Consider the following 112,238-nt stretch of genomic DNA (forward strand, 5'->3'; position numbering starts at 1 on the left):
GTCGCAGGCGGGGGTTTCACACCCCCGCACCCCCGTGGGGTATTTTGGCAATGAAGAAAGGCAGGCCGGGCGCGTCAGTCGCCGGCCAAGGTCTTGAGCTCATAGAGCGCCGATAGCGCTTCGAGCGGTGTCATCTCGTCGGGATGAAGGGCGGCGACCCGGTCTTTCAGCCTCGAGTCCTGTTTCGCCGGCTTCGGCGGGGAGACGGGCGCGGCGCTGAACAGGGGCAGGTCGTCGATCAGCGTGTGTTTGCGCGTCCCGCCCTCGCGCTCGCCCTTCTCGAGCGCCTCGAGCACGACCTTCGCCCGTTCAACGACCGCTGCGGGCAGGCCGGCAAGCCGTGCCACCTGCACGCCGTAGGAGCGGTCGGCCGCGCCCTTCCTGACCTCGTGCAGAAAGATCACCTCGCCTTCCCATTCCTTCACCGCAACGGTGGCGTTTTCCACGCCGTCGAGCTTGTGCGCGAGCGCGGTCATCTCGTGGTAATGGGTGGCAAAGAGCGCCCTTGCCCGGTTCACGTCGTGGAGGTGTTCGAGCGTCGCCCAGGCGATTGACAGGCCGTCATAGGTTGCGGTGCCGCGGCCAATCTCGTCGAGGATGACGAGTGCCCGGTCGTCGGCCTGGTTGAGGATCGCCGCCGTCTCGACCATCTCGACCATGAAGGTGGATCGCCCGCGGGCGAGGTCGTCGGCGGCGCCGACGCGGCTAAAAAGCTGGCTGACGAGCCCGATATGGGCGCGGCGCGCCGGGACGAAGCTGCCGGCCTGCGCGAGGAGCGCGAGGAGCGCGTTCTGGCGCAGGAATGTCGACTTGCCGGCCATGTTGGGGCCGGTCAAGAGCCAGATCGAGGGGGTATCGCAAGCAGTCAGCAGGCAGTCATTGGCGATGAAGGGCTCGCCTGTGCGTTTCAGGGCGCGCTCCACGACTGGGTGCCGCCCGCCCTCGATCTCGAAGGCGCGGCTGTCGTCGACCTGCGGTTCGCACCAGTCCTCGCCCCGCGCGAGGTCGGCGAAGGCGGCGGTGAGGTCGATCTCGGAGAGAGCGCGCGCGGCCTGCGAGACGAGCGCCGAGGCGTCGAGGACCATCGCTTTCAGGCCGTCATAGAGCCTTTTTTCGATCTCGAGCGCGAGGTTTCCGGCGTTGAGGATCCGGGTTTCCATCTCCGACAGCGGTACCGTGGTGAAGCGCACCTGGTTGGCGGTGGTCTGGCGGTGGATGAAGGTCTCGTTCAGGGGCGCCGAGAGCATCTTCTCGGCATGGGTCGCGGTCGTCTCGATGAAATAGCCGAGCACGTTGTTGTGCTTGATCTTGAGGCTCTGGATGCCCGTCTCGGCGATGTAGTCGGCCTGCATCCGGGCGATCACGCCGCGACCCTCGTCGCGCAGTTGCCGCGCCTCGTCGAGGTCGGGGTTGTGGCCGGCCGCGATGAAGCCACCGTCGCGGGCGAGAAGGGGCGGCTCCGCCACCAGGGCCGCCTCGAGATAGGCCACGAGATCGTCGAAACCGACGAGATCCTTCGCGGCACCCGCGAGCCGTGCCGGCGCGTCTCCGTCAAGCCGCCGGGCAATGGACCCGGCCTCGGCGAGACCCACGCGGATTGCGGCGAGGTCGCGCGGGCCGCCCCGGTCGAGGGCGAGCCGCGACAGCGCCCGGCCCATGTCGGGCGTTTTCCTGAGGTCGGCGCGCAACGCCTCTGCGAGCCGGGCTTCTCCGGTGAGGAACCGAACCGCTTCTAGTCGCGCGCGGATCTCGGTGAGATCACGCGAGGGGGCGGAGAGCCGCCGTTCGAGAAGCCGCGCGCCGCCCGCGGTCACAGTGCGGTCGATCGCGGCGATCAGCGAGCCATCGCGCCCGCCGGAGAGCGATTGGGTGATTTCCAGATTGCGCCGCGTCGAGGCGTCGATCTGTACCGACCCGCCGGGCACTTCCTTCAGGGGCGGGCGCAGAAGCGGCAGCTTTCCGCGCTGGGTGAGGTCGAGATAGTCGACGATCGCGCCCATCGCCGAGGCCTCGGCCCGGTCGAAGCTGCCGAAGGCGTCGAGCGTGGCGACGTCGAAAAGCTCGCAAAGGCGTTTTTCAGCCCCGGTACTGTCGAAGGATCCCCGCGAGAGCGGCGTCATCGCGGCCCCGGAATCAGAGACTATTCCGGCCAGATCAGCCTCTTTCGCCTCGCTGACGATGACCTCGCGCGGTGCGAGCCGGGCCAGTTCCGGCGAAAGCCGGGAGGCCGGGCAGGGGATCACCCGGAACTCGCCTGTGGAGATATCGACCCAGGCGAGAGCGGCCGCATCGCGCACCTCGGCCCAGGCGGCGAGGAAGTTGTGGCGCCGCGCCTCCAGAAGCGACTCCTCTGTCAGCGTTCCGGGCGTCACGAGCCGCACCACGTCGCGCGCCACGACCGATTTAGAGCCGCGCTTCTTCGCCTCGGCCGGGTCCTCCATCTGCTCGGCGATGGCGACGCGGAAGCCCTTGCGGATGAGCGTCAGGAGATAGCCCTCGGCGGAATGCACCGGGACGCCGCACATCGGGATGTCCTGCCCGAGATGTTGGCCGCGCTTGGTCAGCGCGATGTCGAGCGCCGAAGCCGCCGCCTCGGCGTCGTCGAAGAACATCTCGTAGAAATCGCCCATCCGGTAGAAGAGGAGCGCGTCCGGGTAGCGCCCCTTGATCTCCAGAAACTGTGCCATCATCGGCGTCACATTGCCGTCCTGAGCGTTCACGCGCACCCCCTCGATCCTCGCCGAGACCCTACAAAACCGTGCCCCCGGGGAAAAGCCGCTAATCGGTGCATTGTGACCCGAGGGAAGCGGCGCTATGACGGCGGAAACGATCAAGGAAACGTCGCTTATGGCTCCGAAGAACCGCGTCACGCCTGAAGAGGCGCTTGCCTATCACCTCAACCCCACGCCCGGGAAGTACGAGATCAACGCCTCGAAGCCGATGGCGACGCAGCGCGACCTCAGCCTGGCCTATTCGCCCGGCGTCGCGGTGCCGGTGGAGGCGATCGCTGCCGATCCCGGCACCGCCTATGACTACACGGTCAAGGGGAACATGGTCGCGGTCGTGTCGAATGGCACCGCGATCCTCGGGCTCGGCAATCTCGGGGCCCTGGCCTCGAAGCCGGTGATGGAAGGCAAGGCGGTCCTCTTCAAGCGCTTCGCCGACGTGAACGCGATCGACATCGAGCTTGATACCGAGGATGCCGACGAGATCATCAAGGCCGTCAGCCTGATGGGCCCGACCTTCGGCGGCATCAACCTTGAGGACATCAAGGCACCGGAATGCTTCATCATCGAAAGCCGCCTGAAGGAGATCATGGACATCCCGGTGTTCCATGACGACCAGCACGGCACCGCCGTCATCTGTGCCGCCGGGCTCATCAACGCGCTGGAACTGTCGGGCAAGCGGCTCGAGGATTGCCGGATCGTGCTGAACGGCGCCGGGGCGGCGGGCATCGCGTGCCTTGAACTGATCAAGACGATGGGCGCGCGGCCGGAAAACTGCATCATGTGCGACACCAAGGGGGTGATCTACCAGGGCCGCCAGGAAGGCATGAACCAGTGGAAATCGGCCCATGCGATCAAGACCGACGCGCGGACGCTCGAGGACGCGATGCGTGGCGCCGACGTTTTCCTTGGCGTGTCGGCCAAGGGCGCGGTGACGCAGGACATGGTCGCTTCGATGGCGCCGAACCCGGTCATCTTCGCGATGGCCAACCCCGATCCGGAGATCACGCCGGAAGAGGCGCACGAGGTGCGCGAGGATGCGATCGTCGCCACCGGCCGGTCGGACTACCCGAACCAGGTCAACAACGTCCTCGGCTTTCCCTATCTCTTCCGCGGGGCGCTCGACATCCATGCCCGCGCGATCAATGACGAGATGAAGATCGCCTGCGCCGAGGCACTGGCGAAGCTCGCCCGACAGCCGGTGCCGGAAGAGGTGGCGATGGCCTATGGCCGCAAGCTTTCGTTCGGGCGCGACTACATCATCCCGACGCCGTTCGACCCGCGCCTGATCCACGTCATCCCGCCGGCGGTCGCAAAGGCCGGGATGCATACCGGCGTCGCCCGTCGGCCGATCATCGACATGGAGGCCTACGAGCTTCACCTCAAGAGCCGGATGGATCCGACGGCCTCGATCCTGCAGGGCATCCATGCCCGTGCTCGCGCCGCCCAGGCGCGGATGATCTTCGCCGAGGGCGACGACCCGCGCGTGCTGCGCGCCGCCGTCGCCTATCAGCGCGCGGGGCTCGGCAAGGCGCTGGTCGTGGGCCGTGAGCACGACGTGGCCGAGAAGCTCAACGCCGAGGGGCTCGCCGATGCAGTCGGCGAAATCGAGGTCGTGAACGCCGCCAACACCAAGCATCTCAATACCTACAAGGAGTTCCTCTACGAGCGGCTGCAGCGCAAGGGCTTCGACTGGCACGACGTTCATCGCCTTGCCGCGCGTGACCGCCATGTCTTCTCGGCGCTGATGCTGGCGCACGGCCACGGCGACGGCCTCGTTTCCGGGGCCACGCGCAAGTCGGCCCATGTGCTCGGCCTCATCAACCATGTCTTTGACGTGAGGGCCGAGGATGGCGCCGTCGGCATCACCGCGATCGTGCATCGCGGCCGGATCATCTTCCTGGGCGACACGCTGGTGCATGAATGGCCCGATGAGAACGACCTCGCCGATATCGCCGAGCGCGGCGCGCTCGTGGCCCGTGGCCTCGGGATCGAGCCGCGCGTCGCGTTCCTGTCGTTCTCGACCTTCGGCTACCCGGTCTCGGAGCGCGCAACCAAGATGCACCAGGCGCCGCGCGTGCTCGACGAGCGCGGGGTCGATTTCGAGTACGACGGCGAGATGACCGTGGACGTGGCGCTCAATCCCGAGCAGTTGGCGCACTATCCTTTCTGCCGACTCACCGGGCCCGCCAACGTGCTCGTCGTGCCGGCACGGCATTCGGCCTCGATCTCGGTGAAGCTCCTGCAGGAGATGGCGGGCGCGACCGTGATCGGACCGATCCTGACCGGCGTCGACAAGCCGATCCAGATCTGCTCGATGGGCTCCACGGTCAACGATATCCTCAACATGGCGGTGATCGCCGCCTGCCGGCTGGGACAGGGATGACGATCTACAATCTCGGCTCGATCAACATCGACCACTTCTACCGGGTGCCGCATCTGCCGGCGCCCGGCGAGACGCTGGCGGCCGAGAGCTACACGGTGGGACTTGGCGGCAAGGGCGCGAACCAGTCCGCCGCCGCCGCCAAGGCCGGGGCGAGGGTCGTCCATATCGGCGCGGTCGGGCCCGATGGTGCCTGGGCGGTGGACCGGCTGGCTGGCTGGGGGGTCGATACAAGCCATGTCGCCCGGCTCGACACGCCGTCGGGCCATGCGATCATCAACGTCGATGCGGGCGGCGAAAATGCCATCGTGCTCTTTCCCGGCGCCAACTGGGCTCTGCCATTCTCGCTGATCGAAGCCGCGCTGGCCGGTGCCGGGCCAAGCGACACGCTGCTCTTGCAGAACGAGACGGCGCATCAGGCCGAAGCGGCCGCACTGGCGCGTGAGCGTGGCATGCGGGTGATCTATTCCGCCGCCCCCTTCGATATCGGCGCGGTGCAGGCGGTTCTGGAAAACGTCTCCGTTCTGGCCCTTAACGCGGTCGAGGCCGATCAGCTCGCCGCGGCGATGGGGATCGGGCTCGACCTGATCGACGTGCCCGAACTTCTGGTGACGCGCGGCGCCGAAGGCGCCGAATGGCGCTCGCGCGAGGGTGACCGTGCCTTAGCCGCGCCCGTGAAGGTGCGCCCGGTCGACACGACCGGCGCCGGCGACACCTTTGCGGGCTATTTCGCCGCCGCCCGCGATGCCGCCCGGACGCCGGCCGAGGCGCTGTCGCTTGCCGGCGCGGCGGCGAGCCTCAAGGTCACGCGCCACGGCACCGCCGATGCGATCCCGACGCTGAACGAGGTCGAGGCCTTCCGGGCCTAGTGGGCGAAGGGCGCCGCGCTGCCCCAGAGCGCCTCAATCCGAGCGTCGCGGCCGCAGGCCTTGCGGTAGAACTTGTAGGCCTCCGCCTGCCGCTTCGGGCCGCGCCGGGTCAGCACCAGGTCGGTGCCCTTGTAGTAATCCTGGTGGTAGGCCTCGGCCTCGTAGAACGGCTTCGCCTTCAGGATCGGCGTTACGATCTTCCGGCCGAGCGCCAGTTCCGCCGCGGCCTTCGCAGCTTCGGCCGCGTTGCGCTGACCCTGATCCTTCACGAAGATCGCTGTGCGATAGCTTTCGCCCCGGTCGCAGAACTGGCCTCCGGCATCGGTCGGGTCGATCGAGCGGAAGAACATCTCGAGGATCTTCGGGTAGCTGATCTTGTCCGGGTCGTAGCGGATCTCTACGGCCTCGTAATGGCCGGTGCCGCCGCCGCTGACCTGCTTGTAGGTCGGATTGGCAGTCTTGCCGCCGGTATAGCCCGAGACGACCTCTTTCACCCCTGGCACACTTTCGAAATCCGCCTCCACGCACCAGAAGCAACCGCCCGCGACGATCGCGGTTTCGGTCGCGGCCAGGGTCGGACTGGCGAGGAAAGTCAGGGCAAGGGCAAGTCTCAGCATGGCGGCCTCCGGTTTGCCGAAGCATGGAGGAACTCGGCCCGACGGCAAGTCATCTTCCCGTGAAGCGTCGTGAGCAACCGCTCGTCCGGCGCGATTTCAGCCAGAAAAGAGACTGTTTCAGCCCAGAAGCTTCGCAAGCCCCATCGCCACGCCGAGGTCGCCCGAGACCTTCAGCTTGCCGAGCACCACCCCGGTCATCGGGTTGAGCTTGCCGGTCAGGAGCTTCACGAGATTGTCCTCTGAGATCGTCAGCGTGCAGTCGGTCTCGCGGTCCGACGTCGAGGCGGTGCCGTCGGCCAGCACGATCACCCCGGCCTCGCCGCAGTCGAACTTGAGCGACCCGGAGAAGTTCCGGGTCTCGAGCGTCCTGGCAATGTCGGCGGCGATGGCGTCTAGCGGCATGAGATCCTCCCGGTTGTCCGGAAGGATCTAGGATCGGCGGCCTTCGAGGCGCAACCGGAGCGTTACGTCACGAAGGCTTCAGTCCTTCACCCGCGCATTGCGTGTGGCGATCAGCTTCAGGCGCAGCGCGTTGAGGCGGATGAAACCCTCGGCATCCTTCTGGTCGTAGGCGCCGGCGTCCTCCTCGAAGGTGACGTGTTTCTCGCTGTAAAGCGAGTGATCCGACCAGCGCGCGACGGTCCGGACCGAGCCCTTGTAGAGCTTCACGCGGACGGTGCCGGAGACATGCTCCTGGCTCTTGTCGATCAGCGCCTGCAGCATCTCGCGCTCGGGCGAGAACCAGAAGCCGTTGTAAATGAGCTCGGCATAGCGCGGCATGATCGAGTCCTTGAGATGCCCCGCGCCGCTATCGAGCGTGATCTGCTCGATGCCGCGATGGGCCTCCAGAAGCACCGTGCCGCCCGGCGTCTCGTAGACCCCGCGCGACTTCATGCCGACGAAACGGTTTTCCACGAGGTCGAGCCGGCCGACGCCATGCTTGCCGCCGAGTTCGTTGAGTTTCGTGAGGATCGCAGCCGGGCTCATCGCCTCGCCGTTGATCGCGACCGCGTCGCCCTTCTCGAAGGTGATCTCCACCATCTCGGGCGCATCGGGCGCTTCCTCGGGATGCACGGTGCGCTGGTAGACATAGTCCGGCGCCTCGTCGCCCGGGTTCTCCAGCACCTTGCCCTCGGAGGAGGTGTGCAGAAGGTTCGCATCGACCGAGAACGGCGCCTCGCCGCGCTTGTCCTTGGCGATCGGGATCTGGTTCGCCTCGGCGAACTCCAGCAACTTGGTGCGCGAGGTCAGATCCCACTCGCGCCACGGCGCGATGACCTTGATGTGGGGGTTGAGCGCATAGGCCGAAAGCTCGAACCGCACCTGGTCGTTGCCCTTGCCGGTCGCGCCATGCGCCACAGCGTCGGCTCCGGTCTCGGCGGCGATCTCAACGAGCCGCTTGGAAATCAGCGGCCGGGCAATCGAGGTGCCGAGGAGGTAGAGCCCCTCGTAAAGCGCATTCGCGCGGAACATCGGGAAGACGAAGTCGCGCACGAATTCCTCGCGGACGTCCTCGATATAGATGTTCTCGGGCTTGATCCCCAGAAGCTCCGCCTTCCGGCGCGCGGGGTCCAGCTCCTCGCCCTGGCCGAGATCGGCGGTGAAGGTCACGACCTCGCAGCCGTATTCGGTCTGCAGCCATTTCAGGATGATCGAGGTGTCGAGACCGCCGGAATAGGCAAGGACGACTTTCTTGGGCGCGGACATGGGGCACTCCGTCGGCGAGGGGCAATCGCGCCGCGATTAACGGAGTTTCGACGCAAGGGCAAGCAACGGGTGCCGCAAGCAGGCATCGCTTCCTTGACAGTCGCGCCGGTTCATGGCCGAAGAGCCGGATCACGAGCGGAGGCACGATCATGGACGGTTTTGCAAAGGCGGCACGGCAGGCGACCGAGGCGCTGCGGAGCCTGTTCCCGCCGACGCCGCTGCAGCGCAACGACCACCTCTCGGCCCGGTACGGTGCCGAGATCTGGCTCAAGCGCGAGGATCTGACCCCGGTGCGCAGCTACAAACTGCGCGGCGCCTTCACCGCGATGCGCAAGACGCTGGCCGCCGACCCCGCGCACGGCCATTTCGTCTGTGCCAGTGCTGGCAACCACGCCCAGGGCGTCGCCTATGCCTGCCGCCATTTCGGGGTCCGCGGCACGATCTTCATGCCGGTGACGACGCCGCAGCAGAAAATCGACAAGACCAAGGTTTTCGGGCAGGATAGTGTCGAAATCAAACTGGTCGGCGACTATTTCGACCAGACGCTCGCGGCCGCGCAACGGTACTGCGTCGAGGCCGACGCCCATTTCCTGTCGCCATTCGACGACCCCGACGTGATCGAGGGTCAGGCAAGCGTGGCGGTCGAGATTCTTGATCAGCTCGGTTCGGCGCCGGATCTGGTGATCCTGCCGGTCGGCGGCGGCGGCCTCGCCTCGGGCGTGATCGGCTATCTCGGCGTGGTTGCGCCGGGGACCGACTATCGCTTCGTCGAGCCCGCGGGCGGCGCGAGCCTGGCAGCCGCCGTCGTGGCCGGGGAACCGGTGACGCTGAAACGGCTCAACAGTTTCGTTGATGGAGCCGCGGTGGCCCGGATCGGCGCCGAGCCGTTTGACCGCCTGAGCTGGGCGCGGGCCGAGCAGATCCTTGCCGCGCCGGAGGACCGGATCTGCGTGACGATGCTCGAGATGCTGAACGTCGAGGGCATCGTGCTGGAGCCTGCCGGCGCGCTGTCGGTCGACGTTCTTCCGGTGCTGGCCGAGGCGATCCGCGGCAAGCGGGTGGTTTGCATCACCTCCGGCGGCAATTTCGATTTCGAACGCCTGCCCGAGGTCAAGGAACGCGCCCAGCGGTACTCCGGGCTGAAGAAGTACTTCATCCTGCGCATGCCGCAGCGTCCCGGTGCGTTGCGCGAATTCCTGACCATGCTCGGCCCGGACGACGATATCGCCCGGTTCGAATACCTGAAGAAGTCGGCCCGGAACTTCGGCTCGGTCTTGATTGGTATCGAAACCAAGCGCGCAGACAATTTCGTCGCCCTGTTCTCAAAGCTCGACGACGCGGCCTTTACGTACCGCGATATCACTGAGGACGAGGCACTGGCCGAGTTCCTGATCTAAACAGGGCGGTCAGGCTGCGGACATGCCTGCGCCAGCGCCGGTCGCGAGTCGGGCCATGAATTCGTCCTTGGATGCAAAATAGCTTGCGACGATGCGGTCGATGTCGATTTCGTCCGCGCGGCCAGCCGCGGCGCGGCGTTCTCCGTCCTGGCACAGGGCGCCGAATTCGGCAAAGCCGAGATTCCAGGCGCCGCCTTTCATGAAATGTAAATCGGCCTCGAAGCGCGCCGGGTCCGGGGCCTTTCCGAGCCGCATCACGATCCCCTCAACCTCGTCGAGAAACAACTCCACGATTTCGCCAAGCCCGTCGGCGCCGACCTCGGCCCGCAAATCGTTCACCCGCTGCCAATCTATCATCGTGCCCATCCCGGAAGAAATGTCTTGTGCCGGAACTCTAGGCCCGGAGTCTTGCGGGCAGGTTAACCGGCGGAAAGTCACGGCTGCGCCAGCCTGTTGAGATGATCTTAACCCGGCCGGCGCTAGCGTTCGGCGGCGACCGGATTGCCCGGGCGAAGGATCATTTGAGTGCAGGCAAGCCCGACGATAGAGACCGGCATGGCGGGTGCCGCGGCCGCGGTGCGTCGTGTGATGGTAGTCGATGACAGCCGGATGCAGCGGCGGATTCTCAGCTCCCAGCTCGCGCGCTCGGGATATGAGGTTCTCGAAGCCGGAAGCGCCGAGGAGGCATTGGATCTATCGGCGGCCGCCGCGCCCGATCTGGTGATTTCGGACTGGATGATGCCCGGCATGACCGGGATCGAATTCTGCCAGGCCCTCCGCGACCGGCTTCAAAGCGGCTACACCTACTTCATTCTCCTGACGTCCAAGACAGAATCCGCCGAGATCGCCCGCGGCCTCGAAGGCGGCGCAGACGACTTCCTCACAAAGCCGGTCAGCGGTGACGAGCTGCGGGCCCGAATCGCTGCAGGCGAGCGGATTCTCAGGATGGAGCGAGAACTCACTGAAAAGAACCGGCTGCTGTCCTCCACCCTGGAAGAGCTTCAGGCGATCTACGATTCGGTCGACCGCGACCTCGTGGAGGCGAGAAAGCTCCAGCAAAGCCTGGTGCGCGAACGGCACCGCGATTTTGGCAATGCCGAGGTCAGCCTGCTCCTTCGGCCCTCTGGCCATGTCGGTGGCGACCTCGTCGGGTTTTTCCCGATCAACGCCCGCCGGGTCGGGTTGTTCTCAATCGACGTTTCCGGTCACGGCATCACCTCTGCGCTGATGACCGCGCGTCTGGCAGGCTACCTGTCGGGCAATTCACCCGAGCAGAACGTGGCGCTGGTGCTGACCGAGTTCGGGATCTACGACGCGCGCGACCCGGCTGACCTTGCCGCGCAGCTGAACCGGCTGGTGTTCCGCGAGTTGCAGACCGAGAACTACTTCACCCTGGCCTATGCCGATGTCGATCTCGTGACCGGCCGCGTGGTCATGGTGCAGGCCGGCCATCCCTATCCGGCGATCCTGCGTGCCGATGGCCGGGTGGAGTATATCGGGCGGGGCGGCCTGCCGATCGGCCTGGTCGAGGAGGCCGGCTACGAACCTTTCGAGGCGCAGCTCCTGGCCGGAGACCGGCTGTTCCTGATGTCGGACGGTATCACCGAGGCCGAAAACCAAGCCGGTGTGCAACTTGGCGAAGACGAACTCGCGCGGCTGATGACCCTGCGGTCGGGTGTGTCGGGCGCCGCGTTCCTCGACGCACTGATGCAGGACCTGGCCGGTTTCGCGGGCGCGGAATTCGGCGACGACATCTCGGGCGTCTTCTTTGAGTTTCACGGTGCGAAGGCGAACCGGGACTAGATGGCGCGCAGGGCCAGTGAAAGGAAATGCCGATCGCCGCTATTGGCCAGGATCGGCACCGCCGCTTCGGCGGGCATCCAGATCGCACTGTGGCCGGGCTCGGTCGGCGGGCCGTAGCGGCGACCGGGACGGGCGAGGTAGATCGTGCAGAGTTTCTCGGCCCATTTGTCGTATTCGGGCATGTAGACGAACCGCCGGAACGCGCCGATTCGGCGCGGCGCGGTGATCGACCAGCCGGTTTCCTCGCGCACCTCACGGTGCAGCGCCCAGAGCGGCGACTCCCCCGGGTCGATGCCGCCGCCGGGAAGCTGGAACTCCGGATCGGGCTCCGCCTGATACGTGAGCAGGATATCCCGGCCCTGCAAGAGGACGGCATAGACGCCATGCCTGAGCCCGTAACGCTGGCCCCGCACCAGAGGTTCCCCGAATCGCCTGATCATGCTCCGCCCTTGGCCGCGAGGTTGTCGTCCCCATATAGTCGCGGTATGGCAGGGCGCAGGCCACAAGGAAACCCCATGACCAACCTGACCAAGATCGCCTGGGACGATACCGTTCTGCCGTTCCAGCTCGACCGGTCCGACATTCGCGGGCGTGTGGCGCGTCTCGACGGCGTTCTCGACCGGATCCTGACCCAGCACCGCTATCCCGCCGCGGTCGAGGCGCTGGTGGCCGAGGCGGCACTTCTGACTGCACTGATCGGCCAGACGATCAAGCTGCGCTGGAGGCTTTCGCTGCAGATCCGCGGTGACGGTCCGGTCCGGATCATCGCCACGGACTATTACGCTCCGTCCGCCGATGGCGGCTCCGCGCGGATCCGCGGCTGGGCGTCCTATGACGAGGAGCGGGTGCATCCCGCGGCACCGGGCTTCGCCCAGATCGGCGAGGGCTACTTTGCGATCCTGATCGACCAGGGCTCGGGCAACGTCCCCTACCAAGGCATCACGCCCTTGTCGGGTAGCTCGCTTTCGGCCTGTGCAGAGACCTATTTCGCCCAGTCCGAGCAGCTTCCGACGCGGTTCGCGCTGTCCTTTGGCCGCTCGACCTTGCCGGGCGAGGCCGAGCATTGGCGTGCCGGCGGAGTGATGTTGCAGCACATGCCCAAGGCCTCGACCCCGACGGCCACCGATGGCGGAAGCGGCGAGGGCGGGCTGCTCGCGGCAGAGGATATACTCGACGGCGAGGAGGGCGAGAACTGGACGCGCGCCAACGTCCTGCTCGACACCGTCGAGGAGCTGGAGCTGATCGGCCCGCAGGTCGCACCAACCGATCTCCTGGTGCGGCTCTTCCACGAGGAGGCGCCGCGGGTCTTTGACGCGCAGTCGGTACAGTTCGGCTGTTCCTGTTCCTCGGACAAGGTGCGCGACAGCCTGTCGATCTATTCGGCCAAGGACATCATCCACATGACCACCGATGACGGCATCGTCACCGCCGATTGCCAGTTCTGCGGCGCGCATTACGAATTCGATCCGGCGACGCTCGGTTTCGAGGCGACCAAGGCGCCCGATGACGGTGAGTGACCCGCTGGCCGCGGTGCTGCGGGCGCTGCAGCGGCCCGGCCGCGACACGTCTGATTACGATCTCAACCCCGGTACGGTGCTGCCCGAGGGCCGTGAACTCAGGCCGGCGGCGGTGCTGGTGCCGTTCCTATGCGGCCCGGCGGGGGTCGAGGTGGTTCTGACCAAACGCTCATCGCGGCTGAAGCACCATCCCGGCCAGATCGCCTTTCCCGGCGGCAAGGTCGACGCGACCGATGCCGGTCCGGTCGAGGCGGCGCTGCGCGAGGCGCGCGAGGAGATCGGCCTGCCCGAGGGCGCGGTCGAGGTTCTCGGTACCTGGGCGGCGCATGAGACCGTGACGGGCTTCAACGTCACTCCCGTTTTTGGCCGGATCAGACACGCTTTTGAGCCTGTGCCGGAGGCCGGAGAAGTCGACGAGGTGTTCTCTGTGCCGCTTGCCCATGTCTCTGACCCGGCGCGGTTCCGCGTCGAGGGCCGGCGCTGGCGCGGCGAAATGCGGCGCTACTACGTCGTGCCCTACGGCCCCTATTACATCTGGGGCGCAACCGCGCGGATCCTCAGGGCGCTGGCGGACCGGATGGCGGCATGAGGATCAGCGGCGAATGGCTCGCGGAGGAGGGGGTGCAGCGGGTGCTGCATCTTCTGACCGATGCCGGTTATCAGGCCTATCTCGTCGGCGGCTGCGTGCGCAATGCGCTGTTCGGCAGGCCGGTCGCGGATATCGACATCGCCACCGACGCCGAACCCGCCAGCGTGGTCGAGCTTGGCCGCAAGGCTCGGCTCAAGGTCGTGCCGACCGGGATCGAGCACGGCACGGTGACGGTCATCGTCAGGGGCGAGCCGCACGAGGTCACCACCTTCCGCCGCGACGTCGAGACCGACGGCCGGCGCGCCAGGGTCGCCTATTCGCGCCGGATCGAGGAAGACGCGGCGCGGCGCGACTTCACCATGAACGCGCTCTACGCCGATGCCGAGGGCCGGATCGTCGATCCGATCGGCGGGCTTCCCGACCTTCAGGCCCGCCGGGTGCGCTTTGTCGGCGATGCCGATGCGCGGATCCGCGAGGACTATCTCAGGATTCTCCGCTTCTTCCGCTTCCATGCGCTCTACGGCGACGCCGAGGCCGGGATGGATGCCGAGGCGATCGCCGCCTGCGCTGCCAATTCGGCTGGAATAGACACGCTTTCGCGCGAACGGATCGGCCACGAGATGCGCCGGCTGCTCGCCGCACCCGATCCCGCCCCGGCGGTCGCGGCGATGCAGGCGACCGGCGTTCTCGCCCGCATCCTGCCGGGTGCCGATCCGCGCGCGCTGGGCCCGCTCGTGCATGTCGAGCCGCCCTATGCGCCCGACTGGCTGAGGCGCCTCGCGGTGCTCGGCGGCGAGGATCGCGTTAATACGCTGCGCCTGTCCCGCGACGAGGCGCGGCGGCTGGAAATCCTGACCGAGGGAGTCGGCGGCGTGATGGCTCCGGCGGAGCTGGCCTACCGCCACGATGCGGGGCTTGCCCGCGACATCGTGCTCTTGCGCGCCGCCCTGCTTGAGGCGTCGCTGCCCGAGGGGTGGGAGGCCGAGGTTGCGAAGGGCGCCGCCGCCGAGTTTCCGATCCGCGCCGCCGACCTGATGCCGGCGCTGTCCGGGCTGGCGCTCGGCGCGCGGTTGAAGGAGCTCGAGGCGCGCTGGATCGCGTCGGACTTCAAATTGTCACGGGAACAATTGCTGGGTTGAAATCCGCCGGCCGCTTCGGTCAGGATGCGCGGCATTCCACATCCGAGGGTTCCAATGCTGCCCGAAGCCTTCCCGGCGCTTGTCGCGCTGGCCATCGCCACGCTGTTCACGCCGGGCCCCAACAACGCGATGCTCGCCGCGTCGGGCGCGAACTTCGGCTTCCGCCGGACGATCCCGCATTGGCTGGGCGTGGCGACCGGCTTCCCGCTGATGCTGCTCGTGGTCGGCCTCGCGCTCGGCGGGCTCTTTCAGGCGAGCGCGATCCTCCGCGAGACGCTGCGCTGGGGCGGCGCGGCGCTGCTCCTCTGGATCGCCTGGAAAGTCGCGACTTCGGGCGGAATAGGGTCTAAATCGGCCGATGCGCGGCCGATGACCTACATCGAGGCGCTGGGCTTCCAATGGGTCAATCCCAAGGCCTGGTCGATGGCTGTCGCGGCGACCTCGCAGTTCATCCTGCCGGCGGCGCCGATCACCACGGCGGCGATCGTCACCGCGGTGTTCCTGACGCTCGGCCTCGGTTCGGGCGCGACCTGGTGTTACGCCGGGCAGGCGATTGCGCGCTGGTTGACCACGGCGAAGCGGCTCAAGGTCTTCAACCTCGTTATGGCCGCGCTGATCGTGCTGTCGATCGTGGAACTCGTGCGGCACTGAGTTTGCCTTTCCCGCGCGCGGCGCTATATCCGTTCGGCAACCCGAAAGGCCCCGCCGATGTTCCGGTTCTTCGAGAACCTCGTCGATCCCTATGCGTCCTATGAAGAAAAGGACGCGCCGCCGCAGCAGGTCCTGCGCTTCCTGATGGATTATGCCCGGCCGTTCCAAACAGTCTTCGCGGTAACGGGGGCGCTGAAGATGGTGGTGGCGGCACTGGAGGTCGGGCTGATCTGGTATGTCGGGCGGCTCGTGGACCTGCTCGCCGCGGGCTCGCCGGCCGAGGTCATGCGCGCGCACGGGCTAGAATTCGCCGTTGCCGCGGTCACGGTCCTCGTGCTGCGGCCGATCGTTTCCGGGATCGACGTGGCGCTTCTGCACAATGCGATCCTGCCGAACTTCGCCACGCTGATTCGCTGGCGGTCGCACCGCCACGTCCTGCGTCAGCCGGTCGGCTGGTTCGAGAACGACTTCGCCGGCCGCATCGCCAACCGGATCGTGCAGACGCCGCCCGCCGCCGGAGATGCGGTGTTCCAGACCTTCGATGCGGTCGCTTTCGCGGTGGCGACGCTGATCGGGTCTGCCGCGCTCCTGTCGAGCGCCGATCCGCGGCTGGTCGTGCCGCTTCTGGTCTGGATCGCGCTTTATGTCGCGCTCCTGCGCTGGACGGTGATGCATGTCGGACCGGCCTCCACGGCGGCGTCGGATGCGCGCTCGCTCGTCACGGGGCGGATCGTCGACAGCTACACCAATATCCATTCGGTCAAGATGTTCGCGCATCACGACCGGGAGATCGCCTATACTGGCGAGGCGATCGAGATCGCCCGCGAGAAGCTCCAGGCGGAAATGCGGATCCTCACAAGGATGGATGTCGCCCTGACTGCGCTGAACGGCTTCCTGATCGTCTCGGTCACCGGGCTCGCCTTGATGCTCTGGTATTCCGGGCAGGCGACCGTCGGGCTTGTCGCGGCGGCCACCGCGCTCGTCCTCAGGCTCAACAACATGACCTACTGGATCATGTGGGCGACCTCGAACCTCGTCCAGGCTCTGGGCGTCGTCGCGGAAGGGATGGAGACCATCGCCCAACCGATCACGCTCACCGACCGCGCCGGGGCGAAGCCGCTCGCTTTCCGTGAAGGCAAGATCGAAATCCAGTCGCTGGCCCACCATTACGGCCGCGGGTTCGGCGGGCTCGCCAGCGTCGATCTGACGATCAATCCGGGCGAGAAGATCGGGCTCGTCGGCCGCTCCGGTTCAGGCAAGTCGACGCTCGTGAAGCTTCTGCTGCGGTTCTACGATGCCGAAGGCGGTCGGATCCTGATCGACGGGCAGGACATCGCCGCGGTGACGCAAGACAGCCTGCGCCACAGCATCGGCGTGGTACAGCAGGATAGTTCGCTCCTGCACCGCTCGGTGCGCGACAACATCCTCTACGGCCGGCCCGAGGCGACCGAGGCGGAGATGATCGAGGCCGCGACACGGGCCGAGGCGCACGACTTCATCAGCGACCTGACCGATCCCGGAGGCCGTACCGGCTATGACGCGCAGGTCGGGGAACGCGGGGTGAAGCTGTCTGGCGGCCAGCGGCAGAGGGTGGCGCTCGCGCGCGTGATCCTGAAGAACGCGCCGATCCTTGTCCTGGACGAGGCGACCTCGGCGCTCGACAGCGAGGTCGAAGCCGCGATCCAGGAGACGCTTTACAGCGTCATGGAGGGAAAGACCGTGATCGCCATCGCCCACCGGCTTTCGACCATCGCCCGGATGGACCGGATCGTGGTGCTCGACGATGGTCGCATCGCCGAAGCGGGAACTCACGCCGAGCTTATTTCGAAAGGCGGCCTTTACGCCCGTTTCTGGGAAAGGCAGTCTGGCGGCTTCATTGGAACGGACGAGGAGCAGGAGGCCGCGGAATGAAGATGGGCGACATGATCGACGCCTTCCGCCCCGCCGAAGGCCCGCCGCCGAGGACGCTCGGCGCCTTTATGCTCTGGTGCCTTTCCGGCGCCTGGGGGCCGCTCGTGCTGGCGGCGATCCTTTCGGCCACGGCCGGCACGATGGAGGTCGTCACTGCCTGGTATCTCGGCGCGGTCGTCGATCTCGCGACCTCTGCCAGCGCCGCGACGATCTTCACCGACCACTGGCCGCTGCTTCTGGGCTTCGTCCTCTTCCTCGTCGTGCTGCGCCCCGTTGCCTTCGGGCTTTCGGCGGCGTCGAACTCGATCGTGGTGCAGCCGAACGTGCTGCCGCTCGTGCTGTCGCGCCTGCATCGCTGGACGATGGGGCAGGCGGTCACCTTCTTCGACAACGACTTTGCCGGGCGGATCGCGCAGAAGCAGATGCAGGCCGCGCGCGCGGTGACCGATGTCGCGAGCGAGTCGATCAACACGATCGCTTTCGCGCTGGCCTCCATGATCGGGTCGGTGCTGTTCCTCCTGACCATCAATCCTTGGATGGCCGCGGCGCTGGGCGTCTGGATCATTGCCTATCTCGCCCTAATTCGCGCCTTCTTGCCCCGCGTGCGCGGCAAGTCGGCGGCGCGGGCCGGGGCGCGGGCGATGGTGACCGGGCAGGTCGTCGACACGATCACCAACATCAAGACCGTGAAGCTCTTCGCCCATGCCGATCACGAGGACAAGGCGGCTTTGCGCGCCATGTCGGGCTTTCGCGAGACCGCGCTCGACTTCGGGGTGCTCTCGGCCTGGTTCCGGCTGGCGCTGATGACCATTGCCGGGGTGCTGCCGGTGATCCTGATCGGCGGCACGCTCTGGCTCTGGTCGCACGGCCACGCAACGGCGGGGGACATTGCCGCTGCGGGGGCCGTCTCCATCCGCATCGCGCAGATGACGGGCTGGGTCAGCTTTACCCTCATGTCGATCTATGCCTCGATCGGCGAGGTGGAGGATGGCATCCGCACCCTGACCCCGCCGCATACGTTGACCGATGCGCCCGATGCCGGCCGGCTTCACCAGATCGCGGGCGAGGTTCGCTTCGACGATGTGAGCTTCGCCTATGGCCGCAAGAAGGGCGGGCTCGACGGGGTCAACTTGACGGTGCGGCCGGGCGAGAAGATCGGGATCGTCGGCGCCTCCGGTGCCGGAAAATCGACACTGGTGGCGCTGCTTCTCAGGCTCTATGACGCCGAAAAGGGGCGGATTCTGGTGGACGGGCGGGACGTTAGAGAGGTCACTCAGGAAAGCTTGCGCCGCCAGATCGGCATGGTCACGCAGGAAACCGCGATGTTCAACCGATCGGCGCGGGACAACATCCTCTACGGCCGCCCCGACGCGACCGAGGAGGAGATGATCGCCGCCGCCAAGGCCGCCGAGGCGGACGAGTTCATCAAGACATTGCAAGACCACAAGGGCCGCACGGGATACGAGGCTCACCTCGGTGAACGCGGTGTGAAACTGTCGGGCGGCCAACGCCAGCGCATCGCGCTTGCCCGCGCCTTCCTGAAGGACGCGCCGATCCTCGTGCTGGACGAGGCGACATCGGCGCTCGACAGCGAGGTCGAGGCGCAGGTGCAGGGCGCGTTGCACCGGGTGATGGAGGGCAAGACCGTGCTCGCGATTGCCCACCGGCTCTCGACCATCGCCGAGATGGACCGGATCGTGGTGCTCGATCAGGGCCGGATCGTCGAGGAGGGCAGCCATGCCGAGCTGCTGGCGCTCGGCGGTCTTTACGCGCGCTACTGGGATCGGCAGTCGGGCGGCTTCATCTGCGTCGAGGAGGCGGCGGAGTGAAGCTGACAATCGAGCGTCTCGGCCATCTCGGCGACGGGATCGCCGAAGGTCCGGTCTTCGTGCCGATGGTACTGCCCGGCGAGGTCGTCGAGGGCGAGGTCGAGGCCGGCCGCATGGCGAGCCCGAAGATCGTCTCGCCGTCGCCCGAACGGGTCAAACCCGCCTGTGCGCATTACCGCGCCTGCGGCGGCTGCGCGCTGATGCATGCCTCGGACGATTTCGTCGCGGACTGGAAGGCCGACGTGGTGCGTACAGCACTCGCCGCGCAGGGGCTGGAGGCGGAGTTCCGACCGGTCATCACCTCAGCCGCGCGCTCCCGACGCCGGGCGACGCTGGCCGGGCGGCGGACGAAGAAGGGCGCGCTCGTCGGCTTTCACGGCCGCGCCTCGGACACGCTCGTCGAGATACCGGGCTGCCTGCTTCTGCATCCCGATCTGATCGACGTGATGCCGGTCCTCAGCGAAATCACCATGCTCGGCGCCTCGCGGAAGGGCGAGCTCGCGCTTACCGTCACGCGCAGCGACGGTGGCGTCGATCTGGCGGTTTCGGGTGGAAAACCGCTGGAACAGAGCCTGTTTTCGGAACTTGCGCAGCTCGCCGATACCGCCGGTCTCGCCCGGTTGACCTGGGACGGAGAGCCGGTCGCCAATCGCCGTCCGCCGGCGCAGCGTTTCGGTGCCGCAAGCGTCGCGCCGCCGGCCGGCGCCTTCCTTCAGGCGACCGAAGACGGCGAGGCGGCGCTGGTCTGGGCGGTGCGGGACGCTGTCGGTGGCGCGCGGCGGATCGCCGATCTCTTTTCCGGCTGTGGCACCTTCGCGCTGCCCCTGGCCGAGACCGCCGAAATCCATGCGGTCGAGGGCGAGGCCACGATGCTCGCCGTGCTCGACGCGGGGTGGCGGCGCGCCGAGGGGCTGCACCGGGTCACGACCGAAGCGCGCGATCTGTTCCGGCGGCCGCTGCTGCCGGACGAGCTGAAACGATTCGACGCCGTGGTGATCGATCCGCCCCGCGCGGGGGCCGAGGCGCAGGCGCGCGAACTCGCGGGTTCGGGGGTTCCCGTCATTGCTGCGGTCTCGTGCAACCCAGTGACATTTGCGCGTGATTCGCGAATCATCACGGCCGCCGGCTACCGCCTCGACTGGGTGCAGGTCGTTGACCAGTTCCGCTGGTCACCGCACGTCGAGTTGGTGGCGCGGTTCGTACGCTGACCGGATCTCGCATCGGCGGAAATCTGCCTGCTTCCGAAACGATCCGGTTGCGTGTAAAATCGAAAAAAACAAAGTACGCAGGCAAGGGCAGTGATCATGTTGAACCGCAGATCATTCATGTGGATGGCGGCGCTGGGCGTGCTGGCCGGGTGCGGGTCGAAGTTCCGCACCTACAACGGGCCGGAGGTCACCCGCATCGTCATCTACAAGGGCGAGCGCAAGATGCATCTCGTTCACGGTACTAGGGCGCTCAAGAGCTACAAGATCGCGTTGGGCGGGAATCCGATCGGGGACAAGCAATATGAAGGCGACCAGCGCACGCCAGAGGGCGCGTACCTGATCGACCGGCGCAACCCGAACAGCGGCTATCACCTGTCGCTCGGCATCTCCTATCCGAACGAACAGGACGTCGCCCAAGCGAAAGCGTTGGGAAAGTCGCCGGGGGGCGACATCTTTATCCACGGCAGGGCGCGCAAGAACCGTGGTCGGGGCAAGGACTGGACGGCGGGCTGCATCGCCGTCAAGGACCGCGAGATGGAAGAGGTCTACTCCATGGTCCGGGAGGGAACGCCCATCTACATCCTGCCATAAGAAAAGGCGGCCCGATGGCCGCCTTTTTCACTTGGTAAGAAAAGTTTAACCGCCAGTCACCAGCGTCCACCAGATCTTTCCGCCGGGCTCCTGATACCAGGAGAAGCCGACATCGCGCGCGTTCGGATCGAGGATCACCGCACGCGTGTCCGGCAGGTCCATCCAGGCCGAGAGCGTCTCGAGCTCGGTCTCGTAGGTCTCCGATATGTTCTCGCCGAGCATCATGCCGGGATAGCCCGCGCGCTGCACCCGCAGAAGCGGCGAGGAGCCGTCAGACCCGAAATGCCAAGGCCGGTTCTGGACGGCCATGTCGCGCGAATGGGTCGCGGCGGCGGCGGTGAGCTGGGAATTCAGGGTCAGCGGCGCGGCGCCCGCGGCGCTGCGCAGCGTGTTGACCGAATCCACCATCGAATAGGTGACGCGGCCCTCGTCGCCCGGCTTGATCACATAGGCCTTGGGCAGCGGACGTCCGTCCGGACCGACGGCCGGCGGTGTCGTGGCACAGCCCGCGACGGTCAGCGCGGCGACAAGAAACAGGCCGAGAAGTCTTATCATGGAATGGCTACCTTCGTTTCTGCAATCCCGTCCTTTACAGGCTCGGCCAACAGTGTTCAAACGCGTTCTTGCGCGATCGGCATGTTCTGACGGCAGCGTGAATTGAGAATTCCTGCCGGTGCCGATAATCTGCGCCGCGTCACGGGCAACGGCCCGCCTAATAACATCGGAATAAGGTGACCTGAGGATGAGCTCCAATCCCACCCGCACATTCAGCCGCCGCGCGGTCCTGGGAACCGCGGCCGCGTTCGGCGCGACGCTCGCGGCGCCCGCGCTGGCGCAGACCGGCCCCGAGACATACGAGGTCGAGGGCGATATCGGCTCCAACACCCGCCGCAACGTCTCGAGTTTCCGCTCGTTGCAGTGGCAGCCGTATTTCAGCAACACGCGGAACGGCGCGGTCCTCGTCGACACGACCTCGCGGGCGCTGCATTTCTGGTCAGAAGATCAGACAATCTACCGGCTCTATCCGACCAGCGTGCCGCTGACCGAGGATCTGACCCGTCGTGGCCGGACCGAGATCGTGCGCAAGATCGTGGGACCGGAATGGCGCCCGACGCCGGAAATGAAGAAGCGCAACCCGGAGTGGCCGGATTACGTCGGGCCGGGACCCGACAATCCGCTCGGCACCCACGCGCTGTACCTGTCGTGGCAGTATTACCGGATCCACGGCACGCATGACACGCGCAAGATCGGTCGGCGCTCGTCCAACGGGTGCGTCGGCCTGTATAACGAACACATCGCCGAATTGTATTCGCTCACGCAGGTTGGCACACAGGTGTTGCTAATTTGACTACAAGCATGAAACCTTTGGTATTACCCGCTAACTGCCGGTTGCAATGCTGGAATCTTGTGCGCTAGTGGGTAATACGAGGTGAAGAATGAAACTGTGGCGGACCTCATCGCAAATTTCGCCACGGCTTAAATGGAGAGAATACATGAAAAAGCTCGCGCTCGCCGCTGCACTTTCGATTTCCGCCACCACCGCTTTCGCCGGCGGCATGGCTGAGCCGGTCATGGAGCCGGAGCCGATCGTCGAAGAGCAGTCCAGCAGCTCGTCGGCCGGTATCGTTGTCGGTATCCTCGCGCTCATCCTGATCGCGGCCGCGGCGGCCAACTGATCGGACGCACGTTCTTCGAGGAAAAGGCGGTGGCTTTGTCCACCGCCTTTTTCTTTGCCTGAAATCCGGAACCGATCAGGCAATCCAGCCCGCCAGATTGTCGGTGATGACCGAAATCAGTGCCGCGATATGCGCGTCGTCGTCGTTGAGGCAGGGAATGTAGGTGAAGCTTTCGCCGCCTGCATGTTCGAACGCCTCGCGGATCTCGCCCTGGATCTCTTCCAGCGTCTCGATGCAATCGGCCGAAAAGGCCGGCGATATCACCGCGATTCGCTTCTTGCCCGCCTTCGCGAGTTCGACAACATGCTCCACAGTATAGGGGCGCAGCCATTCCTCGGGGCCGAAGACCGACTGGAACGTGGTGTCGATCGCGCCCTCGCCCCAGCCGAGCCGTTCGCGCAGGAGCCGTGAGGTCTTCTGGCACTGGCAGTGATAGGGGTCGCCCTCCATCAGGTAGCGCTTCGGCATCCCGTGGTAGGACGCGACGAGCACATCGGGCCTCTGGTCGAGCGTTGCATAGGTGCGCTCCACCGACTGTGCCAGCGCCTCTATATAGAGCGGATGGTCGAAGTACTCGGGCGTGGTGCGGGCCGCAGGCTGGCGTTTCTCTTCCATCAGGGCGCGGAAGAACTGGTCGTTCGCGGTGGCCGAGGTCGCGCCGGCATATTGCGGGTAGAGCGGCAGGAACAGGATCTTCTCGCAGCCCGCGGCCACCATCCGGCGCACGACGCTCGCTGTCGAGGGGTTGCCGTAGCGCATGCAGAACTCGACCATCACGCCGTCACCGAACTGCGCCGCCGCGGCTTCGCGCAGCTTCGCGACCTGCGCTTTCGTGATTGTCATCAGCGGGCTTTCGCCCTCCTCGTGGTTCCAGATCGACTTGTAGTTCGCGCCAGAGGTGAAGGGCCGTTTCGACAGGATGATGAGCTGCAGGAGCGGCTGCCACTTCCACGACGGATAGTCGATGACTCGCTTGTCGGAGAGGAACTCGCTCAGGTAGCGCCGCATCGGCCAATAATCGTAGCCGTCCGGCGTGCCGAGATTTGCGACGAGGATGCCGATGCGCGACCGCGCCACCGGCGGGTGGTCGGCCGGTGCATGGACGAGGCGCCCGTCGCCGGGTCGGTCGATCTTGTCCTTCATGTCCGCTCCCTTGCTGTCCGGGTTCCGAGATAGCCGGATTGGCGCCCGCGTCAATGATCGCCCGACTTCGAGAAGGGCCCGAGCGGCGTCTCAGTCGCGCCAAGCGCATCCGCGAGCCGCGATGCGGCTGAGCCGGGACGGAGCGGCTGCTGCTGGCTCGGATCCGGCGCCCAGCCGGTGAGGAAGATCATTTCGAAGGTCGCGGCGATGCGGTGATCGACAGCGGGATAACTCTCGGCATAGATACGCGCCGCCTCGGGGAAGAGCGCGCGCGGAGCCGCCCGCCGGGGACGGGAACTGAGCGCGTTGCCTTCGCCCATCGCCCTCAGGTCGGAGATCAGGTGAAAGGCGGTGCGGTAGGTCACGGTCTTCCTCGCCGCGTCCGCGACCGGCAGCGCGAAGCCCGCGCGCTGTAAAAGCGCGCCGAGATCGCGGATCTCGCCCATCGGCAGGACGCGCGCCGACAGCCCACCGGTGAGCCGGCTTTCGGCCTCGGCGAGCGCGGCGCGGAGCTCGGCGAGCGTTCGCCCGCCGAACATCGCGCCGAGAAACAGCCCGTCCGGTTTCAGCGCCCGCCGGCATTGCACGAGCTGGCCGACCGGATCGTTCGCCCAATGCAGCGCGAGGCCGTGAATCACCAGGTCATGTGCGCCGGGTTCCAGATCGAGTGTTTCGGTGTCCTCGACAATCCGCGCTCCAGGCAGAATTGTCGACCACGCCTCAGGAAAACCGGTGACGATCGCCGGTGCGGTAAACCGTTTGTTAACCTCGCCCAGCCTTTCCTCGATCTCGGCGGCGGCCTCGTCATGCAGGAAGGTCTCGGCACCCTGCCTAACGGCACGGGCGCGGTTGCGGCGAAGTGCTGCGCGGTCGGTGAGGGGCGTAGGCTGGGTCATGATGGGCGAAACTAGAAGCCTTCGGGGCGGAATGCAAAGCGCGCTTTCACTCCTCTTTCCGCCCCAATGCATCAGCTGCGGCGAGCCGACCGATGCCGATTTTGGCCTCTGCGGCCCATGCTGGCGCACGACACCCTTCATCACGGGCCTCGTATGCGACCGCTGCGGCGCACCGCTGCCCGGCGAGGACGAGGGCCGGGCGGAGTATTGCGACGACTGCCTGACGCTCGCGCGTCCCTGGCAGCGCGGGCGCGCGGCGATGCTCTACACCGACAACGGCCGCAAGCTGGTGCTTGCGCTGAAACACGGCGACCGGCTCGACCTCGCGCGACCGGCCTCCGACTGGCTCCTGCGCGCGGCGCGGCCGATTGTCACGCCGGGCATGCTCGTGGTGCCGGTGCCGCTCCACTGGACGCGGCTCCTGCGGCGGCGTTTCAATCAGTCGGCGGAGCTGTCTAAAGCGCTCGCGCGCAAGGCCGGGCTCGACCATTGCCCGGATTTGCTGCAGCGCGCGCGGCGGACCGCAAGCCAGGACGGCCGCGACCGCGACGGGCGTTTCCGCAATGTCGCGGGCGCGATCCGGCTCCATCCCCGTCGTGGCAATATGGCCCGGGACCGGGACATCCTGCTCGTCGACGACGTGATGACCTCGGGCGCGACTCTCGCGGCGGCGGCCGATGCCTGCCTTGGCGCGGGTGCCGCCTCGGTCTCGGTCCTGGTTCTGGCACGCGTTGCGAAGGATGCCTAAATCCCTATAGTCGCCCCGACCAAAGGATCAGGACCTTCATGCCCCGCGTCGAGATCTACACCACCCCCTGGTGCCCCTATTGCCTTGCCGCCAAGCGGCTGCTGCTTGCCAAGGGCGTCGCCTTCGAGGAGATCGACGTCTCGGGCGACCCCGAGCTTCGCGCCGCGATGATGGAGCGCGCGCATGGCCGCTACACGGTGCCGCAGATTTTCATCGACGGGGAACATATCGGCGGATCGGACGACCTCCACGCGCTCGACCGGATCGGCAAGCTCGATCCCATGCTGGCGGCTTGAGAGATGAAGGCGGCGCTTCTGCAACTCTCGTCCAGCGACGACCCGGCGGAAAACCTGCCGGTTGTCCGGGCGATGGTGCGGGAGGCCGCCGCTACGGGGGCCGGCTTCGTGCTGACGCCCGAGGTCACCAACTGCGTGTCCTCGGACCGCGGGCATCAGAACGCGGTGCTGCGCCACGAGGAGGATGATTCGACACTTGCCGCCCTTCGGGCCGAGGCGACGGAGCTTCGCCTCTGGCTGCTGATCGGCTCGCTCGCGCTCAAGACCCATGACTCGGACGGGCGTTTCGCCAACCGCTCGTTCCTGATCGGACCCGATGGCGCGATCGCCGCGCGCTACGACAAGATCCACATGTTCGACGTCACGGTGTCGGAGACCGAGCAGTACCGGGAATCGGCCGGCTACCGACCCGGTGCCCGCGCGGTGCTGGCGGAGGCGCCCTTTGCCCGGATCGGCATGACGGTCTGCTACGATGTCCGCTTCCCGCATCTCTACCGCCGCCTTGCCAAGGCCGGGGCCGAGGTGCTGACGGTGCCCGCCGCCTTCAACGACACCACGGGTGCGGCGCATTGGGAGTCTCTCCTGCGCGCCCGCGCGATCGAGAACGGCGCCTATGTGCTCGCCCCGGCCCAGACCGGCAGTCACGCCGCACATGGCGGCCGGCCGCGTCGGACCCATGGCCATTCGCTTGCCATAGCACCCTGGGGCGAGGTCATTTGCGACGGTGGGACCGGGGTCGGCATCAGCTATGTGGACCTCGACTTGGCCGAGGTGGCGAAGGCGCGCGGGCGGGTGCCCTCGCTCATCCATGACCGCGACTACGAGGGGCCGTGAGCGATGGCAGAGACCCACGATCCTTTGGCCATCGCGCTCTTCTCCGAGGTCTTCATGGCCGACCAGCTTGCGCGCAACCTCGTGAGCCGGGCGCTGCCGAAAGGGATGGAGCTCAGCCATTTCTCGGTGCTGAACCACCTTGCCCATGTGAACGACGAACGCTCGCCGGCGCAGCTCGCTGATGCCTTTCACGTCACCCGTGGGGCAATGACCAACACGTTGAGCAAGCTCGAATGGGCGGGCCACATCCATATACGGCCCGATTGGGACGACGCGCGGCGCAAGTTTGTCTCGATCAGCCCGGCCGGCCGCGCCGCGCGCGATGCCGCACTTGCCTCCGTTGCGCCGATCATCGGCGATGTCGTCAAGGCGATCGGGTCCGACAAGGTGCGCGCGGTCCTGCCGATCCTGCGCGAACTCAGGCTACGGCTCGACAAGGCGTAAGGGTCAGCGCCGAAGGCCCGCCGCGACGTAGTTGACAGAAAGGTCGCGGTCCGAGATCGACCATCGCCAGCTCACCGGATTGAAGACGAAGCCCTTGCGGTCGATCGGGTCGAGTTCCGCCGCGCGCATCAAGCCAAAGAGCTCGTCCGGTGTGATGAACTTCGCCCAGTCATGGGTGCCCTTCGGCAACCAGCGCATCACCCATTCGGCGCCGATGATCGCGGCGAGAAAGCTCTTGGTGTTGCGGTTGATGGTCGAGGCAATCATCAGCCCGCCGGGCTTCAGAAGCTCGCGGCAGGTGGTCACGAAGGCTTGCGGGTCGGCGACATGCTCGACGATCTCCATCGCGAGGACAATGTCGAAAACCTCGCCCGCCGCCGCGAGCGCTTCGGCGGTGGTGTGACGGTAGTCGATATCGAGTCCCTGCGCTTGGGCATGAAGCCGGGCGACGGGAATGTTGCGCGCCGCCGCGTCGGCGCCGACGACGGTGGCGCCGAGCCGCGTCATCGGTTCGCTGAGAAGCCCGCCGCCGCAGCCGATATCAAGCAGCCGCAAGCCGTCGAAGGGGCGTTCCGCCGCCAGGTCGCGGCCGAATTCGGCGGCGATCTGGCGGGTGATGTAATCGAGCCGGACGGGGTTCATCATGTGCAAAGGCTTGAACTTGCCATGCGGATCCCACCATTCGGCGGCCATCGCCTCGAACTTCGCCACTTCGGCGGGATCGACCGTGTTGGTCTCGCGGTGCATCATCGTCTCCGGCATTTCCTGTCGGACCCCATAGCGGGCCGCTTCGATTGCGTTATATAATTCAATCATGGACCGGGACGCAGGGCAAAAGCGCGCAGGCGCCTTTCTTTATCCGCAGATCGAACCGTTCGATCAGCGCATGATGAATGTCGGCGACGGCCACCAGATCTACGTCGAACAGTGCGGCCATCCCTCGGGCCTGCCGGTTGTGATCCTGCATGGCGGGCCGGGCGGCGGCTGCTCGCCCGCGATGCGGCGCTATTTCGACCCCTCGGTCTACCGGGTGATCCTCTTCGACCAGCGCGGTTGCGGCCGCTCGCGGCCCCATGCCAGCGTCGAGTCGAACACGACCTGGCACCTCGTCGCCGATATCGAGCGGATCCGCGAAGCGCTTGGCATCCGCAACTGGATCGTCTTCGGTGGCAGCTGGGGCGCGACGCTCGCTTTGATCTACGCGCAGACCCATCCCGACCGCGCCCGCCACCTCGTGCTGCGCGGCGTGTTCCTGATGACCGAGGGCGAGCTCGGCTGGTTCTATGGCGGCGGCGCCGGGGCGTTCTGGCCCGACCGCTGGGCCGATTTCACCCGGCCGATCCCGCAGGATGAACACGACGACATGATCGCCGCCTACCATCGCCGCCTGTTCTCCGGCGACCGCGCCGAGGAGACCCGCTACGCCCGCAGCTGGGCGGCCTGGGAGAACGCGCTCGCCAGTGTCGAGCATGACGGGATCGTCGGCGAGGCGCCGGCCGACTATGCCCGCGCGTTTTCCCGGCTCGAGAACCACTATTTCCTCAACAAGGGTTTCCTTGAGGCCGACGGCCAGATCCTTCGCGACCTTGCGAAGCTGCGCGATGTTCCCGCGACGATCGTGCAGGGCCGCTACGACATGATCTGTCCGCCGGTCTCTGCCTGGACGCTGGCGCAGAACTGGGCGCGCGCCGATCTGCGGATGGTCGCGAAAGCCGGTCACGCGCTTTCCGAAGCCGGGATCAGCGCCGAACTGGTGCGGATCATGGACGGGCTTCGGGCCTGAGCCTCACGCCATCGGGATTTGACGCCTGCCGGTTGCGCGCCGACACTGCCCGTTGAGCCTAAGGGAGAAGCGCATGACCGATGACACCAAAGTTACCATCGAGGCGCGCGAGAACGGGCCCTTCGTGGTCAAGCGGTTGACCCGCCTGAAGGGCGAGGACGGGGCGATGCTGGAAACGAAGCCCGTCACCACGCTTTGCCGGTGCGGCCACAGCGCCAAAAAGCCCTTCTGCGACGGCAGCCACAAGCGCGTGGGCTTCGAGTCGGACGCGGAGATCCCGGCCGCCGGGCGCGACCGGCTGATCGCCTATGAGGGCGAGGAGGTCACCGTGACCTACAACCCTCGGCTATGCTCCCACGCCGCCGAATGCGGCCGCATCGCCGGGAATGTCTTCAACCCGGCGGAAAAGCCCTGGGTCCAGCCAGACAAGGGCAGCCGCAACGAGATCGAGTCAGTCATCGCCGCCTGTCCCTCCGGCGCGCTTGCGCTCGCGGGGCCCGAGCACCTGATGCCGTCCGGCCGCGCCGAGATCGAGGTGCAAAAGAACGGACCCTACTGGGTGCTCGGTCCCGAGCTTGTCGGCGCGTCGCCATCGGGCGAGGGGGCGAGCCGCGAGAAGTACGTCCTTTGTCGCTGCGGGCTCTCGGGCAACAAGCCCTTTTGCGACGGCAGCCACCGCGACAAGGGCTGGAAGAGCGGGACGTAGGACCGCCCCGCATCTGCGCTTGCAGACTCGCCCCCTTTCACCTATATCCCCCTCAACAGCGCGGCTACGGGGTCCAAACTCGCAGCCCACCGGGAAAGATCGACGGGCCGCTGGGCCCGTTTTTTATTGCCCGAAGCCAGGACAGAACGAGACAGATGACCGAACTGATCGCCAAGACCGCCATCGACCGGCGCCTCGCCGAGATCGTGACCCCGACCATCGAAGGTCTCGGGTTCGAACTCGTGCGGATCCGGCTCATGGGCGGCAATACAAAGACGCTGCAGATCATGGCCGACCGGCCCGAGGGTGGCATCGACGTCGACGACTGCGGGAAGATTTCCGTCGCGGTCTCGGCTGTCCTCGATGTCGAGGACCCGATCGACGAAGCCTATCACCTCGAGGTCTCCTCGCCCGGCATCGACCGGCCGCTGACCCGGCTCAAGGATTTCGACGCCTGGAAGGGCTACGAGGCCAAGATCGAGACCTCCGAGCTCATCGACGGGCGCAAGCGGTTCAAGGGCCAGATTGCCGGGACCGAGGGCGACGAGGTGCTGATCGAGATCGAGGAAGGCACGATCGGGCTCAAGTTCGACTGGCTCTCGGACGCCAAGCTGGTGCTGACCGACGAGCTGATCACCGAAATGCTGCGGCAGAAGAAGGCCACCCAGGCCGTCGACGAATCCGCGTTTGACGACATCGAAGAAGAGACTTCCGAGGAGGAGTGAATGGCGATTACCTCTGCCAACCAGCTGGAGCTGCTGCAAACCGCCGAAGCGGTCGCGCGCGAGAAGATGATCGACCCCGGCCTCGTGATCGAGGCGATGGAGGAAAGCCTCGCCCGCGCCGCGAAGTCTCGCTACGGGGCCGAGATGGACATTCGCGTCGCGATCGACCGCAAGACCGGGCGCGCCACCTTCACCCGCGTCCGCACCGTCGTCGAGGATGACGCGGTGGAGAACTACCAGGCCGAGATGACGGTCAAGCAGGCCAAGCAGTACTTGGCCGATCCCCAGATCGGCGACGTCTTCGTCGAGGAAGTGCCGCCGGTCGATCTTGGCCGGATCGCGGCGCAGTCGGCCAAGCAGGTCATCCTCCAGAAGGTGCGCGAGGCAGAGCGCGACCGCCAGTTCGAGGAATTCAAGGACCGCAAGGGCACGATCATCAACGGCGTGGTCAAGCGCGAGGAATACGGCAACATCATCGTCGATATCGGCCGTGGCGAGGCGATCCTGCGCCGCAACGAGAAGATCGGCCGCGAGAGCTACCGCCCGAACGACCGCATCCGCTGCTACATCAAGGACGTGCGCCGCGAGCCGCGCGGGCCGCAGGTGTTCCTTTCCCGCACCGATCCGCAGTTCATGGCCGAGCTCTTCAAGATGGAAGTGCCGGAGATCTACGACGGCATCATCGAGATCAAGGCCGTGGCCCGCGATCCCGGTTCGCGCGCGAAGATCGGCGTCATCTCCTATGACAACTCGATCGACCCGGTCGGCGCCTGCGTCGGCATGCGCGGCTCGCGCGTGCAGGCGGTGGTGAACGAGCTTCAGGGCGAGAAGATCGACATCATCCCGTGGAACGAGGACCAGGCGACGTTCCTCGTCAACGCGCTGCAGCCCGCCGAGGTCGCGAAGGTCGTGATCGATGAGGAGGCCGGCAAGATCGAGGTCGTGGTGCCGGACGAGCAGCTCTCGCTCGCCATCGGCCGCCGTGGCCAGAACGTGCGGCTCGCCTCGCAGCTCACCGGTCTCGACATCGATATCCTCACCGAGGAAGAGGAAAGCCGCCGGCGTCAGGCGGAATTCGCCGAGCGCACCAAGCTCTTCGTCGAGGCGCTCGATCTCGACGAGTTCTTCGCCCAGCTTCTGGTCGCGGAAGGCTTCACCAGCCTCGAGGAGGTTGCGTATATCGAGATCGACGAGCTTCTGTCGATCGAGGGCGTCGACGAGTCGACCGCCGAGGAGCTTCAGGCGCGCGCCCGCGACGTGATCGAGGAGCAGAACCGCAAGGCGCTCGAGAACGCCCGCGCGCTGGGCGTCGAGGACAGCCTGATCTCGTTCGAGGGGCTGACGCCGCAGATGGTCGAGGCGCTGGCGAAGGACGACGTCAAGACGCTCGAGGACTTCGCGACCTGCGCAGACTGGGAACTGGCCGGCGGCTGGACCACCGTGAACGGCGAGCGGGTCAAGGACGAGGGCATCCTCGAGAAGTTCGACATGAGCCTCGAAGAGGCGCAGCACCTCGTGATGACCGCGCGAATCCAGCTCGGCTGGGTCGATCCGGCCGAGCTTGAGGCCGAGGCCGAAGAGGGCGAGGAAGAAGAGGAGGCCGAGGCCTGACAGGGGCCTCGGGAGTTACGGCGATGACCCGCGGGGGAAGCGACAAGGTGAGGGACGAGCCGGAACGGCGCTGCATCGTCACGGGCGATGTGCAGCCGAAGGCCGGACTGATCCGTTTCGTCGTCAGCCCCGACGGGCAGGTTGTCGCCGATCTTGCCGGCAAGCTGCCGGGCCGCGGCATCTGGGTCACCGCCGACAGGGCGGCGATCCAGAAAGCGGCGGCGAAGGGGCTCTTCTCGCGAGCCGCGAAGGCGCCGGTCACGGTGCCCGCGGACCTCGCCGATCTGGTCGAGGCGGCCGTCGCGCGGCGGGTCGTCGACCTTGTGTCGCTCGCGCGCAAGGCGGGCCGCGCGGTCGCGGGTTTCGAGAAGGTGAAGGGCTGGCTCGCCGAGGGCAGGGCCAAGGTGCTGCTCCAGGCCTCCGACGGATCGGAGCGTGGAAAGGGCAAGCTCTGGACCCCGGAGGGCGGGCGCTGGTTCGGCTGCCTGACCTCCTCGGAACTCGGTCTGGCATTTGGCCGCGATAGTGTGATACATGGCGCGCTTGCCGCTGGCGGACTCTCTGCGCGTGTAGTAGAGGAAGCGGCAAAGCTTTCGGGTTTGCGAAAAGATGACGGCGGAAGGTCCGCCGGGAAGGATACGAAGTCGGCATGAGCGAAACAGACGGTAAGAAACCTCTCGGCCTCGGTGGCGGGCGTTCCGGCCAGGTGAAGCAGAGCTTCTCGCATGGCCGTACCAAGAGCGTCGTCGTCGAGACGAAACGCAAACGCGTCGTCGTGCCGAAGCCCGGTACCGCCCCGAGCTCGTCCGGTCCGGCCGGCGGTAAGGGCGCGGGCGATCCGTCGCGCCGCCCGGCAGGGATTTCCGATGCCGAGATGGAGCGCCGTCTGAAGGCGCTGCAGGCCGCCAAGGCGCGCGAGGTCGAAGAGGCCGCGCAGCGAGCCGCCGACGAGCGCCAGCGCGAGGAAGAGCGCGAGCGCCGCCGTGCCGAGATCGAGGCCAAGGAGCGCGAAGAGCGCGAGCGCGAAGAGGCGCTGAAGGCCAAGGCCGAGGAAGAGGCGCGCAAGGCCGAGGAAGCCGAGGCCCGCGCCGCGCGCAAGGACGAATTCAAGAAGCCCGCAGCCACGGCGCCGGCGCCGGTCGATCCGGCTGCCGCCGAGGCTGCCGCGAGCCGCGCAGAGACCAAGGGCGTCACCGTCGGCGGTCCGCGCAAGACCGACCGCGAGCGCGACACCCGCGGCGGCGCCGCCGACAAGGATTCCCGTGGCAAGGGTGCACGCGACGACAGCCGTCGCGCCGGCAAGCTGACGCTGTCCGAGGCGCTTTCGGGCGAAGGCGGGCGGCAGCGCTCGCTCGCCGCGATGAAGCGCAAGCAGGAACGCGCGCGGCAGAAGGCGATGGGGCAGTCGGTCCGTGCCGAGAAGCAGGTCCGCGACGTCCAGTTGCCGGAAACCATCGTGGTGCAGGAACTCGCCAACCGCATGGCCGAGCGCGCTGCCGATGTGGTTAAGTCGCTGATGAAGATGGGCATGATGGTCAACATGAACCAGCCCATCGACGCCGATACCGCCGAACTTATTATCGAGGAATTCGGCCACCGGGCCGTGCGCGTGTCGGATTCCGACGTCGAACAGGTCATCGACTCGGTCAAGGACAAGGCCGAGGATCTCCAGTCGCGCCCGCCGATCATCACGATCATGGGCCATGTCGACCACGGCAAGACCTCGCTTCTCGACGCGATCCGCCAGACAAACGTGGTCTCGGGCGAGGCGGGCGGAATCACCCAGCATATCGGCGCCTATCAGGTGACGACCGAGTCGGGGGCGGTGCTGACCTTCCTCGATACGCCGGGCCACGCTGCCTTCACGTCGATGCGCGCCCGTGGCGCGCAGGTGACGGATATCGTCGTTCTGGTCGTCGCCGCCGATGACGCGGTGATGCCGCAGACGATCGAGGCGATCAACCACGCCAAGGCCGCCAAGGTGCCGATGATCGTGGCCATCAACAAGTGCGACAAGCCCTCGGCCAATCCGCAGAAGGTGCGGACCGACCTTCTCCAGCACGAGGTCGTCGTCGAGGCGATGTCGGGCGAGGTGCAGGATGTCGAGGTTTCGGCCAAGACCGGCAAGGGGCTCGACAGCCTCCTCGAGGCGATCGCGCTTCAGGCCGAGATCCTCGAACTCAAGGCCAACCCGGAGCGCGCCGCGATGGGCGCGGTGATCGAGGCCAAGCTTGACGTCGGCCGAGGTCCGGTCGCCACGGTTCTCGTGCAGCACGGCACGCTGAAGCAGGGCGACATCTTCGTCGTCGGCGAGCAGTGGGGCAAGGTGCGCGCGCTGATCAACGACCAGGGCGAGCGGGTGAGCGAGGCCGGGCCGTCGGTGCCGGTCGAGGTGCTTGGCCTCAACGGCACACCGGAGGCGGGCGACGTCCTCAACGTCGTCGAGACCGAGGCGCAGGCCCGCGAGATCGCGAGCTACCGCGAGCAGGCCGCGAAGGACAAGCGCGCGGCGGCTGGTGCAGCGACGACGCTCGAACAGCTCATGGCCAAGGCCAAGGAAGACAAGAACATCTCCGAGCTGCCGATCGTGGTGAAGGCGGACGTGCAAGGCTCCGCAGAGGCGATCGTCCAGGCGATGGACAAGATCGGCAACGACGAGGTGCGCGTGCGCGTTCTGCACTACGGTGTCGGCGCGATCACCGAGTCCGATATCGGTCTCGCCGAGGCGTCGGGTTCGCCGGTCATCGGCTTCAACGTCCGCGCCAATGCGCCGGCGCGGGCCGCCGCGAACCAGAAGGGCGTGGAGATCCGCTACTATTCGGTGATCTACGACCTCGTGGACGACGTGAAGAAAGCAGCCTCGGGGCTTCTTTCGGCCGAGATCCGCGAGACGTTCATCGGCTATGCGTCGATCAAGGAAGTGTTCAAGGTGTCCGGCGTCGGCAAGGTCGCGGGCTGCCTTGTCACCGAGGGCGTGGCACGGCGGTCGGCCGGTGTCCGTCTCCTGCGCGACGACGTGGTGATCCACGAAGGCACGCTGAAGACGCTGAAGCGCTTCAAGGACGAGGTCAAGGAAGTGCAGTCCGGCCAGGAATGCGGCATGGCCTTCGAGAACTACGAGGACATCCGTCCGGGCGACGTGATCGAGATCTTCGAACGCGAGGAGGTCGAGCGCAAGCTCGCCTGATCACCGTCTCGACATCGGGAAAATCGGAAGGCCGCCCGAGTTCAGGCGGCCTTTTTCTTGGGCCGGTTACCGCGCGGCAGTCAAAGCCAGTCGCGCAGGATCGGGATGAGCGGGATGTCGGCGGGCGGCATCGGGTAGTTGCGCAGATCCTTCGGGCGGACCCAGGCCAGTTCCTGACCTTCGCGCGACTGCAGCATGCCCTTCCATTTCCGGCAGGCGAAGAGCGGCATCAGCAGGTGGAAGTCGTCGTAGGCGTGGCTCGCGAAGGTCAGCGGCGCGAGGCAGCTTGCCCAGGTGTCGATGCCGAGCTCCTCGTGCAGTTCGCGGATCAGGGCGGCCTCCGGCGTCTCTCCGGGTTCGACCTTGCCGCCGGGAAACTCCCACAGCCCCGCCATCGACTTGCCCTCCGGCCGGCGTGCCAGAAGCACCCGGCCGTCAGGGTCGATCAGCGCCACCGCCGAGACGAGGAGCGTCTTCACGATCGGTAGTCGGCGTTGATGTCGATGTAGCGATGCGTGAGATCGCAGGTCCAGACCGTGCGCGCGCCCTTGCCGAGGCCGAGGTCGACCGAGATCACGAGTTCGTCGCGCTTCATGTAGGCGGCCGCCTCCTCCTCGCTGTAGCCCGGGCTGCGCCAGCCCTTCTCGGCAAGGAGCAGGTCGCCGAGGCGGATCGACAGTGTGTCGCGGTCGGCTTTGGCGCCGGACTTGCCGACCGCCATGACGATGCGGCCCCAGTTCGGGTCCTGCCCGGCAATCGCGGTCTTGACCAGCGGCGAATTGGCGATCGCCATCGCAACGCGGTGAGCGTCGGCGGCATCGGCTGCGCCGGTGACGCGGATCTCGACGAATTTCGTCGCGCCCTCGCCGTCGCGCACCACCTGCTTCGCCAGATCCAGCATCACTGCGCCGAGCGCCTTCTCGAAGGCCTTCGAGGTCGCGGAACGCATGTCGCCGATCTCGGCTGCCGGGCTCTTGCCGGTCGCCGCGACGATCAGCGCGTCGGAGGTAGAGGTGTCGCTGTCCACCGTGATCGCATTGAACGAGGCGTCGACCTGGCGCGAGACCATCTTCTGCAGGTTGGCCGGCGCAATCTTCGCGTCGGTGAAGATGTAGACCAGCATCGTCGCCATGTCGGGCGCGATCATCCCCGAGCCCTTGGCGATGCCGGCGATGCGGATCGGCCCGCCGTCTCCCTCGATCTCGGCCGAGGCGCCCTTGGCGAAGGTGTCGGTGGTCATGATCGCCCGCGCCGCCAGTTCGATACCCCCGGCGTCGAGCGCCGACCGCAGGTCGCCGAGCTTCGCGATGATGCGGCCATGCGCCAGCGGTTCGCCGATCACGCCGGTCGACGAGGAGAAGACGCGCGATGCCGGGATCGAGAGCGCGCGGGCGACGCCGTCGGTGACCGCGTCGACCGATTCCTGCCCGGCCTTGCCGGTAAAGGCGTTGGCGTTGCCGGAGTTGACGACGATCGCCGCGCCTTCCTCGGAGGCGGGCTTCCCGGCGAGCTTGGCTTCGCAATCGAGCACGCAGGCCGAGCGGGTGGCCGATCGGGTGAATGCGCCGGCGATTGCGGTGCCGGGGGCGAGCCGCACCAGCATCACGTCGGTGCGGTTCTTGTAGCGCACCCCGGCCTCGACGGCGGCGAATTCCACGCCGTCGATCACCGGCAGCGCCGGAAAGCCGCCCATCGGCGCGAGTGGCGAGACCGGGCTCGGCTGCTTCACCCGAGAGCTGACCGCGTCAGCGCTGCTTGCGACCGCGTCGATTACGGCGTCGACGCCGGCCTCGACGGTCTCGCTCAGGGCAGGCAGCACGCGGTCCTCGATGGTCTTGCGCAGCCGCTTGACCTGATCCTTCAGCTTCTTCGCCTCGGCCTTCCAGTCGTCTTCCTTCTTGGCCATGTCGGTCCCCCGTTCCGGCTTTGTCAGTTGTCGATGAGCGCGGTGTTCTTGAGGATGGCGGGATCGATCCCCTCGACCATCTTCTCGACCTTAGCCGCCTCGGTCAGTTCCGTCACCTTGGCCTCGACAGCGTCGCCCTGCAACTCGCCTTCGAGCTCGGCGCGCACGTCTTCGATCGTCGGCGCGGTGGCGGCGCGGGTCTCGTTGAGCTTGATCAGGTGCCAGCCGAAATCGGACTGGACCGGATCGGAGACCGTGCCGGCCTCCATCGCCAGAACCGCGTCCTCGAAGGGCTTCACCATCATGCCGACGCCGAACCAGCCAAGGTCGCCACCCGCTTCCGCCGAACCACGATCGGTCGATTTCTCCTTGGCGATCACGGCGAAATCGGCGCCGCCGTCAAGCTCGGCCTTGATCGCCTTCGCCTCTTCCTCGGTCGAAACGAGGATATGGGCGGCGTTGTACTCGTTACCCGGATCGGTGTTGGCGTATTTCTCGTCGTAAAGCGACTGCACCGCCTCGTCGGTGACCGCCGAGGCGGCGGTTTTTTCGAGCGTGGTTCCGGCGAGGTAGCTGCGGCGCTGGTTGTCGAGGAAGAGCTCGTCGCGCTTGCCGGCCTCGGCGACCTCAGCGAGCGCGGCCTGCTGGATGATCTGGTCGAGGATACCGTTGAACAGCGTCTCGTCGTCGAGCTGGAGGTACTGCGGCGGCAGGCTCTCGCGCAAAGCGATCATGTGGCCAAGCTTGATGTCCACGCCGTTGACGGTGGCGACGACGGTCTCGGCGCTCGGCTCGGCGGCGAGGACGGGCGCCGACAGTACCAGTGACAGGGCGACAGCGCCAAGGCGGGAGGCCGGTTTCAGCATCGTTACAACTCCTCATCGGGCCGCGTAGGGGCGCGGCGTTGACTATCGGACGGCGGACCCTTACATCGCGATGGTCCCGTGAGGGCCGAGCCGCACCCGGTTTCGCAGCCGTTCTAGGCATAGCGCGAGGTAGCGGCAAGGCCGCGTTTCTTCACAGGTCAGTCAGTCGAACCCGAGCGGAGAAAAAATGCTGGGCCTCGGAACAATCGCGAAGAAGGTCTTCGGCACGCCGAACGACCGCATGGTCAAGTCGGTTCGCCCGCTGGTGGCGAAGATCAACGCGCTGGAACCGGAATTCCAGAACCTCTCCGACGAGGGGATCAAGCAGAAGACCGAAGAGCTGGCCAAACGGGTGCAGTCGGGCGAGAGCCTCGACTCGGTCCTGGTCGAGGCCTTCGCCAATTGCCGCGAAGCGGCGAAGCGGGCGCTCGGGCTCCGGGCCTTCGACGTGCAGCTGATGGGCGGGATCTTCCTGCACCAGGGCAACATCTCGGAGATGAAGACCGGCGAGGGCAAGACGCTGGTCGCAACGTTCCCGGCCTATCTCAATGCGCTCGCGGGCAAGGGCGTGCACATCGTCACTGTCAACGACTACCTCGCCAAGCGCGACGCGGACTGGATGAGCAAGGTCTATTCTCAGCTCGGGCTGACCACCGGTGTCGTCTACCCGTTCCAGTCGGCCGAGGAGAAGAAGGCCGCCTATCAGGCCGACATCACCTACGCCACGAACAACGAGCTCGGCTTCGACTACCTGCGCGACAACATGCGGGGCTCGATCGAAGAGATGATGCAGCGCGGGCATTTCTTCGCGATCGTCGACGAGGTCGATTCGATCCTGATCGACGAGGCGCGGACGCCTCTGATCATCTCCGGGCCGAGCCATGACCGCTCCGAGCTTTACAAGACACTCGACGCCTTCATCCCGGAGCTGACCGCGGAACATTACAAGCTCGACGAGAAGGCCCGCAACGCGACCTTCACCGAGGAAGGCAACGAATACCTCGAACAGCGACTGACCGAGGCCGGCGTGCTGCCCGAGGGCCAGACGCTCTACGACCCGGAATCGACGACGATCGTCCACCACGCCACCCAGGCGATGCGGGCGCACACGCTTTTCCACAAGGATCAGCACTACATCGTCAGGAACGGCGAGATCGTGCTGATCGACGAGTTCACCGGCCGTATGATGGCGGGGCGGCGGCTTTCGGACGGCCTTCACCAGGCGATCGAGGCCAAGGAAGGCGTGTCGATCCAGCCCGAGAACGTGACGCTCGCCTCGGTGACCTTCCAGAACTATTTCCGTCTCTACGAGAAGCTTGCAGGGATGACCGGCACGGCTTCGACCGAGGCCGAGGAGTTCATGGAAATCTACGGGCTCGGCGTTGTCGAGGTGCCGACCAACCGGCCGGTTGCGCGGAAGGACGACCACGATCAGGTCTACCGCACGGCGCGCGAGAAGTACGAGGCCATCATCAAGCGCATCCAGACCGCCAACGAGAAGGGCCAGCCGATCCTCGTCGGTACGACCTCGATCGAGAAGTCGGAGATGCTGTCGGAGATGCTGAAGAAGGAAGGCATCACGCACAACGTGCTCAACGCTCGCCAGCACGAGCAGGAGGCGAAGATCGTCGCTGATGCCGGGAAGGTCGGCGCGGTGACGATCGCCACCAACATGGCCGGCCGCGGCACCGACATCCAGCTCGGTGGCAATGTCGAGATGAAGGTGATGGAGGCGCTCGCCGCCGATCCCGAAGCCCATCCCGACGAGATCCGCGCCCGGATCGAGGCGGAGCACGCAGAAGAGAAGAAAAAGGTTCTCGAGGCGGGCGGGCTCTTCGTCCTCGCCTCCGAGCGGCACGAGAGCCGCCGGATCGACAACCAGCTCCGCGGCCGCTCGGGCCGGCAGGGCGATCCGGGGCGGTCGTCGTTCTACCTCTCGCTCGAGGACGACCTGATGCGGATCTTCGGGTCCGAGCGGCTCGACAAGGTGCTCTCGACGCTTGGCATGAAGGAAGGCGAGGCGATCGTCCATCCTTGGGTGAACAAGTCGCTCGAGCGAGCCCAGTCCAAGGTCGAGGGTCGCAACTTCGACATCCGAAAGCAGCTCCTGAAATTCGACGACGTTATGAACGACCAGCGCAAGGTGATCTTCGGCCAGCGGCTGGAGATCATGCAGGCCGAGGATCTCGAGGAGATCGTCGGCGACATGCGCCACCAGGTCATCGACGACGTGGTCGACCAGTTCCTGCCGCCGAAGAGCTATGCCGAGCAGTGGAACACTGCCGGTCTGGACGCGGCGGTGAAGGAGAAGCTCGGGCTCGCGCTTCCGGTCGCCGACTGGGCGGCCGAGGAGGGCGTCGATCAGGAAGAGATGCGCGAGCGGGTCTACAAGGCCTCCGACGAGCTGATGGCTGAGAAGGCTGAAGCGTTCGGGGACGAGACCATGCGCCAGATCGAGAAGCAATTCCTGTTGCAGACGATCGACACCAAGTGGCGCGAGCATCTGGTGACGCTGGAGCATTTGCGTTCGGTCGTGGGGTTCCGCGGCTATGCACAGCGCGATCCGCTGTCGGAATACAAGACCGAGGCTTTCACGCTCTTCGAGAACCTTCTCGACGGTCTGCGCGAGGACGTGACGCGCAAGCTCGCCCAGGTCCGGCCGATGACCGAAGAGGAGCAGCAGGCGATGCTGCGCCAGATCAACGAGCAGCAGGCGTCCCAGAACGCGGCCGCCGCGGCGCCCGCCCCGGTTGCCGCGATGGCGGAGGCGGCCGAGGGTTTCGATGAAATGGACCCGGCGAGCTGGGGCAATCCCGGCCGCAACGATCCCTGCCCCTGCGGCTCTGGTGACAAGTTCAAGCATTGCCACGGCCGTCTGGTCTGACGCGGCCCGCGATGACGGCTGGCCTTGGCGTGAATAGCGTGGCGGGCGCCCGGATCGGGGCCCGCCATTTTCGCGACCAGACCCTGCGCTGAGGCTCGCATCGATATCTGCGGGCGGAGCCGCTGCGCCAAGAGCGCGAGCGCTTGATGCCGCAAATCGGATCTGCTTGTGCCCGGCGCGAGGATGACTCCCGGAGCCACATTCCCGGATGCGGAGGACCGGTCAAGACATGCAGCAGGGTGCCGGCCCTGTCGATCAGAAATAACCCTCGGCCCGGAAGCTGAGCTCTCGGGACTTGCCGACAATCAGATGGTCGTGGACGACGATCCCCATGACGCGCGCGGCGTCCTGGATCTGCCCGGTGACAACGATGTCCTGCTCCGACGGGGTCGGGTCGCCTGACGGGTGGTTGTGGACGAGGATAAGCGCGCTGGCATTGAGTTCGAGCGCCCGCTTGACCACTTCGCGGGGATAGACCGGAACATGGTCGACCGTGCCGCGGGCCTGCTCCTCGTCGGCGATCAGCACGTTCTTGCGGTCGAGATAGAGCACGCGAAATTGTTCCGTCTCCCGATGCGCCATCGCGGTGCGGCAATAGTCGAGAAGCTGGTCCCACGACGACAGGACTGCGCGGTGCATGACTTTCGCCCGCGCCAGCCGGTGCGCAGCCGCTTCGACGATCTTCAACTCCTGCACCACGGCGTCGCCGACGCCCTGCACCTCGGTCAGACGGTGGGCGGGCGCGGAGAGCACGCGGTTGAAATCGCCGAAGAGGTCAAGCAGCCGCCGGGCGAGCGGCTTCACGTCCTGGCGCGGAATCGCACGGAAGAGCACGAGCTCAAGAAGTTCGTAATCAGGCATCGCCGCCGCACCGCCGTCCATGAAGCGGGCACGCAACCGCTGGCGATGATCCCGGATATAGGAGGGCAGCCGGCCCTCCGGCAGCGGGGCCGCGAGAGCCTCGTCGCCCGGAAAGAGCGGCATCGGAGCTTCGTGAAAGGCGCGAGTCGGTCCCATGCGGCCAGATTCCTGCGTCGTGGTGAAGGATCGGTTAACAAGCGCACGTTTAGGGGCCGGATCCGCCAAAAGCAGAACGGCGCGGCCTTGGGACCGCGCCGTCATCGTTTTTCCGGCGTGTAATCGCGCCTCAGCCCTTCATCCCGTCCCAGAAGTTCTTGACCTTGGAGAAGAACGACGAGCCTTCGGGGTTGTTGTCCTCGCTCAGGCGTTCGAACTCTCGCAGAAGTTCGCGCTGCTGCGCGGTGAGGTTCACCGGCGTCTCGACCGCGATCTCGATCAGCATGTCGCCGATCCCGCCCCCGCGGAGCGCCGGCATGCCCTTGCCGCGCAGCCGGAGCTGCTTGCCGGTCTGCGACCCGGCGGGGATCTTCACGCGGCTGCGGCCGCCCTCGATCGTCGGAACCTCAACCTCGCCGCCGAGCGCGGCGGTCGTCATCCAGATCGGCACCCGGCAAAAGAGATTGACGCCGTCACGCTGGAAGAGCGCGTGTTCGCGGACCTCGATGAAGATGTAGAGATCGCCTGCCGGACCGCCGCGCATCCCGGCCTCTCCCTCGCCGGCGAGACGAATCCTCGTGCCCGTCTCGACTCCCGCGGGGATGTTGACGGAAAGCTGGCGCTCCTTCTCGGTGCGTCCGGCGCCGTGGCACGCCTTGCACGGGTTCTTGATCGTCTGGCCGAGCCCGCCGCAGGTCGGGCACGTGCGCTCGACCGTGAAGAAGCCCTGCTGGGCGCGGACCTTGCCCATGCCCGAGCAGGTCGGACACGTCTGCGGTTCGGCCCCGCCTTCCGCGCCGGTGCCGTTGCATATGCCGCAGGCAACCGAGGTCGGCACGGTGATCGACTTCTGCGCACCCCGGTAAGCCTCTTCGAGCGTGACCCGGAGGTTGTAGCGCAGGTCCGAGCCGCGCTGGGCCCGATTGCGGCCGCCGGGGCCGCCGCGGCCGCCCATGAAGTCGCCGAAGAGATCCTCGAACACGTCGGAGAACGCGCTGGCGAAATCGCCCTGCTGGCCAGGTCCACCGCGACCGCCGCCGCGTGGGCCGCCGCCCATCCCGCCCTCGAAGGCGGCATGGCCGAAGCGGTCATAGGCCGCCTTGCGGGTGTCGTCCTTGAGGATGTCGTAGGCCTCGTTCACTTCCTTGAACTGGGCCTCGGCTTCCGGCTTGTCCTTGTTGCGGTCAGGGTGAAGCTCCTTGGCCTTTGCCCTGTAGGCTTTCTTGATCTCGTCGGCCGATGCGCCGCGGGAGACACCGAGAACCTCGTAGAAGTCGCGTTTCGCCATTCTTCGCCCTCTCGGGGAACGCGCGGGCCGGCCCGACATCAGTCAGGCCGGCCCCGGGGTTCCGGTCGCGTCAGTTGCGCTTCTTGTCTTCGCCAAGATCCTCGAAGTCGGCATCCACGATGTCGTCATCGACGCCGCGCGGGCCTTCCTCGTCGCCTTCCGGCGCTGCACCCTCGGCCTGGCTCGCCTTGTAGATCGCCTCGCCAAGCTTCATCGCTGCGTCGGTGACGTTCTGGATGCCGCCCTTGATCTTGCCGGCATCCTCGGACTTCAGCGTTTCCTCGAGCGCGCCGATGGCCAGCTCGATCGCCTCGACGGTGGAGGCGTCGACCTTGTCGCCGTGCTCTTCGAGCGCCTTGCGGGTCGAGTGGATCAGGCTTTCCGCCTGGTTCTTGGCCTCGACCAGCTCCTTGCGCTTCTTGTCGCCCTCGGCATTGGCCTCGGCGTCCTTGACCATCTTCTCGATCTCGTCGTCGGACAGACCGCCCGAGGCCTGGATGGTGATCTGCTGCGCCTTGCCGGTGCCCTTGTCCTTGGCGTTGACCGAGACGATGCCATTCGCGTCGATGTCGAAGGTGACCTCGATCTGCGGCAGGCCGCGCGGCGCGGGCGGGATTTCCTCGAGGTTGAACTGGCCGAGGAGCTTGTTGTCCGCCGCCATCTCGCGCTCGCCCTGGAAGACCCGGATCGTCACTGCGTTCTGGTTGTCTTCGGCGGTGGAGAAGATCTGGCTCTTCTTCGTGGGGATCGTGGTGTTGCGGTCGATGAGGCGGGTGAAGACACCGCCGAGCGTCTCGATGCCGAGCGAGAGCGGGGTCACGTCGAGCAGGACCACGTCCTTCACGTCGCCCTGAAGCACACCGGCCTGGATCGCGGCACCAAGCGCCACGACCTCGTCGGGGTTCACGCCCTTGTGTGGCTCCTTGCCGAAGAAGTTCGTCACTTCCTCGATCACCTTCGGCATCCGGGTCATGCCGCCGACGAGCACGACCTCGTCGATGTCGCCCTTCGAGAGACCGGCATCCTTCAGCGCGTCGGCGCAGGGCTTCATCGACTTCTTGATAAGGTCCGCGACGAGCGATTCCAGCTTCGCACGGGTCAGCTTCATGACCATGTGCAGCGGCGTGCCGGTGTTCTTGTCCATCGAGATGAACGGCTGGTTGATCTCGGTCTGCTGGCTGGAAGAAAGTTCGATCTTCGCCTTCTCGGCCGCTTCCTTGAGACGCTGCAGCGCCATCTTGTCGCCGGTCAGGTCGACGCCATGCTCCTTTTTGAACTCCTCGGCGAGGTAGTTCACGATGCGCATGTCGAAGTCCTCGCCGCCGAGGAACGTGTCGCCGTTGGTCGACTTCACCTCGAAAAGGCCGTCGTCGATCTCGAGGATGGTGATGTCGAAGGTGCCGCCGCCGAGGTCATAGACCGCGATGGTTCGGGTTTCCTTCTTGTCGAGACCGTAGGCGAGCGCGGCCGCCGTCGGCTCGTTGATGATCCGCAGGACTTCGAGACCGGCGATCTTGCCGGCGTCCTTGGTGGCCTGACGCTGGGCGTCGTTGAAATAGGCCGGGACGGTGATGACCGCCTGGGTGACCGACTCGCCGAGATAGCTCTCGGCGGTTTCCTTCATCTTCTGTAGGATGACCGCGGAGATCTGCGCGGGGGAGTATTTCTCACCCTTCACCTCGACCCAGGCGTCGCCGTTGCCGCCGTCCACGATGTGGTAGGGGACGAGCTTCTTGTCCTTCTCGACCTCGGCGTCGCCGATGCGGCGGCCGATCAGGCGCTTGACGGCATAGACCGTGTTGGTGGGGTTGGTGACCGCCTGGCGCTTGGCCGGCTGGCCGACGAGACGCTCGCTGTCGGTGAAACCGACGACCGAGGGCGTGGTGCGCGCGCCTTCCGAGTTCTCGATGACGCGCGGTTGCGCCCCGTCCATGATGGCGACGCAGGAGTTCGTGGTCCCGAGGTCGATCCCGATGACTTTGGCCATGTATGTACCTTTCCTTCGGCGATGATGTGGCGCCAGATCCGATCGCGGCCCCTGACACCGATCCCAAGATTTCGGCCGGGTGATCCCGACCGGCTTCGTGGGGTATATAAGGAGGGGAAATTGACGCTGCAAGCGCCGTGACGGCGGGAAAAACAGGGAAAATCCGTGGAAAACAGCGACCAGCCTCCGGCATCGCCCGAACCGCCCGATCGCACCGCCCTGATTGCGGGGGCGGCGCTGTATTCCGGGTATCTCGATGCCGTGGAACAGGCCGCGTTGGTCGGAGACATCCGCGCCGTCGTCGCGGCTGCGCCCTTGTTCTCGCCGCTGACGCCCTGGGGAAAGCCGATGTCGGTGCGGATGACCTCGGCCGGTAAATACGGCTGGTATTCGGACCGCAAGGGCTACCGGTATGCCCCCCGCCATCCCGACGGTATCGACTGGCCGCCGATTCCGGGGCGGGTGCTGGCGATCTGGCGCCACCTGGTAAGCGCCGAGCGCGATCCCGATTGCTGCCTGGTGAACTTCTACGGCGCGAAGGCTCGGATGGGTTTGCATCAGGACCGTGACGAGGCCGATTTCCGCTGGCCGGTCCTGTCGATCAGCCTCGGTGACGACGCCCGGTTCCGGATCGGCGGCACGACACGCGGCGGGTCGACCGAGAGCGTCTGGCTGCGGTCGGGCGACGTCCTGGTGCTGGGCGGGGAGGCGCGGCTCGCCTATCACGGCGTCGACCGGATCGCGCCCGGGACATCGACGCTCCTGCCGAATGGCGGGCGCATCAACCTCACGCTTCGGGTCGTGGATTGAACGGCGGAACTCCGTCCGGACCAAGATTACATCAAGAAGCCGGATCCATTCTCGAGGGCTGATGCCGGCCCGGCAGGCGCCACGAGGCACCGGGCGCCCGGATCAGCGCGCCGCGTTCCAGCTCGCCGAGGCGTGTTTGCGCGCCTGGAACTCGCCCATCAGTCCGATGACGATCAGCGCGAGCGCGAAATAGACCGGGTAGGTCAGCGACGAGTTGTGAGGGTTGTAGTTTATGAACACATAGCCGCGCATCTGGTCGATGATATGGAAGAGCGGATTCCAGTCGAACATGCTCAACATCGAAAAGCTGAGCGTGTTTCCGACAAACATCTTGCCCGAGGCAAATATGTTGACGCGGCCGTAGATCGTTTGCGCGACCCTGGCGAAGGCCGGCCACCACGGCTTGATCGCGAGCACGACCATGCCGACCCCGACCCCGTACAGCCAGGACAGGATGAGCATCCCAATGGCGCCGATGGGATCGTCGATCTGCACCGGCGCGTAGGCCATGTGATAGACCCCGAGTATGACCACGATCGACAGGATTTGCGTGTAGAGCGCGGCGAGTGCGGCCGAGCCGATCGCGATGGCAGTATTCATCGGCGCGTGCAGCATCATCCCCGAGGTCGGGCCTTCCGAGCCGATCACCGCGCCCGACGTCTTGACGTTGCACATGAAGGTGAAGATGCCCGTCATGATGTATACGGTGAAATCGCCGCGAATCGCACTGCCGCGCATTCCGAGCAGATTGAAAGTCACGATGAAGGCACCGATGAAGATCAATGTCTGCAAGATGTTGGTCAGAAGCCCGACCAGAGCATTCTTATGGTCGCGCCGGATCGCGCGCACCGTGCTGTGATAGATGAGTTCGAGGATCGCCAGCGACGAGTTCAGCCGGGTTCTCCGCCTCTCCACTCCGAACATGTCGCCTTGCCCGATTCCGCTGATGATGCCTGAGACTGGTGTTTTTTCGCCCGGAAATCTTGCCGATCCTTTAGCGGGCGATCATAAGGTGAACCGCTCTGCCGATCAACTCGCACCGAATGAGGAGATGCCGCCTTGGATTTCGACCGCCTGACGATGGTGATGCGGCGCCTCGCGCTCGAGGCCGGGGACCGGATCATGGAGATTTACAATTCCCCTGATTTCGAGGTGCGGTCCAAGTCCGACGCAAGCCCAGTGACCGAGGCCGACGAGGCCGCCGACGCGCTGATCTCCGAAGGTCTCGCCGAGGCGTTTCCCGCCGTGGCCCTCGTCACCGAGGAGCAGGCTGCGAGCCATGCACAGGAGGTCTCGACCTTCCTCATCGTCGATCCCCTGGACGGAACCAAGGAATTCGTCCAGCGGCGCGGCGACTTCACCGTCAATATCGCCTATGTCGAGGACGGCGTTCCGCTGCGCGGCGTCGTCTTTGCGCCGGCCAAGGGGCGGCTCTTCTATACGCTCGGCGATGGACGCGCGGTGGAGGAAAAGGGCGCCTTCGACAAGGAGACGCCCGGCGAACAGGTGCCGATCACCGTGTCGGTGCCCGACAACCGGGGGCTGATGGTGGTGGCCTCGAAGTCGCATCGCGACCAGGCGACCGACAACTACATCGCCGCCTATGCGGTGCGCGACATGACGAGCGCGGGATCGAGCCTCAAGTTCTGCCTCGTCGCGACCGGCGAGGCCGATCTCTATCCCCGGCTCGGGCGGACGATGGAATGGGACACCGCCGCGGGCGACGCGGTGCTGCGCGGCGCGGGCGGCGAGGTGGTTCGCTTCGACGACCACGGCCCGCTCACCTACGGCAAGCCGGGCTTCGAGAATCCGTTCTTCATCGCCTATGCGCCGGGCGTTCTTCTGGTGAAACAGTGACCGTTCTCGTCGTCATTCCTGCCCGCTATGCCTCGACACGCTATCCGGGCAAGCCGCTCGTCGCGCTGAGGGGCGCGGATGGCGAGGCGCGCACGCTGATCCGGCGCAGCTGGGAGGCCGCAGTGCAGGTCGCGGGCGTCGACCGCGTCGTCGTTGCGACCGATGATGACCGTATCCGCACCGAGGCCGAGGGGTTCGGCGCCGAGGTAGTGATGACTTCTGAAACCTGCCGCAACGGCACCGAACGCTGTGCCGAGGCGCATGCGGCGCTGGGCGGCGGCTACGATATCGTCGTCAACCTTCAGGGTGACGCGCCCCTGACGCCGCACTGGTTCGTCGAGGCGCTGGTTGCCGGTCTGCACGCCGATCCGGGCGCCGACATCGCGACGCCGGTCCTGCGCTGCGACGGGCGGGCGCTGAACGGGTTCCTCGACGACCGCCGCGCAGGACGCGTCGGCGGCACGACCGCGGTCTTCGGCACCGGCCGCCGGGCGCTCTACTTCTCTAAGGAAGTGATTCCCTATACCGGCCGGCATTACGCCGACGACGAGGCGACGCCGGTCTTCCATCATGTCGGCGTCTATGCCTACCGTCCCGCCGCGCTCGCCGCCTATCCGGGTTGGGAAACCGGCGCGCTCGAGAACCTTGAGGGGCTCGAGCAACTCCGCTTCCTCGAACATGGCCGCGCGGTTCTCTGCGTCGAGGTCGAGGCGCGTGGACGGCAGTTCTGGGAGTTGAACAACCCCGAGGACGTTCCGAGAATCGAAGCGATGATGGCCGAGATGGGCATGTCGTAAGCGCGGCCGGTGTTCGGGCGCGCGGTTCTGATTCGGCACACTATCCGGCGAAACAGAATACTGTCCGGCGAAAGGCCGCTCCGGGCAGGCGTTTTCGAACTTTTTTCGTAAAAAAGCGGAAAAACATCGTATGGTTGTTGTTCGGGATTAGAACCGAGTATCAGTCGACGCAAAGCATACGATCGCCGGGCACCACGCCCGCGGGTAATGAAATGACGGTGGTTTAAATGAACGCGAAAGTAACGAAAGCAATTTTTCCTGTTGCGGGCCTTGGAACGCGGTTTCTGCCAGCAACGAAGTCAATTCCGAAAGAGATCATGACACTCGTTGACCGGCCACTGATCCAGTACGCCATCGACGAGGCGCGCGCGGCGGGAATCACGGAGTTCATCTTCGTGACCTCTCGCGGAAAGAGTGCGCTCGAGGACTATTTCGACCATGCCAACGAGCTTGAGTCGACCCTGGAGGCAAGCGGCAAGACCGCGCTGCTCGATACGCTGCGGGCGACCAACATGGAATCGGGCGCGATCGCCTACATCCGCCAGCACAAGGCGCTGGGCCTTGGCCATGCGGTCTGGTGCGCGCGGCGGCTTCTGGGCGACGAACCCTTCGCGGTGATCCTGCCCGACGACGTCATCGCCGCCGAGAAGCCCTGCCTGCAGCAGATGGTCGAGGCCCATGCCGAGGTCGGCGGCAACATGGTCGCCGCGATGGAAGTGGCGCCGGAAAAGGCCTCGTCCTACGGCGTGCTCGACATCGGCGAGGACATGGGCTCGATCGTGTCGGTCAAGGGCATGGTGGAAAAGCCGAAGCCCGCGGATGCGCCGTCGAACCTCGCGGTGATCGGGCGCTATATCCTGACGCCCGAGATCATGACCAACCTCGACCGTAAAAAGGCCGGAGCGGGCGGCGAGATCCAGCTGACCGACGCGATCGCCGAAGAGATATCCAAGTCGAACAACGTCTACGGGTTCCGGTTCCGCGGCCAGCGTTTCGATTGCGGATCGAAGGCGGGGTATCTTCAGGCGACGGTCGCCTTCGGGCTGGCCCGCGAGGAACTGCGTGACGAGCTGCGCGACTTCCTCGTCGGCATCACCGCGATGCAGAAGGCGGCCGAGTAGCATCGATGGACCGCCACATCCTCGTCACCGGGGGCGCGGGGTATATCGGATCGCATGCCTGCAAGGCGCTCAAGGCGGCGGGCTACGTTCCGGTTACCTTCGACAACCTAGCCACCGGCTGGCGGGCGGCCGTTAAGTTCGGCCCGTTCGAAGAGGGCGACCTTTCCGACCGAGCCCGGCTTGACGAAGTCTTCGCGCGCTGGCGACCCGAGGCGGTGATGCATTTCGCCGCCTTGAGCCTCGTTGGCGACGCGATGCGCGATCCAGGATCCTATTGGCGGGTGAACGTGCTCGGTGCGCTCAACCTTGTCGAGGCGGCGCTGGCTGCGGATTGCCGGCGCTTCGTCTTTTCCTCGACCTGTGCAACCTATGGCGACCAGGACGGTGTGATCCTTGACGAGCAGACGCCGCAGGAACCGTTGAACGCCTATGGCAAGTCGAAGCTGGCGATCGAGCAGATGCTCGGCGATTTCGGCGCCAGCCACGGTCTCGAATCGGTGATCTTCCGCTACTTCAATGTCGCCGGCGCCGATCCCGAGGCCGAAGTTGGCGAATGCCACCGGCCCGAGACCCATCTCATCCCGCTGATGCTCGATGCGATCGAGGGCCGGCGCCAGGCTCTGACGGTTTTCGGCACCGACTATCCGACCCGTGACGGAACATGCATCCGCGATTACGTCCATGTGGCCGATCTCGTGGACGCACATGTGGCCGGGCTGGGATGGCTCGAGGCGGGGAAAGGCTCGCGCGTCTTCTGCCTGGGGACGGGGCGGGGCTTTTCGGTGCGCGAGGTGATCGACCAGTCGCGCGCGGTCACCAACCGCGAGGTTCCGGTGACCTTCGGCACCCGCCGCGCCGGCGATGCGGTGAGCCTGGTCTGCGGCAGCGAACGCGCGGCGCATGAGCTCGGCTGGCTGCCGGCGCGGTCCGACCTCGCGACGATGATCGCCGATGCCTGGCGCTGGCACCGCTCCGGCGGCTACGACGGGGCGTGACCGTGCTACCCCGGTGCCGTGCGGAGGCCGGTTTGATCGTCATTCCGCAGTTTACCTGAAGGGTCGTCGCCTGTATTGTCGGGCCCCAACAAGAAAGTTCTGTTGGGGCTGGAACTGACGGGCATGAATGGAAGCGGACATTTCGGCCGCGATCCGGACAGGCCATGCAACCTCGCCTTAACCAGAATGCGTCGAGGATGACGCGGCCGCCTGAGATTGCGGGGCGAGAGGATCGGGTTGGGACTCTGGAAGCGATACCGTTTGCGGCTCCTGCGCAAGAGGATGCGCTTCCGCGCGTTCCGCAAGCGCCGCGAGCTGTCGCTGGTGGCGAACCGGTTGGGGCGGGTTCGCCGCAATGACATTCTCGTTGCCGCCGTGCTTCGAAACGAAAGGATCAGGCTGCCCTATTTCCTGCGCTATTATCGCGATCTCGGGGTCAACCACTTCCTGTTCATCGACAATGGCTCTGATGATGGCTCGCGGGATTATCTCGCGGCGCAAGAGGATGTGACGCTCTGGACGGCGCGGGCGAGCTACCGCGAGGCGCGCTTCGGTGTCGACTGGCTCAACTGGATCCTGATGCGCCACGCGCGCGAGCACTGGGTGCTTGCGCTCGATGTCGACGAGTTCTTCGTCTACCCGTTCTGCGACACGCGGCCGATCCGCGCGCTGACCGACTGGCTCGATACGTACGAGATCCGCAGCTTTCCGGCGATGCTCGTCGACATGTACCCGAAGGGTGGGATCAGCGCGGTGCCCTATCGCGAAGGCATGAACCCTTTCACGATCGCGGATCATTTCGACAGCGGCAACTACACGATCTCGAAGAACGCCGAGTTCGGAAACCTGTGGATTCAGGGCGGGCCGCGCGCGCGAGTCATGTTCGCCGACACGCCGAAGGAGGCGCCGAGCCTGAACAAGATTCCACTTGTGAAGTGGCGCTGGGATTACTGCTTCGTGAGCTCGACCCACACGCTCTTGCCGAGGTCGCTGAACCTGACCTACGACGAAGTAGGAGGCGAAAAGGCTTCAGGATGCCTGCTGCATGCCAAATTCCTGTCGACATTCGAGGCCAAGGTCGCGGAGGAGTTGACGCGCCAGGAGCACTTCGCCACCGGCCGGGAATACGCCGCCTATGCCGAAGCCCTGAAAGAACAGCCCGACCTGTGGTGCAGATGGTCCGAGAAATACATCAACTGGCGCCAGCTCGAGATCCTTGGGCTGATGTCGAAGGGAAACTGGGCATGACGCTCGGCTTCATCATGATGTGCCACACCGCGCTCGACCGCGCCGCCCAGGTGGCACGGTTCTGGGCCGAGTCCGGCTGCCCTGTCGTCATCCATGTCGATCGACGGGTGAAGCCACGGGCCTTTCGCGCGATGGCCGACGCGCTCGCCGATCTCGGCAACGTAAGCTTTTGCGCGCGTTTCGCCTGCGAATGGGGAACCTGGTCTCTGGTGGCCGCGACACAGGCCGCCGCGACGCAGATGCTGACGCGCCACACAAACGTCCGGCACGTCTTCCTCGCCTCGGGTTCCTGCCTGCCTCTCCGGCCGGTCGAGGAACTGGTGGCTTATCTCGACACGCGCCCGGACACCGATTTCATCGAGAGCGTGACCACCGCCGATGTCGGCTGGACCGTGGGCGGCCTCGATGTCGAGCGGTTCATGTACCGGTTTCCGTTTTCCTGGCGGCGCCAGCGGCCCGTCTTCGACGCCTATGTGAACCTGCAGCGGCGGCTCAAGCTTTGCCGCAGGATCCCCGACGGGATCGTGCCGCATCTCGGCTCGCAATGGTGGTGCCTGACCCGCCAAACGCTGTCGGCAATTCTCGAAGCCCCCGACCGGCCCGCCGTCGACCGGTATTTCCGGCGGGTCTGGATCCCTGACGAGAGCTATTTCCAGACGCTGGCGCGGCGCTATTCGCGGCAGATCGAGAGCCGCTCACTGACGTTGTCGAAGTTTGACAACCAGGGCAAGCCGCACACGTTCTACGACGATCACCTGCAGCTTCTGCGCCGATCGGACTGTTTCGTCGCGCGCAAGATCTGGCCGCGCGCCGACCGCCTCTACCGCACGCTGCTTGCGCCCTCCGCCGCGCAGCCGGAGCGGGCCGAGCCGAATCCGGGCAAGATTGACAGGCTGTTCTCCAGCGCGGTCGAGCGGCGGGTGCGCGGCCGGCCCGGCCTTTACATGCAAAGCCGCTTTCCGAGGAATGACCGCGAGAACGGCAAGACCTGCGCGCCCTATTCGGTCTTCCACGGCTTCTCCGACCTTTTCGAGGATTTCGACGTCTGGCTGACGAAGACGGTCGGCGGCCGCGTGCACGGCCATCTTTTCAGCCCCGAAGGCGCGGAGTTCTCGGGCGGAGCGTCAGAGTTCAACGGCGCGCTCATCGCCAGCGCAGCCTTGCGCGACTACAATCCGAAATCGTTCCTCACCAACCTGATCTGGAACGCGCGCGGCGAGCGCCAAGTCTTCCAGTTCAGCCCCCGCGACAACCAGGCGTGCAACGCGTTCATGGCGGCCGACCGCAATGCGCAGATCTCGGTGATATCGGGCACCTGGGCCCTGCGGCTCTGGCGCTCCGGCGCCGACTTCACCGAAATCCGCCGCGAGGCAGCCAGGCTGCAAAAGCGCGAGGCCGAGCACCTGGCGATTCTGCGGTCGATGCAGGTCAAGGCGCGCGTGCGGACCTGGACCATGGCGGAGTTCATCGAGAGCCCGATGGAAGCTTTGCAGCCGATCATCGACGAGATCCGGCCGCGTGCGGCGCGCCCCTTGACCGAGGCGCCGCGGATGGTGGACCTGACCGGATTCCAGGGCTTTCTGCAAAGGCTCAAGAACGAAGGCATGCAGCCGACGCTGGTCGGCGACGTCTCTCTGGCCAGCGCGCAACGGCCGGTCGCGCAGGATTGCGCACGCCCCTACCTTGTCCGCTAGAGAGGACGCTGCGTGCAGAGCGATTTCGACTATTTCGTGATCTTTGCCGAGATGCGGACCGGCTCGAACCTGATCGAGTCGACGCTTTCGATGGTCCCGGGCATCGCGTGCCACGGCGAGGCGTTCAACCCCGCCCATATCGGCGGGCCGAACATCGACCAGATCCTCGGCATCACCATGGCCGAGCGTCAGAGCGATCCGATGGAATTGCTCGACCGGATCCGCAACGCCGAGGGTCTGAACGGCTTCCGATTCTTCTTCGACCACGAGCCAAGGGTGCTAGACGCGATCCTCGACGATCCGCGTTGCGCCAAGATCGTGCTGACGCGCAATCCGGTCGAGTCGTTTGTCAGCCTGAGGATCGCCAATGCGACCAGGCGCTGGAAGATGACCAATGTGAAGCACAGGACCACCTGGCAGCCGGTGTTCCGGTTCGAGGAGTTCGAGTCGTTTCTCGCCGAAAGGCAGGCGTTCCAGCTCCGCCTTCTCAACGCGCTTCAGGTCTCCGGCCAGAGCGCCTTCTATCTCGACTACGAAGATTCCCTGAGGATCGACGTGATCAACGGGCTCCTGCGCTTCCTCGGTGTCGATGCGGAAGTCGCGCGGATCTCCAACAAACTCGTGCGCCAGAATCCTGAGGATATGGAGCAGAAGGTCCGCAACTACCCCGAGATGGAGGCGGCGCTGCGGCGCATCGACTGGGCCAATCTCTCGCGCACCCCCAATTTCGAGCCGCGCCGCGGACCTGGCTCGCCGCAGGCCGTGGCGGCGGCGGGCGCGCCACTGCTCTACGTTCCGATCCGCCCGACGCCGGACGAGGAGCTGCGCGACTGGCTGTCGCGGCTCGGCTCGGGCGGTCTCGTCGAGGGGTTCAACAACATGACGCTGCGCGCCTGGAAGCGCGAACGGCCGGGCCACCGCAGTTTCACGCTCCTGCGCCATCCGCTCGCCCGCGCGAACGACGCGTTCAGCGAGGTTCTGACAAGCAGCGCCTACACCGAGATCCGAACCGCGCTGCGCAAACGCCACGAGGTGCCGATTCCGCTCGAGGACGAGATCGAGGCACTGAGCGACGAGGCCTACCGGGCCGCGCTCCTCGCGTTCCTGAAATTCGTGAAGGTCAACCTGAACGGCCAGACCTCTATCCGGCAGGACGCGCTCTGGGCGAGCCAGTGGTCCGTCATTCAGGGCTTCGCGCAGTTCGCGACGCCCGACCTCCTGGCCCGCGAGGAGCGCATTGGCGACGATCTCGCCTATCTCACGCGGGCAGCCGGGATCGACGATGCGCCTCCGCCTCCGGCCGCGGCCGGAACGGGGCCGGCCCTGGTGCCGCTGGCGCGAATCCATGACGTCGCGCTCGAAAACGCGGCGCGCGACGCGTATGGGCGCGACTACATATCTTACGGCTTCAGAAACTGGGGCGCGGCAGCCTGAGCGCCGCTCACGCCGCCTGGGAGGAGCGCGCCTCGGTCAGCACCGCGTGCAGTGCGGCGGGATCGTTGTTGGCGCGCAGCTTGGCGCAGGTACCCGAATCACGCATCCTGCGCGAAACCGAGGCAAGCGCCTTCAGATGCTCGACCCCGGAATCCTTCGGCGCGAAAAGCGCGAAGACCAGATCGACAGGCTGGCGGTCGACTGCGTCGAAATCGAGCGGCTTTTCCAGTCTCAGAAAGACGCCGACGACCTGGTCCAGACCATCGATTCGCGCATGCGGCAGCGCCACGCCGTGGCCGACGCCGGTCGGCCCGAGGCTTTCACGTTCCTGCAGTGCGTCGACGGCCTCGGACGCATCCAGTCCGCAGACCGAATGCGCCACTTCCGCAAGATCCTGAAACAGGCGTTTCTTGCTGGTTGCGTGACCGATAACCCGGACAGCCGCCGGCTTGAGAAGGCTCGAAAGGTCCATTTGCCTCTACTGTCTCACGCCGGCGGACCGGCGCTATCCTAGCCGGCCGACGTGTCGATCCAGCCCACGTTTCCATCGTCGCGGCGGTGGACAACACTGACCCCGCCGTTCTTCTCGTTGCGGAACACCAGAAGCGGTGAACCCGCCAGTTCCATCTGCATCACCGCCTCGCCGACCGAGAGCGAGGGGATCCTTGTCTCCATCTCGGCGATGATCATCGGCTGCAGGCTGTCCGGCTCCATGTCCGCCGTCTCGCCATTTGCGGCGAGCACATACATGGGCGCGCCCGCGAATTCAACAGGCTCCGTCCGATCGCGGTGATGGTCCTTCAGCCGGCGCTTGTAGCGGCGCAGCTGTTTTTCCATCTTCTCGCGGCAATTCTCGAATGCCGCATAGATGTCGGTGGCGTGGCCCTTGGCGGCCGCGGTCAGGCCGGTCGAGAGATGGACGGTGGTCTCGCAACTGTATTCGTAGGCGTCGCGGGCGAAGATGACGGTCGCGTCCGTCGGCCGCTGCGAGAACTTCTCTACGGTCTCGCCCAGTTCCGATTGGACATGGGTCTGCAGAGCGTCGCCCACATCGATCTGCTTGCCACTGATCCTGTATCGCATGACACCTCCTTCTTCTTGATGGGTCGGTTCCGGCCCGCCCTTTGCGGCGCCGGTCCGGCGAATGCCGTTTGCTTTGGTCAGGAAATCTTGCCGTTCTTGTGCACCGCCCGCGGCTGGCTCTGTGTTGAAACCTTCCGACGCTTTCGCCCGAACGATGAGGGTATGCGCATGCATTTGCGGTATTTGGCGACAGTTCGGCGGGCGATGTCAACGCCCTCTCTCTTCAACTGTGCACAAATAACCTCGTCCGCAAGGGGGGCATCGGCGGATTCCGCGGCAATCAGCTCACGCATCCGGCGCTGGACGTCGAAAGGCGAGATGTCTCCGTCGGGGCCGGTCAAGGCGCGCGAGAAGAAGTGCGAAAGCGGGTAGACACGGTTCCCGGCCATGAGCGCCTTGCCAGCCAATGCGCGGCCAAGAGTCGAGCCGTGCATGGACAAAGCTTCTGCAGCTTCGGCGCGCGTCACCGGCCGGATCGTGTCATGGGAGCCGAGGAAGAAGGCCGATTGCGTCGCCGCGATATAGCGGCCGATCCGCAGGAGCGTTTCGGTTCGCGCCGCGACTCCGGTCGTCATCAGGCTGGCGCGGTCGTAGAGCGCCCGGAGCGCGTCGGTGCCGAGCGCGTCGCGGCCGGTCTCCATGACGCGGAGCCGCGGCAGCGCCGCGCGCGCGGGCATGACCGAGATCTGCCCCTGCAATCCGGTCTCGACCAGGAGCTCCGGCACGATCGTTGCCACCATCTCCCGGTCGTCGCGCACCGGCGCAGAGGACAGTCCGCGCAGGAGGCCGAAGATCCGTTGCAGCTCGGCCGGCTCAAGGCCGAGGTCGTTGCCGAGTCGGGCCCAGCGTTCGACCGCGAAATCGTCAAGCCGGAGCGCGACAGCACGGGCCAGGCTGCGCTCCAGCCCGGCATCGACAAGCTGCAGTTCCAGGCACTCAACGAGTGTCCGCGCGCCGATCCCCGCGGGCTCGCAGCGTTGCAGGGCGGCAAGCCCGGCATCCAGGACGGCGTGGGGAAGACCGGTTGCGGCGGCCAGTTCCCCGAGCGGCTGGTCGAGATAACCGTCCTCCCTGAGCTCGCCGACCAGGTACAGCGCGGCCGCCTGTTCGGCCGGCCCGAGCCGCTGCAGCGCGATCTGGCGGTGCAGGCTTTCCATCAGTGATACCGGCGCGGCGGTGGTGGCAAGCGCATAGTCGTAGGCGCTTGAACCGGGGCCGCGATCCGCGACCAGCAGGAACGGATTCTCAGCCGCTTCACGGGCGATGTCCTCGGCGAGGGCGGCGGTTGACAGGCGCAGGATCGCGAGTGACTGGCGCAGCTGCGGCGACAGCCTGAGCCGTTGGCGCTGGGCAAGGTCAAGCCGGGCGTTCAGCGCCATCGGAGCCCCGATGGCTCAGGAGATCCGGAAACTCTGGCCGAGATAGACCCGGCGGACATTCTCATCGCGCACGACCTCCTCGGCGCTGCCGCTCATCAGCACCGCGCCGTCATGCAAGATATATGCCCGGTCGACGATTTCCAGCGTCTCGCGGACATTGTGGTCGGTGATCAGCACGCCGATGCCACGGGTCTTTAGGTCGTGGACCAATGCGCGGATGTCGCCGACCGAGATCGGATCAACGCCGGCGAAGGGCTCGTCCAGGAGCAGGTACTTCGGATCGGCGGCAAGGCAGCGCGCGATCTCCACCCGCCGCCGTTCGCCGCCCGACAGCGCCAGCGCGGGGGCCCGGCGCAAATGGGTGATGGAGAATTCCGACAAAAGCTCCTCGAGCCGTTCGCGGCGCTTGTGGACGTCGCTCACGGTGATCTCGAGCACGGCGAGGATATTGTCCTCAACCGAGAGGCCGCGGAAAATAGAGACCTCCTGCGGCAGATAGCCGATGCCGAGCCGGGCGCGGCGGTACATCGGCAGGCCGGTCACGTCGCGGCCGTCGAGAAGGACCTGGCCGGCATCCGGCGCGATCAGCCCGGCGATATTGTAAAAGCATGTTGTCTTGCCCGAGCCGTTGGGGCCGAGCAGCGCCACGACCTCGCCGCGTGCGAGATCGAGCGAGACGTCCCGGATCACCGGACGTCGGCGATAGCTCTTGCGCAGCTGGCGGACGCGCAACCCGACCTCGCCCTCGGCCACCGTCAGTGCCGACCTCAGGTTCATTGCTGCGTGCCCGGCTGGAGGATGGTGCGAACCCGGCCTTCCATCTGGCCGGTTCCCGTCTTCAGATCGACGGTCAGCACCTTGCCGGCGATGGTGCTGCCCGCCTGGGTCAGCAGGACGCTCCCGGTCATCACCACTTCGCCGCTATCGACCGTATAGACCGCCTCGTCGGATTCCGCCGCCTCGGTGGGGCTGACCAGCGTCACCCCGCCAGTCGCGTGCATCCGCTCGACCCTCCGCTCATCACCGGTGGCATATTCGACCAGCACCTTCGGGGCGGTCAGCCGCATCTCGCCCTGGATCACCACGACATCGCCCGTGAAAAGTGCTGTGCCGTCGTTCTGGTTGACCGTGAGAGTTTCGGACGTGACCTCGACCGGCAGTTCGGGATCGGCCTTGATCCCGCCGAACGCGACCTCTGCCGTCTGGGCGCGCGCCACCATCGGTATGGCGGCCGCCAGGGCCAGAGCGGCCGTCAGGGCGCGGAAAATCGTCGGCATTCGGGATCCTTCAGTTCGCAGACTCGTATATCAGTTTCACGCCACCATCGAAAACCAGAACATATCCGGGTTCGTCGCTCCCTTCGAGCGTGATCTGCATCCGACCGGCGGTGATCGTTCCGAACGGCGCCCATGCGTCGACGGCGCTGTCGGCGAAAAGCTCGGTCCGGTCGAGCGCGCCGTCAAGACGTTCCGTGACCATCCGGTAGCCCGACGACGTCACGATCTCGACACCGCCGCCCAGGCGCATGCGCCCGGCGTCGTTGTCGAGCCGCCCGGTGGAGGCGACGAGGTCGATCCGCTGCCCGTCCTTGAGATCATAGGCCGCGACCACCGCCTTGGCGTTGGCATTGCCGCCGTCGGCGTCGGGCCAGGCCGTCTCGGCATCCATCGTCACCGCGCCGCCGTCGGAGGTGACGCCGGAGTACTGCGGTGCGATCATGCGCCTGTCGCGGGCAAGCTCCTCGACGTTGATGTCGGTGTAAGGCAGTGCCGCGTCAGTGTCGATCCGGCGCGCGACGAGGAACAGGGTGGAGAGAATCACGAGGGCCGCGAGCGGCAGCGCGATCTTCAGCCAGAAGACCACGCGGGAATGCAGGTTGTCGCGCGCGGCCATCACCCTAGACCACGCCGGCGCGCAGGCAGTCGTGGATGTTGAGGATGCCGGCCGCGCGGCCGTCACCTTCCGGAGCCACGACGAAAAGGCAGGTGATCTTGCGGTCCTTCATCAGCGCGACCGCCTCCTCGGCGAGCTGGTCGGGACGGATCGTCCGGGGGTCCCGCGTCATCACCGCGCCCGCGGACTGGTCGAGAAGCCCGTGCATGTGGCGGCGCAGGTCGCCGTCGGTGACGATCCCGGCGAGCCTGCCCGCCGCATCGGTCACGCCGACGACGCCGAAGCCCTTCTGGCTCATCACCAGAAGCGCCTCGGTCATCGGTGTCGCCTCGGGCACCAGCGGCAGGTCGGCGCCGGAATGCATCAGGTCGCCTGCCTTGAGGAGCTTCGCGCCGAGCTTGCCACCCGGATGGAAGGTGCGGAAATGCTCCGGCGTGAAGCGGCGGTGCTCCATCAGCGCCACCGCGATCGCGTCGCCGAGCGCGAGCGTCATTGTCGTCGAGGTGGTCGGCACGATGCCGGTGCCACAGGCTTCCTCGGCGCGGGGCAGGACGATCGCCACGTCGGACTGGCGCAGGAGCGTCGACTCGGCCCGGCTCGCGACGCCGATCAGCGGGATGCCGAAGCGGCGGGTATGGGCGATGATGTCCGAAAGCTCCGGCGTCTCGCCCGAGTTCGACAGGACGAGCGCCACGTCGCCCTCGGTCACCATGCCGAGATCGCCGTGGCTCGCCTCGGCGGGGTGGACGTATTGCGCGGGCGTGCCGGTCGAGGCGAGCGTCGCCGCGATCTTGCGGCCGACATGGCCGGACTTGCCCATGCCCGAGACGATCACCCGGCCCTTCGCGTCGAGGATCAGCCGAATCGCGGCCGCGACGCTGTCGCCGAGGGCGTCTGCTAGCGCATCGAGGCCGCGCGCCTCGATCTCGATGACGCGGCGGGCGGTGGCGAGGAAGATCTCGGGCTCGGTCATCGGATCAATGCATGAAGATGTCAGCGGTGTCGCCCCAACCGAGCAGGTCGAGCGTCGCGCGGGTGGGCAGGAAGTCGAAGCAGGCCTGGGCGAGCTCCGCCCGGCCCTCGCGGGCGAGGCGGGCGTCAAGCTCGGCCTTGATCCGGTGCAGGTAGAGCACGTCCGAGGCGGCATAGTCCTGCTGCGCCTCGGTGAGTTTCGCCGCGCCCCAGTCGGAGGTCTGCTGCTGCTTGGAAATGTCGATGCCGACAAGCTCCTGCAACAGGTATTTCAGCCCGTGGCGGTCGGTGAAGGTGCGGATGAGCTTAGAGGCGATCTTGGTGCAGTAGACCGGCGCGGTGGTCACGCCGAAGGCGGCCTTCAGCGCGGCGATGTCGAAGCGGCCGAAGTGGAACAGCTTCAGCACTTTCGGATCGGCAAGGAGCCGTTCGAGATTGGGCGCGCTTTTCTGGCCCTTCGCGATCTGGACGAGATGCGCGCTGCCGTCCCCGGCCGACAGCTGCACGACGCAGAGCCGGTCGCGACGGGGATCGAGCCCCATCGTCTCGGTGTCGATCGCGACAACGGGGCCAAGATCGAGCCCGTCGGGCAGGTCGCCCTGATGAAGTTGCACCGCCATATCCCGTCCTCTGCTAGCCGTGCCTGCCAATAAAGCCTGGCGCGGCCCCGCGCAACATGGCTTGCCCGGAAGTGGGGGCCGGGTGGCGGCGGTGCAAGGGGGCGTGGCGGCCTACTTCTGGAGCGATTCGAGATAGAGCGCGAGCGACAGCGTGCGGCCGCGCACCTCGAGCACCGAGCCGTAGGGGTTCGCCGGCCCCGGCTCGCTGGAGGCGAAGACCCGCCCGAAGACCGGCATCGGGCCGCCGTGGGCACGGATCCCGGTGCGGCCGTCTATGATGTGGATCACCTTCAGCATCGGGAACTCGCCGTCGTTGGCCTTCGCCAGCAGTGTCAGGTTCGGCGAGGGAATCGTCATGACATTGGCCATGTCACCGTCGCCGAGCGCGCTCGCGCCGTGGCAGGCCGCGCAGTAGTCAGCATAAAGCTCCGCTCCGACATCCCCGTCCTGCGCCACCGCCGAGCTCGTCGCACCAAGGCCAAGAGCCATGCAGGCGGCTATTATCGTTGTATTTCTCATATTAACACCTCCCCGGTTAAACGCGATTCCCAAGAAGAGAGTAGCGCCGCGGACGCCGCCTGTCATGATCGCGATCACTCGGCGGCGCGAGCGGTCAGGCGCAGAGCCGTTCTCCTTCGCGGCCGGTTATCGTCGCGGTGACGATCGTGCCCTCAGGCTGGTCGGCGGCGAAGGCGACCTCGGTGAACTGCTCGGTCCGGCCGAGGCGCGAGCCCTCGGTCAGGATCCGGTGGCTGCGCCCCTGTTGCGCGGCGAGATGGCGCGACAGCGCCGCCTCGCCAGCGGCGCGGAGCCGGGCGGCCCGCTCCTTGATCGCGGGACCCTTCACCTGCGGCATTCGCGCGGCCGGCGTGCCGTCGCGGCGCGAATAGGGAAAGACGTGGAGGAAGGTCAGGCCGCAGTCCTGGACGAGCTTCAGCGAATTGTCGAACATCGCCTCCGTCTCGGTCGGAAAGCCCGCGATGATATCGGCGCCGAAGACGATGTCGGGGCGGAGCCGACGCGCCTCCTCGCAGAAGCGGATCGCGTCGTCGCGCAGATGCCGGCGCTTCATCCGCTTCAGGATCAGGTCGTCGCCGTGCTGGAGCGAGAGGTGGAGATGCGGCATGAGCCGCGGCTCGGTCGCGATCGCCAGCATCAGGTTCTCGTCCGCCTCGATCGAATCGATTGATGAGATGCGGAGCCGGGCGAGGTCGGGCACCAGCCGCAGGATCCGCATCACCAGATCGCCGAGCCGCGGCGTGCCGGGCAGGTCGGCGCCCCAGGAGGTCAGGTCGACCCCGGTCAGCACCACTTCGAGAAAGCCCTTGTCGACGAGCCGTTTGATCTGGTCGACCACCACGCCGGCCGGGACAGAGCGCGAATTGCCGCGCCCATAGGGGATGATGCAGAAGGTGCAGCGGTGGTCGCAGCCGTTCTGGACCTGAACATAGGCTCTGTGCCGGCCGAATCCGTCGATGAGATGCCCGGCGGTCTCGGTCACCGACATGATGTCGTCGACCATGACCTTCTCGGTCTCGCCGATCAGGTCGGGCGCTTTCAGCGCCGCCCAGGTCTCAGGCTGCATCTTCTCGGTATTGCCGATGACGCGCGTCACCTCGGGCATCGCCGCGAAGGTCTCGGGCTCCACCTGCGCCGCGCAGCCGGTGACGATCAGCACCGCCTCAGGGTTCTCGCGGCGGAGTTTGCGGATCTCCCGCTTGGCCTTGCGCACCGCCTCGGCGGTCACCGCGCAGGTGTTGACGACGACCGCGCCCTCGATCCCCGCCTGTGCGGCAAGCTCCTTCATCGCCTCGGTCTCATAGGCGTTGAGACGGCAGCCGAGGGTGGAGAAGACCGGCGCGGTCATGCGTGCGCGGCGAGGAATTCGGGCGCGAGCCAGCCGTCGAAGACCCGCGCCGTCGGGCCGGTCATCCAGACCCCGTCGTCGCGCCAGTCGATCTCCAGCGTGCCGCCGTCGAGGTCGAGCACCACATGGCGCCCGGTCAGCCCCCTCAGATGCGCCGCGACCGCGGTGGCGCAGGCGCCCGAGCCACAGGCGAGCGTGATGCCGGTGCCGCGTTCCCAGACCCGCATCCTGAGCCGGTCGGGGCCGGACAGGCTCGCGTATTCGACATTGGTGGCTCGGGGGAACAGGGGATGATGCTCGATCGTCGCGCCCTCATGGGCAAGGTCGATCGCCTCGGCATCGTCAACGAAGAAGACGCAATGCGGGTTGCCCATGCCGACTGCAGCCGGATCGCCCGGAATCGGCAGGTGCAAAAGGTCACACGGCTCCGCGAGCGGCACGTCGTCCCAGTCGAGGATCGGAGCGCCCATGTTGACGCTGACGAGCCCGTCCTCGCGTCGCGTCGCGGCGAGCGTTCCGCGTGCGGTCCGGAAGCGGACGGAGTCGCGGCCGAGCCCCGCCATCACCAGGTCGGCGACGCAGCGCGAGGCATTGCCGCAGGCACCGGCGCGGCTGCCGTCGTTGTTCCAGAAGTCGAGCATGAAATCGGCGCCCTCGGCGTCGCGGATCTCGGCCAGTTGGTCGAAGCCGACGCCGCGGTGACGGTCGCCGAGTGCGGCGGCGAGCGCGGGCGTGGTCACGGGTTGCCGCCCCCGTGAATCGAGGATCACGAAGTCATTGCCCGCGCCGTGCATCTTGACGAACGGCAGGCCCTGAGGCGGCTGCATCTGTCTCATGGCGCGCATATACGCCGCGCGAAAGGATTTTGCCAGTGGCGGCGTCTTTTCCTCTTGACCGCCCCGAGCGGGGTTCATAAAGAGGCGCCCTGTGATGGGCCCGTAGCTCAGTTGGTAGAGCAACTGACTTTTAATCAGTGGGTCACAGGTTCGAATCCTGTCGGGCTCACCACCTTTTTAATAAAACTCAATGAATTGCGAACCTCGCAGGTTGCGACGATCTCGCTTGCCTGAGTTTCGGAAGCTTTGCGGAAGCAGCATGCACCGCAAGTTTATTGTGACGATCGGCTCTGTCGCACAAATCGAGTGACGGTCAGGCTTCCCCTTTCCCCGGACAGACTTATCCCGCAACCTCTGTGACAGGTGTGCCGAGCGCGGTGAAGCCGTTCAGGACCGCGACACGGACCTGGAACTCCGCGACCTGACCGTCGAAGTCCCGGGCTGAGAGGCGCTGGCCCAGCCGTTTCACACGGTGCATCTTGGTCTCTGCACGGCTTCGGCGGTGGTTGCCGCTCCGTCGTCGCCATATCGTTCGGCCGGGCGCGCTTCGACCTGCGCAGGATTTCGTTGCGGGCGATCGCCCCGGCGGTATCGGGTTTCCACGGTTTGGCGTTCTTGCGGGGCGGGATGATCGCGGCGGCACCGCGGGCCGCGATGGCCTCGTGGCTCTTGCGGGTGTCGAAGGCACCATCGGCTGTAACGGTGGCGATCTCCTGCTCGGGCGGGATCTGGTCGAGAAGGTCGGGTCGCATGGGCGCGTCACCGATATCGCTGGTCGTGACCTCTGCAGCGCGGCTTCCCGGGTCATGTCGGGATCGAACCAGATCGTCAGCGAGCCACGGCGCTTGAGTGCTTCATTGCAGGCTGGCCAGGTCCTGGCCTTTTAGGCGGGGGGTGTCGGTCTGCTCATGCTCCCAAGCTACCATGCTGGATTCACGAGATGAATCCCTCACGGGATTTGTGCAACAGAGCCGCGTGAAAGCCGAAAGGCCAGGAACTGATCCCGCCAAGTCTCCCCGCAAACTGGCCTTCGTCCAATGCGCCTTGACGCGCGTCAGCTCCATGGAGGCACACGCGCCAAGGCGCCTGCCAGACCGAACCCGTCGGGGACTATGCCACCGGTTCACTGACCCATTTTGCTCCGGGATTGACACCTCAGGCGTGACTGGCGCGACAGCGCCCCGGTCACTGCAACCCGGGCTAGCTGCTCTATTCCCCAGCGAGTTCCCGGCCCAACTGAAGCAGCGCCGGATCGTCGGGTGCGGCAGCGAGTGCCTCGTCCAGCACCGCGCGCGCCGCTTCGGCACCCTCCGTCGTTGCCGCGAGGCGGACGAGCATGATCCAGGCGTCGCTGCGCTGCGGGTCCATGCGCACGGCCTCGCGGAATGCGGCCGTGGCGCCGGGAATGGAGCGCATCGTCAGCGCCATTCCGGCAAGCTGCAGATGCGTTTCCGGGAAATCGAACCGGCTGGCGAGCGACGATTGCCAATCCGACATTGCCGCCTCCAGCGCCGCCTGCGCCGGGCCCGGCAACCGCACGATTGGGCTGCCGAGCATCGCGCGTGCCGCCGCGATCCGCACCGACCGGACCGGGTCGCTCAAGAGTCCTATGGCGCGCATGACCCGCTCCTGCGGCGGCGCCTTGATCTGGAGACCCACGGCTGCGGCCCGCACGAGCGGATCTTCGTTCTCGAGAAGCGGCGCGAGCCGGCCCGCGGGCTCGGGCGTATCGGCATTCTCCAGAAGCCAGATCGCGGTGGCGCGGACGATGCCGGGCTGGCTCTCGTCGGCGGCAAGATCGGCAAGATCCCCGGCGGCGGCCGTGGGGTTCTCGCGGCCGCGGGCGAGCGTCGTGCCGTAATGCGGACCGCGGTTGTCGCTGACCGGATGCCATGCCGCGATCCGCTCGGCGGCCCAGCCGGCGGTCCGGTCCTGATGGCAGCCCGTGCAGGCGTCCGGCGCACCGGTCTCCGTCGCGAGGTCCGGCCGCGGAACACGGAAGGAATGATCGGCGCGCCAGTCGTTGCCCATGTAGACGCGCTCCACCATGTGGCAGCTCTTGCATTCGGCGGCCGTGGTGCCGGGCTCGTGGAAATGATGCGCGGCGCTGTCGTAATCCGCGGGCTCCAGGCTCGGGAAATCCGGGTTGCCCGACGGGTTGTGGCAGCGTGTGCAGACCGCGTTGCCCTCTGCCACCAGCTCGGCCGTATGAGGCTCGTGGCAGTCCCCGCAGCCGACGCCCTTCGCGTACATCTTCGATTGAAGGAAGGAGCCGTAGACATAGACCTCGTCCTGCGATTGGCCGTCCGCGAAATAGAGACCCGGCCGCAGGAGTGAGAGGTTGTAGGACTCGTGGTAGGGCGTGCCGGGAAAGGGCGAACGGTCTTCATAGGCCTCCCGGCGCGAATGGCAGGTGGCGCATTGCTGGATCATGGAGTCGGTTGTCGCGAAGGATTGCGAGAAGCCGTATTGGTCGAGATCGAGGCTGAATCCCTTGATCTCCTTTCCCTCCGCCCAGGTCAGATGCGCCTCGCCCGGCCCGTGGCAAGCCTCGCAGCCGACGCCTATCTCGGCCTTGAACGACGCGTAGGTCCGCGCCGCCGGATCGTAGTTCTTCCGATATCCCGTGGCGTGGCACTCCGCGCAGCGGGCATTCCAGTTCTTGTAGGGTCCGGTCCAGTGCAGACCGTCGTCCGGCGGCAAGTCCTGATCGGGATAGAGATGGAACCAGCGGTGCTGCTCGCTGTCCCAGACGACGTCGAAGCTCTGAAGGCGGCCCGGCTCGGTCTCGAGGATATACTGCTGCAAGGGCTCGATCCCGGCGACGGAGTCGACCTCGTACTCCTTCGTGTTCCCGTCCTTCTCGGTGACCTCGACGAAATAGCCGCCGTCCGCCCCCAGCCGGAACCGAGCCGTCATTCCGTCATGCGCGAAGCTCGTGCCATCAAAATCGGCGATCACCGTCTCCGGCGAAGGCTTGGTCCAGGCGAGCGCATGGTGCGAGCCCGTCCAGCGCGCGGTTTCGTCGGCATGGCATCCGGCGCAAGTCTCCGACCCGACATAGGCGGGTGGCACCTGTGCTCCGGCCGGCAGGCCGAGCATTGTGAGGAGGAGGGCAACGTATCTCAATCGCATGAAAACGCCTGTCACGGGCGGCCGGAAGCCGGGTTGAGGGGTGGAAGGTGCGCCGTCCGTCGATGCCGGCCCGCAGCGTGCCGCAGCTCCGGGAGGATGTCGGCGAGCATGCGCCAGCCGTCCGTCGCCTCGGTGCCCGCCGCCGATCCGTACCGCGCCGCGCCAAGCGCTGCGAGCGCGGTCCGGGCACGCGGGTCGCGTCGCGGGTCGAGGCCGGGAACGCGCGATGCCCATTCGTCCAGCGCGGGCCGCAACGCGGCTTCGTCGCGGCGGCGGATGGCTTGGGTCAGCACGCGCCAGGCCCGGCGCTCCGATGCCAGCCAGCGGGCGCGCCGCTCTTGCGCCCGGCGGCGGACGATCGGCGCCAGCCGGCGCAGGATCAGCCCGAGGAGCGCGAGGCCCGCAGCGCCGGCAAGGGCCGCGACAGCGATCCTGCGCCAGTTGCCCGGAGCCTCTACGGGAGTGGCCGACACCGGCGGGCCATCGACGGAAAGCGGAACCGGATCGGCGCGGGCGGTCTCGACCATTCCGGTCGAGAGCTTGAACCAGTCGAGCTCGATCACGGGCGCCGTGCCGGTCCCGCCGCCTTCCGCGATCAGCGTCACGCTTTCGCTGCGTGTGCCCGAGAGGACGCCACGCTCCTCACGCTCCTGTACGACCGGCTCGCTGGCATAGGCGCGAAAGCCAGGTATGTCGTGCGCCGGCAGCAGGACGGGCAGGAACATCGGCGAGGCGCCCTCGACCGTCACCGTCACACTGCGGATCACGCTGTCACCCGGCGCCAAACCCTCGGTCTCACCCACGATGTCTTGTTCGATTGTCAGCGTATCGGCGGCGAGGAAGGGGTCAAGCCCCTCCGCCCCGGCCGGCACGACGCCCGAGAAGGCAATCGGTTCGGTCGCGAGCGCGGTCCGAAGCGCGGCGTTCGTCTCGGGATCGGCCCAGCTTACGGCCACCTCTTGCGCTGGCAGCACGAAATCGCCGGCGATCATCGGCGTGAGCAGGTAGCGCCGGCTCACGCCTGCCCATGTCGCGCCGCCGATCTGGCTGCTCGTCGGTCCGCTCGACGCAATACGGACACGCACGTTCGGGATTTCCATGGCGGGCCAGACCGGCGGCTCGGGCAGGAAGGTCGGGACCAGCACCGTCAGCCGGAGCGAAAGCGGCTGCCCGGGTATCGCCTTTGCCTCCGCGAATTCCACCTGCAGGATCGGACCTTCCTGCGCGCAGACGGGCAAGGCCAGGGCAAGCAGCAGGAGCAGGGCGCGGATCATTCCGGCGCCCCCGCGTCGACGTCGCCGCCGGACAGGGTCTCCAGCAGGAACCGGCTCCGGAGAAAGTCGCCGGTGCGGGTGTCCACGGTGTTCATCCATGCCTCCGCTGTCAGCATTCCCTCGCCTTTCCCCTCCTCGGCGGCCTCGATCTGGGTCTCGGCGCCGCGCTTCGCCTCGTTGTCGAACACGATCTCGTCGGCCCCGATACCCTGTTCCTCTCCGGTGTCGGACTGTTCGCGGGCACGCTCGATATACTCCACGATCTCCTTGGCCACGGCGAGGTTCTGCGCGGCGGCGGCATGGTCAGGATCCCGCGAAAGCGCGGTCTCGAAGGCGCGCACACCGTCCCGGTAGCCGCGCGACTTCATGTGCGCCATGCCCTTTATGAAGGCCGCGTCGGCAGTCTCGACCCGCGAAAGCACCTCGACCGCCGCCTCGTACTGGCCCGCGCGGTAAAGCGCATAGCCGCGCCAGAGCGGGTCGGTGAAGGCCTCCGCCGCGCCAGAGAAGTCGTTGCGCTCGAAGGCGAGGCGGCCCTGCTGGTCGGGCGTGAAGAACCAGTCGGCGATGCCGCCGGCATCCGCTCGGTTCGCGGGCAGGCAAAGCGCGAGGGCGGCGAGCACGATCCACCGCATCGTCCAGCCGCGCCGGAACCAGAGCAGCGTCAGCAGCGCCGCCGGCCAGGCGAACCATGCGCCCCGATCCCGCCACGGAAGTTCGCTGTTCTCCAGCGCGGCCCGCGCCTGCGCGGCGTCGAGCATCCGATCGATCCGCACGACATCCGCCGGGTCCGGGGTGACCGGAAGGACCGGCACGCCGGACAAGCGGTCCAGGCCGGCGTCTCCCTGGCCGGCGGGGAGCATGGTCAGGACCATCGCGGACCCCGCTTCTTCGAGCGCAGCGGCATCGGCCGGATCCAGGGCATCCGCGACGAACAGGACCGCGCCCGGCCCCTCTTGGCCCGCCAGGAGGCCCTGGGCGAGCGTCAGCGCCAGGGCCGCGCGGTTGCCCGCCTCGGGCATCACTGGCGGCGCGAGGCCTTCGAGATAGGGCAGCATCACGCCGGGATCCTCGGTCATCGGGACGACGACATGGGCCGTGCCGGCATAGGCCACCAGCGCCGTGCGCGCCCCGGCCCGAAGGTCGAGCAGGTCGCGGATCTTTTGCTTGGCGCGTTCAAGCCTCGACGGCGCGATGTCTGGCGCCTCCATCGACGGCGTGACCTTCAGCGCGACGACAAGCGCAGCGGATTGCGCGACGAAAGGATCGGGCTGGCGCGACCAGGTCGGCCCGGCCGCCCCGAGGCAAAGCAGCGCCATCGCGAGCGCGGCGCCGTCGATCGGGATGATCCGCAGCCGGCCTTCGCCGCCAACGGTCAGCGCGGCACGCAGGTGCGGGGCGATCCCGGTCTGCCGGGGCGGCGAACGCGTCGCGCCGCGCCGGACGGACCACCAGAGCGCAGCGATCGGCAGAAGGGCCAGCAGCCATAGCGGACGCAGGAAGTGAAATGCCTCGAGCGCGAGGTCGATGCCGGTCATGCCGCCTTCCTCCGGGCCGCGGTCCGGGCCCCGAACCGCGGCGCAAGATGTAGCACCGCCACCGTCCCGAGCACGATCAGCGCGGCGAGACCCAGCGGCCAGTGGGCGAGCGACTGGCGTGGTCGATAGGACAGCGTCTCGGTTTCGCGCGGGGCGAGGCTATCGATCCGGTCATAGACGCGGCCCAGCGCCTCCAGGTCGTCGGCGAAGAAATAGGCCCCGCCCGTGCGAGCGGCGATGTCCCGCAGCGCGCCGAGGTCCACCCTCGCGTCGCCTCGCGCGTTCGGATCGCCGACGCCGATCGCGTGGATCTCCACGCCCCGGCTCGCTGCGATCTCCGCGGCGTTGACCGGCGACATGGCCGATGCCGTGTCCGATCCGTCGGACAAGAGGATCAGCAGGCGCTGCTCGATCTCGGAGGCCTCGAAGGTCCGGATCGCAAGGCCGATGGCGTCGCCGAGGGCGGTGTGCGGCCCCGCCATGCCAACGCTCGTCTGGCCCAGAAGGCCGGAGACCGTGTCTAGATCCTCGGTGAGCGGCGCCTGGACATAGGCCTTGGAGCCGAAGACGATGAGCGCGACCCGGTCGCCTTCGCGCTGGGCGAGAAAACCCGTGACAACCTCCTTCACGGCGGCGAGGCGCTGCAGCCGCTGGCCGTCGGGCGTCCGGAAGTCCTGCGTGTCCATCGAGCCGGAAATGTCGATCGCGAGCACCACGTCACGCGCTGCCTTCACCCGCTCGACCGGTGCCCCGACACGTTCCGGCTGCGCGAGCGCGAGAACGATCAGCACCCAGGCGGCGATCGCCGCCGCCATCTGCAGCCAGGAGCGCGAAAGCACCACCGCGCCTGGCTTGGGCTCCGCCCCGGCGGCTTCGGCGATGCGCCGGAAGAAGGGGAAGCGCAGCCCTTCGACACGGCGGCGGTAGGGCGGCGCGAAGCGCCAGACGAGGTATGGCAGCGGCAAAAGGATGAGCGCCCAGGGCAGTGCAAGCTGGATCACGACGCCCTCCGGTGCCTGCGGATCCAGCGCGAGGCGGCTCCGCGCAGATCGACGGCCGCTACACCGGGCGCGTAGGGCGCGCGGATCAGGGCCGGCCCGAGGGCCTCGGGAAAGTCGCCTGTCGCATTCAGGAACGCGACCCATTCCGGCCCTGCCAACCCCGCCACCTCGCGCCGCGGATAGGCGGCAAGGGCGGTCCGGCGCAGGATCGTCGCGATCGCTGCGGGGTCGTTACCGGCAGAGTCGAGCTCGGCGAGCGCGACGCGCCGGTAGGCGTTCTCGCGCCAGTGCAGCCACCCCAGCCAGAGCCCGTAGGCCAGCGCCGTGAGGACGAGCGCGCCCAGCACCCACCATCCCGCTGTCTGCGGCGCCAGCGAAACCGGATCCGGCGCCGCCGGTTCGATCAGCCGTCCCAGCAGTTCGACAAGGTTCACAAATTCGTCTTCGCCGTTCATCGCGGCCCGAGTCCCATGAGCCGCCGCATCTGCGGCAAGGTCTCCTCGCCGGACGAAAGCGGCAGCACCGGCGGGCCGTATTTCCGCTGCCAGTCGAGCACTTTCGCCAGCCGCCCCGCTGCCATCTCGGTGAGCGCGCGGTGTCCCGCCCGGTCGCCGGTATCGATCTCGGCCTGAAGCGTGCCATCCGAGACGACAAGGCGCAGCCCCTCGGGCAGGTCATGCGCCATCGGATCGGTAACGAGCCCGAGGATCAGGTCGTTGCGCCGGGCAAGGCCGGAGACGAGGCGCTCCACCTCTTCGTCCACGCCATCGAAGTCCGACAACACGATCACGAGGTGGTTCTTCGGCGCAATTCTCGCGGTCGCGCGCAGGATCTTCGATAGCGGCATCGGCTCCACCGTCGGCGCGTCGGCGCTGAGAAGACCGTTCGCATCTGCGATCGCGGTCAGGAACCGCCGCAGCGCGGCACGGCTGCGCTGCGGCCGGATCTCGGCGATGGTCGCGTCACCGAAGACGATCCCTCCGACCCGGTCGCCCTGGTCGAGGATGCGAAACGCCGTCAGCGCGGCGGCCTCCGCCGCCGTCACCGACTTCATGTTGAGCCGGGAGCCGAAGAACATCGACATCCGCTGGTCGACGACGATCAGCGCCGGGCGGTCGCGCTCCTCGGTCATCACCCGCACATAGGGCTCGCCGGTTCGCGCCGTCACCTTCCAGTCGATGGAGCGGACATCGTCTCCGGGCAGGTAGCCGCGCAGCTCCTCGAAACTGAGCCCGCGCCCCCGGAGCCGCGAGGCATGGCGGCCGTTCAGCACCGATCGCGCGGGCTGGCGCGGCAGGAAACTGAGTGCCCGCGACCGGGCTTCGAGCGACAGGAGATGCGGCAGGTTCGTCCGGACGCGCGCATCGCCCGCCGGCGCCGGATGGCCCGGCAGGGAGGCGGTTCGGCTACGGGCGGCGAGGTCGCGCATCACGGAAGCGCCACCTGCGCGATCAGTTCCTCGATGACGCGGTTGGCGCTCACGCCTTCGCCCTGCGCCTCGTAGGTCAGCATCATCCGGTGGCGCAGAACCTCCGGCGCGATCGCGCGCACATCCTCGGGGTCGACATAGTCGCGACCGTTAAGCCAGGCGTGGGTGCGCCCGCAGCGGTCGAGCGCCAGCGAGGCGCGCGGGCTCGCGCCGACCTCGATCCAGCGTTTCAGATCGTCGCCATAGGCGTCCCGGTGGCGGGTCGCGTTGACCAGATCGGCCATGTACCGCTCCATCGCCGGGGCGACGTGAATTGCGCCGATCTCGCGGCGGGCCGCGAAAATCGCCTCCTGCGATATCGGCGCCGGCTTTTCCTTCGGGGCATCCGTCGACTGCGTCGCGATCTCCTCGCCACGGACGAGCCGGATCACCTCCACCTCATCCTCCACCGGCGGGTAATCGATGAGAACGTGCATGAGGAACCGGTCCATCTGGGCTTCGGGCAGCGGATAGGTGCCTTCCTGTTCCACCGGGTTCTGTGTGGCCATGACCATGAACAGCGGGGCCATGCGGTGGGTGGTGCCGGCCACGGTCACCTGCCGTTCCTCCATCGCCTCGAGAAGCGCCGCCTGCACCTTGGCTGGCGCCCGGTTGATCTCGTCCGCAAGGACGAGGTTGGCGAAGATCGGTCCCGGCTCGAAGCGGAACTCGGCGCCACCCTCGGCCTGATGGTAGACCTCGGTCCCGGTCACGTCCGACGGCAGGAGGTCGGGCGTAAACTGGATGCGCGAGAAGTCGCAGTCGAGATTCTTCGCGAGCGACTTGATCGCGCGGGTCTTGGCGAGGCCCGGCAGCCCTTCGACGAGAAGGTTTCCGTTGGCCAGAAGCCCGATCAGCAACCGTTCGACGACGTCGCGCTGGCCGATGATGGCCTGGCCCATCCGGGCGCGGAGCTCCTCAATCTCTTCGCGCGGCGTCATTCTGCCTTCGCCCCCGCAGCGTTCTGGCCGATCGACGTCGGCAGCGCTTCAAGCAGCGGCAGGCCAAGGGCGCCGGAGGGCGGCTTGGCGCCGAGATAGGCGGCGATCGTCGGGGCGACGTCGATTGTCTCGACCCTGCGGGAGACCCGCGCCGGCGCGATGCCGGGGCCGGCGATGAGGATCGGCACATGGCTGTCGTAGGTCCAGGGCGAGCCATGCGCCGAGGCGACCGTGAGGCCGTCGAAATCGGCGATGAACCAGTGCGGATCGAAGACGACGTAGATGTCACCCGACCGGTCCGGGTTGAAGTTCGCGAGCACCGCGTCCTGGATCTTGCCGCGCGGGACCGCGCCCGCGCGCAGCGCCGAGCTTGGAATCGCGTAGGCGATGCCCGGCAACTTCTCCAGCTCCTCGGCCACGACCTGCTCGACCTCGGCCTTGTCGAGCCCCCGCGCCGCGATCGCGGCGGTGTTGAGGTAGAGATAAGGGTTCGAGTAGTTGAGGATCAGATCCCGGCTTTCCCCGAACTCCGCCCGCAGCCGCACGAAGCCGGGCTCGGTGTCCACCCGCTCGAAATCGAAGGTCCCCGCCTCGATGCCGAGGGTCGCGAGATAGCCCGGATGTTCGGGCGCGCCGTGATCGGCCGAGAGCACGATCAGCGTCCGTTCAAGCCCGACGCGGTCGTTCACATGGGTGAGGAGATCGGCGAGCGTCCGGTCGAGCCGCGCGAAGTTGTCCTCGGCCTCGAGGCTGGACGGGCCGAAGAGGTGCCCGACATAGTCCGTCGAGGACAGGCTCACCGCGAGGTAGTCCGGCACCTCGTCCTGCCCGAGCCCCTCGGCGTCGATCAGCGCCTTGGCGAAGTCCACCGTGATCTCGTCGCCGGCCGGGCTGAGGGTGAGGCGCGTCGTGAAATAGCGGTCATCCGCCGCGCCCCAGGCATGGGGGAAGGTGCGGCCGAAGCCGGGAAAGTCGGTCTCCCATTCCTGGTCGTCGTTCGCGCCGAACAGGTAGGCCTCGGGCGCGTCCGAAAGCTCCCAGCTCTGCCCGGCATAGCCCGCGACGGTGCCCGTCGCCTCCCATTCGGCGATCCATTCGGGATAGGCGTCGAGGTAGAAGGTGCTGCTGACGAACCGGCCCTCGGATTTCGAGAACCAGTAGGCGGTGCCGGCATGGCCCGCCATCGAAATGGCGCCGCGGTCCTTGACCGAGACGCCGAAGACCTTCGACGCAGGCCCGAAATGCAGCGCGATCTCGTCCGAGATCGTGGAGGTCAGGATGTTGCGCGGCGAGCGGCCATCGGTCGTGGCGGCGCGCTGCGTCGGGTCGATCTCGGCCGAGGCGTCGACGCCGCCGGCGCCGACGAGCGGGAAATCGGGATCCTGCACGTTGTAGAACTGGGTCCCGGCGACGCGGTCGAACCACAGGTTCGCCACCATGCCGTGGATCGCCGGATCGGTGCCGGTCGCCAGCGTCGTGTGGCCGACGATCGTTTCGGTATTCGCGTGCCGGTGATGCGCATTGGCGAAATGGACGCCGTGGTCCAGCAGGTAGCGGAAACCGCCGTCGCCCAGGTGCCGGCCGTAGCGGTCCAGAAGGTCGCCCCGGAACTGGTCGACGGTGATCTGGAGCACCAGCGGCGGCGCCTCCTGCGCCTGCGCCGCAAAAACGGCCGAGAGCGCGCCCAGAAGCGACGCGCAAAAAGACATCCTAATGGTCATAAGCAATCTCCGCTGAAAAATCGGGGCCCGGTCCTTGAACCGGGCCCCGCCTCAAGATCGTCAGTTGCTGCTGGTGCCGCCAGTTTGCAGCGACTGCAGGACCTGGTCGATCGAGAAGCTCGCCGGCTTCTGCCGTGGCGGATAGTCCACGAAGGTTTGAAGGAACTTCCCAACGAAGGCCTGTGCCGGAACCAGAAGATAGGCCCGCTCCAGCCGCCACTGCGAATAACCGATCGATTCGTGTTCGGCCCTCTCGAACGGGTCGGACATGAGGTTGAAGACCTTGGGCAGCCGCAGGTAGGTCAGCGGCTCCTGCCAGACGTCAAAGCCGTGCGCACGCTGCTCGGCGAAGACGACCTTGTACTGGTCGTAGCGCAGGTTCACGAGATCGCCGCCGTCCGAGAAGTAGAAGAACTCGTGCCGCGGCCCGTCTTCGGCCTCGCCCTTGAAGTAGGGCATGAAGTCGTAGCCATCGAGATGGACCTTGGTGTTGTCCTCGCCGAAGGGCGTTTCGGTCAGCATCTTCTCCTTCATGTCCGGATCGCCGAGCGCGGACATGATGGTCGGGAACCAGTCGAGATGGCTGATGATCGCGTTCGACTTGCGCCCCGGCTCGATGACGCCCGGCCACTTCACGATGAGCGGAATGCGGTAGCCGCCTTCCCAGTTGTCGTTCTTCTCGCCGCGGAACGGCGTGGTGCCGCCATCGGGCCAGGAGAAGACCTCGGCGCCGTTGTCCGTCGAATACATGACGACGGTGTTGTCGGCGATCCCGAGCTCATCGACCTTGTTGAGCATCTGGCCAACCATGGCGTCATGCTCGACCATGCCGTCGGGATAGACGCCAAGGCCGGTCACGCCCCGGCTTTCCTCCTTCAGATGCGTAAAGATGTGCATCCGCGTGGTGTTGTACCACAGGAAGAACGGCTTGTTCTCCGCCACGGCCCGCTCCATGAAGTCGATCGCGCCGGCGGTGACTTCCTCGTCGATCGTCTCCATGCGCTTCTTCGTCAGCGGGCCGGTATCCTCGATCGAGCCGTCGGCGCTGGACTTGATGACGCCGCGCGGACCGAAGTTCTCGCGGAACTCGGGGTTCTTCGGATAGTCCTCGTTTTCGGGCTCCTCTTCCGCGTTGAGGTGGTAGAGGTTGCCGAAGAACTCGTCGAAGCCGTGGTTCGTGGGCAGGTGCTCGTCGCGGTCGCCAAGGTGGTTCTTGCCGTACTGTCCGGTCATGTAGCCCTTGGACTTGAGGTATTCGGCGATCGTGGGATCGCGGGGATCCATCCCCTCCTTCGCGCCGGGCAGGCCGACTTTCAGAAGACCGGTCCGGAATCCGGACTGGCCGGTGACGAACGACGCCCTGCCGGCGGTGCAGGACTGCTCGCCATAGGCATGCGTGAAGAGCATCCCTTCCTTGGCGATCCGGTCGATGTTCGGGGTCTCGTAGCCCATCATGCCCTGGTTGTAGGCCGAGATGTTCCAGTAGCCGACATCATCCCCCCAGATCATGAGGAAATTTAAAGGCTTGGCGTCCTGCGACAATGCCGGGCCCGCCGCCATCATCGCCGCCATGGCAAATGCCAATCTGTTCATTTCCTTTCTTCCCTGTTCTTTTGTCTCCGGTGATTTTTCGTTATTGAGAGCAAAGCGTAATCTTGGAGCGCCGAGTCGCACAACCCCGTTTGCCGCCTTTCGGACACCTTCCTGCAGCAACGGAAGGTGCTGCCATGCCCCTGAATCTGGACAAATTTGCGGACATCGCTGCCCTCGGCAGGGTCATCGCATGAGATCAAGGATCAGGATTGCCAGCCGGGCACCGGCGGGCCGGTCGTTTAGGCCGCTCACGCGGGCCGGTCGAATTCCGGCACCCGCGCGCGCCTGAGCGCTTGCGCCTCGGCGAGGATTTCCGCCCCGGCGTCTCCCGGCAGGGTCGCCGCGAGGCGCAGCGTGATGTCGGACGACTCCCGGCTCAGCCAGACCGGGGACTTCTTGAGGAAGGGAAAGCCGCATTCGTTGATGGTGAAGTCGGCCAAGGCATAGCTCGACCCCTGCCGCGCCACGCCGGTCAGGATCAGCCGGATCAGGTCCTGCCGGCCGGGCGCGGCCTGCAGGGCCGCGTGCTTGACCTCGAGCATGCGCCGGTCCTCGGGCACGATCAGGTTGTCCGCGATCTCGCGCAGCCGGGCATCGTCGAGTGCTGCCAGTTCCGCGTCGAGGCGCGTCAGGTCGCAGGTGACGCCGTGGGTGAAGTCGCGGGACAGGATCCACTTGCTGAGTCCGATCTCGCCGCGCCGCACGGTACGGTTCTTGCGGTTGGTCAGCGGGAAGTTCCGCCAGAACCGCAGGAAGCCGGGATCGGCAAGGACCCGGTTGCCGAACAGGAGCGCGAAAGAGCAGAAATGGAAGTTCCGGTGGGTGGTCCGGTAGTTCCACTCGATGCTCTGGAACTGCGCCGGATCGACGCGCGGGATGCCGAAGTTCGACGCGGCGGCAGCGAGATCGACATTCAACGCCTCTGCCTCGTCGAGCCAGTCGTGGCGGCCGGGCAGCGCGAACCACGTGGAATCGTTGATCAGCAGCAGGCGATCGAGCGTCGAAATCGTGTCCGCCACCGCCAGGACACCGTCTCGATACCCGCCGAAATCGTAGCCGAAGTTCGGCCTCTCGATGCAGAGGTGACAGAGCGGCAGTAGCCGGTCCCGATCGGCCGCATCGAGCGCGAGGTTCGACACGACAACCGGGGCGTAGCCCTTCGACGCCAGGTATCCGAGGCTGCGCAGATGCGAGGCCTGCAGCCCGTGGTTGGGGTAGATCAGATAGACGGCGACCTTCGCGGAGGCGGGCACCTCGCCAAGGGTTCGGCGGATCTTGCCCGCGAGAGCAAGGTCGTAATACTTCGCGGCGAATAGGTAGCTCGCCAGGGCGCCAGGCGCGGCTCGCGATTGACGAACGAAGCGGCGCAACTCGCGTCCGACCTTCCAGAACGGCAGCTGATTGGCTTTGCGTCCCAAGATGTCCCGTAGCTCCTCGATCCCGCGCGGCATCCGACTCCGCGCCGACGGCAGACCCGCCCGGCTGTTAGATGAGGAACCGACCTGCTCGACGCAAGGGAAATCTGCAATCTGACGGTCTTGGAAAAGCAGTCGCGGTGCGTACCCGGAGGCAGCCGAAGAATGGCTGAACCGGTAACCGCCTCAGCAATCCGGCAGGTTGACGGCAAGCCCGCCTGTCGACGTCTCCTTAGCATCGCACGTTCATGTCGATCCCGGTCTGCCGCATCGTCTCGATGCAAGTGTCGAGCGGCATGAAATGCGCGCCGCCGCCGCGGAGCGCGAGGCTCGCGACCGAGACCGCCTTGATGGCGCCAAGTTCGTTGCGCTCGATGCAGGGCATCTGGACGAGACCATTGCCGGGATCGCAGGTCATGCCGAGATGACGTTCGAGCGCGACCTCGGCGGCGGTTACGCAGGGATGCGGAAGGCCGTGCGCGGCCTTCTCGACGGAAAACACGGTGTCGCTGGCGCGGCCGGCCTCCAGCTCCTCGGCGGCGCGGACGAACCCGCCGCCGATCGAGCAACAGGTGCGCGACAGGCGCTCGGTTCCGCCCGTATCCGTGACGGAGATCCCGAACCCGTCGGCGCAGCCCGGCAGGGGCGGGCCGCAGTCATGGACGAAATCGGTATCGGGCGCGAAAGAGAGCGGCGGTAGCCCGGACAGGCGGATCACGCCGTCGTGCCGCAGTTCGGCTTCGGTCGCCTCGGCGGGGTCGGGATTAATCGTGTCGGGCAGGAAGCCGAGCAGCCCGAGGATGACCGAGCGGTCGATGGCGTGGCCGTGACCGGTGAAGGCGAGCGAGCCATGCAGGCTGGACGAAGCCTGAGCCCGTCCGGCGCCGGCCGGTCGAGAAGTTCGGCGCGCAGGTCGGCTAGGAGCCGCGCGGCCGCGACCATCGGACCCATCGTATGCAAGGACGACGGGCCGATGCCGATCTTGAAGATGTCGAAGACCAAGGGAAACATCGCTCAGGCGCGAAAATGTGGGGCGGGTGTAAGCCTAAGGCCGCGACGTTATCCCGTCTCAAACTCGCCGGGACAGGAGCCTGCCGCGCGTGCCGGCTGACTGAAGGAGCGTGAGCGCTGCGTTGGACGCTGAATAGCCGGCCCCGAAGCCTTGTGTTTCTGATCTCAACAGATACAGGCGCACAAGATCCTCCACCTTATCGGGCGCGGTGAACTGCCCAACATCGGATGAGCCTAATAACCTCTCGGCCCGGTTCTTAAGAACCGACACCTGCTGGTCGATATCAATGGATGCGAAGGCACGCGGCAGGCCAAAAGCCACCTGAACCACCTCGCGCAGGGGTGGCGAGCCGAGCACATTGAACCACTTTGCATCGTTCGAGATCGACCTTGTCGCCAGCACGCCAAGCTCACGCTCGGAATTCAGGGCGAAACGCATCTGCGGGTCTTGATCGCCGACGACGGCCTCGAAGCGGCGCGTCCGGTAGCCAGCCAAGATTTTGTCGGCGAAGTCCGACAGCTTTGTACTTGGTACGGCGAAATCTCCGAATCCGAACGCCTTGGAGAATTCAAGATAGCGCTTGTCGGCGAGCTTGTTTGCCAGCGCATCGGGATCGAGCGTACCATCCTCAAGTATCTTGCGGACGAAGTACCGGTTGTTGATGTCGTCACCGAGTCCGAAGGCGCCCAGCGCGACCGAGAGCAGACGACGATCCGAAACCAACGCCTCGGCGCTCCCGATCGCGCCGATACGCTCGCGGAAATAGGCCTCCTCCCTTTGCTGTGGGGCGCTCGAGAAGAAGGCCTCCTGTTGAGCGGCGCGTGTCCGGACCACGAACTTCCAGCCGGCATAACCGCCGAACGGGACAACCGGCGTGAAGCTCATGCTCGGGCGGCCGCCAGAAGCCGGGCTTCTCTTGGCAGGAGCGCGCGCAGCGCCTTGAGAGCCGGATAGAACTGGTCGGCGAGCAGAGCAGTGGTCGCGGTAGCGAGCTGCGTTCGGCTGTCGTGGTCGGTCAGCGCTTGGCTAAGCTGTTCGATGCCTCGCAGCATCTGGTGGCGCGCTTCCTTCGGATTGGCGTCGCCCGACAATACGAGCTGGGCAATGTAGCAGACCCGGCGCACCGGCGTGTTGACCTCTTCGGGATGGATCGCATCGCGCAGGCGCAAGATGTTGGCGTCCGGCGTCAAGATCGCGAGCCGCGAGCGCTTGTCACCGTTTTCGATCACTGCGCCGTTGATCAGTACCCGCTCGCGCGGCGCCAACTTGAGAACGAGGCCACTCATGCCAGATTCCCCTCGTTGCGCAGGCCGCGCATCACTGCGGTATTGATGTCGATCAGCACAGTGACCCCGGCCTCGCCGGCGAGGACGCGGCGGGTGTGATGGGCGGTGAACTCCGAAAGGTAGAAGATCTGAGCCCTGAGGCTTTTAGGAAGTTGATTGGTCTCGATCGCAACATCGGCGGCGAGCGTCGTCCACAGGGTGCGATTGTCGTGCAGTGCGCGGACCAGAGTGTTGAAGTCGCCGTCGCCGCGTCCGGCGCTCTTGAGCCGGTGGGTCACGCGGGCGAAGACCTCGTATTCCGTGCCGCGGCCGGTGCGGGTGGGAGCCGCGGCGCCGGCATAGGCCGACCTGGCCAGGAGATGTGCGTTCACTTGGATACCTTCCGATGACGGTTTGCGTCGCTTCGCGGGTTTTCCGCGGGAAGCCGGGGCGCCGTACGGACGCCCCGGCCAAAGCCGTTAACGGAACAGCGACAGGATGTTTTGCGGTGCCTGATTGGCAATCGACAGCGACTGGACGCCGAGCTGCTGCTGCACCTGTAGCGCCTGGAGTCGCGCCGACGCCTCTTCCATGTCAGCGTCCACCAAGGTGCCGATCCCGGTCTTGAGTGCGTCGGACAGCTTGCCGACGAACTCCGATTGGATCTCAATCCGGCCCTGGGCCGAACCGAAAGACGCCGCGGCGGCGATCGAGCTATTGATCATCGTCTCGATGTTATCGAGCGCGGAATCGGCGCCCGCGTTCGTTGTCACATCGATCGAGTCAAGCCCGAAGAGCCCGCCCGATGCCGTCCCGCCTTCGTTGCCCGTCGATGAGAATCCTTTGCTGGCGCCGGAGTTGTCGACTTTCAGACTCCATTGACCGGTCGACGAGTTCTGCATGACCTTGGTGGTGATCCCGGTGAGGCCGGCCGAGTCGATCGCGGTCTTGAGGCCTTTGGCCACGTCCTCCATGGTCTCGCCCTTGCCGGCGACGTAGTTGTAGGCGCCGGATCCGATCGTAACCTTGTAACCGTCGCCCTCTTTCACGGCGGCTGACGTGGAGAAATCAATCTGCTCGGCCCTGTTGGCGATGTCGCCGCTCGCCTGCGTGACTGACGAACCGTTGAGGGACGTGATCTGGGTACCAGCAGCGTTGCCGAGGAGCGCTCCAACGGTCACCTTGGCACTGTCGAAGGCCCGCGTCGAAGTGATTGTCAGCGCCCCGCTCGAAACCGAAGCCGTGATTCCTTCAAGACCGAGCGCATTGATAGCGGAAGAGAAAAACGACGCCGCAGAGGATTCGGTGTGCCCGGCCTGACCGGAGTAGTTGAGATCAACCCCCGCCACCGTCAGTGTCGCGGTTGCCGCCGAGTAGTCGGCAGCGGTACCGGCGAAGGTCACGACGGCACTGTTGCCTGTCGACGCCACGGCGGTGGCGCCGCCCGCGATGACGGCGTTCGGGGCGAGCGACGTCCCGCTTCCGTACACCCCGGCGCTTGTCGTCAGGTCCTTGCGTCCGACCGTGATGTTCGCGGCGGTCACCGAGCCGTCCCCCGCACGATCGAGCGAGGACAGGATGTTCATGTCCTCGGTGCCCTTGAGCAGATTCAGCCCGTTGAATTGCGCCGCGTTGACGACGGACTTGATCTGCTCGGTCAGCGCATCGATGTCGGTCTGGATCTTGCCGCGGTCGACGTTCTGCTCCTGCGCGGCGACGACCTTGCCCTTGATTTCAGTCAACAGGTCCGTGACCGTTTCTGTGGCCTGGCGCGCCACCGCGACTGAGGATTCGCCGAGGCTGAGGCTGTCGGCGATCCCCTTGAAACCCTTTACATCCGCCTCCATCACCTTCGAAATCGCCCAGACTGCGGCGTTGTCCTTGGCAGAGCCCACGGATTTGCCAGTGGAAATCTCGGCTTGAGTCTTCGACAGGTTGGAGTTGATGCCCTTGAGCGTCTGCAGCGCCACCATGGAGCTGGTATTCGTCAGAATGCTCGACATGTTTCGATCCTTCGCAGTTTCGGCGCTTTGCGCCGGGTTACATAAGCCGCTGCTTGCGGCGCCGGAGGCGTTCTGACCGCTGCGACAGGGACCACCCGCCGCGCCATCCGATCCCGGATGCAAGACCGAAACTGACGCTCAAAATCTAAGACATCGCTAAGGCAAGGCGTTGATTGTGCGTTTTTTTAATCAAATGACCCGTAGCCTAGGCGCGCCGCTCGACGGTGCCGGCGCCGAACGCCACGCTTTGGCGGCGGCCGGACCGGTCGTAGGTTTCGAGCCGCGAGCCCGTCTGACGGACAAGGTCATACCGCGCGCGCGCCGCCTTCACCCCCGACAGAACCGCCGCCAGCAGGCGCCGATTGCCTTCCGCCCGCTCGCGCAGGCCAGCAAGGCGCGGCGTGGCAATCTTGTCATCAATCCCGGAAAGCGCCTCGATCAGCGCCGTCTTGCGCCCGACAAAGGCAGCGAGCGCCGCCAAGTCACCGTCCAGGATCGCGCGGCGTTCCACCACAAGGAGCTCCACCAGATCGTCGATCACGCGCAGCGAATCATGCCGCATCGCCAGCTCTCCGCATCAGCGCCTCGAAGATGCTTTCGGCCAGACCGAATCCGCCGTTTCGCGCCAGCCCGCCGGCCTGTTCCTGGCGCAGGAAGGAGGCGAACTGCTCCTCTCCAGCGCCTCCACCGAAACTGTCGCGCGCCTGGTCCAGCCCGGCGGACTTCAGCATCTCGCTGATGAATTGCGCCTCCATCGCCTCCGCGGCGGAGCGCAGCGCCTGGATCCGCGAAGGCTCCGTCAAGGCCTGCGGCAAAGGTGTCGCCGAAATCCCGGTCATCGGCATTCTCTCCGAACATGCGCGTTTCGCGGACTATGGCCGGGGTGGAGTAAAGAAGCGGTAACCTCGTCCTGCCATGGTTGACGGGACTCAGGCAGCAGTCGTGAAGCATGGACCCGATCGCACACGCGGCCCCGTTGCGGGCACACCGTCCACCCCGGGACGACACCTCGGCAGAACCCGGCCCCGCCGGGAGCCTGGCTCTGTTCCTGTCCACGCTCGACGGGCCGGAGGATTCCGACACAGTCGGTGGTACGCCCGACACAGGCTTGCAGGTGCTGGCCGGATTCGTTCGAGGCGCAACCGCGGAAGGTGGCGCAGCGCCACGCTGGGACAGGGCGGGGCAATCCTCAAGCGACCTGGTGGCCGCAGACGGGCAAGCGCCCAAATCGGAAGATGACGAGCTCCTTACGCCCGAAATCGCCGTGGCTTCCGGCGGATCCATGTTGAAGATTGCGGCGAAGGAAGCCGGCGCTACATCGAAAGCGGGCCAGACATCCCCGAGCATGGAGGAGGTCGGCGACGCGTGGGCGACATCCGTCGCATTGGAAGATGTGCGGACGGGCACGCCGCCAGTCGCCGAGGGTCGGGACGAGAGAACCGCGGTCGTCGACCGCGTGCCGGAGCCGGTCAGCCGCGATCTGGGCCGGGACGGACGCCCACTCGACGCGTCGGCCGTCGCGTTTCCGGCCGTCCGAGAGGATGGGGCAACGGTTGGAACGGATCCGGGGTCTTCGCAGACCATGGCGCTGTCCGCCACGCGGCCACGCCAGTCCGACCTCACGGCCTCGGCTCGCGCAGCCACCACGGCATCGCCGCTTCTTCAGACCGCACCGGTCCCGGCTTCGGCCGAAGTTCCGAATCGATCGCCCGACGTCGCAGCGCCTTTCGCTGTGCACGTCCGCGCCGCAATATCTGAACCCGATATGCGACCTGCCAATCCGCCCTTTCCCGAACCGACGGCCAACACGGGTCCGGCCGACAAACCCGGCGCCTCGTCGGCGCCAGGCACCTTTGGGCACCAACTGAAGCCGTGGGCTGGATCCAGTTTGACGCACGAGGTCGCGGCTGCAGTTCCATCGCCTGAGGCAGGCGGGACCGGTGCGGTTCGGGTCGCGGGGCGCGAAACGTCGGACATTAGCCGGGATACGCCGCCGCAGATCGAGACGGCCGCCCAGACGCAAACCGGTCCGCGGGCTGGTCCGGAACGTGCCGACCCCCGGATCGTGACATCGCCTTCAGGCGAGGCCAGCGAGACCGCTGCGGCCTCCGAATCGCGATCCGGCAGCGCAACCGGGATCGGGAAACCTCCTGCGGCAGGGGTGGAGCAAGCCGTATCGCCTGGCCAAACCGCGCCGGCCGTGGCGGCAACTTCACCTCCGGTCCGCGATCTGTCCGACCCGGCCCCTTCGGACGGCGCCTTCGGCGAACTCATGGCAGACCTTGCGGCCCTCGCGACACAGGACGCAGCTCTGGGCAGGCGGCAGGCGGATCGCGCCGTGCCGACTGGGCCAGGGGCGGCGCATCTGCCGCCGGGTCTTGGTCACCGGCTCGCTGAAGCCATCACGCAATTCCCGGACGGCGCGGTTGAACTGACTTTATCGCCGGAGGAACTCGGACGGGTCCGGATATCCATGTCGACCCAGGACGGCACCCTGACACTGACCGTGCAGGCCGACCGGCCCGACACGATCGACCTGCTACGGCGGCATATCGACCAACTGGTACAGGATTTCCGCGATCTCGGCCTCTCGAACCTGGCCTTTTCCTTCGGACACGGTCAGGACCGGCCGCCCGACACGCAGCGCGAAGCCACCGACGCTCCGGCCGAGCACGACGCCGCGCCGGCATCCGTCCCGGGTCGGGCGGGATCGGCAGGCATTTCCCCGCGCCAGGGTGACTCTGGCGGACTCGACCTCAGGCTGTGAAGGGACACGGAATGGACGCAGTTACACAGACCGGATCACAAGCAACAGCAGCCACGGCCCGCGCCAAGAACCAGCACGGGACGCTGATCAACAGCGATTTCCAGACTTTCCTCGTGATGCTCACGACACAGATGCAGAACCAGGATCCGCTGAACCCGATCGATTCCACCGATTATGCCGCCCAGCTTGCGACGTTCTCTGGCGTCGAGCAGCAGGTGAAAACCAACACGCTCCTGGAATCGCTCTCGGCCCAGCTCGGTCTTTCGGGCATGGCGCAGATGGCATCCTGGGTCGGCATGGAGGCGCGGAGTTCTGCGCCGGTCCTGTTCGACGGCACCCCCCTGACGCTCTACCCGGCGCCCGAGGCCGGTGCGGATGAGATCAAGCTCGTCGCGTACGACGCCCAGGGACGCGAAGTGATGCGGTCGCCGGCGCCGGTCTCGGGCGAGCCACTGGTCTGGGCAGGGACGGATTCGCGGGGCGGGCCACTGCCGTCGGGCCTCTACAGCTTCCGGCTCGAAAGCTACGCGGCCGGAGAGCCGATGGGCGTGTCCGATGTCGAAAGCTTCGCGCGCATCGCGGAGGTCCAGAACGGCCCGGACGGCCCGGTCGTGGTGCTCGACGGTGGCGCGCAGGTTGCGCCTTCCGACATCAAGTCAATGCGCGGAGCCGGGTCGCGGTGACCCGCGACGCCGGTTCGAAGCGGTTGCTCAGATCAGCATGGCGAGCGCGAACCCGCCGCCCGCCAGAGCGGCGCCGAGCGTGATCAGCAGCGCCGTTTCCAGCGCCGGGCGCCGCCGTGCGGGCTCCGCGCGTTCGGTCTGGTTGATCAGCATCGCCTCGGCGATCTGCGGCAGCCGTGGCCCGAAACGTCCGAGCACCCGAGCGGTTAGGATCAGGTCGCGGACCAGCGCCTTGGGGCCGACGCTCTCGCGGATGTAGCGTTCGACGACGGGGCGGGCGACCTGCCACATGTTCATGTTGGAATTGAGCGAGCGGGCGACGCCCTCGACGACGACCATCGTCCGCTGCAAGAGGATCAGCTCGGTCCGGGTCTGCATCCCGAACCGTTCGGTCACCTCGAAGAGATAGGCCAGAAGCCGTGCCATCGAGATTCGGTTAGCATCCATGCCGAAGATCGGCTCGCCCACCGCGCGAAGCGCGCGGGCGAACTCGTCGATGTCGCGGTCCTGCGGCACATAGCCCGCCTCGAAATGGACCTCGGCGACACGGCGGTAGTCCTTGCGGATGAAGCCGATCAGGATCTCGGCATAGACGCGCCGGGTATATTCGTCGATATGGCCCATGATGCCGAAATCATAGGCGATGATGTCACCGTTCGGCGCGACCTTGAGGTTGCCTTGGTGCATGTCGGCATGGAAATAGCCGTCGCGCAGGGCATGGCTGAGGAAGAGCTGCAGCACCCGTTCGGACAGCTCGACGCAGTCATGCCCGGCCGCGCGGATCGCCGCGACGTCACCGAGCGGGATCCCCTCGGCCCAGCCGAGCGTCATCACCCGGCGCGACGACAGGTCCCAGTGCGGGGCGGGAACCTGGAATCCCTCGTCCTTCGCAGTATTCGCGGCGAATTCGGAGGCGGCAGAGCTTTCGAGCCGGAGATCCAGCTCGCCCATCACCACGCTCTCGAAATGGCTGATGACGTCGGTTGGCCTCAGCCGCCGCGAGCCAGGCAACAGAAGCTCGATGAGCCCGGCGGCGAAGTGGAAGGCGTCGATGTCGCGCTGGAAGGCGCGCTCGATACCAGGGCGCAGCACTTTGACCGCGACCTCCTCGCCGCCCTCGGCGAGCCGGGCACGGTGTACCTGGGCGATTGAGGCTGCCGCCACCGGCTCGGAGAACTCCGAGAAGAGCGCATCAACCGGCTGGCCGAGCTCGGCCTCGACCGTCGCCTTGGCAACCGAGGTCGGGAAGGGCGGCAGCTTGTCCTGCAGGACACGGAGCTGGTTCGCAAGTTCCTCGCCCACCACGTCGGGCCGGGTCGAGAGCATCTGCCCGAACTTGATGTAGGCGGGTCCGAGTGCCGTCAGCGCCCGGGTTACCGGCGGCTCGGCCGGATTTCCGCGATAGCCGAGCCACTTGAACGGCCAGCCGACGACGCGCGCGAGAAGCCGGAGCCGCGGCGGCGTTTCCATCGCCTCGAGCGCGATCTTCATCGCGCCGGTCCGCTCGAAGGTCGCGCCGGTCCGGATCAGGCGCCAGAGATTATGGGGGCCGCGCAAGGCTCAGATCTTCCAGCCGGAATGGAGCGCCGCGACGCCCATCGTGAGGTTGCGGTACTTCACCTGCTCGAAGCCGGCGGCGCGGATCATCGCGGCGAAATTCTCCTGATCCGGGAACTTGCGGATCGATTCGACGAGGTACTGGTAGCTGTCGCGGTCGTTCGCGACGATCTGGCCCATCACCGGGATGACGTTGAAGGAATAGCGGTCATAGGCCCATTGCAGGCCCGGATTCGGGATCTGGCTGAACTCGAGCACCATCAGCCGGCCGCCGGGCTTAAGCACGCGGTAAGCCTCCGACAACGCGTCGGGGATGCGGGTGACGTTCCGGATGCCGAAGCTGATCGTGTAGGTATCGAAGGTGTTCGCCTCGAACGGCAGCGCCATCGCGTCGCCGACGACCCAGCTGAGACGGTCGGCCATGTTCTCGGCATCGGCGCGTTTCTGGCCTTCGAGAAGCATCGACTCGGTCATGTCGAGCACGGTCGCCGTCGCGCCTTCGGCACGCTTGAGGTAGCGGAAAGCGATGTCGCCGGTCCCGCCAGCGACATCGAGGAGCCGCGAGCCCGGACGCGGCGCGAGCCAGTCCATCATCGCGTCCTTCCAGAGCCGGTGGATTCCCGCGCTCATCAGGTCGTTCATCACGTCGTAGCGGTTGGCGACGCGGGTGAAGACGCCATGGACCATCCCGGCCTTGTCGCCTTCGGCGACGGTCTTGAACCCGAAATGGGTGGTGCGGGTATCGGTCTCGGTCATGGCCCCTTGCCGTTCCTTTGAACTCGCCCTTCTTATAGAAGCCTTGGCCGCAGAGACAATGCGGCGGAAAGGACACGAGGCGAAATGCCCGAACTGCCCGAAGTGGAGACCGTGCGCCGGGGGCTCGCACCCGCGATGGAAGGGCGCGTTATCGAACGGGCGCAGGTGAACCGTCCGGACCTGCGCTTTCCCCTTCCCGGACGCATGGCTGAGCGGCTGACAGGCGCGCGGATCTTGAGGCTCAGGCGGCGGTCGAAATACATCCTTGCCGACCTCTCGACCGGCGAGACGCTGCTCGTCCATCTCGGCATGTCGGGGCGGATGCTGATTTCGGGTGTGACGATCGGCGGCTTTCATCACGAACACCCCGCGCCAGCGAACCACGACCACGTCATCCTCGACATGGAGGGCGGCGCGCGGATCACCTTTAACGACGCGCGACGCTTTGGCGCGATGGACCTTATGGATACGGCAAGTGCCGACACCCACTGGCTCCTACGTGACATCGGCCCCGAACCGCTCGGCAACGCCTTCGACGAAGAATATCTGGTCCAGCGGCTCAAGGGGCGAAGCATGCCGGTCAAGGCCGCGCTCCTCGACCAGCGGCTCGTGGCCGGGCTCGGCAACATCTATGTCTGCGAGGTTCTGAACCGCGCCCGCATCGATCCGCGCCGCAAGGCGGGGCAAATTTCGGCGGCGCGCATTGCCGCCCTCGTCCCGATCGTGCGCGCGGTCCTTGCCGAGGCGATCGAGGCCGGCGGATCCTCCCTCAAGGATTACCGCCGCGCCGACGGCGAGCTCGGCTATTTCCAGCATTCATTCCGCGCCTACGACCGAGCGGGCGGGAAATGCCGGAATGACGGCTGTACCGGCACGATCCGCCGAATCGTCCAGTCCGGCCGATCCACCTTCTACTGCCCCGCCTGCCAAAGATGACTTGATCCCGCCGGTCGGGCTGATAGGTGTTGCCATCAAAGCAGAACGAAAGGCCCCTCGAATGGCTTACGAGACCTTGATCGTCGAGATCGAAGACTACGTCGCGCTGATCCGCCTGAACCGGCCAGACGCACTCAACGCGCTCAACGCGAAACTCCTTGACGAACTGGGCGACGCGCTCGCCGCTGCGGACGCCAATGAAAAGGTGCGCTGCATCGTCCTCACCGGATCGGAAAAAGCCTTCGCCGCCGGTGCCGACATCAAGGAGATGTCGGAGAAGAGCTTCGTCGATGTCTTCACCAGCGACCTCTTCGGCAGCAATACAGAGCCGATGATGCGCTGCCGCAAGCCGATCATCGCTGCGGTCGCGGGCTACGCGCTCGGCGGCGGCTGCGAGCTGGCGATGATGTGCGACTTCATCATCGCCGCCGATACCGCCAAGTTCGGCCAGCCCGAGATCAATCTCGGCGTCGTCGCCGGAATCGGCGGTACCCAGCGGCTGACCCGCTTCGTCGGCAAGGCGAAGTCGATGGACATGCATCTCACGGGCCGCTTCATGGACGCCGTCGAGGCCGAGCGTTCGGGTCTCGTCAGCCGGGTCGTGCCGGCCGCGAAGCTGATCCCGGAGGCGATGGCTGCGGCGCGCAAGATCACCGAGAAATCCGCGCTCGCCACGATGGCGGTCAAGGAGGCGGTGAACCGCAGTTACGAGACGACGCTGCGCGAGGGCCTCCTCTTCGAGCGGCGCCTCTTCCACGCGCTCTTCGCCACCGAGGACCAGAAGGAGGGCATGAGCGCCTTCCTGGAAAAGCGACAGCCGCAGTTTCGCGACCGCTGAAACCCCCTTTCCTTTGCTCGTGTTTTCCCTTAAGGGAGCGCGGTCACATGCGCGTGGAGCCCGCTCAGGCTGGAATCGACCGGTTCACTGGGAGCCCGGGTTCTGTCGCGTTATCGAATTGAAACAGACCCGGAAGTTGGGAAACCACATATGGCCAATACGCCCCAGTCCAAGAAGCGCGCCCGCCAGTCCGAGCGCCGTCAAGACGTAAACAAAGCCCGCCGTTCGCGGATTCGTACCTTCCTGCGCAAGGTCGAAGAGGCAATCGCCTCCGGAAACCAGGAATCGGCCATGGTCGCGCTGCGCGCTGCCCAACCGGAACTGGCCCGTGGAGTGACCAAAGGCGTCGTTCACAAGAACACCGCCGCGCGCAAAATGTCGCGCCTGGCCGCCCGCGTGAAGGCGCTGACCGCCTAAGCCATTCGAAAGGCTTGGAAGTTGCAAGGCGCGGCCACCGGCTGCGCCTTTTGCATTTTACGACTTCGCAAAGACCCTGTGCCCCTTTTGCACGAACCGCCGGATTCGTTTCGGCAAAGCGTGAGTCAAGCGCGAAGTTCTGTTGCGGGGTCTTTGTCCGGCTTGCTAGCGTCAACCTGCGATTCACATCGTCTTGGGGAGACATGCGGTAACCAGTGGGATCGGGCAGGCGCTGCACCTGTCACGTCCCTATGCGTGCGTCGATGCTTGCGGCGCACGGGTTTGCTAAAGGGCGCTGGCCATCGGTCTGCGCTTGAGGCTCTTGTTGGGGGGGCTGGGTCCGGCGGGATCTGGTTCATATCCGATGCTGCCATGTCCATGATGCCCGTACCGCCCTGCTTTAGGCGGTAGTAGCCGGCGACAAGCCGGACGGCGGAGCATTATCACCCTTGGCGGACGATGGATCGATATGGGTGGGGGGACCGGTGCTTCTGCGGCGCTGGGCTTTGGTAAGAGACGTGAGAAAGCAAAAAATGATCGAAGAATCCTGGGGGCAGGTCCGAAATGAACTTCTCAAGTCCGTTGGCAAGAACAACTTTGCGTCCTGGATCGAGCCGCTGAAGCTCGACACGCTCGAGAACGGCATTGCCCGATTCGAGGTGCCGACGAAATTCATGCGCGACTGGGTGTCGCGCAATTTCGCCGAACAGATCCGCCAGCACCTGACCCGAGTCGGCGTCGAGGTCGAGCGGGTCGAGTTCCATGTCCCGCCGCAACGCGACGTGCCGCCCGCCAAGACCGAAGCGCAGCCGAAGCGTGTGCCGCGCTCTGCTTCGCGCGCCAGCGAAGATGCAGAGCTGCCCGGCGCGCCGCTCGACGCCCGGTTCACCTTCGACAGCTTCGTCGTCGGCAAGCCGAACGAGCTGGCCCATGCCGCTGCCCGCCGTGTCGCCGAGGGCGGGCCGGTCACCTTCAATCCGCTCTTCCTCTACGGCGGCGTCGGCCTCGGCAAGACTCACCTCATGCATGCCGTCGCCCACGAGCTGCAGACCCGCCAGCCCGACCTGCGCGTGCTGTACCTCTCGGCCGAACAGTTCATGTACCGCTTCGTGCAGGCGCTGCGCGAGAAGGAGATCATGGGCTTCAAGGAGATGTTCCGCTCGGTCGACGTGCTGATGGTCGATGACGTCCAGTTCATCGCCGGCAAGGAATCGACGCAGGAGGAATTCTTCCACACGTTCAACGCGCTCGTGGACCAGAACAAGCAGATCATCATCTCGGCCGACCGCGCGCCGGGCGAGATCAAGGATCTCGAGGAGCGGATCAAGAGCCGCCTGCAGTGCGGGCTCGTGGTCGACCTGCATCCGACCGACTACGAACTGCGGCTCGGAATCCTCCAGCAGAAGGCAGAGCAGTACCGTGGCCAGTATCCGGCGCTGAAGCTCGCGAACGGGGTGCTGGAATTCCTCGCCCACCGGATCACCACCAACGTCCGCGTTCTCGAGGGCGCGCTGACCCGGCTCTTCGCCTTCGCGAGCCTCGTCGGGCGCGAGATCACGCTCGACCTCGCGCAGGACTGCCTTGCCGACATCCTCCGCGCCTCCGACCGCAAGGTCACGATCGAGGAGATCCAGCGCAAGGTGGCCGAGCACTACAACATCCGGCTGTCCGACATGATCGGCCCGAAGCGGGTGCGCACCATCGCCCGTCCGCGGCAGGTGGCGATGTATCTCGCCAAGACGCTGACCACCCGGTCGCTGCCGGAGATCGGACGCCGGTTCGGCGGGCGCGACCACACCACGATCATGCACGGGATCCGCAAGGTCGAGGAGCTGAAGACGACGGACAGCCAGCTCTCCGAGGATCTCAACATGCTGCGTCGGCTCCTGGAAGGCTGACAGCGCGAGAAGCGGCCTTGACCCTCTGTCCATTCCATCGGACAGTCCCGAAAATTCTTGAGCCTCGGGGGAAAGTTGCTAACTTTCCCCTCCCGGCGATCTCAAGGGGACGGATATGAAGATCAGTATCGAGCGCGCAACGCTTCTGAAAGCGGTGGGCCAGGCGCAGTCTGTCGTGGAGCGGCGCAACACGATCCCCATTCTCGCCAACGTTCTGATCGAGGCGGAAGGCAACACCGTGAGCTTCCGCGCCACCGACCTCGACATCGAGGTCGTGGACAAGGCCCCGGCCCAGGTCGAGCGCGCCGGCGCGACGACCGTCTCGGCGGTGATGCTGCACGAGATCGTGCGCAAGCTCCCTGACGGGGCGCTGGTGCAACTGACCGACGACAGCGCCGCCGGACGGCTGACGGTCGAGGCGGGGCGCTCGACCTTCTCGCTCGCGACCCTGCCGAAGGAAGACTTCCCGGTGATGGCCTCGTCGGAATACACCGCGAATTTCTCGGCCCCCGCGCCGGTGCTGCGCCGGCTCTTCGACAAGTCCAAGTTCGCGATCTCCACCGAGGAGACGCGCTACTACCTCAACGGCGTCTACATGCATGTGGCGCAGGGCGAGGATGGTCAGGTCCTGCGCTGCGTCGCGACCGACGGTCACCGGCTGGCGCGGATCGACGCAGCCCTTCCCGAGGGCGCGTCGGCGATGCCGGGCGTGATCGTGCCGCGCAAGACGGTGGGCGAGCTCAGGAAACTCCTCGACGATGACGAGACCCAGATCGCGGTCTCGGTCTCGGAGACCAAGGTCCGCTTCGCCGCGCCGGCGATCACGCTGACCTCCAAGGTCATCGACGGCACCTTCCCCGATTATTCCCGCGTCATCCCGACCGGCAACACGCGGCGGCTCGAGGTCGATGCCCAGGAATTCGCCAAGGCGGTGGACCGGGTGGCGACGGTGTCGTCGGAACGTTCGCGCGCGGTCAAGCTGCAGCTCGACGAGGACCGGCTGGTGCTGTCGGTTAACGCGCCGGATGCCGGCGCGGCCGAGGAGGAACTGGCGGTGGCTTACGGCGACGAGCGGCTGGAGATCGGGTTCAACGCCAAGTATCTCCTCGAGATCGCGAGCCAGGTCGACCGCGAGAACGCGGTGTTCCTGTTCAACTCCTCGGGCGATCCGACCCTGATGCGCGAGGGCAACGACACCTCGGCGGTCTACGTCGTGATGCCGATGCGGGTCTGATCCGGCTTCGCCGGAGCCTCCGGCGGGGATATTTTTGGCAAGATGAAAGGCTGAGCGGTCTTGCCGGGGCTTGCCGTGACATTTCTGCTCCTGTCGCATTTCCGTTCGCACCGGCGGACAGAGATGGCGTTCGACGGCCGCCCGGTGGCGATCTTCGGGGCGAACGGGGCGGGCAAGACCAACATTCTCGAGGCGGTGTCGCTCCTGTCGCCCGGACGGGGTCTGCGGCGCGCGGCGCCGGACGAGATCGCGCGGCGGCCGGAGGCGCTCGGCTGGAAGCTGAAGGCGGACCTTCAGAGCCTGCATCAGACCCACGAGGTCGAGACCTTCGCAGAGCCGGGCGCGAGCCGGACGGTGTCCATAGACGGCAAGCCGGCGGCGCAGGCCTCGTTGGGGCGGATCGCCCGGATGCTCTGGCTGGTGCCGGCGATGGACCGGCTCTGGATCGAGGGCGCGGAGGGGCGGCGGCGGTTTCTCGACCGGATGACGCTCTCGTTCGAGCCCTTCCATGCGGAGGCGGTACTGGCCTATGAAAAGGCGATGCGGGAGCGGAACCGGCTGTTGCGCGACGAGGTGCGCGACGCGGGCTGGTACGCGGCGCTCGAGGCGCAGATGGCCGAGGCGGGGGCGGCGATCCAGGCGAACCGTGCCGCCGCGGTGGCTCGGGTGGCTGCCGCGCAAACGGGGGCGGAGACCGCCTTTCCGGCAGCGGATCTGACGATCCTCGGGCCGGACGGAGATGATTTTCCCAATGGTGCCAGTGCGTTGGTTGAGGCGTACAGCGCCGGTCGGGGCCGCGACATGGCCGCGGGGCGCACTCTTGTCGGTCCGCACCGGGCTGATCTTGGTGCCGTCTATGCGGCCAAGGCCGTGCCGGCGGCGCAGGCCTCGACCGGTGAGCAGAAGGCGCTGCTGATCTCGCTCATCCTTGCCAATGCGCGGGCGCTGGCCGAGGATTTCGGCGCGCCGCCGATCCTCCTGCTCGACGAGGTCGCGGCCCATCTCGATGCCGGGCGCCGCGCTGCGCTCTATGACGAACTTTGTGCATTGGGCGCGCAGGCCTTCCTGACCGGGACCGGAGCGGAACTGTTCGAGACGCTGGGCGCCCGGGCGCAGGCGTTCGAAGTGACCGACGACAGCGGGTTGTCGACCGTGAGAGAGAGGGATTTGTCATGACACCACAACGGGTTACGCTCATCACCCTCGGCGTTTATGACCTCGCCCGGTCGAGGGCTTTCTACGAGGCGCTCGGCTGGGTTCCGGCCGAGGCGCAGGAGGGTGTCGTCTTCTACCAGATCCACGGTGCGGTGCTCGGGCTCTTCGGCCGCGCGGCGCTGGCGAAGGATCAGGGACGGCCTGATGCCCGGCTTGGGACCGGGGCGATGACGCTGGCGCAGAACTTTCCGAGCGAGGCGGAGGTGGATGCGGCGTGGGAGGCGGCGGTTGCGGCCGGGGCCACACCGCTGAAGAAGCCCGAGAAGGTGTTCTGGGGCGGCTACTCGGGCTATTACGCCGATCCCGACGGCCATGTCTGGGAGGTCGCGATGAATCCGTTCTGGCCGCTTGCCGAAGACGGATCCTTGAACATTTCCCGTGCAGCCGACGTGCCGTAAGCGTACAGCGCGCGTACCGACACCGGACAGAGACCGCCATGACCGTCACCCCCGCCTCGCTTCTTCTCTATGCCGGCGCGCTCGGCCTCCTGTGGCTGACGCCCGGGCCGGTCTGGGTCGCGCTCACCGCGCGCGCGCTGTCGGGCGGCTTCGCGAGCGCCTGGCCGCTCGCGGTGGGCGTCACCATCGGCGATCTCGTCTGGCCGCTGGTCGCGATCTTCGGGCTCTCCTGGGTCGTCGACCAGTTCGACCACTTCATGACCGTCATGCGCTATGTCGCGGTCGTGGTCTTCGTCGCGATGGGCTGGCTCCTGATCCGCCACGCGGGCGAGCCGGTCTCGACCGACCGGCGGCTGACCCGGCCGGGGAAATGGGCGGGGTTCATGGCCGGGATCGCGGCGATCCTCGGCAACCCCAAGGCGGTGCTCTTCTACATGGGCGTGCTGCCGGGCTTCTTCGACCTGCGCCATGTCAGCGCGCCCGACATCGCGGCGATCGCGGTGGCCTCGATGACGGTGCCGCTGATCGGCAACCTCCTGCTCGCGCTTCTCGTCGGCGAGGCGCGGAGCCTCTTGAAGTCGCCCCGCGCGCTCTGGCGCATCAACGTGACGGCGGGCGTGATGCTGATCGCGGTCGGTCTGTTGATCGGGCTGGTGGAGGTTTGAAGCCTGAGCCTTGACGGCCGCATCGAGCCCGAAGCAGCCAAGTCACCAAAGTGTACTTTGCATTTTCTGCCAAGAAACCTTCGACGGCCACAGATGCGTTCGCCTTCACCGGCTTTTCTAAGTTGATGCGCGTCAATGACAGAAACTGGTCGTCCTAAGTATTCTACTTGGGTCGGACTGCCGGTGCGCCAAGCTGGCTATTGGAGAACAAGTCTAGCTCATTTGAATCTCAGAGGGGGGAGGTGTGATGAAAGATTATCTTGCAACGATGGGGATCCTCCTTTTGGCCAGTGGCCCTTGTTACGCTCAGGAATTGGTCGGTATGGTACCCGATCCGGAAGCGGAGTACTCACCCTACATCACCCACGACTATCCCAATCAGGTTTTCTTTGGCGACACCCATCTGCACACCGCCTATTCCGCGGACGCCGGACTCGTAGGCGCGACGACCACGCCGGACGACGCCTACCGCTTCGCCAAGGGAGAGACGGTCACCTCGTCGAACGGCATCGAGGCGCGGTTGCAACGGCCGCTCGATTTCCTCGTCGTCGCGGACCATGCGGAGAACCTCGGGCTCTGCATCGCGCTCGAGGAAGAGAACGAGGAGGTTCTGGCGACCGATTGGGGCAAAGGTCTTTTCGAGGCCTTCGCCCCGAGAACGCACGAAGCAAAGGCAGAGGCCTATGTCTACTGGGGCAGCGCATTCGCCATGGGCGATGGTGGCGACCCTCTCAAAGACACCTCCTTGCAGGAGACGATGTGGCAGCGCCTGACCGACGCCGCCGAGCGCCACAACGATCCCGGCGCCTTCTCGGCAATCATCGGCTACGAATGGACGGCCGGCCCCGACGGCAACAACCTGCACCGCGTCGTCATGCTGCGCGACGGAAAGGCGGAAGCTGATCAGGTCGTGCCCTTCAGTTCCTACGATAGCGAAGATCCCGAGGATCTCTGGGACTGGATGGCGCGCTACGAGGATCTGACCGGCGGCAAGGTTTTTTCCATCCCGCACAATGGCAACCTCTCGAATGGGCTGATGTTCGACGACGTGACGCGCTCGGGGGAACCGATCGATGACGCCTATGCCGAGCGCCGGATGCGGTGGGAGCCGGTCTACGAGGTTACGCAGATCAAGGGCGACGGCGAGGCGCATCCGATGCTGTCGCCCGACGACGCCTTTGCCGATTACGGGACGTGGGATGTCGGCAGCTTCGGCCCAGAACTCAAGACGCCCGAGATGCTGCCCCGCGAGTATGCTCGCGAGGCGCTCAAGCGCGGCCTCGCCTACGAGGCCGCGCTTGGCGTGAACCCGTTCAAGTTCGGCATGATCGGCTCGACAGACTCGCACACAGCGCTCGCCACCACGACCGAGGACAACTTCTTCGGCAAGGTCTCGGTGGTCGAGCCGACCAACGACCCGGTCCGCTTCGAGGAGCAGATCACGGGGCGGTTCACGCCGGACGATCCGTCCGACGACATCGTGCATGCTCAGGCGCTCGCGGCCGGCCTCGCCGCCGTCTGGGCGCGAGAGAACTCGCGCGAGGCGATCTGGGACGCCTTCGCCCGGAAGGAGGTCTTTGCCACGACCGGGACACGCCTTCGGGTGCGGGTCTTCGCTGGCGCGGATTTTGTCGAGAGCGATCTGGAACGCTCCGACTTCGCAGCGCATGGCTACGCCAACGGGGTGCCAATGGGGGGTGATCTGTCAGGGTTGACCGAGGCGCCCAAACTTTTGATCCGTGCACTCCGCGACCCGGATGCGGCCAACCTCGACCGCTTACAGGTGATCAAGGGCTGGGTCGATGGTGATGGCGAAACACGCGAACGTGTCTACGACGTCGCCTGCTCGAATGGGCGTGCCATCGTGGATTGGTCGTGCGAGGGGGACGTCGGCAACACGGTCGATGTGCCGTCTGCCACCTATACGAATGCAATTGGTGATCCGTTCCTTGATACCTTCTGGGAAGATCCCGATTTCGATCCGAACCAGCGAGCGTTCTACTACGTCAGGGTGCTGGAAATCCCAACACCTCGCTGGACGACCTATGATGCTGCTTTCTTTGGTGTAGATCTACCGGATGGCATTGAACCGACCCATCAGGAACGCGCTTACACTTCGCCGATCTGGTACACGCCTCGAAGCTGAGTTTGGAGCCGGCGGAAATGTCGGCTTAGTCCGCAAGCCAGCCATCCGCATCAGGAAGGAAGGGTGACGCGACGGGGCGGACGAACTATGCCCCGCGCGCCGTGTTCGACCTCGCCCGCACCCCCAAATATTGTGCCTCCCGCGTGACAATCCCCCCCGCAGCCCCTATAAGATGGGCAGCAAAAAACGGGGCGAGCGGGCATGACCGACGAGACGCAAAAGCCGAGTGAATACGGCGCCGATTCCATCAAGGTTCTCAAGGGCTTGGAGGCTGTTCGCAAGCGGCCCGGCATGTATATCGGCGACACCGACGACGGCTCGGGTCTGCACCACATGGTCTACGAGGTCGTCGACAACGGCATCGACGAGGCTCTGGCCGGTCACGCCGACTTCGTGCGGGTGCGGATTCACGCCGACAACTCGGTCTCGGTCCGCGACAACGGGCGGGGAATTCCGACCGACATGCACCCGACCGAGGGCGTCTCGGCCGCCGAGGTGATCATGACCCAGCTCCATGCCGGGGGGAAGTTCGACCAGAACAGCTACAAGGTCTCGGGCGGGCTTCACGGCGTCGGCGTCTCGGTCGTGAACGCGCTGTCGGACTGGCTGGAGCTTCGGATCTGGCGGAACGGCAAGGAGCATTACGCGAAGTTCGTGCATGGCGAGACCGCCGAGCCGCTGCGGGTCGTGGGCGATGCCGCGCCGGGCGAGAAGGGGACCGAGGTGCGCTTCCTCGCCTCGTCGAAGGTCAGCGATCCGAACGGCACCTTCTCGAACCTCGACTATGTCTTCAAGACGCTGGAGACGCGGCTCCGGGAACTGGCGTTCCTCAATTCCGGCGTGAAGATCATCCTCGAGGACAATCGCGGCGCGGAGCTGCAGCGCACGGAGCTTTTCTACGACGGCGGCGTGCGGGAATTCGTGAAATACCTCGACCGCCACAAGACCTCGGCGATGGAAGAGCCGATCTTCATCACCGGCGAACGCGGCGGCATCGGCGTCGAGGTCGCGATGTGGTGGAACGACAGCTACCACGAGACGGTGCTGCCGTTCACCAACAACATCCCCCAGCGCGACGGCGGCACCCACCTCGCGGGCTTCCGCGGCGCGCTGACGCGCACGATCAACGCCTATGCGCAATCCTCGGGCATCGCCAAGAAGGAGAAGGTCGACTTCACCGGCGACGACGCGCGCGAGGGGCTGACCTGTGTCTTGTCGGTCAAGGTGCCGGATCCGAAGTTCTCCTCGCAGACCAAGGACAAGCTGGTCAGTTCCGAGGTGCGGCCGGCGGTCGAGAACCTCGTGGGCGAGAAGCTCGGCGAGTGGTTCGAGGAGCATCCCGCCGAGGCCAAGGTGATCGTCGGCAAGATCATCGAGGCGGCTCTGGCGCGGGAGGCGGCGCGGAAGGCGCGGGAACTCACGCGCAGGAAGACGGCGATGGATGTGGCCTCGCTGCCCGGCAAGCTCGCCGATTGCCAGGAGAAGGATCCGGCTTTGTCGGAACTGTTCCTCGTCGAGGGGGACTCGGCCGGCGGGTCGGCCAAGCAGGGGCGCGAGCGGAAGAACCAGGCGGTGTTGCCGCTCCGGGGCAAGATCCTCAACGTGGAGCGGGCGCGGTTCGACCGGATGCTCGGCTCGGAGCAGATCGGCACGCTGATCACCGCGCTCGGCACCGGCATCGGGCGCGACGAGTTCAACCTCGGCAAGCTGCGCTACCACAAGGTCATCATCATGACCGATGCCGACGTCGACGGCGCCCATATCCGGACGCTGCTTTTGACCTTCTTCTTCCGGCAGATGCCGGAGCTGATCGAGCACGGCCATCTCTTCATCGCCGAGCCGCCCTTGTACAAGGTCGCGCGCGGCAAGTCGGAGGTTTACCTCAAGGACCAGGCCGCGCTGGAGGATTACCTCATCCAGCAGGGCGTCGAGGGCGCGGTGCTGCGGCTGAGTTCGGGCGAGGAGATCGTCGGCGCCGATCTCTCCCGCGTGGTCGAGGAGGCGCGGGTGGTGCGGAAAAGCCTGATGGCCTTCCCGACGCATTACCCGACGCATATCCTCGAACAGGCGACGATCGCGGGCGCGCTGGTCACGGGCCGGGTCGATGCCGACGCGCAGGGCGTGGCCGACGAGGTGTCGCGCCGGCTCGACGAGGTGGCGGTGGAATACGAGCGCGGCTGGCAGGGCCGTCCGACGCAGGACCACGGGCTGCGCTTCTCGCGGTCGCTCAGGGGCGTCGAGGAGGTCCGCACGCTTGACGGCCAGATCCTGCGCTCCGGCGAGGCGCGGAGGCTCGCGACCCATACCGGGGCGCTGCAGGAGGTCTATGGCGGCATCGCCAAGCTGGTGCGCAAGGACCGCGAGCAATTGATCCACGGGCCGATGGAGCTTCTCGCGGCGATCCTCGCGGAGGGCGAGAAGGGGCTGACGCTGCAGCGTTACAAGGGCCTCGGAGAGATGAACCCGGACCAGCTCTGGGAAACCACGCTCGACCCCGCGGCGCGGGTGCTCAACCAGGTGAAGATCGACGACCTCGCCGATGCCGACGACATCTTCACCAAGCTCATGGGCGACGTCGTGGAGCCGCGGCGGGAGTTCATCCAGCAAAACGCGCTGAGCGTGGAGAACCTGGACTTCTGAGCGATTGTAGGCTTTCTGGTTTGTTGTGCGGTAACGGGCAGGGAGGGGCTTCGTGATGCGGCCCTTCTAAGGCCATGGATTCACGATGTGAATCGGCTGCAGGCAGATTTCTGCAACAACGCCCCTTCGCAGCAGCGACGGTCATCTGCCGCGCTGGTTCAATACCCAGGACACCGCCTCGCCGATCACGCGCGACGTGGCGCGGTCATAGGCGTCGACCAGGGCGGGCGTGGAGGTGTCGGGCGCGGTCGCGCCCGCTGCGAAGGTGCGGCTGGAGATCACCGCGGCATCCTCTTCGCGCACCAGCCGAACGGCCAGCCGGACCGCGACGGTCGCGCCCGGGGTGTCGGGCGCGATCGCGGCGTGAAAATCGACGAGGTTGCTGACGAGCGCCACATCCCCGGAAGCGCCGAGCGGCTTGCGGCCGACGAAGCGGAAACCGCCAGACCGTTCGAGGCCCTCGACGAGCGCGGACTGGATCATCAAGGGCGCGGGCTCGATCCAGCGCGCGTCGGACAGGTACTGCACCTGCGTCGCCTGCGGGCGGATCAGGATACGGTCGGTGTCGATCGCCCCGCTGGCCGCCGGTATCTCGACGATGAGGTCCTCCGCCCGCGGCGCGCGCGCCACCGGGCCTTCGGCCGGAGCCTGGATCTGGAAGGCGTCCTGCGGTTCTGCCGCCTGACCGAGCGCCCCCAACGCGGCGCATCCGCCAAGCAGGGTACAGGCAGAAAGGGCGGCGAGCGCGGAACGGAACATGGCAAACCTCATCGTCTGAATTCGGGGGCGTCGCGGCCCAGGAGATAACGCGCGGGGTCGCGTTCGATGCGGCGGACGAGCTGGTCGAGGTTCTCGACCAGCGCCCGCGTCTCGCGCGCGAGGCGTGTGTATTGCGGCAGCCCTTCGCGGGCGAAGTCGCCGACCGGCGGTGCGGTCGCGCGGACCGCGTCCTGGAACTGGCCGATGGCGACGTTCGCCCGCTCCGCCGTGGAGCGCAGCTCGGACGTGATCACCGGCAGGTCGGCCGAGACCTGGGCCATCGCCTTGTCCAGGCGGCCGAGCGTCGCGCGCAGATCCGCCACGATCGCCTGCACCTCGTCGCCCATGATCCGGTCGGCCGAGGTGAAGGCGCGATCCGCAGCGGCCAGCGCGCGGTCGCCGGTCTCGATCGCCCCGTTGAGCTGAGCGAGCGTCTCGTTCGCCTGGGTGAAGGTCTCGGTGACGGTCGCCAGCGTCGTCGCCGCCGATTCCGAGAGGCCGTCGATCCGTCCCGCGGCCGAGGAAAGGTCGGCACCCACCTCCTCGACGACCCGGGCCGCGGTCTGGGTGGCGCCGCGGATACTCTCCACGATCGCGGGCAGGTCGGTCTCGGCCACCGCCGTGGCGGAGGCGATCACCCGTTCGGCATTGGCCAGCATCGCCCGTGTGTCGGCCACGAGCGCCGTACCCTCGCCTTTGACCAGCGTGTCGAAGCTCTCCGAGGCGCTGTAGAAAGCGTCGAGCGCCTCGGTCATCCGCACGAGCATCGCGTCGGTGGCCGCGATCGTCACCTCGACCTCGGCAAGCCGAGCGGAGGCCACGCCGGCGGTGCCGCGCAGATCCTTCATCATCGCGCGGGCGTCCGCGCCGACGAGATCGACCTGCTCCCTGAGCCGGGCGGTCGTCTCGTTCAGGTCCCCGATCAGCCGAGGCAGGTCCCCGGCGATGAAGGCATTCGTCGTATTGAGCGCCCGCCGGCCGCTTTCGAGCGCCCTTTCCGCGACCGCGAGCGTCTCTTCCGCGCGTACGGCCAGATCGCCGACCCGCTTCAGCGTGCCGTCCGCCGTCTCGAGCGCGGTCGTCGCGGCAGCCGCCATCGGGTCGAGCCGGTCCGCGAAGGACGCGATCTGTTCGCTCGCCGCGGCGACCGTGCCGGTGACGGCCGAGAAGTCCTCCAGGACCTGGCCGAGGTTCTCCGACGAGCCTTCGAGATTGGTGAGAATGGCGGTGATCCGCCCCTGGTTATCGGGGCCGAGGATCTCGCGAAGCTGCCGGGCCACGGCGAGAACCTCCTCCACGATCTCGGGGGCATCCTGGCTGAGGGATTGAAGAACCGATCGTCCCGCCGCGATCCTTGGCACGTCCTCCGCCGTACCCTCCTGAAGCAGGGGCTCGCGGGGATCGCCCGCGCTGAGGCCGACATAGGAAACGCCGGTCACGCCCTGGGACTCGATGGTCGCGATGCTGCCGGTCCGCACCGGCGTCTCGGCCGCCACCTCGATCCGCACGCGGATCTGTCCGCTGCCGTCGGGCGCGAGTGCCACCTCGACCACCTGCCCGACGGGGAAGCCGCTGAACCGGACCTCGGAGGCGTTCGAGAGGCCCGAGACGGTCGGGAAGTCGATGTCGTAATAGGCGAACTGGCGGTCGAGCTCGACACGCGCGAACCACAGGAAGAAGACCAGAAGCCCGAAGAAGCCCGCAAGCGCGAAGGCCCCGATCAGCACATAGTTGGCGCGTGTCTCCATCGGTCAGGCCTGCCCCTCTCTCGGCGTCGTCGATGCCTGCGCGGCGCGGGCCCGCGGGCCGTGGAAGTACTCGCGCACCCAGGGATGATCGACCGCCAGCATCTCGTCCATCGTTCCGGTCACCAGAACCCGCCTTTCCGCCAGGACAGCCACGCGGTCGCAGACCGCGTAGAGCGTATCGAGATCGTGCGTCACCAGAAAGACCGTTAACCCCAGCGTCTTGCTGAGCTTGCGGATGAGCCCGTCGAACGCCGCCGCCCCGATCGGGTCGAGACCGGCGGTGGGCTCGTCGAGAAAGACGATCTCGGGGTCGAGCGCGAGCGCGCGGGCAAGCCCGGCGCGCTTGCGCATGCCGCCCGAAAGCTCGGACGGATACTTGTCGCCGGCGCTCCACGGCAGGCCCGCCATCGAGATCTTGAGACGCGCCAGCGCCTCGCGGACCTCCGGATCGAGACTTTCCACCGCGCGAAGCGGCACCTCGACGTTCTCGCGGACGGTCAGCGACGAGAAGAGCGCGCCGTCCTGGAACATCACGCCGATCCGGTGCCCGAGGGCGCTGAGCTCGTCCTCGCCAGCGTCGAGCACCGAGGTGCCGAGCATCACCACCTTGCCGTCCGCGGGGGCCTGAAGCCCCGTGATGGTGCGCAGGAGCACCGACTTGCCGGTGCCCGAGCCGCCGACGACCCCGAGGATCTCGCCCCGGTAGACGTCGAGGTCGAGATCCTCATGCACGACGTTGCGCCCGAACTGGTTCCTGAGGCCCCGGACCTCGATGACGGTCTCGGCCATCGATCAGATCCCGATTTGCGCGAAGAAGATCGAAAACAGCGCGTCGATCACGATGACCGCGAAGATCGCCGCGACCACCGCGCTCGAGGTCATGCGGCCGAGCGACTCGGCCGTGCCCTTGACGCGCAAGCCCGCCTGGCAGCCGATCACGCCAATGATGATCGCGAAGACCGGCGCCTTCACGAGGCCGACGAAGACGTGGTCGACATCGGTGCCCTCGACCAGCCGCGTGCGGAACATCGCCGGCGAGATGCCAAGCTCGATCCACGACATCAGCGCGCCGCCGACCAGCCCCGAGACATTGGCGATCAAGCCAAGGATCGGCAGCATCAGGACGAGCGCGAGGACCCGTGGCACGATCAGCGCCGCCGCGGGGTCGATCCCGAGCGTGCGCATGGCGTCGATCTCCTCGCGCATCTTCATCGAGCCGATGGCGGCCGTGTAGGCCGAGGCGGTGCGTCCGGCGACGATGATCGCGGTCAGGAGGATGCCGAGCTCGCGCAGGATCGAGATCGCAATGAGGTCGACGACGAAGACCTCGGCCCCGAACTGCCGCAGCTGCGCCGAGCCCTGGAAGGCCAGCACCACGCCGATCAGGAACGCCATCAGCGCCACGATCGGCACCGCGCCGAAACCTGCCGCCTCGCAATGGTGGACGAGCGCGGTCAGCCGGAACTCCCGCAGCCGGACGAGCGACCGGCCGAGCCGGTGCAGGAAAAGGCCAAGCGTTCCCGTGGTCTCGGCGAGCGTGGCGAGCCCTCCGGCCAGCGCACGGCCGAGCGCCTCGAGCATGGCCTTCAGGCGCGGTGGCCGGGCCTCCTCGGGGTCGGGTTCCGGCAGCGCGCCGACAACCGTGTCGATGAGCTGCATCGCCTCGGCCGAGGCGCCGTCGATGACAAGATGCGATCCGGCCGCCTCGACCGCCTTCCGCTTGACCGCGATCACCCAGGCGATGCTGGTATCGATCCAGTCTGTGGCGCTGAGGTCGAGCGTCACGGGCCGTTCGTCCGGCAAGCCGGACAAGTCGGCGCGCACCCGCATGGCGTCGGCGACCCCCAGACGGCCTGCGAGCACCGCCCGCGAGCCGTGTTCGGTGCTTTCGATCCTGATGCTTCCGCCCGGCTCCATCGCCCTTCCCAAACCGCCGCGTACCCGCCGAACAAGCTCCATCGGCCCGGCCGCCCCATGCAACACCAATTAAACGCGACGGGACTTGTCCTGCATCAAACCGGCCTCCGGCACTGGCCGGTGACCAACGGTCCTGTCACTCGGCCTCCGACCCGTTCTCCGTGACGCCGGGGCGGGGCGCATCGGGGATGCTCTCGCGGTTGGCGCGGCGATAGTTGACGAAAGCGTTCGCGCTGAGCACCACGAAGAAGCTTTCCATGTCGATCAGGACAAAGCCACGTTCCAGTACCGCGCGGGCCAACGCCTGGATGTCCTCGGCATAGAGGCGGCGGCGCCCCATCAGATCGCAGACCAGTTTCCGGGCAATCCGGTAGCGCCCCGTCGCCTTGCCGCCAAAGCCGGTGCCGTACATGTCCACAAGCGTGTTGGCCGTATGTTCGGTGCTGTCGAAGGTCACGTCCGATGTCCGCACAACTGCCATGCGACGGTATAAAGGTAAAAAAAGTTTGTCCATAGGCGGAAAAAAATTGCAACCTATCGGCCGACGGATTGCGGAGGATCCGATGGCCGAAGATGCACCGACCACCCCCGCGGGGCAGCAGGACGAGCTTGAAGACCTGCTCAAGCGTGCGGTTGACGCCGGCGATGCCCCGGCGATCACCGGCTTGCTCGAGCCGTTGCCCCTGAGCGACGCACTGCGCGAACTGCTGAACCTCGCGGCCGAGGACCGGGATGCCGTGCTGTCGCTGCTGCCGGCCGAACTCGCCGCCGAGCTGATCGAGGAAGCACCGAACGCGGTAGCGACCGATCTCGTCGAGCGGCTTCCGGCGGCGCGGGCGGCCGAGATCATCGATGAGCTGGACTCGGACGTCCAGGCCGATCTCATCGGCGAACTGGGGCAGGAGGATGCCGACGCGATCCTCGCCGAGATGGACGCCGAGGACGCCGCCGGCGTGCGTCGGCTGGTGGAATACGACGACGATACCGCCGGCGGCCTGATGGTGGCCGAGGTGTTTTCCTTCCCGGACAGCGCGACCGTTGGCGCCGTCCTGCGGGACTTCGTCAGCGGCGACGAGGATTTCGAGCGCTATCGCGGCCAGCACCCCTATGTGATCGACGCCGCGGGCAAGCCGATCGGCGTCGTCTCGCTGCGCGGTCTTCTGACGGCCAAGCGGAGCGCGCCCCTGACCTCGATCATGGTGCCGCCGCTTACGGTCAGGACCGACACGCCCCTGCTCGAACTCCAGGACATATTCGACGAACACCCGTTTCTCGGGCTGCCCGTCGTCGACGCCGAGGCGCGGCTCGTGGGCGCCCTGTCGCGATCGGCCGTCGATGCGGCGGCCTTGGAGAAGGCCGAGGGCGACAGCCTGAAGCTTCAGGGGATCGTGGGCGACGAATTGCGGTCGATGCCGATCGGCATAAGGTCGCGGCGCAGGCTCGCCTGGCTGTCGGCCAACATCGTTCTCAACGTCATCGCGGCGAGCGTCATCGCCGCCTACGAGGAGACCCTCGCCGCGGTGATCGCCATCGCGATCTTCCTGCCGATGGTGTCGGACATGAGCGGATGTTCCGGCAACCAGGCCGTCGGCGTGACGATGCGCGAGCTGGCGCTCGGTCTGGTGCGGCCGGCCGACGCGTTCCGGGTCTGGATCAAGGAGGCCTCGGTCGGCGTCATCAACGGCCTCGCGCTCGGTTGCCTGATCGGGATCGTTGCCTGGATCTGGAAGGGCAATCCCTGGCTCGGCGTGGTGATCGGCCTCGCGCTTGCCTTCAACACTGTGATCGCGGTGTCGATCGGCGGCGTGGTACCGTTGATGCTGAAACGGATCGGCCAGGACCCCGCGGTCGCCAGCGGGCCGCTTCTGACCACGATCACCGATATGGCAGGGTTCTTTCTCGTGCTGAGCCTCGCCAGCCTGATGATGCCATTGCTGGTGCGCTGATGGAAGGAAGCCAGAGCAAGACGCGCCGCAAGCGCAAGGCCCGCGCCGAGCTGGCCGTGATCGGTTGGCGCGAGACGGTGACACTGCCCGATCTCGGCCTGATCGAGATGCATGCCAAGATCGACACCGGCGCTACAACGACGGCGCTCCATGCAAGCCTCATCAGGACCTACGACAGGGACGGCGCGCTCTGGGTCGAGTTCCGGCCGCCGCGGATCGGTCACGAAAGGCCGGACCTGTGCCACGCGCCGGTGCATGACCAGCGCGAGGTCCGGAACACCAGCGGCGTGCCGATCCGTCGGATCATCATCCGCACCACGCTGCAGATTGCCGGCCGGAGCTGGCTGATCGACGTGTCGCTGGCCGACCGGACCGAGATGACCTTCCCGGTCATCATCGGACGCTCGGCGATACGCCGGCACCGCCTGCTCGTGGATTGCGGCCGGTCCTATGTGACGGGCCATCCCGACCAGCCACCTCCCGTGACGCTTCGTGAAAGGAACCGCCCGTGAAGATCGCGATGCTGGCCCGCAATCCCAATCTCTACTCCCACAAACGCCTGAAGGAGGCGGCGGAGGCGCGGGGCCACGTACTCGACATCATCAACACGCTGCGATGCTACATGAACATCGCCTCGCGCCGGCCGGAAATCTACTACAACGGCGAGAAGCTCCCGATATACGATGCGGTCATCCCCCGCATCGGCGCGTCGGTGACCTACTACGGCCTCGCCGTGCTGCGCCAGTTCGAGATGATGGGCGTCTATCCGCTGAACGAAACCGTCGCGATCGGCCGATCGCGTGACAAGCTGCGCTCGATGCAGCTTCTGGCGCGCGACGGCGTCGGCCTGCCGGTCACGACCTTCGCGCATGACCCCAAACAGACCGAGGAAGTGCTGAAGCTCGCCGGTGGCGCGCCACTGGTGATCAAGCTTCTCGAAGGCACCCAGGGCATCGGCGTGGTTCTGGCCGATACCGACCGCTCCGCCAAGTCGGTGATCGAGGCGTTCCGCGGCGCCGGGGTCAACATCCTGGTGCAGGAGTTCATCAAGGAAGCCGGCGGCACCGATATCCGCGCGCTCGTCATCGGCGGCCGGGTCGTGGCGGCGATGAAGCGCACCGGCGCCGAGGGCGAGTTCCGGTCGAACCTGCATCGCGGCGGGTCGGCCGCCGTCGTGAAACTCTCGCCCGAGGAGCGCTCGACGGCGGTGCGCGCGGCCAGGACGATGGGGCTCAACGTCTGTGGCGTCGACATGCTGCGCGCCAATCACGGCTCGGTCGTGATGGAGGTCAACTCCTCTCCGGGGCTCGAAGGGGTGGAGAAGGCGACCGGCATCGACCTCGCGGGGAAGATCATCGAACATCTCGAAAAGAACGCGAAGCTGGGCGCGACGCGGACGAAAGGCAAGGGCTGATGATGTCGAGGGACGGGTTCGAATTCGGCGGCGAGACGATCGCCGCCGGGACAAGGCGGACCGTCGATCTGCCGGTCAGCGTCCTTTCCGATCACACGCCGGTCACGATGTCCGCGCATGTCATTCACGGCCGCAGGACCGGGCCGGTGATGTTCGTCAGCTCCGGCATCCACGGCGACGAGGTGATCGGCGTCGAGATCCTCAGGCGCGTCCTGAGACTGCCCGCGATGAGCGGGCTGCGCGGCACCCTGGTCGCCGTGCCGATCGTCAATACTTTCGGGTTTCTCAACCACTCGCGCTACTTGCCCGACCGCCGCGATCTCAACCGCTGCTTTCCGGGCAGCGCCAGCGGCTCGCTGGCGGCGCGGCTGGCCAACCTCTTCCTGACCGAGGTCGTGTCCCGCTGCGAGTTCGGCATCGACCTCCATTCCGCGGCCATCCATCGGACCAACCTGCCGCAGATCCGGGTCGCGCCCGGCAATCCCCGGACGATGGAACTCGCCGGGGTGTTCGGGGCGCCGGTGATCCTGACGTCGTCGATCCGCGAAGGCTCGCTGCGCGGCGCGGCGCGCGACCGCGATGTCGACATGCTGCTCTACGAGGCGGGCGAGGGTCTGCGGTTCGACGAGGTGGCCGTCCGGGCAGGTGTCGCGGGCATACTGCGGGTGATGCACCATTTGGGAATGCTGCCGGCAAAGGGGGTCACCAAACTCAAGGCAGCGCCGCTTTTCTGCACGTCGAGCAAATGGCTCCGCGCGCCGGCGGGAGGCCTCATCAGGACGTTCCGGGCCGAGGGCGATGTGGTCTGCGCGGGTGAGACGCTGGCGGCCGTCTCCGACCCGTTTGGTGAGCAGGAAGCAATCATGAAGGCGCCGGCGGATGGCATCATCGTGGGCCGGACCGTCCTGCCGGTCGTCAACGAGGGCGATGCGATCTTTCATCTGGCAACGGTCCGGTCGGCCGACGCTGCCGAGGCCGCCATTGAAAACCTGACGGCACAGCTCGAGCAGGAGCAGCTGTTCGATGAGGATGAAATAATCTGAATCTGCGCAAGACGGTGGGCCACGTCGCCGGGCTCCGTGCAAGACCCGACCGACCGAGTTTCAGCCAGCCATCCGATCCGCCCGTTTCACTTCACAGGCTATTAGCCCATCAGCAGAAAGCCCGTGCCCATCATCACGGCATTCCGGGCATAGGCCTGCCGCGCGAAGGACGGGGTGGCGCGCCAGCGCGTCATCACGATCGGGATGACGCCGAGCGCGATGAGCTGGCCGAAGGCGAAGAGCGACACATAGAGTCCGATCTGCTTCATCCCGTCGAGGAAGAAGATCACGCCGAAGAGAGAGACTATATGGTCATGGACCGTCACCATCTGCTTGGCGCCGAGACAGAGGAACGGGATGATCTTCGCCCGGGTGATCTCATGGATGTATCTCTTGTCGCCAGGCGTGACGGAATAGGCGAATGCTGCATCGGCCAGGAGCAGCGTGATGCTGAACGATCTCGGCCACGGCATCAGGCGGGGCGGGACGATGGGTCAGGCTGAAGGCCACCTGAGAGAAAGCAAGCGCGATCGTTTCCGCCGGCATCACCACCGACGGCAACCGAGGAAGCGTCCTGCATCAGTTTCCGAGCCGCATCGTCGATTGCCCGTCCGCTCGAGGCGCCGCATTCGCGCGATCTTGTCTTATCCCCACCCAGGGGATACCGAACCGGTATGCCAGAGCCGCAACCGCACCCAACCCACCCCGACATCGTCAAGCGGCTGAAACGCGCCGACGGGCACCTGCGCCACGTGATCGACATGATCGAGAGCGGCAAGCCCTGCGCCGACATCGCGACGCAGCTGCAGGCGGTGGAGCGCGCGGTCGCGGCCGCCAAGCGGGTGCTGATTCACGACCACATCGACCACTGCCTCGGGCACGGAAGCGAAACCGATCTCGCCGAGATGCGGGCGATGGCCAGGCTTCTGTGAGGGACAGCATGCTCGCCATTCTGGCCAACCGCACCTATCGCCACCTGTTCGCGGCACAGGTCATCGCGCTTGTCGGCACCGGCCTCGCGACGGTGGCGCTCGGGCTGCTCGCCTGGCAGATCGCGGGCGAGGACGCGGGGCTCATCCTTGGCACGGCGCTCGCGATCAAGATGGTGGCCTATGTGACGCTTGCGCCGATCGCTTCGGCCTTCGCCGACCGGGTGCCGCGCCGCGCGATGCTGGTCGCGCTCGACCTGATCCGGGCGACGGTCGCCGTGGCATTGCCCTTCGTCACCGAGGTCTGGCACGTCTATGTGCTGATTTTTCTGCTTCAGGCCGCCTCGGCCGGCTTCACCCCGACCTTCCAGGCGACGATCCCCGATGTCCTGCCCGACGAGGCGGAATACACCCGCGCGCTCTCGCTCTCGCGCCTGGCATATGACCTCGAGAGCGTTGTGTCGCCGATGCTCGCGGCGGCGCTGCTGACGGTCGTCAGCTTCCCGGTCCTCTTCGGCGGGACCGTGATCGGCTTTCTTGCATCGGCGGCGCTGGTCCTGACGGTGACGCTGCCCTCCCCGAAACCGGCGCGGCCGCGCGGCATCTGGGACCGCACGACCCGCGGCATCCGCATCTACCTCGCCACGCCGCGCCTGCGCGGGCTCTTGGCGCTGAACCTCGCGGTCGCGGCGGCGGGCGCCATGGTGGTGGTCAATACCGTCGTCCTCGTCCAGGCGCGGCTCGGCCTCGCCGAGCCGCAGGTGGCGCTGGCGCTGGCGGCCTTCGGCGGCGGCTCGATGGCGGCGGCGCTGATCCTGCCGCGCCTTCTCGAGCGGATAGCCGACCGCCCCGCGATGGTCGCGGGCGCCATCGTCCTGACGCTGGGCACGCTTGCCGGCCCGCTCGCGGGATCGCTGCCGGTGCTGATGGCCCTCTGGTGCGTCATCGGCTTCGGCTACAGCCTGACCCAGACCCCGACGGGGCGGCTTCTGCGGCGCTCCGCGCAGCCCGAGGACCGGCCGGCGATCTTCGCCGCGCAGTTCGCGCTGAGCCACGCCTGCTGGCTTCTGACCTATCCGCTTGCGGGACGTTTCGGCGCCGCATTCGGGCTGGACACCACGTTCCTGCTGATGGCCGCGCTCGCCGCGCTTGGCGTCGTCCTGGCGCTGCGCCTGTGGCCGGCCGCCGAACCCGACGCCGTGCCGCATGCGCATCCCGATCTCCCCGCCGATCATCCGCATCTGAAGGAGCACGGGAAAGAAAGCCACCGGCATTCCTTCGTGATCGACGATCTGCACCCGCGCTGGCCGCGCGGCGGCTGAGACCGGGCGCTGCACCGATGCTGTCACTTGCCGGCCTGTTCCTCGCCGCGTTTCTCGCGGCCACGCTCGTCCCGGCACAGTCCGAGGCGGTTCTGGCCGGCCTTCTCCTGGCCGGCACCCATCCTGCCGGCATTCTGCTGGCCGTGGCGACGGTCGGGAACGTTCTGGGCGCGGTCGTGAACTGGGGAATCGGGAGGTTTCTGGTCCGTTTCGCCGGCCATCCGCGCTTCCCGGTCTCGACGGCACAGCTCGCGCGGGCGCAAGCCTCGTATGGACGCTGGGGCTGGGTGAGCCTGTTCGGAAGCTGGCTGCCTTTGATCGGCGATCCGCTGACGCTCGCCGCAGGCACGATGAAGGAACCGCTCTGGCGCTTCCTGATCGTGGTGACGCTGGCGAAGGGCGGCCGATACCTTGCCCTCGCCGCCGCGACGCTGGTCTGGGTGTGAGCCGCCCGACCATGCCGCGGACGGCGCGAGCGACCGGTCGTTTCGGCGCGATCTGTTTTGGGGGAAACGGTCAAGATGGCATGTCTGATTGACTTGTTGCCTGAGAGCGGCTGCATCGCTCGACTGGAACCAGAGCCGGACTTTCTTTCGGGGCCGGTGCTTCGGCCGGCTCGGTTGTGGCTGGTTTGGCGCCCGTGAGTGGATTGCTTGACTATGTCCCAGGTCAGAACCCAGTGCATCGTCTTTCCGGGTGGATCACCCTCCTAGGAGTTGAAACGCGTGGCGGCCACGGTTTGCTCCTCTGCCTGTGAAAGATGGTTTTCAGGCGCACCTGCACATTCCGCAAGCCGGAACATCGCGGGGATGTGCTGGGTAAGGTGGCTCGCGCGCAATCGCCGGGTGCCTGTAACCGATCCGGCAAGGCGCTGATAAGAGGCGGTTTTTCCAAGAGTGGCGGCCCCGATAGGATTCGAACCTATGACCTACCGCTTAGGAGGCGGTCGCTCTATCCCCTGAGCTACGAGGCCGCACCGATGCAGCGCGCTGCACCGCGGTCGGTTCACCCCGTCAACGCCGGTCAGGTGATCCGCCTCCTTGTCTTTAGTCCGAGTGCCGACGGGCTTCAAGAAAAGTCGACACCGCACGCGCGGGAAGTGGC

General features: G+C 66.4%; 104 protein-coding genes, 2 tRNA genes and 2 pseudogenes. 53 read left to right on the plus strand and 55 right to left on the minus strand.

Annotation, left to right across the window (positions count from 1 at the left end; genetic code table 11):
* Positions 1–74: 74 nt before the first annotated feature.
* Positions 75–2,690: a DNA mismatch repair protein MutS gene (gene mutS, locus R5H32_RS07425; protein WP_318338246.1), complete on the minus strand. Its 2,616-nt coding sequence runs from the start codon at positions 2,688–2,690 to the stop codon at positions 75–77.
* A 157-nt stretch (positions 2,691–2,847) separates the two neighbouring features.
* Between mutS and R5H32_RS07430 the strand changes: the two genes are divergently transcribed.
* Both R5H32_RS07430 and R5H32_RS07435 read left to right on the plus strand, forming a co-directional pair.
* Positions 2,848–5,112: an NADP-dependent malic enzyme gene (locus R5H32_RS07430; protein WP_318338247.1), complete on the plus strand. Its 2,265-nt coding sequence runs from the start codon at positions 2,848–2,850 to the stop codon at positions 5,110–5,112.
* Positions 5,109–5,978, plus strand: coding sequence for a PfkB family carbohydrate kinase (locus R5H32_RS07435; RefSeq protein WP_318338055.1), 870 nt, complete (start codon positions 5,109–5,111; stop codon positions 5,976–5,978). Before R5H32_RS07430 ends, R5H32_RS07435 begins: the two co-directional genes overlap by 4 nt.
* Here the strand turns inward: R5H32_RS07435 and msrA are convergent.
* The 3 genes from msrA to R5H32_RS07450 form a co-directional block, all read right to left on the minus strand.
* Complete coding sequence (gene msrA, locus R5H32_RS07440) at positions 5,975–6,595, minus strand: peptide-methionine (S)-S-oxide reductase MsrA (RefSeq protein WP_318338056.1); 621 nt, start codon at positions 6,593–6,595, stop codon at positions 5,975–5,977. The two genes, R5H32_RS07435 and msrA, sit on opposite strands and share 4 nt — an antisense overlap.
* 117 nt (positions 6,596–6,712) lie before the next feature.
* Complete coding sequence (locus tag R5H32_RS07445) at positions 6,713–6,997, minus strand: SCP2 sterol-binding domain-containing protein (protein WP_264771553.1); 285 nt, start codon at positions 6,995–6,997, stop codon at positions 6,713–6,715.
* 78 nt (positions 6,998–7,075) lie between these two features.
* Complete coding sequence (locus R5H32_RS07450; protein ID WP_318338057.1) at positions 7,076–8,302, minus strand: argininosuccinate synthase; 1,227 nt, start codon at positions 8,300–8,302, stop codon at positions 7,076–7,078.
* 149 nt (positions 8,303–8,451) lie between these two features.
* Between R5H32_RS07450 and ilvA the strand changes: the two genes are divergently transcribed.
* A complete protein-coding gene (ilvA, locus tag R5H32_RS07455) occupies positions 8,452–9,699 on the plus strand; it encodes a threonine ammonia-lyase IlvA (RefSeq protein ID WP_318338058.1) in 1,248 nt (415 codons plus the stop codon).
* A 9-nt stretch (positions 9,700–9,708) separates the two neighbouring features.
* Here the strand turns inward: ilvA and R5H32_RS07460 are convergent, their stop codons facing one another.
* On the minus strand, positions 9,709–10,065 hold the full coding sequence (locus tag R5H32_RS07460; protein WP_318338059.1) for an Hpt domain-containing protein: 357 nt from the start codon (positions 10,063–10,065) through the stop codon (positions 9,709–9,711).
* Positions 10,066–10,254: 189 nt separating this feature from the next.
* Here R5H32_RS07460 and R5H32_RS07465 point away from each other — a divergent pair, with 189 nt between their 5' ends.
* Positions 10,255–11,502 (plus strand): fused response regulator/phosphatase, encoded by a 1,248-nt coding sequence (locus R5H32_RS07465; protein WP_318338248.1) that lies wholly within the window; start codon positions 10,255–10,257, stop codon positions 11,500–11,502.
* On the opposite strand, the gene R5H32_RS07470 is transcribed toward R5H32_RS07465, so the two are convergent.
* The gene (locus R5H32_RS07470) at positions 11,499–11,942 is read right to left on the minus strand and encodes an NUDIX hydrolase (protein ID WP_318338060.1); all 444 of its coding nucleotides are present in this window, start codon (positions 11,940–11,942) and stop codon (positions 11,499–11,501) included. The genes R5H32_RS07465 and R5H32_RS07470 overlap by 4 nt on opposite strands.
* A 75-nt stretch (positions 11,943–12,017) precedes the next feature.
* On the opposite strand from R5H32_RS07470, the gene R5H32_RS07475 reads away from it, so the two are divergent.
* From R5H32_RS07475 to R5H32_RS07510, 8 genes are all read left to right on the plus strand, one after another.
* On the plus strand, positions 12,018–13,019 hold the full coding sequence (locus R5H32_RS07475) for an Hsp33 family molecular chaperone HslO (protein ID WP_318338061.1): 1,002 nt from the start codon (positions 12,018–12,020) through the stop codon (positions 13,017–13,019).
* Positions 13,006–13,608 (plus strand): CoA pyrophosphatase, encoded by a 603-nt coding sequence (locus tag R5H32_RS07480; protein ID WP_318338062.1) that lies wholly within the window; start codon positions 13,006–13,008, stop codon positions 13,606–13,608. Before R5H32_RS07475 ends, R5H32_RS07480 begins: the two co-directional genes overlap by 14 nt.
* Positions 13,605–14,747: a CCA tRNA nucleotidyltransferase gene (locus R5H32_RS07485; protein ID WP_318338063.1), complete on the plus strand. Its 1,143-nt coding sequence runs from the start codon at positions 13,605–13,607 to the stop codon at positions 14,745–14,747. The genes R5H32_RS07480 and R5H32_RS07485 overlap by 4 nt, the downstream gene beginning before the upstream one ends.
* 54 nt (positions 14,748–14,801) lie before the next feature.
* Entirely contained in the window at positions 14,802–15,398 is a 597-nt protein-coding gene (locus tag R5H32_RS07490; protein WP_318338064.1) for a LysE family translocator, read from the plus strand.
* A gap of 57 nt (positions 15,399–15,455) precedes the next feature.
* On the plus strand, positions 15,456–17,309 hold the full coding sequence (locus R5H32_RS07495) for an ABC transporter ATP-binding protein (protein WP_318338065.1): 1,854 nt from the start codon (positions 15,456–15,458) through the stop codon (positions 17,307–17,309).
* Positions 17,306–19,138 (plus strand): ABC transporter ATP-binding protein, encoded by a 1,833-nt coding sequence (locus R5H32_RS07500; protein ID WP_318338066.1) that lies wholly within the window; start codon positions 17,306–17,308, stop codon positions 19,136–19,138. Before R5H32_RS07495 ends, R5H32_RS07500 begins: the two co-directional genes overlap by 4 nt.
* Positions 19,135–20,346 carry a class I SAM-dependent RNA methyltransferase gene (locus tag R5H32_RS07505; RefSeq protein ID WP_318338067.1) on the plus strand — a complete coding sequence of 404 codons (1,212 nt, stop codon included), beginning with the start codon at positions 19,135–19,137 and terminating at the stop codon, positions 20,344–20,346. The genes R5H32_RS07500 and R5H32_RS07505 overlap by 4 nt, the downstream gene beginning before the upstream one ends.
* Before the next feature lie 123 nt (positions 20,347–20,469).
* On the plus strand, positions 20,470–20,937 hold the full coding sequence (locus R5H32_RS07510; protein WP_318338068.1) for a L,D-transpeptidase family protein: 468 nt from the start codon (positions 20,470–20,472) through the stop codon (positions 20,935–20,937).
* Between the two features lie 45 nt (positions 20,938–20,982).
* Here the strand turns inward: R5H32_RS07510 and R5H32_RS07515 are convergent, their stop codons facing one another.
* A complete protein-coding gene (locus R5H32_RS07515) occupies positions 20,983–21,492 on the minus strand; it encodes a CAP domain-containing protein (RefSeq protein WP_318338069.1) in 510 nt (169 codons plus the stop codon).
* Between the two features lie 187 nt (positions 21,493–21,679).
* On the opposite strand from R5H32_RS07515, the gene R5H32_RS07520 reads away from it, so the two are divergent.
* Together R5H32_RS07520 and R5H32_RS07525 are read left to right on the plus strand one after the other, a co-directional pair.
* Positions 21,680–22,285: a L,D-transpeptidase gene (locus tag R5H32_RS07520; RefSeq protein WP_318338070.1), complete on the plus strand. Its 606-nt coding sequence runs from the start codon at positions 21,680–21,682 to the stop codon at positions 22,283–22,285.
* Between the two features lie 145 nt (positions 22,286–22,430).
* Positions 22,431–22,613, plus strand: a complete 183-nt coding sequence (locus R5H32_RS07525; RefSeq protein ID WP_318338071.1) for a hypothetical protein — start codon at positions 22,431–22,433, stop codon at positions 22,611–22,613.
* A 75-nt stretch (positions 22,614–22,688) separates the two neighbouring features.
* On the opposite strand, the gene hemH is transcribed toward R5H32_RS07525, so the two are convergent.
* Complete coding sequence (gene hemH / locus R5H32_RS07530; protein WP_318338072.1) at positions 22,689–23,756, minus strand: ferrochelatase; 1,068 nt, start codon at positions 23,754–23,756, stop codon at positions 22,689–22,691.
* A 50-nt stretch (positions 23,757–23,806) separates the two neighbouring features.
* Positions 23,807–24,652 (minus strand): methyltransferase domain-containing protein, encoded by an 846-nt coding sequence (locus tag R5H32_RS07535; protein WP_318338073.1) that lies wholly within the window; start codon positions 24,650–24,652, stop codon positions 23,807–23,809.
* 31 nt (positions 24,653–24,683) lie between these two features.
* Here R5H32_RS07535 and R5H32_RS07540 point away from each other — a divergent pair, with 31 nt between their 5' ends.
* Genes R5H32_RS07540 through R5H32_RS07555 form a run of 4 tightly spaced genes read left to right on the plus strand, consistent with a single transcriptional unit; the run spans position 24,684 to position 26,974 of the window.
* Positions 24,684–25,400: a ComF family protein gene (locus R5H32_RS07540; RefSeq protein ID WP_318338074.1), complete on the plus strand. Its 717-nt coding sequence runs from the start codon at positions 24,684–24,686 to the stop codon at positions 25,398–25,400.
* Positions 25,401–25,438: 38 nt separating this feature from the next.
* A complete protein-coding gene (grxC, locus tag R5H32_RS07545) occupies positions 25,439–25,696 on the plus strand; it encodes a glutaredoxin 3 (RefSeq protein WP_318338075.1) in 258 nt (85 codons plus the stop codon).
* A gap of 3 nt (positions 25,697–25,699) precedes the next feature.
* A complete protein-coding gene (locus R5H32_RS07550; protein WP_318338076.1) occupies positions 25,700–26,530 on the plus strand; it encodes a carbon-nitrogen hydrolase family protein in 831 nt (276 codons plus the stop codon).
* A 3-nt stretch (positions 26,531–26,533) separates the two neighbouring features.
* Positions 26,534–26,974, plus strand: a complete 441-nt coding sequence (locus R5H32_RS07555; protein ID WP_318338077.1) for a MarR family winged helix-turn-helix transcriptional regulator — start codon at positions 26,534–26,536, stop codon at positions 26,972–26,974.
* Positions 26,975–26,977: 3 nt separating this feature from the next.
* On the opposite strand, the gene ubiG is transcribed toward R5H32_RS07555, so the two are convergent.
* The gene (ubiG, locus tag R5H32_RS07560) at positions 26,978–27,721 is read right to left on the minus strand and encodes a bifunctional 2-polyprenyl-6-hydroxyphenol methylase/3-demethylubiquinol 3-O-methyltransferase UbiG (RefSeq protein WP_412099004.1); all 744 of its coding nucleotides are present in this window, start codon (positions 27,719–27,721) and stop codon (positions 26,978–26,980) included.
* A 67-nt stretch (positions 27,722–27,788) separates the two neighbouring features.
* On the opposite strand from ubiG, the gene pip reads away from it, so the two are divergent.
* The 6 genes from pip to infB all read left to right on the plus strand — a co-directional run bounded on the left by pip (position 27,789) and on the right by infB (position 34,986).
* Positions 27,789–28,757, plus strand: a complete 969-nt coding sequence (gene pip / locus R5H32_RS07565) for a prolyl aminopeptidase (RefSeq protein WP_318338079.1) — start codon at positions 27,789–27,791, stop codon at positions 28,755–28,757.
* A gap of 73 nt (positions 28,758–28,830) precedes the next feature.
* Positions 28,831–29,463: a CDGSH iron-sulfur domain-containing protein gene (locus R5H32_RS07570; RefSeq protein WP_318338080.1), complete on the plus strand. Its 633-nt coding sequence runs from the start codon at positions 28,831–28,833 to the stop codon at positions 29,461–29,463.
* Between the two features lie 155 nt (positions 29,464–29,618).
* On the plus strand, positions 29,619–30,188 hold the full coding sequence (rimP, locus tag R5H32_RS07575) for a ribosome maturation factor RimP (RefSeq protein ID WP_263335230.1): 570 nt from the start codon (positions 29,619–29,621) through the stop codon (positions 30,186–30,188).
* Positions 30,189–31,799, plus strand: a complete 1,611-nt coding sequence (gene nusA, locus R5H32_RS07580; protein ID WP_318338081.1) for a transcription termination factor NusA — start codon at positions 30,189–30,191, stop codon at positions 31,797–31,799.
* A 23-nt stretch (positions 31,800–31,822) separates the two neighbouring features.
* A complete protein-coding gene (locus R5H32_RS07585) occupies positions 31,823–32,452 on the plus strand; it encodes an RNA-binding protein (RefSeq protein ID WP_318338082.1) in 630 nt (209 codons plus the stop codon).
* The gene (gene infB / locus R5H32_RS07590) at positions 32,449–34,986 is read left to right on the plus strand and encodes a translation initiation factor IF-2 (protein WP_318338083.1); all 2,538 of its coding nucleotides are present in this window, start codon (positions 32,449–32,451) and stop codon (positions 34,984–34,986) included. Before R5H32_RS07585 ends, infB begins: the two co-directional genes overlap by 4 nt.
* Before the next feature lie 80 nt (positions 34,987–35,066).
* Here infB and mutT read toward each other — a convergent pair whose 3' ends face one another.
* From mutT to R5H32_RS07605, 3 genes are all read right to left on the minus strand, one after another.
* Entirely contained in the window at positions 35,067–35,465 is a 399-nt protein-coding gene (gene mutT / locus R5H32_RS07595; RefSeq protein WP_318338084.1) for an 8-oxo-dGTP diphosphatase MutT, read from the minus strand.
* Positions 35,462–36,679: a bifunctional glutamate N-acetyltransferase/amino-acid acetyltransferase ArgJ gene (argJ, locus tag R5H32_RS07600; RefSeq protein ID WP_318338249.1), complete on the minus strand. Its 1,218-nt coding sequence runs from the start codon at positions 36,677–36,679 to the stop codon at positions 35,462–35,464. The genes mutT and argJ overlap by 4 nt, the downstream gene beginning before the upstream one ends.
* 236 nt (positions 36,680–36,915) lie before the next feature.
* Positions 36,916–37,758: a peptidylprolyl isomerase gene (locus R5H32_RS07605; protein WP_318338085.1), complete on the minus strand. Its 843-nt coding sequence runs from the start codon at positions 37,756–37,758 to the stop codon at positions 36,916–36,918.
* Positions 37,759–37,945: 187 nt separating this feature from the next.
* Between R5H32_RS07605 and secA the strand changes: the two genes are divergently transcribed.
* Positions 37,946–40,642: a preprotein translocase subunit SecA gene (gene secA, locus R5H32_RS07610; RefSeq protein ID WP_318338086.1), complete on the plus strand. Its 2,697-nt coding sequence runs from the start codon at positions 37,946–37,948 to the stop codon at positions 40,640–40,642.
* 255 nt (positions 40,643–40,897) lie between these two features.
* On the opposite strand, the gene radC is transcribed toward secA, so the two are convergent.
* The 3 genes from radC to dnaK all read right to left on the minus strand — a co-directional run bounded on the left by radC (position 40,898) and on the right by dnaK (position 44,934).
* Complete coding sequence (gene radC / locus R5H32_RS07615) at positions 40,898–41,659, minus strand: RadC family protein (RefSeq protein WP_318338087.1); 762 nt, start codon at positions 41,657–41,659, stop codon at positions 40,898–40,900.
* A 130-nt stretch (positions 41,660–41,789) separates the two neighbouring features.
* Positions 41,790–42,947 carry a molecular chaperone DnaJ gene (dnaJ, locus tag R5H32_RS07620; RefSeq protein ID WP_318338088.1) on the minus strand — a complete coding sequence of 386 codons (1,158 nt, stop codon included), beginning with the start codon at positions 42,945–42,947 and terminating at the stop codon, positions 41,790–41,792.
* Positions 42,948–43,017: 70 nt separating this feature from the next.
* Positions 43,018–44,934, minus strand: a complete 1,917-nt coding sequence (gene dnaK, locus R5H32_RS07625; RefSeq protein ID WP_318338089.1) for a molecular chaperone DnaK — start codon at positions 44,932–44,934, stop codon at positions 43,018–43,020.
* A 222-nt stretch (positions 44,935–45,156) separates the two neighbouring features.
* On the opposite strand from dnaK, the gene R5H32_RS07630 reads away from it, so the two are divergent.
* Positions 45,157–45,744, plus strand: coding sequence for an alpha-ketoglutarate-dependent dioxygenase AlkB (locus R5H32_RS07630; protein WP_318338250.1), 588 nt, complete (start codon positions 45,157–45,159; stop codon positions 45,742–45,744).
* A gap of 102 nt (positions 45,745–45,846) precedes the next feature.
* On the opposite strand, the gene R5H32_RS07635 is transcribed toward R5H32_RS07630, so the two are convergent.
* The gene (locus tag R5H32_RS07635) at positions 45,847–46,668 is read right to left on the minus strand and encodes an ABC transporter permease (protein ID WP_318338090.1); all 822 of its coding nucleotides are present in this window, start codon (positions 46,666–46,668) and stop codon (positions 45,847–45,849) included.
* A 135-nt stretch (positions 46,669–46,803) separates the two neighbouring features.
* Between R5H32_RS07635 and cysQ the strand changes: the two genes are divergently transcribed.
* The 7 genes from cysQ to R5H32_RS07670 all read left to right on the plus strand — a co-directional run bounded on the left by cysQ (position 46,804) and on the right by R5H32_RS07670 (position 54,890).
* A complete protein-coding gene (gene cysQ, locus R5H32_RS07640) occupies positions 46,804–47,601 on the plus strand; it encodes a 3'(2'),5'-bisphosphate nucleotidase CysQ (protein ID WP_318338091.1) in 798 nt (265 codons plus the stop codon).
* Positions 47,598–48,398 carry a manno-octulosonate cytidylyltransferase gene (locus R5H32_RS07645; RefSeq protein ID WP_318338092.1) on the plus strand — a complete coding sequence of 267 codons (801 nt, stop codon included), beginning with the start codon at positions 47,598–47,600 and terminating at the stop codon, positions 48,396–48,398. The genes cysQ and R5H32_RS07645 overlap by 4 nt, the downstream gene beginning before the upstream one ends.
* 227 nt (positions 48,399–48,625) lie before the next feature.
* On the plus strand, positions 48,626–49,519 hold the full coding sequence (galU, locus tag R5H32_RS07650; RefSeq protein ID WP_318338093.1) for a UTP--glucose-1-phosphate uridylyltransferase GalU: 894 nt from the start codon (positions 48,626–48,628) through the stop codon (positions 49,517–49,519).
* A gap of 5 nt (positions 49,520–49,524) precedes the next feature.
* Positions 49,525–50,514, plus strand: a complete 990-nt coding sequence (gene galE, locus R5H32_RS07655; RefSeq protein ID WP_318338094.1) for a UDP-glucose 4-epimerase GalE — start codon at positions 49,525–49,527, stop codon at positions 50,512–50,514.
* 237 nt (positions 50,515–50,751) lie between these two features.
* Positions 50,752–51,762, plus strand: coding sequence for a glycosyltransferase family 2 protein (locus tag R5H32_RS07660; RefSeq protein WP_318338095.1), 1,011 nt, complete (start codon positions 50,752–50,754; stop codon positions 51,760–51,762).
* Positions 51,759–53,456, plus strand: coding sequence for a beta-1,6-N-acetylglucosaminyltransferase (locus R5H32_RS07665; protein WP_318338096.1), 1,698 nt, complete (start codon positions 51,759–51,761; stop codon positions 53,454–53,456). The genes R5H32_RS07660 and R5H32_RS07665 overlap by 4 nt, the downstream gene beginning before the upstream one ends.
* A gap of 12 nt (positions 53,457–53,468) precedes the next feature.
* Positions 53,469–54,890, plus strand: a complete 1,422-nt coding sequence (locus R5H32_RS07670; RefSeq protein ID WP_318338097.1) for a nodulation protein NodH — start codon at positions 53,469–53,471, stop codon at positions 54,888–54,890.
* A 7-nt stretch (positions 54,891–54,897) separates the two neighbouring features.
* Here the strand turns inward: R5H32_RS07670 and R5H32_RS07675 are convergent, their stop codons facing one another.
* The 11 genes from R5H32_RS07675 to dapF all read right to left on the minus strand — a co-directional run bounded on the left by R5H32_RS07675 (position 54,898) and on the right by dapF (position 63,540).
* The gene (locus R5H32_RS07675) at positions 54,898–55,362 is read right to left on the minus strand and encodes a PTS sugar transporter subunit IIA (RefSeq protein WP_318338098.1); all 465 of its coding nucleotides are present in this window, start codon (positions 55,360–55,362) and stop codon (positions 54,898–54,900) included.
* Positions 55,363–55,400: 38 nt separating this feature from the next.
* Positions 55,401–55,973, minus strand: a complete 573-nt coding sequence (gene hpf, locus R5H32_RS07680; protein WP_318338099.1) for a ribosome hibernation-promoting factor, HPF/YfiA family — start codon at positions 55,971–55,973, stop codon at positions 55,401–55,403.
* A gap of 77 nt (positions 55,974–56,050) precedes the next feature.
* Positions 56,051–57,352: a hypothetical protein gene (locus tag R5H32_RS07685; protein WP_318338100.1), complete on the minus strand. Its 1,302-nt coding sequence runs from the start codon at positions 57,350–57,352 to the stop codon at positions 56,051–56,053.
* 15 nt (positions 57,353–57,367) lie between these two features.
* Positions 57,368–58,129: an LPS export ABC transporter ATP-binding protein gene (lptB, locus tag R5H32_RS07690; RefSeq protein ID WP_318338101.1), complete on the minus strand. Its 762-nt coding sequence runs from the start codon at positions 58,127–58,129 to the stop codon at positions 57,368–57,370.
* Positions 58,126–58,629, minus strand: coding sequence for a lipopolysaccharide transport periplasmic protein LptA (gene lptA / locus R5H32_RS07695; protein ID WP_318338102.1), 504 nt, complete (start codon positions 58,627–58,629; stop codon positions 58,126–58,128). Before lptA ends, lptB begins: the two co-directional genes overlap by 4 nt.
* 10 nt (positions 58,630–58,639) lie before the next feature.
* Positions 58,640–59,245 (minus strand): hypothetical protein, encoded by a 606-nt coding sequence (locus tag R5H32_RS07700; RefSeq protein ID WP_318338103.1) that lies wholly within the window; start codon positions 59,243–59,245, stop codon positions 58,640–58,642.
* A gap of 4 nt (positions 59,246–59,249) precedes the next feature.
* Positions 59,250–60,218 carry a KpsF/GutQ family sugar-phosphate isomerase gene (locus tag R5H32_RS07705; protein ID WP_318338104.1) on the minus strand — a complete coding sequence of 323 codons (969 nt, stop codon included), beginning with the start codon at positions 60,216–60,218 and terminating at the stop codon, positions 59,250–59,252.
* A 4-nt stretch (positions 60,219–60,222) separates the two neighbouring features.
* Positions 60,223–60,837 (minus strand): ribonuclease D, encoded by a 615-nt coding sequence (locus R5H32_RS07710; protein WP_318338105.1) that lies wholly within the window; start codon positions 60,835–60,837, stop codon positions 60,223–60,225.
* A 111-nt stretch (positions 60,838–60,948) separates the two neighbouring features.
* The gene (locus tag R5H32_RS07715) at positions 60,949–61,356 is read right to left on the minus strand and encodes a cytochrome c (protein WP_318338106.1); all 408 of its coding nucleotides are present in this window, start codon (positions 61,354–61,356) and stop codon (positions 60,949–60,951) included.
* A gap of 94 nt (positions 61,357–61,450) precedes the next feature.
* Positions 61,451–62,704, minus strand: a complete 1,254-nt coding sequence (mtaB, locus tag R5H32_RS07720; RefSeq protein WP_318338107.1) for a tRNA (N(6)-L-threonylcarbamoyladenosine(37)-C(2))-methylthiotransferase MtaB — start codon at positions 62,702–62,704, stop codon at positions 61,451–61,453.
* Positions 62,701–63,540, minus strand: coding sequence for a diaminopimelate epimerase (gene dapF / locus R5H32_RS07725; RefSeq protein WP_318338108.1), 840 nt, complete (start codon positions 63,538–63,540; stop codon positions 62,701–62,703). Before dapF ends, mtaB begins: the two co-directional genes overlap by 4 nt.
* Before the next feature lie 96 nt (positions 63,541–63,636).
* On the opposite strand from dapF, the gene R5H32_RS07730 reads away from it, so the two are divergent.
* A tRNA-Lys gene (locus tag R5H32_RS07730) sits at positions 63,637–63,712 on the plus strand.
* Between the two features lie 168 nt (positions 63,713–63,880).
* Here the strand turns inward: R5H32_RS07730 and R5H32_RS07735 are convergent.
* The 18 genes and pseudogenes from R5H32_RS07735 to R5H32_RS07820 form a co-directional block, all read right to left on the minus strand.
* A pseudogene (locus tag R5H32_RS07735) lies at positions 63,881–64,334 on the minus strand (IS5 family transposase); the annotation flags it as partial.
* Between the two features lie 415 nt (positions 64,335–64,749).
* Complete coding sequence (locus R5H32_RS07740) at positions 64,750–66,675, minus strand: multiheme c-type cytochrome (protein ID WP_318338109.1); 1,926 nt, start codon at positions 66,673–66,675, stop codon at positions 64,750–64,752.
* A gap of 11 nt (positions 66,676–66,686) precedes the next feature.
* Positions 66,687–67,949, minus strand: a complete 1,263-nt coding sequence (locus tag R5H32_RS07745) for a hypothetical protein (RefSeq protein WP_318338110.1) — start codon at positions 67,947–67,949, stop codon at positions 66,687–66,689.
* Positions 67,946–69,487: a VWA domain-containing protein gene (locus R5H32_RS07750; protein WP_318338111.1), complete on the minus strand. Its 1,542-nt coding sequence runs from the start codon at positions 69,485–69,487 to the stop codon at positions 67,946–67,948. Before R5H32_RS07750 ends, R5H32_RS07745 begins: the two co-directional genes overlap by 4 nt.
* Complete coding sequence (locus R5H32_RS07755; RefSeq protein ID WP_318338112.1) at positions 69,484–70,488, minus strand: VWA domain-containing protein; 1,005 nt, start codon at positions 70,486–70,488, stop codon at positions 69,484–69,486. The genes R5H32_RS07750 and R5H32_RS07755 overlap by 4 nt, the downstream gene beginning before the upstream one ends.
* The gene (locus R5H32_RS07760; RefSeq protein WP_318338113.1) at positions 70,485–70,943 is read right to left on the minus strand and encodes a DUF4381 domain-containing protein; all 459 of its coding nucleotides are present in this window, start codon (positions 70,941–70,943) and stop codon (positions 70,485–70,487) included. Before R5H32_RS07760 ends, R5H32_RS07755 begins: the two co-directional genes overlap by 4 nt.
* On the minus strand, positions 70,940–71,917 hold the full coding sequence (locus tag R5H32_RS07765; protein WP_318338114.1) for a DUF58 domain-containing protein: 978 nt from the start codon (positions 71,915–71,917) through the stop codon (positions 70,940–70,942). Before R5H32_RS07765 ends, R5H32_RS07760 begins: the two co-directional genes overlap by 4 nt.
* Complete coding sequence (locus tag R5H32_RS07770) at positions 71,917–72,897, minus strand: MoxR family ATPase (RefSeq protein ID WP_318338115.1); 981 nt, start codon at positions 72,895–72,897, stop codon at positions 71,917–71,919. Before R5H32_RS07770 ends, R5H32_RS07765 begins: the two co-directional genes overlap by 1 nt.
* Complete coding sequence (locus R5H32_RS07775) at positions 72,894–74,618, minus strand: alkaline phosphatase family protein (RefSeq protein WP_318338116.1); 1,725 nt, start codon at positions 74,616–74,618, stop codon at positions 72,894–72,896. The genes R5H32_RS07770 and R5H32_RS07775 overlap by 4 nt, the downstream gene beginning before the upstream one ends.
* Positions 74,619–74,678: 60 nt before the next feature.
* Positions 74,679–76,211 (minus strand): arylsulfatase, encoded by a 1,533-nt coding sequence (locus tag R5H32_RS07780; RefSeq protein WP_318338117.1) that lies wholly within the window; start codon positions 76,209–76,211, stop codon positions 74,679–74,681.
* A 248-nt stretch (positions 76,212–76,459) separates the two neighbouring features.
* Positions 76,460–77,629, minus strand: coding sequence for a rhamnan synthesis F family protein (locus R5H32_RS07785; protein ID WP_318338118.1), 1,170 nt, complete (start codon positions 77,627–77,629; stop codon positions 76,460–76,462).
* A 183-nt stretch (positions 77,630–77,812) separates the two neighbouring features.
* Positions 77,813–78,637, minus strand: a pseudogene (locus R5H32_RS07790) (serine dehydratase beta chain).
* Positions 78,638–78,695: 58 nt separating this feature from the next.
* Positions 78,696–79,523 (minus strand): DUF1217 domain-containing protein, encoded by an 828-nt coding sequence (locus R5H32_RS07795; RefSeq protein WP_318338119.1) that lies wholly within the window; start codon positions 79,521–79,523, stop codon positions 78,696–78,698.
* Positions 79,520–79,924 carry a flagellar biosynthesis repressor FlbT gene (gene flbT / locus R5H32_RS07800; protein ID WP_318338120.1) on the minus strand — a complete coding sequence of 135 codons (405 nt, stop codon included), beginning with the start codon at positions 79,922–79,924 and terminating at the stop codon, positions 79,520–79,522. The genes R5H32_RS07795 and flbT overlap by 4 nt, the downstream gene beginning before the upstream one ends.
* Positions 79,921–80,295, minus strand: a complete 375-nt coding sequence (gene flaF, locus R5H32_RS07805; RefSeq protein WP_318338121.1) for a flagellar biosynthesis regulator FlaF — start codon at positions 80,293–80,295, stop codon at positions 79,921–79,923. Before flaF ends, flbT begins: the two co-directional genes overlap by 4 nt.
* 87 nt (positions 80,296–80,382) lie before the next feature.
* A complete protein-coding gene (locus R5H32_RS07810; RefSeq protein ID WP_318338122.1) occupies positions 80,383–81,906 on the minus strand; it encodes a flagellin in 1,524 nt (507 codons plus the stop codon).
* Positions 81,907–82,111: 205 nt separating this feature from the next.
* Positions 82,112–82,468 carry a hypothetical protein gene (locus tag R5H32_RS07815; RefSeq protein WP_318338123.1) on the minus strand — a complete coding sequence of 119 codons (357 nt, stop codon included), beginning with the start codon at positions 82,466–82,468 and terminating at the stop codon, positions 82,112–82,114.
* Positions 82,458–82,709, minus strand: a complete 252-nt coding sequence (locus R5H32_RS07820) for a rod-binding protein (RefSeq protein WP_412099000.1) — start codon at positions 82,707–82,709, stop codon at positions 82,458–82,460. Before R5H32_RS07820 ends, R5H32_RS07815 begins: the two co-directional genes overlap by 11 nt.
* Positions 82,710–82,855: 146 nt before the next feature.
* On the opposite strand from R5H32_RS07820, the gene R5H32_RS07825 reads away from it, so the two are divergent.
* Together R5H32_RS07825 and R5H32_RS07830 are read left to right on the plus strand one after the other, a co-directional pair.
* Positions 82,856–84,673: a flagellar hook-length control protein FliK gene (locus tag R5H32_RS07825; RefSeq protein ID WP_318338125.1), complete on the plus strand. Its 1,818-nt coding sequence runs from the start codon at positions 82,856–82,858 to the stop codon at positions 84,671–84,673.
* Positions 84,674–84,684: 11 nt separating this feature from the next.
* Positions 84,685–85,356, plus strand: coding sequence for a flagellar hook capping FlgD N-terminal domain-containing protein (locus R5H32_RS07830; RefSeq protein ID WP_318338126.1), 672 nt, complete (start codon positions 84,685–84,687; stop codon positions 85,354–85,356).
* 27 nt (positions 85,357–85,383) lie between these two features.
* On the opposite strand, the gene ubiB is transcribed toward R5H32_RS07830, so the two are convergent.
* Together ubiB and ubiE are read right to left on the minus strand one after the other, a co-directional pair.
* Positions 85,384–86,913 (minus strand): 2-polyprenylphenol 6-hydroxylase, encoded by a 1,530-nt coding sequence (gene ubiB / locus R5H32_RS07835; RefSeq protein WP_318338127.1) that lies wholly within the window; start codon positions 86,911–86,913, stop codon positions 85,384–85,386.
* A 3-nt stretch (positions 86,914–86,916) separates the two neighbouring features.
* Complete coding sequence (gene ubiE, locus R5H32_RS07840) at positions 86,917–87,669, minus strand: bifunctional demethylmenaquinone methyltransferase/2-methoxy-6-polyprenyl-1,4-benzoquinol methylase UbiE (protein ID WP_318338128.1); 753 nt, start codon at positions 87,667–87,669, stop codon at positions 86,917–86,919.
* Between the two features lie 84 nt (positions 87,670–87,753).
* Here ubiE and mutM point away from each other — a divergent pair, with 84 nt between their 5' ends.
* The 10 genes from mutM to gyrB all read left to right on the plus strand — a co-directional run bounded on the left by mutM (position 87,754) and on the right by gyrB (position 100,056).
* The gene (gene mutM / locus R5H32_RS07845; RefSeq protein WP_318338129.1) at positions 87,754–88,605 is read left to right on the plus strand and encodes a bifunctional DNA-formamidopyrimidine glycosylase/DNA-(apurinic or apyrimidinic site) lyase; all 852 of its coding nucleotides are present in this window, start codon (positions 87,754–87,756) and stop codon (positions 88,603–88,605) included.
* A 61-nt stretch (positions 88,606–88,666) separates the two neighbouring features.
* A complete protein-coding gene (locus tag R5H32_RS07850; protein WP_318338130.1) occupies positions 88,667–89,443 on the plus strand; it encodes an enoyl-CoA hydratase in 777 nt (258 codons plus the stop codon).
* 150 nt (positions 89,444–89,593) lie between these two features.
* Entirely contained in the window at positions 89,594–89,860 is a 267-nt protein-coding gene (gene rpsT, locus R5H32_RS07855) for a 30S ribosomal protein S20 (protein ID WP_318338131.1), read from the plus strand.
* Between the two features lie 533 nt (positions 89,861–90,393).
* Positions 90,394–91,758 (plus strand): chromosomal replication initiator protein DnaA, encoded by a 1,365-nt coding sequence (gene dnaA / locus R5H32_RS07860; protein ID WP_318338132.1) that lies wholly within the window; start codon positions 90,394–90,396, stop codon positions 91,756–91,758.
* Between the two features lie 115 nt (positions 91,759–91,873).
* Entirely contained in the window at positions 91,874–92,992 is a 1,119-nt protein-coding gene (dnaN, locus tag R5H32_RS07865) for a DNA polymerase III subunit beta (protein ID WP_263339374.1), read from the plus strand.
* Positions 92,993–93,052: 60 nt separating this feature from the next.
* Complete coding sequence (gene recF, locus R5H32_RS07870; protein ID WP_318338133.1) at positions 93,053–94,168, plus strand: DNA replication/repair protein RecF; 1,116 nt, start codon at positions 93,053–93,055, stop codon at positions 94,166–94,168.
* Positions 94,165–94,605: a VOC family protein gene (locus tag R5H32_RS07875; RefSeq protein WP_318338134.1), complete on the plus strand. Its 441-nt coding sequence runs from the start codon at positions 94,165–94,167 to the stop codon at positions 94,603–94,605. Before recF ends, R5H32_RS07875 begins: the two co-directional genes overlap by 4 nt.
* 38 nt (positions 94,606–94,643) lie before the next feature.
* Positions 94,644–95,270, plus strand: coding sequence for a LysE family translocator (locus tag R5H32_RS07880; protein ID WP_318338135.1), 627 nt, complete (start codon positions 94,644–94,646; stop codon positions 95,268–95,270).
* Positions 95,271–95,517: 247 nt separating this feature from the next.
* The gene (locus R5H32_RS07885) at positions 95,518–97,416 is read left to right on the plus strand and encodes a DUF3604 domain-containing protein (RefSeq protein WP_318338136.1); all 1,899 of its coding nucleotides are present in this window, start codon (positions 95,518–95,520) and stop codon (positions 97,414–97,416) included.
* A 201-nt stretch (positions 97,417–97,617) separates the two neighbouring features.
* A complete protein-coding gene (gene gyrB, locus R5H32_RS07890) occupies positions 97,618–100,056 on the plus strand; it encodes a DNA topoisomerase (ATP-hydrolyzing) subunit B (protein ID WP_318338137.1) in 2,439 nt (812 codons plus the stop codon).
* A 141-nt stretch (positions 100,057–100,197) separates the two neighbouring features.
* On the opposite strand, the gene R5H32_RS07895 is transcribed toward gyrB, so the two are convergent.
* The 5 genes from R5H32_RS07895 to R5H32_RS07915 all read right to left on the minus strand — a co-directional run bounded on the left by R5H32_RS07895 (position 100,198) and on the right by R5H32_RS07915 (position 104,961).
* Positions 100,198–100,815, minus strand: coding sequence for an ABC-type transport auxiliary lipoprotein family protein (locus R5H32_RS07895; RefSeq protein WP_318338138.1), 618 nt, complete (start codon positions 100,813–100,815; stop codon positions 100,198–100,200).
* A gap of 8 nt (positions 100,816–100,823) precedes the next feature.
* Complete coding sequence (locus R5H32_RS07900) at positions 100,824–102,563, minus strand: MlaD family protein (protein WP_318338139.1); 1,740 nt, start codon at positions 102,561–102,563, stop codon at positions 100,824–100,826.
* Between the two features lie 3 nt (positions 102,564–102,566).
* On the minus strand, positions 102,567–103,352 hold the full coding sequence (locus tag R5H32_RS07905) for an ABC transporter ATP-binding protein (protein WP_318338140.1): 786 nt from the start codon (positions 103,350–103,352) through the stop codon (positions 102,567–102,569).
* A 3-nt stretch (positions 103,353–103,355) separates the two neighbouring features.
* Positions 103,356–104,522, minus strand: coding sequence for an ABC transporter permease (locus tag R5H32_RS07910; protein WP_318338141.1), 1,167 nt, complete (start codon positions 104,520–104,522; stop codon positions 103,356–103,358).
* A 94-nt stretch (positions 104,523–104,616) separates the two neighbouring features.
* Positions 104,617–104,961 (minus strand): hypothetical protein, encoded by a 345-nt coding sequence (locus R5H32_RS07915; protein WP_318338142.1) that lies wholly within the window; start codon positions 104,959–104,961, stop codon positions 104,617–104,619.
* 82 nt (positions 104,962–105,043) lie between these two features.
* Here R5H32_RS07915 and mgtE point away from each other — a divergent pair, with 82 nt between their 5' ends.
* The 4 genes from mgtE to R5H32_RS07935 are packed head-to-tail and all read left to right on the plus strand — an operon-like array spanning position 105,044 to position 108,883.
* Positions 105,044–106,426: a magnesium transporter gene (gene mgtE / locus R5H32_RS07920; RefSeq protein WP_318338143.1), complete on the plus strand. Its 1,383-nt coding sequence runs from the start codon at positions 105,044–105,046 to the stop codon at positions 106,424–106,426.
* A complete protein-coding gene (locus R5H32_RS07925; RefSeq protein ID WP_318338144.1) occupies positions 106,426–106,938 on the plus strand; it encodes an ATP-dependent zinc protease in 513 nt (170 codons plus the stop codon). Before mgtE ends, R5H32_RS07925 begins: the two co-directional genes overlap by 1 nt.
* Positions 106,935–107,840 (plus strand): 30S ribosomal protein S6--L-glutamate ligase, encoded by a 906-nt coding sequence (gene rimK, locus R5H32_RS07930; RefSeq protein WP_318338145.1) that lies wholly within the window; start codon positions 106,935–106,937, stop codon positions 107,838–107,840. Before R5H32_RS07925 ends, rimK begins: the two co-directional genes overlap by 4 nt.
* On the plus strand, positions 107,840–108,883 hold the full coding sequence (locus R5H32_RS07935) for a succinylglutamate desuccinylase/aspartoacylase family protein (RefSeq protein WP_412099001.1): 1,044 nt from the start codon (positions 107,840–107,842) through the stop codon (positions 108,881–108,883). The genes rimK and R5H32_RS07935 overlap by 1 nt, the downstream gene beginning before the upstream one ends.
* Positions 108,884–108,984: 101 nt before the next feature.
* Here R5H32_RS07935 and R5H32_RS07940 read toward each other — a convergent pair whose 3' ends face one another.
* On the minus strand, positions 108,985–109,356 hold the full coding sequence (locus tag R5H32_RS07940) for a HupE/UreJ family protein (RefSeq protein WP_318338146.1): 372 nt from the start codon (positions 109,354–109,356) through the stop codon (positions 108,985–108,987).
* Positions 109,357–109,557: 201 nt separating this feature from the next.
* On the opposite strand from R5H32_RS07940, the gene R5H32_RS07945 reads away from it, so the two are divergent.
* The 3 genes from R5H32_RS07945 to R5H32_RS07955 are packed head-to-tail and all read left to right on the plus strand — an operon-like array spanning position 109,558 to position 111,580.
* Complete coding sequence (locus tag R5H32_RS07945) at positions 109,558–109,815, plus strand: metal-sensing transcriptional repressor (RefSeq protein WP_318338147.1); 258 nt, start codon at positions 109,558–109,560, stop codon at positions 109,813–109,815.
* 8 nt (positions 109,816–109,823) lie between these two features.
* Positions 109,824–111,134: an MFS transporter gene (locus R5H32_RS07950; protein WP_318338148.1), complete on the plus strand. Its 1,311-nt coding sequence runs from the start codon at positions 109,824–109,826 to the stop codon at positions 111,132–111,134.
* Between the two features lie 17 nt (positions 111,135–111,151).
* On the plus strand, positions 111,152–111,580 hold the full coding sequence (locus R5H32_RS07955; protein WP_318338149.1) for a YqaA family protein: 429 nt from the start codon (positions 111,152–111,154) through the stop codon (positions 111,578–111,580).
* A gap of 451 nt (positions 111,581–112,031) precedes the next feature.
* On the opposite strand, the gene R5H32_RS07960 is transcribed toward R5H32_RS07955, so the two are convergent.
* Positions 112,032–112,107: transfer RNA gene (locus R5H32_RS07960), tRNA-Arg, on the minus strand.
* Positions 112,108–112,238 lie beyond the last annotated feature (131 nt).

Origin of the sequence: Defluviimonas sp. D31 (assembly GCF_033436765.1) — a bacterium.
Classification (GTDB): Bacteria; Pseudomonadota; Alphaproteobacteria; order Rhodobacterales; family Rhodobacteraceae; genus Albidovulum.

What these genes read in the sequence shown, in the direction of transcription:
- mutS (WP_318338246.1), bottom strand. Translation starts at nt 2,690, where the DNA reads ATGATGGCACAGTTTCTGGAGATCAAGGGGCGCTACCCGGACGCGCTC.
- R5H32_RS07430 (WP_318338247.1), top strand. Translation starts at nt 2,848, where the DNA reads ATGGCTCCGAAGAACCGCGTCACGCCTGAAGAGGCGCTTGCCTATCAC.
- R5H32_RS07435 (WP_318338055.1), top strand. Translation starts at nt 5,109, where the DNA reads ATGACGATCTACAATCTCGGCTCGATCAACATCGACCACTTCTACCGG.
- msrA (WP_318338056.1), bottom strand. Translation starts at nt 6,595, where the DNA reads ATGCTGAGACTTGCCCTTGCCCTGACTTTCCTCGCCAGTCCGACCCTG.
- R5H32_RS07445 (WP_264771553.1), bottom strand. Translation starts at nt 6,997, where the DNA reads ATGCCGCTAGACGCCATCGCCGCCGACATTGCCAGGACGCTCGAGACC.
- R5H32_RS07450 (WP_318338057.1), bottom strand. Translation starts at nt 8,302, where the DNA reads ATGTCCGCGCCCAAGAAAGTCGTCCTTGCCTATTCCGGCGGTCTCGAC.
- ilvA (WP_318338058.1), top strand. Translation starts at nt 8,452, where the DNA reads ATGGACGGTTTTGCAAAGGCGGCACGGCAGGCGACCGAGGCGCTGCGG.
- R5H32_RS07460 (WP_318338059.1), bottom strand. Translation starts at nt 10,065, where the DNA reads ATGGGCACGATGATAGATTGGCAGCGGGTGAACGATTTGCGGGCCGAG.
- R5H32_RS07465 (WP_318338248.1), top strand. Translation starts at nt 10,255, where the DNA reads ATGGCGGGTGCCGCGGCCGCGGTGCGTCGTGTGATGGTAGTCGATGAC.
- R5H32_RS07470 (WP_318338060.1), bottom strand. Translation starts at nt 11,942, where the DNA reads ATGATCAGGCGATTCGGGGAACCTCTGGTGCGGGGCCAGCGTTACGGG.
- R5H32_RS07475 (WP_318338061.1), top strand. Translation starts at nt 12,018, where the DNA reads ATGACCAACCTGACCAAGATCGCCTGGGACGATACCGTTCTGCCGTTC.
- R5H32_RS07480 (WP_318338062.1), top strand. Translation starts at nt 13,006, where the DNA reads ATGACGGTGAGTGACCCGCTGGCCGCGGTGCTGCGGGCGCTGCAGCGG.
- R5H32_RS07485 (WP_318338063.1), top strand. Translation starts at nt 13,605, where the DNA reads ATGAGGATCAGCGGCGAATGGCTCGCGGAGGAGGGGGTGCAGCGGGTG.
- R5H32_RS07490 (WP_318338064.1), top strand. Translation starts at nt 14,802, where the DNA reads ATGCTGCCCGAAGCCTTCCCGGCGCTTGTCGCGCTGGCCATCGCCACG.
- R5H32_RS07495 (WP_318338065.1), top strand. Translation starts at nt 15,456, where the DNA reads ATGTTCCGGTTCTTCGAGAACCTCGTCGATCCCTATGCGTCCTATGAA.
- R5H32_RS07500 (WP_318338066.1), top strand. Translation starts at nt 17,306, where the DNA reads ATGAAGATGGGCGACATGATCGACGCCTTCCGCCCCGCCGAAGGCCCG.
- R5H32_RS07510 (WP_318338068.1), top strand. Translation starts at nt 20,470, where the DNA reads ATGGCGGCGCTGGGCGTGCTGGCCGGGTGCGGGTCGAAGTTCCGCACC.
- R5H32_RS07515 (WP_318338069.1), bottom strand. Translation starts at nt 21,492, where the DNA reads ATGATAAGACTTCTCGGCCTGTTTCTTGTCGCCGCGCTGACCGTCGCG.
- R5H32_RS07520 (WP_318338070.1), top strand. Translation starts at nt 21,680, where the DNA reads ATGAGCTCCAATCCCACCCGCACATTCAGCCGCCGCGCGGTCCTGGGA.
- R5H32_RS07525 (WP_318338071.1), top strand. Translation starts at nt 22,431, where the DNA reads ATGAAAAAGCTCGCGCTCGCCGCTGCACTTTCGATTTCCGCCACCACC.
- hemH (WP_318338072.1), bottom strand. Translation starts at nt 23,756, where the DNA reads ATGAAGGACAAGATCGACCGACCCGGCGACGGGCGCCTCGTCCATGCA.
- R5H32_RS07535 (WP_318338073.1), bottom strand. Translation starts at nt 24,652, where the DNA reads ATGACCCAGCCTACGCCCCTCACCGACCGCGCAGCACTTCGCCGCAAC.
- R5H32_RS07540 (WP_318338074.1), top strand. Translation starts at nt 24,684, where the DNA reads ATGCAAAGCGCGCTTTCACTCCTCTTTCCGCCCCAATGCATCAGCTGC.
- grxC (WP_318338075.1), top strand. Translation starts at nt 25,439, where the DNA reads ATGCCCCGCGTCGAGATCTACACCACCCCCTGGTGCCCCTATTGCCTT.
- R5H32_RS07550 (WP_318338076.1), top strand. Translation starts at nt 25,700, where the DNA reads ATGAAGGCGGCGCTTCTGCAACTCTCGTCCAGCGACGACCCGGCGGAA.
- R5H32_RS07555 (WP_318338077.1), top strand. Translation starts at nt 26,534, where the DNA reads ATGGCAGAGACCCACGATCCTTTGGCCATCGCGCTCTTCTCCGAGGTC.
- ubiG (WP_412099004.1), bottom strand. Translation starts at nt 27,721, where the DNA reads ATGCACCGCGAGACCAACACGGTCGATCCCGCCGAAGTGGCGAAGTTC.
- pip (WP_318338079.1), top strand. Translation starts at nt 27,789, where the DNA reads ATGGACCGGGACGCAGGGCAAAAGCGCGCAGGCGCCTTTCTTTATCCG.
- R5H32_RS07570 (WP_318338080.1), top strand. Translation starts at nt 28,831, where the DNA reads ATGACCGATGACACCAAAGTTACCATCGAGGCGCGCGAGAACGGGCCC.
- rimP (WP_263335230.1), top strand. Translation starts at nt 29,619, where the DNA reads ATGACCGAACTGATCGCCAAGACCGCCATCGACCGGCGCCTCGCCGAG.
- nusA (WP_318338081.1), top strand. Translation starts at nt 30,189, where the DNA reads ATGGCGATTACCTCTGCCAACCAGCTGGAGCTGCTGCAAACCGCCGAA.
- R5H32_RS07585 (WP_318338082.1), top strand. Translation starts at nt 31,823, where the DNA reads ATGACCCGCGGGGGAAGCGACAAGGTGAGGGACGAGCCGGAACGGCGC.
- infB (WP_318338083.1), top strand. Translation starts at nt 32,449, where the DNA reads ATGAGCGAAACAGACGGTAAGAAACCTCTCGGCCTCGGTGGCGGGCGT.
- argJ (WP_318338249.1), bottom strand. Translation starts at nt 36,679, where the DNA reads ATGGGCGGCTTTCCGGCGCTGCCGGTGATCGACGGCGTGGAATTCGCC.
- R5H32_RS07605 (WP_318338085.1), bottom strand. Translation starts at nt 37,758, where the DNA reads ATGCTGAAACCGGCCTCCCGCCTTGGCGCTGTCGCCCTGTCACTGGTA.
- secA (WP_318338086.1), top strand. Translation starts at nt 37,946, where the DNA reads ATGCTGGGCCTCGGAACAATCGCGAAGAAGGTCTTCGGCACGCCGAAC.
- radC (WP_318338087.1), bottom strand. Translation starts at nt 41,659, where the DNA reads ATGGGACCGACTCGCGCCTTTCACGAAGCTCCGATGCCGCTCTTTCCG.
- dnaJ (WP_318338088.1), bottom strand. Translation starts at nt 42,947, where the DNA reads ATGGCGAAACGCGACTTCTACGAGGTTCTCGGTGTCTCCCGCGGCGCA.
- dnaK (WP_318338089.1), bottom strand. Translation starts at nt 44,934, where the DNA reads ATGGCCAAAGTCATCGGGATCGACCTCGGGACCACGAACTCCTGCGTC.
- R5H32_RS07635 (WP_318338090.1), bottom strand. Translation starts at nt 46,668, where the DNA reads ATGTTCGGAGTGGAGAGGCGGAGAACCCGGCTGAACTCGTCGCTGGCG.
- galU (WP_318338093.1), top strand. Translation starts at nt 48,626, where the DNA reads ATGAACGCGAAAGTAACGAAAGCAATTTTTCCTGTTGCGGGCCTTGGA.
- galE (WP_318338094.1), top strand. Translation starts at nt 49,525, where the DNA reads ATGGACCGCCACATCCTCGTCACCGGGGGCGCGGGGTATATCGGATCG.
- R5H32_RS07665 (WP_318338096.1), top strand. Translation starts at nt 51,759, where the DNA reads ATGACGCTCGGCTTCATCATGATGTGCCACACCGCGCTCGACCGCGCC.
- R5H32_RS07675 (WP_318338098.1), bottom strand. Translation starts at nt 55,362, where the DNA reads ATGGACCTTTCGAGCCTTCTCAAGCCGGCGGCTGTCCGGGTTATCGGT.
- hpf (WP_318338099.1), bottom strand. Translation starts at nt 55,973, where the DNA reads ATGCGATACAGGATCAGTGGCAAGCAGATCGATGTGGGCGACGCTCTG.
- R5H32_RS07685 (WP_318338100.1), bottom strand. Translation starts at nt 57,352, where the DNA reads ATGGCGCTGAACGCCCGGCTTGACCTTGCCCAGCGCCAACGGCTCAGG.
- lptB (WP_318338101.1), bottom strand. Translation starts at nt 58,129, where the DNA reads ATGAACCTGAGGTCGGCACTGACGGTGGCCGAGGGCGAGGTCGGGTTG.
- lptA (WP_318338102.1), bottom strand. Translation starts at nt 58,629, where the DNA reads ATGCCGACGATTTTCCGCGCCCTGACGGCCGCTCTGGCCCTGGCGGCC.
- R5H32_RS07700 (WP_318338103.1), bottom strand. Translation starts at nt 59,245, where the DNA reads ATGGCCGCGCGCGACAACCTGCATTCCCGCGTGGTCTTCTGGCTGAAG.
- R5H32_RS07705 (WP_318338104.1), bottom strand. Translation starts at nt 60,218, where the DNA reads ATGACCGAGCCCGAGATCTTCCTCGCCACCGCCCGCCGCGTCATCGAG.
- R5H32_RS07710 (WP_318338105.1), bottom strand. Translation starts at nt 60,837, where the DNA reads ATGGCGGTGCAACTTCATCAGGGCGACCTGCCCGACGGGCTCGATCTT.
- R5H32_RS07715 (WP_318338106.1), bottom strand. Translation starts at nt 61,356, where the DNA reads ATGAGAAATACAACGATAATAGCCGCCTGCATGGCTCTTGGCCTTGGT.
- mtaB (WP_318338107.1), bottom strand. Translation starts at nt 62,704, where the DNA reads ATGACCGCGCCGGTCTTCTCCACCCTCGGCTGCCGTCTCAACGCCTAT.
- dapF (WP_318338108.1), bottom strand. Translation starts at nt 63,540, where the DNA reads ATGAGACAGATGCAGCCGCCTCAGGGCCTGCCGTTCGTCAAGATGCAC.
- R5H32_RS07740 (WP_318338109.1), bottom strand. Translation starts at nt 66,675, where the DNA reads ATGCGATTGAGATACGTTGCCCTCCTCCTCACAATGCTCGGCCTGCCG.
- R5H32_RS07745 (WP_318338110.1), bottom strand. Translation starts at nt 67,949, where the DNA reads ATGATCCGCGCCCTGCTCCTGCTGCTTGCCCTGGCCTTGCCCGTCTGC.
- R5H32_RS07750 (WP_318338111.1), bottom strand. Translation starts at nt 69,487, where the DNA reads ATGACCGGCATCGACCTCGCGCTCGAGGCATTTCACTTCCTGCGTCCG.
- R5H32_RS07760 (WP_318338113.1), bottom strand. Translation starts at nt 70,943, where the DNA reads ATGAACGGCGAAGACGAATTTGTGAACCTTGTCGAACTGCTGGGACGG.
- R5H32_RS07765 (WP_318338114.1), bottom strand. Translation starts at nt 71,917, where the DNA reads ATGCGCGACCTCGCCGCCCGTAGCCGAACCGCCTCCCTGCCGGGCCAT.
- R5H32_RS07770 (WP_318338115.1), bottom strand. Translation starts at nt 72,897, where the DNA reads ATGACGCCGCGCGAAGAGATTGAGGAGCTCCGCGCCCGGATGGGCCAG.
- R5H32_RS07775 (WP_318338116.1), bottom strand. Translation starts at nt 74,618, where the DNA reads ATGACCATTAGGATGTCTTTTTGCGCGTCGCTTCTGGGCGCGCTCTCG.
- R5H32_RS07780 (WP_318338117.1), bottom strand. Translation starts at nt 76,211, where the DNA reads ATGAACAGATTGGCATTTGCCATGGCGGCGATGATGGCGGCGGGCCCG.
- R5H32_RS07795 (WP_318338119.1), bottom strand. Translation starts at nt 79,523, where the DNA reads ATGAGCTTCACGCCGGTTGTCCCGTTCGGCGGTTATGCCGGCTGGAAG.
- flbT (WP_318338120.1), bottom strand. Translation starts at nt 79,924, where the DNA reads ATGAGTGGCCTCGTTCTCAAGTTGGCGCCGCGCGAGCGGGTACTGATC.
- R5H32_RS07810 (WP_318338122.1), bottom strand. Translation starts at nt 81,906, where the DNA reads ATGTCGAGCATTCTGACGAATACCAGCTCCATGGTGGCGCTGCAGACG.
- R5H32_RS07815 (WP_318338123.1), bottom strand. Translation starts at nt 82,468, where the DNA reads ATGCGGCATGATTCGCTGCGCGTGATCGACGATCTGGTGGAGCTCCTT.
- R5H32_RS07825 (WP_318338125.1), top strand. Translation starts at nt 82,856, where the DNA reads ATGGACCCGATCGCACACGCGGCCCCGTTGCGGGCACACCGTCCACCC.
- R5H32_RS07830 (WP_318338126.1), top strand. Translation starts at nt 84,685, where the DNA reads ATGGACGCAGTTACACAGACCGGATCACAAGCAACAGCAGCCACGGCC.
- ubiE (WP_318338128.1), bottom strand. Translation starts at nt 87,669, where the DNA reads ATGACCGAGACCGATACCCGCACCACCCATTTCGGGTTCAAGACCGTC.
- mutM (WP_318338129.1), top strand. Translation starts at nt 87,754, where the DNA reads ATGCCCGAACTGCCCGAAGTGGAGACCGTGCGCCGGGGGCTCGCACCC.
- R5H32_RS07850 (WP_318338130.1), top strand. Translation starts at nt 88,667, where the DNA reads ATGGCTTACGAGACCTTGATCGTCGAGATCGAAGACTACGTCGCGCTG.
- rpsT (WP_318338131.1), top strand. Translation starts at nt 89,594, where the DNA reads ATGGCCAATACGCCCCAGTCCAAGAAGCGCGCCCGCCAGTCCGAGCGC.
- dnaA (WP_318338132.1), top strand. Translation starts at nt 90,394, where the DNA reads ATGATCGAAGAATCCTGGGGGCAGGTCCGAAATGAACTTCTCAAGTCC.
- dnaN (WP_263339374.1), top strand. Translation starts at nt 91,874, where the DNA reads ATGAAGATCAGTATCGAGCGCGCAACGCTTCTGAAAGCGGTGGGCCAG.
- R5H32_RS07875 (WP_318338134.1), top strand. Translation starts at nt 94,165, where the DNA reads ATGACACCACAACGGGTTACGCTCATCACCCTCGGCGTTTATGACCTC.
- R5H32_RS07880 (WP_318338135.1), top strand. Translation starts at nt 94,644, where the DNA reads ATGACCGTCACCCCCGCCTCGCTTCTTCTCTATGCCGGCGCGCTCGGC.
- R5H32_RS07885 (WP_318338136.1), top strand. Translation starts at nt 95,518, where the DNA reads ATGAAAGATTATCTTGCAACGATGGGGATCCTCCTTTTGGCCAGTGGC.
- gyrB (WP_318338137.1), top strand. Translation starts at nt 97,618, where the DNA reads ATGACCGACGAGACGCAAAAGCCGAGTGAATACGGCGCCGATTCCATC.
- R5H32_RS07895 (WP_318338138.1), bottom strand. Translation starts at nt 100,815, where the DNA reads ATGTTCCGTTCCGCGCTCGCCGCCCTTTCTGCCTGTACCCTGCTTGGC.
- R5H32_RS07900 (WP_318338139.1), bottom strand. Translation starts at nt 102,563, where the DNA reads ATGGAGACACGCGCCAACTATGTGCTGATCGGGGCCTTCGCGCTTGCG.
- R5H32_RS07905 (WP_318338140.1), bottom strand. Translation starts at nt 103,352, where the DNA reads ATGGCCGAGACCGTCATCGAGGTCCGGGGCCTCAGGAACCAGTTCGGG.
- R5H32_RS07910 (WP_318338141.1), bottom strand. Translation starts at nt 104,522, where the DNA reads ATGGAGCTTGTTCGGCGGGTACGCGGCGGTTTGGGAAGGGCGATGGAG.
- R5H32_RS07915 (WP_318338142.1), bottom strand. Translation starts at nt 104,961, where the DNA reads ATGGCAGTTGTGCGGACATCGGACGTGACCTTCGACAGCACCGAACAT.
- mgtE (WP_318338143.1), top strand. Translation starts at nt 105,044, where the DNA reads ATGGCCGAAGATGCACCGACCACCCCCGCGGGGCAGCAGGACGAGCTT.
- R5H32_RS07925 (WP_318338144.1), top strand. Translation starts at nt 106,426, where the DNA reads ATGGAAGGAAGCCAGAGCAAGACGCGCCGCAAGCGCAAGGCCCGCGCC.
- R5H32_RS07935 (WP_412099001.1), top strand. Translation starts at nt 107,840, where the DNA reads ATGATGTCGAGGGACGGGTTCGAATTCGGCGGCGAGACGATCGCCGCC.
- R5H32_RS07940 (WP_318338146.1), bottom strand. Translation starts at nt 109,356, where the DNA reads ATGCCGTGGCCGAGATCGTTCAGCATCACGCTGCTCCTGGCCGATGCA.
- R5H32_RS07945 (WP_318338147.1), top strand. Translation starts at nt 109,558, where the DNA reads ATGCCAGAGCCGCAACCGCACCCAACCCACCCCGACATCGTCAAGCGG.
- R5H32_RS07950 (WP_318338148.1), top strand. Translation starts at nt 109,824, where the DNA reads ATGCTCGCCATTCTGGCCAACCGCACCTATCGCCACCTGTTCGCGGCA.
- R5H32_RS07955 (WP_318338149.1), top strand. Translation starts at nt 111,152, where the DNA reads ATGCTGTCACTTGCCGGCCTGTTCCTCGCCGCGTTTCTCGCGGCCACG.